Here is an 81,722-nt window from a genome sequence, read left to right on the forward strand (position 1 = left end):
GAATCGCTTGCATTTATAAAATCAAAAAGTATGGGCCGACTCACGCCCGTATCCAGAAGAAAAGAGCGTTTAATTCCGTTAATTTCTACGGGAATTATAATTACATTATTTATTAATTCAAAGGGTATTTTATCATGCCCCTTTTGGGTATCAATAATATAGTTCCCTTGCCCTAAAACTAGAAAGTTTGAGAGGATAAACAACGAAACTATAAATTGTTTCAATAATGACATATAACCCATTAAGATACATAAGTTATATTTAACAGTTATTAACTCTTTAATATAATTAAGATTAGATATATTTTTTGCAACTTTGCCTTTTTAAAAACGTACAGTTATGCCAAGTATATCTAAGAAAGGGCAGTTAATGCCACAATCGCCGATAAGAAAATTAGTTCCCTTTGCGGAGAAAGCTTATTCGGAAGGAAAAATCGTTTACCATTTAAATATTGGTCAACCAGATATAAAAACCCCTCAAGTCGCTCTAGACGCTGTAAAGGTTCACTCTTTAGAGATTTTAGCCTATACACGATCTGAAGGTTCTGAAGATTATAGAAAGAAAATTGCAACATATTACGCGAAAAATGATATTAATGTAACACACAGTGATATTATTGTAACTACTGGAGGTAGTGAAGCGTTATTATTTGCTTTTGGAAGTATTATGGATGTGGATGATGAGGTTATTATTCCAGAACCATTTTATGCCAATTACAACGGGTTTTCTACAGCCTCAGGTATTAATATTGTTCCTGTAATTTCTAAAATTGAGGATAACTTTGCATTACCTGCAATTGAAGAGTTCGAAAAGTTAATCACGCCAAATACAAAGGCCATTTTAATTTGCAATCCGGGTAACCCAACAGGATATTTATATTCGAAAGAAGAAATTAAACAATTAGCAGATCTTGTTAAAAAACACGACTTGTTTTTAATTTCAGACGAAGTATACCGCGAGTTTACCTACGACGGCGAAAAGCACAATTCTATTATGGAAGGGACTGGTCTAGAAGAGCATGCTATAATGATCGATTCTGTTTCTAAACGTTACAGTATGTGTGGCGCAAGAATTGGTTGTTTAGTCTCTAAAAACAAGGAGGTAATCCAAACCGTTTTAAAATTTGCGCAAGCACGATTAAGTCCGCCAACATTAGCACAAATTGCAAGTGAAGCGGCATTAGACACGCCACAAAGTTATTTTGATGATGTCCTTGAAGAATATCAAGAACGCAGAGATGTCTTAATTAGAGAATTAAAGACAATTGACGGCGTTAAAGTAGGCACACCCAAAGGAGCTTTCTATTGCATCGTAGAATTACCTATTAAAAACAGTGATACTTTTGCGCAATGGTTATTAGAAGATTTCGAGATTGACAAAGAAACAGTAATGGTTGCACCTGCTGGTGGATTCTATTCGACTCCTGGAGTTGGCACTAACCAAATAAGAATCGCTTATGTACTTAATCAAGAGAGTTTAGTAAGAGCAGTATACCTGTTAAAAGAAGCCCTTAAAGTGTATAAAGATTAGTGCAAATTCAAGATAACATATCTTTAAAAAGCTTCAATACTTTTGGTATTGATGTAATCGCAAAACACTTTGTGTCGGTACGTTCGCTCGACGAATTAAGGGCTGTTTTAAAATTAGATCAATACCAAAATAAGTTTATTCTTGGCGGCGGTAGTAATTTACTACTTACAAAACCTGTTGATGCTTTAGTAATCCACATTAATATTAAAGGAAAAACAATCCTTTCAAAAAAAAATGACACCGTTTTAATTGAAGCGCAAGCGGGAGAAAACTGGCACGAATTCGTGTTATGGACGCTGACGCACGATTTTGGCGGATTAGAGAATATGTCGCTCATTCCTGGCAATGTAGGGACAGCTCCTATACAAAACATCGGTGCTTACGGTGTAGAATTAAAAGATTATTTTAGTTCTTGCCAAGCTTTAAATTTAAACACCTTAAAAGTAGAAACCTTTACCAAAGATTCGTGTAATTTCGGCTATAGAAATTCCGTTTTTAAAAGGGAAGCCAAAGGTAGATACATTATTATAAGTGTCGTTTTTAAATTAACGACAGCGCAGCACCTTTTACAAAAAAATTACGGTGCAATAACCTCACAGCTCGATACTATGGGGGTAACATCACCTACTATTCAAACCATCTCTCAGGCCGTTATTGCCATTAGAGAAAGCAAATTACCAAATCCAAAAGAGATTGGAAATAGCGGAAGCTTCTTTAAAAACCCTGTAATTTTACTGTCAGAATTTAAAACTCTTCAGCATAACTTTCCAAATATACCGAGTTACCCAGTATCGGAAACAGAAGTAAAAATACCTGCCGGTTGGCTCATAGAGACCGCCGGTTTTAAAGGCAAAACCTTCAACAATTATGGTGTGCATAAAAATCAAGCTTTAGTGCTTGTAAACTATGGTGGCGCCAACGGCAAAGATATTTTAGCCTTATCCCAATTAATACAGAAAACAATTTATCGTATCTTTAATATATCAATAGAAGCTGAAGTAAATATTCTATAAACACACAGATTTTCGGCTTTTAAAACGCTAAAACTAACGCATACACACAATAATTTTGAGTACAACACTAGAGATCGAAATAGTAGAATTGCTTAAAAATGGCGACAAAAAAGCCATGACCTTACTCTATAACAATTATTCTAGTGCCCTTTTAGGAGTCATTAAAAAAGTGGTTTCCGATAATGATTTAGCACAAGATGTCTTACAGGAAAGTTTTATTAAGGTGTGGAAAAACGCTAAAAGCTACAATCCTGAGAAAGCGAAATTATTTACTTGGCTCTATCGCATTGCTTATAATTCTGCAATTGATAAAGTAAGATCTACAAACAATAAATCGCAAAAAGAAATCCAAATTGAAGATTCTAACGTATATAAATTAACCACCAACTGTTTAAATCAAGACACCTTAGACATTAAAAAACATTTAAGTTCTCTCGATTTAAAATACCAAATAGTTATAAATGCGCTGTTTTTTGAAGGAATGACACAACAAGAAGCTAGCGACGAGTTAGAAATCCCTTTAGGGACTATAAAATCAAGGTTAAAAATAGGATTACGTGAACTTAAGAAGATTTACAACCCTTAATTGTAGTAATGATGAACGTTGAAATAAATACATTTTTAGAATCCGGTTTATTAGATCGTTATCTTTTAGACCAAACCTCTCCACAAGACACACTTTTGGTTGAAAGTTACATTAAGGAACACCCTGATGTTGCAACCGCTTACAAAACACTTCAAAATAACTTAGAGTTAGTTGCTATGGTTAATGCTAAAGAAGCGCCACACCATATTTTAGATTCTATATTAAAAGAAATAGATACAAAGCCAGTAATAACTTTAAATAAAACAAGCAAGAAATCGTGGTTCAACTATGCGGTTGCCGCTAGTATTATTGCGTTTCTATTTGCCGGTAGCTCTGTGTTTTTACTAAATAAAAACGCGGAACTAAATAATGAGAACCAAGTAATCGTAGACGAACTTTTTGATATAAGAAGTGATTTACAAAGGAACAATGACAGATTAGAAGCTTTGGCTTTAGAGTTTAAACAGCTTAATAATCCTGAAACAGAAAAGTACATTCTAAAAGGCAATAGAAGAGCTAAAAACTTAAAAACGGTGGCTTATATCAATCCTAAAGACAAAACATCTGTGATAGATGTGGTGACTTTACCAAGCTTACCTGCCGAAAAATGTTACCAAATCTGGGGAGACATACAAGGTAAGATGGTAAGCCTAGGGATTTTAAGTGAAACCGATAGACGTTTACAAAAGTTAAGTTACTCTGAGGGCACAATGGGTTTAAGCATAACCATAGAGCCTAAAGGCGGAAGCTTAAAATCTACCAACGAAACGCCTGTTGCCGAAATAGAATTTAACACCCACGAAAACGACTAGACGTTTTTTTAATAATAAATTAACAAGCCACACCTTAAAAAGTGTGGCTTTCTTATTATATATAGGACAATAAAATTAGTATCTTTGTAACCTAATAAAAAATGAGAATACAGTGAAACTATTTTTAATTACATTAGCATTACTTAGCCTAGCAGTCGCTGGAATTGCCATAAAAATTTGGGCCAAAAAAGACGGTAAATTCGCAGGTACTTGCGCGAGCCAAAATCCAATGTTAAATAAAGAAGGTGAATCGTGTGGTTTCTGCGGGAAAAGTCCAGAACAATACGAAAACTGTAGCGAACCTCAACACTCGTAATACAAAATGATAGTACTTGATATTGTATTCTATAGCTTTGTCGTTATAGTTTGTATTCAAGTTGTGTTTTACGGTATCGTTTTCGGCAGCTTTGCTTTCTATAAACCGCGTCAAACAACACCGAGTACTCTACCCGTTTCGGTATTAATTTGTGCTAAAAACGAGGCCAAAAATTTAGCTTCATTTTTACCCTCCATATTAAACCAAAATTACCCTAATTTCCAGATTGTGTTAATTAATGATGCTTCTAGCGATAACACATTAGAACTAATGGAGTCGTTTGCCGAGCACCACTCCAATATTAAAATTGTTAACGTTAAAAACACTGAAGCCTTTTGGGGTAAAAAAAAATACGCATTAACCTTAGGTATAAAATCTGCAACCCACGAGCATTTGCTGCTCACCGATGCAGATTGCCAACCTGTTTCGAAGAATTGGATAAGCGAGATGACCGCCCATTTTTCTGAAAAAAACACGATTATTTTAGGTTACGGCGCTTACGATAAAGTTAAAAATTCGGTATTAAACAAAGTAATTCGCTACGAAACGTTACTTACTGCCATTCAATATTTCTCGTTTGCTAAAATTGGTATTCCTTTTATGGGTGTTGGCCGTAATTTGGCTTATAAACGGTCAGAATTTTTTAAAACAAATGGCTTTATAAATCATATTGATATTCGCTCGGGAGACGACGATTTATTCATTAATGAAGCGGCCACTTCAGAGAATACTACTTTGTGCTTTACACAAGATAGTTTCACCTCTTCTATTCCTAAAACATCATTAAATAACTGGTATAGGCAAAAGCGACGACATGTATCTACAGCAAAAAAATACAAGCCTCTTCACAAATACCTGCTAGGACTTTTTTACAGCTCTCAATTGCTATTTTGGTTATTTTCGATAGTATTATTGGCCATTGGTTTTTACTGGCAGTTTGTAGTAGCACTTATATTACTCCGATTTGTCATTCAGTTTTTTGCTATAGGTTTTTCTGCTAAGAAATTAAATGAGTTCGATTTACTTATTATATTACCCTTTTTAGAACTCTCTTTAATTGTTTTTCAATTCACTATATTTATAGCCAATCTCATTTCAAAACCAAACTATTGGAAATAGAAAAAGCCATAAAAAAGGCGAAACAGAACAACCAAAAGGCGTTTAATTTTTTATTAAATGAATATTGGGATTACGTGTACGGCTACCAATTAAAACGCATTGAGAACGAAAATGACGCCGAAGATATTACTATCCAAACGTTTTCTAAAGCCTTCGACAAAATTGATACGTACAACGACACGTATACTTTTAAAACCTGGTTAATTACAATTTCCAAAAATATTCATATCGATTTAGTCCGTAAAGAAAAAGCCTCCATCAATTCTAAAATTATCAATAGTCAATACAATACGGTCTACTTGGTGGCGGACGAATCACCGTCTGCTGAAGACAAATTAATCACCGAACAAAACTTAGCTAAGCTTTTAAAAGATATTAAAAAGTTAAAGCCCCATTATCAACAAATTATCAATCTTCGGTATTTTCAAGAACTGAGTTATAAAGAGATTAGCGTCGCACTTAACGAACCTATGAATAATGTTAAAGTAAAGTTATTACGTGCCAAAAAACTACTTGCCGACATTATAAGAAAAAGCGACTCTTTGTCTTAAAAACACTGTATATTCTGTTTTTACACACGTTAATTCTTTAGAGAATTTAAGCGTAGTACACCAAAAAAACGCACACCAATTCTAGCCAGTTTTAGAGATTCTTTATAACTAGTTTATAGAATACTTTGTATCTTTGTCGACAGAAAATTTTATATATGAAAAGCGAAACAGTTTCCAATATATTACCAGAACAAAAAAGAAAACCAAAATGGTTACGTGTAAAATTACCAACAGGTAAAAAATACAAGGAATTACGTGGTTTAGTAGATAAGTATGGCTTAAATACGATTTGCGCTTCTGGAAGTTGCCCAAATATGGGCGAATGCTGGGGTGAAGGTACCGCAACATTTATGATTCTTGGTAATGTTTGTACGCGTTCGTGTGGTTTTTGTGGTGTAAAAACCGGAAGACCAGAAACTGTAGATTGGGACGAACCTGAAAAAGTAGCGCGCTCTATTAAAATTATGGGCATTAAACACGCTGTTTTAACCAGTGTGGATAGAGATGACCTAAAAGACATGGGAAGCATAATGTGGGCCGAAACGGTAAAATCTGTGCGCCGTATGAATCCTGAAACTACTATGGAAACTTTAATTCCGGATTTTCAAGGTGTAGAAAAACACATCGATCGTATTATTAATGTCGCACCAGAAGTGGTTTCTCATAACATTGAAACCGTAAAACGTTTAACTCGTGAGGTCCGAATACAAGCAAAATACGAAAGAAGTCTAGGGGTTTTAAAATACTTAAAACAACAAGGTCAACGTCGTACCAAATCTGGAATTATGTTAGGTTTAGGTGAAACGCGTGAAGAAGTTATTGAAACGCTTTATGATTTAAGAGCTAACGATGTAGACGTTGTAACAATTGGTCAATATTTACAGCCTAGTAAAAAACACTTACCTGTTAAGCAATTTATAATGCCTGATCAATTTGAGGAATATAAAACAATAGGCCTTGAACTTGGCTTTAGACATGTAGAAAGTAGTGCTTTAGTCCGTTCGTCTTACAAAGCTCAAAAACATATTAATTAATATGATTACTGTTGCCATTAATGGTTTTGGTAGAATTGGACGTCGCGTTTTTAGATTGCTGCAGGAATACCCGAATGTAAATATAGTAGCTATTAACGACCTTTCGGATGTTAAAACACTCAGTCATTTACTAAAATACGATAGTATACACGGTATTTTTAAAGGCGAAGTATCGCACGACGATTCGCATATTATTGCTAATGGCAGAAAGACAGTACTACTTAACCATAATCACCCAAAAGATATAAACTGGAATCCGTATAACGTCGATTTTGTTATTGAAGCGTCAGGAAAGTTTAAAACTAAAGCGGTATTAGAACACCATATTAAAAACGGAGCACGACGTGTTATTTTAACCGTTCCGCCAGAAACTGACGACATTAAAACGATTGTTTTAGGCGTTAACGAATCTATCCTTGACGGTTCTGAAAAAATAATCTCTAACGCGTCGTGTACCACCAATAATGCAGCACCAATGATTGCTGTAATAAAAGAACTTTGCGGTATTAATGAAGCTTACATTACTACGATTCATTCTTATACAACGGATCAAAGTTTACACGACCAACCCCATAAAGATTTACGTCGTGCGCGTGCCGCAGGCCAGTCGATAGTACCAACAACTACTGGTGCCGCAAAAGCGTTAACCAAAATTTTTCCTGATCTTCCCAATGCTATTGGTGGCTGCGGTATTCGTGTTCCTGTAGCAAACGGCTCGTTAACAGATATTACCTTTAACGTGCAGAAAACAGTTACTATTGAAGACGTAAATGAGGCTTTTAAAACCGCGTCACAAAATCAGTATAAAGGGATTTTAGAATATACCGAAGACCCTATTGTTTCCATAGATATTGTAGGCAATACACATTCTTGCATTTTCGACGCCCAAATGACATCGGTTATAGGAAATATGGTAAAAATAATTGGTTGGTACGATAACGAGACAGGGTACTCAAGTCGTGTAATTGACTTGATTATCAATTTATCGAGAAAATAAATACTTTTATAGTATAAATAATTATATTTGTGTACTAATCCTACATACTACCTATGTATATTTCCAATAAGTTATCAGTATTCATAATTCTTTTTTTTTGCCTCATTTCTAGTGTTTCCAATGGGCAAGAAAGAATTGCTGAAACTATTATTGTGAAGACCGATCAACTTATTTTAAGAGCACAAAATGATATAGACACCTATCATTTTTTTGATGCACAACAAAACTTAGATTCTGCTTTAATTCTCGCTAAAAAAAGCAATAACAGTCAGAGTCTAGGAATTATTTACTCTAAATTAGGTAAATTACAATTCATTTTTGAAGAGAACGATGAAGCGATTAAAACGCTTATTAAAGCCATCGAAATTCAAAGGGACATTAATGACTACGCCAATTTAGCAACCACCTACAACACTATAGGCAGGGTTTATTTATCGATAAAAGATTACAATAATGCTTTAGATTACTTTATATCGGCAGCTACTTTCTACGAACAAGAGAATCTATTAAAATTAGAAACTCAAGCTCAATTAAACACAGGAAAAGCATATTTAGCTCTCGAAAATTACGAGAAAGCCACGAATCGGTTTCAAAATGTTATTCTTGTTTCAAAACAATTTCAATATAATAAATTATTGTGTAGCGCTACTTTGCACATGGCACAAGTTCTCACCCATACCAACCAATTGGATGCGGCTTTAGAAAAGGCACAAATCGCCTACGACATTGCCAATAACAATAACTATAAATCACTTTTAGACCGCAGTTATTTTGTATTAAGCCAAGTCTACGAGAAAAGAGGAGATTTACAAAAGAGTAACGACAATTTAAAAAAGTATATCCATTTATCAGATTCTTTATTATCTGTAAAGCGCGGTTATTTTTACCCACAGAACAGGCGTACTTCGTTAAAAAACAACTTTACAGATTACATCAGTGAGACCGAAGCTGAAATTCAAAAACGATCTAATAAAAATACATTCGACCAGCTTACCACTATCTTAAGTATTGCACTTATTACCATTTTATCGCTGCTAACCTTGTCACTTTATAAAAACAATAACATCAGGCTTAAGTCTAATAATGTGTTACATAAAAAAAATGCAGAGTTAATTATTGCCAAAGAAAATGCAGAGTTAGCCTCTAAAACAAAAGCCAACTTTCTCTCGACAGTAACGCACGAATTAAGAACACCACTGTATGCCGTAACAGGCTTAACAAATATGCTGCTAGATGAATCGCCAAAACCAGAGCAGATTCCGCATTTAAAATCCTTGAAATTTTCAGGTGAGTACCTATTAACGTTTATTAATGATATCCTTCAGATTAACAAAATTGAAGCGAATAAAGTCGATGTCGATCCAGAGATTTTCAATTTAAAAAAGAAGATGTCCAACGTTATTTCAGCCTTAAACAATTCGGCATTAGATAATAATATCATACTTCATTTAGACTACGACAAAGAACTGCCTTTAAACTATAATGCCGACCAGTTAAAGATTTCTCAGATATTAATTAATCTTATTGGTAACGCCATAAAATTTACTAAAGATGGAGATATACGGGTACGCGCAAAGAAAGTAAATGAAGAAAATGGCACCTATAACATTCGTTTTGAGGTGGAAGACAACGGTATAGGTATTAGTAAAGAGAAACAAGACCATATGTTCGAAAGCTTTTCTCAAGGCTCAATACAAATTAATCGGAAATATGGAGGTACTGGTTTAGGTTTATCTATTGTGAAAGGATTAATCGATATTTTAAAAGGTAATATTTACTTAAAAAGTGCCTTAGGAAAAGGAACTACTTTCTATTTCGATATTCCGATGGAGCACACCGACGAAATTATCAAAGAAAAGAAAACAAATTACTTTAAAGATATTAGCGAAATTGATCTTACAAAAATTAAAATCTTAGTGGTTGAAGACAATAAAATTAACCAAATGATTACCAAAAAGATTTTGAATAAAATGAAGCTTAATTGCGACGTGGTCGATAATGGTGAAGAAGCTGTAGACATAGTAAAAACAACAAAATATGATGTTGTTTTAATGGATATTCATATGCCAGGAATTAGTGGTATTGAAGCCACTAAAATTATACGCACATTCGATAAAGAACTTACTATTTTCGCATTAACGGCCGTTACTATAGAAGATAAAATGCAAGAGTTTGATGACGCTGGTTTTACCGATATTATTTCTAAACCCTTTAAGCAAGAAGATTTCGAAAAGAAATTATACAATGCTTTAATTACACCTGAAGCTTAATATTTGGCTACGAAAGCTGTAATTAAATTATTAAAATTTTCAGAATTATCAATTTGCGCTTCAATGGGTAAGTAAAACAATTTATGCTTTAAGCGCTCATTATTTTTTAAACGCATAAAATCTTTTTCTGTAGTAAGTAATAACTCTTCAGCTTCAAAGCTTTTTATATCGGTTGCTGTAAAGCTATAATGATCTTTAAATTCTAAATGTTTAAAAGCTAATCCTTCAGCATTTAAAAAAGCGACTAAAGGCGATGCATTGGCAATACCAGTGACCAAAGTAAATTTTGGAAGCTGTTTTAAACCTCTTGATTCCGCATCCGAAAACACCATTTCACTATAAACAATGGTACTAAAAAACACAGTTTGGTGCACTTCTGGGCTAATCTCCTTTACAATTTTAGCTTTCTCGCCATCTGTAATATCTTTAGGGCATTTGGTAACCACAATAATATTTGCGCGCTTTGCGCCTACTCTAGGTTCTCTCAAATTGCCCGTTGGCAATACGCAGTCCTTATAATACAAATTAGAATACGTGGTGAGTAAAATATTTAATCCTGCTGTTACTTTTCTATGTTGAAAAGCGTCGTCTAAAATAATAACTTCAGGTTTCGATAGCACACCTCTTAGTTCGGCAATTCCATTTTGTCGGTTAGCGTCTACCGCTACTTGAATGTCCTTAGAGAATTTACTATAAAACTGAAACGGCTCGTCTCCTAACGTTTTGGCAGTATCTTTTGGTGTCCCTAGAACAAAGACTTCCGTTTCCCGCCCGTATCCACGACTTAAAGTCGCGATTTTGAAATCGTCTTTTAATACACGTATCAGGTATTCTACCATTGGCGTTTTTCCAGTCCCACCGGCACTTAAATTACCAACACAAAGCAAAGGGAAATCGTAACTTTTAGATTTTTTAAAACCATAATCGTACAATACATTTCGTAGCCAAGTGACAACGAAATAAAAGGGCATTACAGGGAAGAGAAGAAAGCGAAGTAATTTCATAAACAAGAAACCAATTTAAATAGTATTGCTTGGTAACAACGAAAGTAAATATTTTATATTTGTTACTAAATCAATTCACTAATAAATATGATTATTCAAGACGTTGTAAACCTTTTAGAAAACTATGCGCCTTTGGCCTATGCCGAAGATTTCGATAATGTAGGTTTGCTTGTGGGTGATAAAAACGAAAAGTTAACAGGCGTTTTGGTTACTTTAGACACGTTAGAAAGTATTGTTGATGAAGCTATTGATAACAACTGCAATCTTATTGTAAGCTTTCATCCTATTATTTTTAAAGGACTAAAAAGCCTTACCGGAAAATCGTATGTAGAGCGAACGGTATTGAAAGCCATAAAAAACAACATTGCAATTTATGCTATTCACACCGCATTAGACAATCATATAAACGGTGTCAATGACATAATAAGCGATACATTAGAATTAAAAAATAAACAGATTTTAATTCCCCAAAGGCACACTATAAAAAAATTAATTGCATTTGTGCCCCATAAAAACGCGGCCACTTTGCGAACGGCACTTTTTGCTGTTGGCGCAGGAAACATAGGCAATTATAATGAGTGCAGCTTTAATATTGAGGGTGTTGGCACCTTTAATGGGAACGAGAATTCCTACCCCGTTATTGGAGAGCGAGGCATCACTCAGTTTGAAAATGAAACCCAAATTTCGGTAACATTCGCTAAGCATTTAGAATCGAAAATACTATCGTCGTTATTTAAAAACCATCCGTATGAAGAAGTTGCTTACGAAATAACCACCATAGAAAACACGAACCAGCATATTGGTATTGGAATGATTGGCGACTTAGAAGAAGAGTTTTCTGAATTAGACTTCCTAGACTACCTTAAGACTAAAATGAAGACAAATACCATTCGCCACTCCTCTTTATTAGGGAAACCAATTAAAAAAGTGGCGGTTCTTGGAGGTTCGGGAGCCTTTGCTATTTCGGCTGCAAAAGCTCAGGGTGCCGATATTTATGTGACGGCCGATTTAAAGTATCACGATTTCTTTAGTGCCGAAAACAAGCTCGTTTTAGCCGATATTGGTCATTATGAAAGCGAACAGTTCACAAAAAACGGTTTAGTTGCGCATCTTACAAAAAAAATCAGTAATTTTGCAATCGTTTTATCGAACAAAAATACCAATCCTGTTAAGTACTTTTAAAATATGGCAAAGAGTAAAGAAGTAACTGTAGAAGAGCGTTTAAGATCTCTATACGATTTACAATTAATCGATTCTAGAATCGACGAGATAAGAAATGTTCGAGGAGAACTACCTTTAGAAGTTAGCGATTTAGAAGATGAAGTAGCTGGATTAAAAACCAGATTAGAAAAACTTCAATCAAGCCTAGATACTGTAGATTCTGATATTACAGGTAAGAAAAACCTTATTGAAGAAGCTAAAACATTAATAAAAAAGTATAGTGAACAACAAAAAAATGTTAGAAATAACAGAGAATTTGATTCATTAACTAAAGAAGTAGAATTCCAAGAACTTGAAATAGAATTAGCTGAAAAGCACATCAGAGAATTTAGAGCTCAAATAGAACAGAAAAAAGAAGTTCTGGCTAAAACTAAGGGGCATGTTGACCAACGTGCAGACCATTTAAAGCATAAAAAAAGTGAATTAGACGCTATTTTATCTGAAACTGAAAAGGAAGAAGAGGCACTAATAAAAAAATCTGAGGAATACAAAAAGAAAATTGAGGAGCGTTTAGTAGCTGCTTACACACGTATTCGTAAAAACGTGAAAAACGGTTTAGCTGTAGTACCTATTGAAAGAGGTGCTTCTGGAGGATCTTACTTTACTATTCCACCACAAGTGCAGATGGAAATAGGATCGCGTAAAAAAATTATTACCGATGAGCATTCTGGACGTATTTTAGTCGATGAAATTTTAGCTCAAGAAGAAAAAGAAAAAATGGAGAAAATGTTTAAAAAACTATAATTCATTACAATACAACGCTTAAAGCCTCTATTTTTATAGAGGCTTTTTTTATTTAACAAACTTTTATAGTTTATATTTTAAGGGTTAGCCATTTACAGCGACTAAAAAGCTAAATCCATTACCAACTATGAAAAAAATACTGCCCCTATTATTTATTACATTCTTATTAAGCTGCCAAAATAAAGCACAAAACAAGACACTAACAGATAAGCAGAATAAACTAAAAATGGCCACCCCCGTTACTGTGCCCTCAGACAATGGTATGGAACGCGCCTATTTTGCTAGCGGATGTTTTTGGTGTGTAGAAGCTATTTACGAAAGCGTAACTGGTGTTAGCGAAGTAATAAGCGGTTACGCTGGCGGTCACACAGCAAACCCAACCTACGAATCCAGCAACACCGGCAGAACGGGCCACGCGGAAGCGGTAGAAGTTATTTACAATCCTACAATCGTTAGTTTTGAAACGCTGCTAGAGGTTTATTTTGCCTCTCAAAACCCGACACAAGTTAACGGGCAAGGGCCCGATAACGGATCGCAATACCGTTCAATTATTTTTTATCAGAATAGTATTCAGAAAGAACTCATACAACGTAAAAAAGAAGCCTTATCTAAACAATTAGGAAAATCTGTAGCTGCGGAAGTCTACCCGTTTCAAAAATTTTGGAAAGCTGAAGCCTATCACCAAAACTACGAAAAACTAAACCCTAATAACGGTTACATTAAAAATGTTTCGGTACCACGGTTAAAGAAATTTCAAGCAAAAATGACCGCTATTTTAAAGAAAAATCATTAAGGTTTTGTTGCTTTAATTTCGAAAGTTAACGGATACAGTTTGTCTTTAGTACTATAATTACCCGATTTTGTTTTCAGCAAATCGGGTAAAACGTTATATGGCGTTTCATTGTATTCATTTAAATATTCTATATGTAAACCTGCATCAGATAAAGCGTTTACAACCGCACTTAAACCGTGGTTCCAGCAATATTCTTTACTAACCATTTTATGATCGGGTTCGGCGTAAGTCCCTTCATATTCTTCGTAAATAACCTCAACTTGCCTATAGCCGTATTTCAGTACTGGTTGTCCTTTTAAATAATCGAACATCCACGCTATAGGATGAAATTCTACCATATAAAATGTACCTCCCGTATTTAGGCGTTCCGCTATCATTTGTCCCCACGGTTTTAAATCTGGCAACCAGCCAATAACACCATAACTTGTAAATACAATATCAAATGTTTCCCTTACATATTGAGAGGTTTCTAAGACATTACAACAAACAAATTGCGCATCAAGTTTAAGCGCTTCATTTAATTGTTGTGCTAATTTTACGCCTTCATCGCTTAAATCAACGCCAACACACTTTGCCCCTAAGCGACTCCAACTTAATGTATCTTGACCAAAATGACATTGTAAATGCAATAAACTCTTATTAGACACATCTCCCAAAGCATTTAACTCGTAAGACTTCAACGACGATTTCCCTTTTTTAAAAGCGCCTAAATTATACATCTTAGAGGTAGCGTGGGCCTTAACTTTTGCATTCCAAGTGGCCTTATTGGTTTCAAAATATTTTGTTAAATCATCCATTATTATCGCTTTGAAACATCCAAGTTACCTCTTTTACTCGTATATCTATTAAACAACTATTCCGCTTCGTGCGCCTATATATATTTGAAGTGCTTTTACCACTGGTAAGAGCACTTTCTGTTTTACACAAAATCGTAACAATATGTTTATAACTTAGCAATATTTATTAATTTTACAAAAAACACTTCACATTATGTCTAAATATATTTTTATCTTCTGCCTCGCTCTTATCATTTCATCTTGCAAAAACGAAAAACAAAGTGACGTTACAACAGAAACAACTGTTGTAAAAGAAGTATCTATTGCAGAAAAAATCGCGAATGCACACGGCTATGACCATTGGGATGTTGTTACCGAAATTCAATTTACATTTAATGTGGATAAAGATTCTACGCATTTTGAACGCCAATGGAAATGGTTCCCAAAAGAAAATAAAGTAGAACTTATAAAAAACACTGAAAACACTATAAGTTATAACCGAAATGCTGTAGACAGTTTAGCGATGACAATAGACAAGGGTTTTATAAACGATAAATATTGGTTGCTAGCGCCTTTTAATTTAGTTTGGGACGAAGGCACGTCGGTCTCTGAGCCTACAAAAGAAGTCGCTCCAATTAGTAATAACACTTTAAATAAAATCACTTTAACCTATTCTAATAATGGTGGTTACACCCCTGGCGATGCCTACGATATTTTCTACGGTGACGACTACCTAATTAAAGAATGGATCTATAGAAGAGGCAATAGTGCAGAACCAACAATGGCGACGACTTGGGAAGATTACGAGACTTTTGGCGGCTTAAAAATCGCGAAATCTCATAAGAAATCGGGTGAGAACTGGAACCTAAACTTCACCAATATTAAGGTGATTTCTAAATCGCTTTAGAAATTTAAAATTGCTTCTCTACTAAATTATTAATCCTTATTTTTGTTGGAAACCAAAAAATAACACATTTTGTCCAACTACAAATTAGGTCTTGATTACGCTAAGCAATTAGATAAAGAAGACGAACTAGCCCACTATAGAAACCAATTCCATATACCAAAAGATAAAACTGGAAACGAACTTATTTATCTCTGCGGAAATTCTCTAGGTTTACAACCAAAAGCAACCAAAGACTACATTCATCAGGAGCTCGAAGATTGGGCAAATCTTGGTGTTGAAGGGCATACCGATGCTAAAAACCCTTGGCTTGCCTACCACGAATTTTTAACCGAAAGTATGGCAAAAGTGGTTGGCGCTAAACCTATAGAGGTGGTAATTATGAACACCCTTACGGCAAATCTTCATTTTATGATGGTTAGCTTTTATAAACCTACCCCAAAACGTTCCAAAATTTTAATCGAGTCGGATGCGTTTCCTAGCGATAAATATGCCGTAGAATCTCAATTACGCCATCACGGTTACGACGATAAAGAAGATTTAGTCCTTTGGGCGCCTCGTAAAGGGGAAGAATTAGCACGTTACGAAGATTTAGAAGCTATTTTAGAAGCGCAAGGTGACGCTATTGCTTTAGTAATGATTGGTGGTGTAAATTATTACACGGGGCAATACTTCGATTTAAAACGCATCGCGGCTTTAGCACACAAACACGGCTGTAAGGTTGGTTTTGATTGTGCACACGGCGCCGGAAACGTCGCCCTTAATCTTCATGATTCGGGAGCTGATTTTGCTGTGTGGTGTACCTATAAATATATGAATTCTGGCCCAGGAAGTCTAGGCGGATGCTTCGTACATGAAAGACATGCCCACAACAAAGACTTAAACCGTTTTACAGGGTGGTGGAGCCACAACAAAGAAACACGTTTTAATATGCGTGGCGAATTTGAGGCACTTGCTGGTGCCGAAGGTTGGCAGTTAAGCAACCCTCCTATTCTATCAATGGCCGCTATAAAAGCTTCTGCCGATATGTTTAACGGGGTAGGAATGGAAAAACTAATTAAGAAATCGAAACTTATTACAGGTTATTTCGAGTTTTTAATTCAGCAATTAAACAATTCAGATATTAAAATAATAACACCAAGTAATCCAGACGCGCGTGGCTGCCAATTATCTATTCAGGTAAAAAATGCAGACCGTTCACTACACGATAAATTAACGGCTGCGGGAGTGATTAGCGATTGGAGAGAACCAGACGTTATTCGTTGTGCTCCAATACCGTTTTACAACACGTATCAAGATGTGTATTTAATGGTTGAAAAACTGAAAACTATTTTAAATGATTAAGGAAAAAAACATACAGATAATAGGCGCAGGACTTTGTGGTTCTTTATTAGCTTTACGATTAGGTCAACGTGGTTACAACGTTACCGTTTTCGAAAAACGCCCCGACTTACGAAAAGTAGATATTTCTGCTGGACGTTCTATAAACCTAGCGCTTTCAGATCGCGGTTTTGCAGCAATAGATTTGGTAGGCATTCAAGATAAAGTACAACCATTTTGTATTCCTATGAATGGACGTATGCTTCATGATACAGAAGGTAACACCGTTTTGGCACCATACAGTGGACGCGAACACGAGTACATTAACTCTATTTCTCGTGGTGATTTAAATAGTTTATTATTGGATGAAGCGGAAGCGTTACCGAACGTTACCTTACATTTTAATTACGACTGTCGTTCTGTGGATTTCGAAAATGCAACGTCACATTTTTATAATTACGAAACTAAAAAAGAATCGTCCCAATCCGCAGATGTTATTTTTGGTACCGATGGCGCAGGATCTGCCCTTAGAAAAAATTACTATCTAGAAAATAAGTTTTTATTTAGTTTTTCGCAAGATTATTTAACGCACGGTTATAAAGAATTAAGCATTTTACCAGCCGAAAATAACGGCTATAAAGCCTATAAAAATGCATTGCATATTTGGGGGCGTGGCGATTTTATGCTTATCGCATTACCAAATTTAGATGGTAGTTTTACTGTTACTCTATTTTTAAGCTACGCGGAAGGGGACTACAACTTTAATAACTTAACCACTAAAGAGCGTGTTTTAGAATTCTTTGAAAAATATTTTAAAGATGCTCTAGAATTAATGCCGAACCTCATCGATGACTTTTTCGAAAACCCGACAGCTCCACTAGGCACTGTTAAATGTTCACCTTGGCATTATAAAGGAAAAACAATTTTATTAGGCGATGCCGCGCATGCTATTGTTCCGTTTTACGGACAAGGTATGAACGCGTCTTTTGAAGATGTTGTAGAATTTGATAAATTTTTAGATCTAGATTTCACCACTTGGGAACGTGTTTTTGAAGCTTTCGAGAAATCGAGAAAACAAGATACCGATGCTATTGCCGATTTAGCTATAGACAACTTTCACGAAATGAAAGGTCACGTCAATCACACAGATTTTAGAGAAAAAAGAAGTTTGGAAATGGCTTTCGAAAAACAATTCCCTAACGACTATTCTTCAAAATATTCTTTAGTGACTTTCAATGAAAAAATAGGATATCGTGAAGCGATGTTAAGAGGTCGCGCACAAGACAAAGCAATTTTAAATATGCTTGCGGATAAGGTCATAAAAACACCCTTAGATTTATCGCCTGATACTCTTAAACAAACTTTACAAAACGTACAAAAAGAAACCAATAACATTCTAGAAGACGATAGAGTTGCTGGTTTAAAATAATATATAATGAAAGATCAACACACAGAAGCTTCAGCTTCAAACGAGACAAAAATAGTAACACCAAGAGGTGCTTATCCGCACACAAAACGCGTAGGCGATTTCATATTTGTTTCTGGTACCAGTTCTCGCCGAGCAGATAATACAATCGCTGGTGTAGATATTATTGACGAAATGGGCACTAAACACTTAAATGCCGAAGTACAAACGCGTGAGGTTATAAAAAACATAGAGAAGAACTTAGCGAAAGAAGGAGCAACATTAAAAGATGTTGTCGATGTCACCTCCTTTCTTGTTAATATGAATGACTTTGCAGGTTATAATAAAGCGTACGGAGCGTTTTTTAACAAAGAAGACGGCCCAACAAGAACCACAGTTGCTGTACATCAATTACCACATCCAGATTTGGTGGTAGAAATTAAAGTGATGGCTTATAAGAAAAAAGAATCTTAAGAATTAAATTTTTTAATGAGGGCTTTTTCGGTTCTATAAATAACATAAAAGGATCCCATTATAAAAAATGGAATAGCTAAGGACGGCCCTGTTACTTCACCGAGGTTTATAAACAAACCTATACACCCTAAAATAAATAGTAATAGGTCATATTTAATAAATAATTTTCCAGAATACAAATGAGCAAAGTCCCAATGCAGTTGACTTTTCATTGGGTTCTATGTGATAAAGCCGTAAAACCAATTCACTGATTGTGGTGTGTATTTTTTAAACCAATATCCGGTAAGAAACGTGAAAAATGAAAAACCAAATAGGATTATAGAAAAAAGATTTTCTGGTGTAATCATAAAGGCTGTTTAAAAGAAAGCTAAAGGATTAAAATAATATATTTCAATAAATATTTAGATATAAATCATAATTTTAATGACTATACAAAACTACATCAACGGGCAATTTCAAGATCCTTTAGAAAATAATTGGATCGATAACTATTCTCCTGCAAATGGTGAAATATACGGTAAAATACCGAGTTCCACAACAACCGATGTTGACGCAGCTTATACGGCCGCAAAACAAGCATTCCCTAGTTGGTCTAAAACCACTTTAGAAACCCGCAGTCGTATTCTTATTAAAATTTCAGAATTATTAGAAGCCCATATTCAACGGTTCGCAGCAGCCGAAAGCAAAGACAATGGCAAACCCATTAGTCTTGCTAAGGCTGTAGATATTCCTAGAGCAGCGAGCAATTTTCGTTTCTTCGGAAACGCTATCACCCAGTTCGCTAGCGAAAGTCACGAAAGTGTTGGCCAAGGCGCCGTAAACTATACGCTACGCCAACCTATTGGAGTTGTGGGCTGTATTTCACCATGGAATTTACCCTTGTATTTATTTACGTGGAAGATCGCTCCAGCCATTGCTGCAGGAAATTGTGTTGTAGCCAAACCTAGTGAGGTTACACCAATGACCGCTTATTTACTGGGAGAGATCTGTAACGAAGCTGGGCTACCAAAAGGTGTTTTAAATATTGTGCATGGCTTAGGTACTTCCACAGGTCAAGCTATTGTAGAACATAAAGATATTAAAGCGATCTCATTTACAGGCGGCACAGAAACTGGTGCTCACATTGCGAGAGTAGCTGCCCCGATGTTTAAAAAACTATCTTTAGAATTAGGCGGGAAAAACCCAAATATCATTTTTGCAGATTGCGATTATAACGATATGCTGAATACAACAGTACGCTCTTCCTTTGCCAATCAAGGACAAATTTGCCTGTGTGGAAGCCGCATCTTTGTGGAAGCTTCTATTTATGAACAATTTAAAAAAGATTTTGTAGCAAAAGTATCCGCTTTAAAAGTAGGTCACCCGTCTGAGGAGTCAACAAATATCGGTGCTTTAGTCTCTAAATCGCATTTGGAGAAAGTAATGGGTTATATTGCTATCGCTAAAGAAGAAAATGGTACAATACTTTGTGGTGGTAATAAAGTCACGGTAAAAGGCTACGAAAACGGCTATTATTTAGAACCTACTGTTATCGAGGTTACTACGGACGACTGCCGTGTCAATCAAGAAGAGATTTTCGGGCCTGTAGTTACCATTATGCCTTTTACTACTGAAGAGGAGGTTCTTGAAATGGCCAATAAAGTAAAATACGGTTTATCGGCAACACTATGGACCAACAATTTGAAACGCACAATGCAATTAAGTAACCAATTACAAGCCGGTATTGTTTGGGTAAACACGTGGATGATGCGCGATTTACGCACGCCTTTTGGTGGTGTAAAAGCAAGTGGTGTTGGCCGCGAAGGTGGTTTTGAAGCCCTGCGGTTTTTCACCGAAGCGAAGAATGTGTGTATTAAATATTAGAAAAATAAATATAAGAAATCAACCCGGTCTCGACTGCGTTGGAACGGTCAACGAAACGAAATTATAATGCATTCAAATTTCACCCTCGAATGCAGTCGAGAGGCTACTTTTGAAAAAATAAATTACAAAAAAAATGAACTTAAACTTAAATAATAAAAACGCATTGGTTTGCGGAAGCACAGCAGGAATAGGAAAAGCAACGGCTATGGCTTTAGCTGAAGAAGGTGTAAACGTGACTTTAATTGCGAGAAATGAAGACAAATTGAAAGCTGTTTTAGCCGAATTACCTCAGCATAGAAACCATAGTTATATTGTTGCCGACTTTTCTAATCCTGAGACCTTAAAAACAAAGGTTTCTGAGTATGTTAAAGCGAATCACGGATTTCATATTTTAGTAAATAATACTGGAGGCCCAAAAGGAGGTCCCGTATTTTCGGCGGAGTTAGCTGAGTTTGAAAGTGCCTTTACGCAACATTTAAAATGTAACCACGTTTTAGCGCAAGCAGTAGTACCGTTTATGAAAAAAGAAAGTTACGGTCGTATCGTAAATATTATTTCCACGTCGGTAAAACAACCTTTAGACGGTTTAGGCGTTAGTAACACCATTCGTGGTGCAGTTGCTAGTTGGAGTAAAACGTTAGCCAATGAGCTTGGTGGTTTTGGCATCACGGTGAATAATGTATTACCGGGCGCTACAGGAACGGAGCGTTTAGAAGAAATTATAAAAAATAAAGCAGCCAAAACAGGTGTTAGTATTGACGCTGCAAGCAATGCGATGAAAAGTGCTGTGCCTGCAAAACGTTTTGCTAAACCTGAAGAAATTGCCAATGCGGTTACGTTTTTAACTAGTGAAGCCGCAAGTTATATAAACGGTATTAATCTTCCTGTTGACGGTGGAAGAACAAAATCGTTATAAAAGCAACGACATTCTTTTTTTGATGTGTAGAATAATGCTTAATTTTAATATCGAAATCTGCGTTAAGGATTGATGCGGCATCCTTTTTATAGACCTTATGCAACTGCAGAATGTCTATAAAAAGATATAGCGGAAAGCCTGCCCCGATAGGGAAACGCCCAAAAATATAAAACCATGAGTAATTTAGTATCGCCTTTAAATTTTAAGGCTTGGATTGAAGAAAACAGACACCTTTTAAAACCGCCAGTAGGTAATAAAGTAGTGTGGAAGGATGGTGATTTTATTGTAATGGTTGTTGGCGGACCAAACAGTAGAAAGGATTACCATTATAACGAAACACCCGAGTTTTTCTATCAAGTTGAGGGTGATATGGTGCTTAAAATTATTGATAATGGTACACCAAAAGATGTGCATATTAAAGAAGGTGATATTTATTTGTTACCTCCAAAAGTACCGCATTCCCCGCAACGAGAAGCCAATACAGTAGGACTCGTTATAGAATACAAGCGCCCAGAAGGTATGCGCGATGCCTTACTTTGGTTTTGCGAAAATTGTACTACAAAATTATATGAAGAAGATTTTACGGTAGAAAATATTGAAACGGATATGCCTAAAATTTTCGATAAATATTATAGTGATAAAGACAAGCGTTTGTGTCCAAATTGTGGCGAAACGATGCAACCACCAAAACAAGTAAAAATAGAATAAATACGGTGTTACTTTTTTAAAAACACTACGAAACCAAATACAAATTTACTTTCTGTTTTACAGAAAAAACCATTAAAGATTCCTGACCTCTCAGGACCAGAACTATGAAACGTAAACTTAGAATCAACGGCCACTCTCACCTCCTACCTTATCCGGAAGAGATTCCTCAATTTATGAAGGATAAAGAGATTTTTTGGGTAGATAATGATCGGAAATTTATGCTTCAAAAAGACTGGAGCCGACCGGTAACAGATTCTAGTTTTTTCTTGGATGAAAAGTTAGCATGGATGGAGCGTTTTAAAATTGACCATGCGGTTATTTTAAACTTATCACAATTGTATGGTAATGGTTTGCGTGTTGAAGAAATGAAGCAAGCCTTGCGTTTTCAGAACGATTTTAATGCTAAAGTACAACGCGAAAACCCGAGTAAATTTACTTGCGGTTTTGTAGTACATCCTGGTTTTGTTCGCGGTGCATGTTGGGAAATTGAGCGTTGTGTGGAAGAATTAGATATGCGTTTACTATGTTTACCAACCCACTATATGGATACGATTGGAACATGGCGTTGTATTTTTGACGAGGAAAATGAGCCTATTTTTGAACTGGCTAACAAGTATAATTTGGCAGTTGAGATCCACCCGTACGATGGTGAGAAATTTATAAAATTAGAAAACACCTCTTGGCGTTTTCACTTGATATGGATGTTGGCACAATGTGCTGATGCCTATCACTTTTTAACCTTAAATGGTTATCAGGATAAATTTCCAAATATGAGAACGTGTTTCGCTCACGGTGGACAGTTGGCACAAATTAATTTAGGCCGCCGTATTCAAGGTTTTGATGGGAGACCCGATTTATTTGAAGGGAAACACCACCCGCGTAAAGCTGTTGGCCATAGAAACATATTCTTCGACACTTTAGTCCACGATACGGGTTCTTTAGAGCTGCTATTAGGTAATCAAGGATCGAAACAAGTTATTATGGGGTTAGACGATCCGTATCCTTTAGGGGAAATGGAAAGTGCTCAGCAATCGTCTTACCCAGGGAAAATATTAGATTTAGCGATAGAACGCGATATTATTGACCAAACGGATTATGATGCGATTTGGGAAGACAATGTGGTACGCTGGCTATGCGGTGATGACGAGGCTGAAAAGAAAAAATTAATGGACAGAATTTTAGGTAATTAATGCATTTTATACCCGAAAGACTAGATGATTATGTCGTAGCACATTCTGAAAATGAGCCCCTATTATTACAACAATTAACACGGGAAACTTTTCAAAAAATATTACAGCCCCGAATGTCTAGCGGACCGTATCAAGGGCGTGTGCTCAGTATGATTTCGAAATTAATTAAGCCGAAACACATTCTTGAAATAGGAACGTTTACGGGGTATTCGACATTATGTTTAGCCGAAGGACTACACGGTGACGGCACGTTAGACACTATTGATATTAACGAAGAGCTTTTAGATTTTCAAAAAAAGTATTTTGAGGCGTCTGATTTTGGTTCTCAAATTTTTCAGCATCTAGGCAATGCATTAGATATTATACCCACTTTAGAGAAGACTTTTGATTTGGTTTTTATAGATGCTGATAAGGACAATTATAGTAACTACTTTCATTTAATCGTTGATAAGTTAAACCCTGGAGGTATTATTTTATCGGATAACGTGTTATGGAGCGGTAAAGTGATTGAACCTTTGGATCCTAAAGACAATATGACGAAAGCCGTTTTAGAGTATAATACTTTACTTAAAGAAGACGATCGCGTGGAAACGGTACTGCTACCTATTCGCGACGGATTAACGATTAGTAGAAGAAGGTAGCCATTATTCGCCGTTAAATAACGCAAGGCCGCTACACTTTTAGAATCAAGAATCCTAACGTGATATGAATTATCTAGAAAACAGATTGATTTTAAAAGGAAAGATAACGCGCTAGCTTCTTAAGATAAGAACTTGAAAGCAAAGCGCCTTTAAAAATTAAGTGGCGTCAATTCTTTTGGAAGGCGTGTTGAGATTGTATTCTTTTTAATCGCACACTTCTAATTATACACTATAAAAAAAACCTCTTCATTACGGAAGAGGTTTTTTTTTATGATTGATTCATTTTTTTTTAAATAGTGTCTCTCACTGAACAGCCTGTAGTGCATCGATATTACCATAACCAAAATTTGAATTTCGATTTGGATAAAATTCTGACGCTTGTTTTAACTTATTTAAAACCTGTGTACGTGTCCAATTAGGGTGTTTAGACCACACTAAAGCAGCTATTCCCGCAGTTGTTGCGGTGGCTACAGACGAACCGCCTGTATAACGACGTTCGTTGTTATAAAACCCTAAAACTGGAGGTGCTTTACTGGTGTTATTTTGTCCTTCCATAACAATCGTAAAATCGATTTTAGCGCCACTATGGCAAACATCGCATCGTTGGTAGCTAGTTCCATCTGTTACTCCAGTTACAGCCACAGTTTCACTCATAGTCGCCGGAAAAATAACTCCATAACCATTTGTAAAACTTGTCGATGTGCCTCCTGCAGCAAAAATTAGTTTACCTTTACTATGTGCATATTTTACAGCGTCTTTAATATTACCAATAGACCACACATAACCAATAGACATAGATATGATTTTTACGTCACTCCTATTTCCCAATTCTGTTAAAGCAGCACTTACACCTTTACGCTCGTGATAATCGTTTAAAAGCACGTCCTCTGTCGCTCTATACGCTACTAAATTTGAATTATAAGCAACACCAACCGGCAAACCGTTGTCATTTCTTGGTGCCGCAAGAGCAGATGCCATAGCTGTACCATGACCACATTTGTCGTGCGGTCCATCGTAGTTATTTGACCACCACCAATTAGAATCGATGAAGGTGCCATATTTTTGAACGGAACGCCCGTTAGAATATCCGTCGTTAAAACCAGCCGTATTTAATAAAGATTGTGACTGAGACACTCCGGTATCGATTAAACCAACCGTTATACCCGCTCCCGTACTATAGTTCCAGGCTTGAGGAATATTATGTTTGTAAAAATGCCAAGACACCTGTGCATTATTAGGAGCAATTGTAGTGTAATGTGCAGTATTTATAGATTCTCCATTTTTACTACATCCTGAGCTAGACTTATACGCTGTGTGCATCGCGTACTGGTTATAACCATTAGGCTCTAGATAGCGAATACCTTTTGTTTTACGTAACTCTTTAATGGTTGCGAAGCTTTCCACTTTCACATCCATAACATTTATAATCTCGTGTTCGACGACGGTTTCTTTTCCGCGTTTGTACGACTCCGAAGCTTCAACACGTTTTAAAATTTTGTCTTTTATGGTTTCTAAGGCCGATGAACGCTGTTCGCTAAAACTTTGTCCCTCGTTACCATAACCCACAGTTAAAATATTATTACCGTGGTATACAGCACTCCAAAGCAGATGATCGCTTGTAGATTCCCAATCGAAGGTTTGTTTACGGCTCAATTGGTCTTCAATGTATGCATTAATTTCGTCCACCGATAAAGGTTTGGATTGCGCATTGACTTGTTGTCGTTCTTCTTCTTGAAGGGTTATTACTTCATCTTTAGAACAGGATAAAATAATTACTAACAGTAGCATTAGTAATTTAAAATGTTTTCTTCTCATTTTATATCTCTTTGATAAATTGATTATCAAGATATTAAATAATTAACATTTTTTTAATAAATTTTATAAAAAATAGATAAAACACCCTTTTAGACATAGAAATTACATTTTTCGTCTTACCGATCCTGTAAATTCTTCCAATTCGTCCTTCACTTTTGTAATTTCAGAATTAATGTCTTTGGTAATACTTGTATCGATACCATGGTTCTCTGCACTCTTAGAGATTTCACTTTTAATACCATTCGTTGCGTCTTTTAGAGTACGCATAGTTTTGCCAAGACCACGGGCTATTTCGGGTATTTTATCGGCACCAAAAACCATAACGATTATTAAAGCAATAATCGCAATCTCTGCCCCGCTAATAAATAAAAAAGTTCCTAGTTGTATCACAGCACAAATATAGTAAAGTTGTAATGGCAAAATTAAATTATTAAGTTAATTTTAGAGGCTTACTTAATAATTATTTAAAAGAAAAAACCCTTCAATTTTAATGTTGAAGGGTTTTTATGTCTTTATATTTTAAAGTCTCCGTTCGTTTTGTGTTCACTGTTTTCGTAACGATCTACACATTTGTCAAGGATAGCGTAAGCTTCTTTTGCGTCTCCCCATCCACCAACGTCTACTATTTTCTTTTCTAAATCTTTATATACTTGAAAAAAGTGAGTGATTTCTTTTATTCTATGCGGGTTTAAATCTTCTAAATCGTTGTAGCTATTCCAGATTGGGTCACTTACTGGTACACACACTATTTTTTCGTCTGGTCCTTTTTCGTCTGCCATATGGAATACTCCTATTGGCTTTACCTCCATTACACACATTGGAAATGTTGGCTCAGCACCCATTACTAAAACATCTAAAGGATCTCCATCTAAGGCTAAAGTTTCTGGAATAAACCCATAATCTCCAGGATACATCATTGAAGAGTACAACATACGGTCGAAACGAATTTTTCCTAATTCGAAATCGTATTCGTATTTATTTCTACTTCCTTTTGGTATTTCTATTAAAACGTCGAACGTTAATTTTCCTTTTGGGCTCATATTTTATTGTTTATTACTTTTAATTTTTTCTACCCCACTTTTAAGCTAAAGTGGCGTTTTCAGCCTGCAAAAATACTCAAACATTTAAGTTTTAACAAGAAATAGTTACTTTGTTTACGCTATGAGCTCTTGATTTTTAAAAATTTATAGACTTATTTCTACATTTTCACTGCAAAACAAGAAAACCGCTTACAAAACCAATTTGAGAGCCGCTTATAGATTAATCAACGATTTATTATTCGTTATTATATGCTCCTAAAACAGGGTAATCATTTCTTTTTGACAATGACAACTGTTAGTTTCTAAAATTTGAATTTTCTGATTTAAGCTGACCCCCTTAGCGACTTCCACTTAGAAATAAAAGCCAAAACTTCCGGTAACACCAAACGGTCTCGCCTCTGGATTTAGATCTTCGTTTAAATAATTACCTCTAAAATTAAAATCTAACCTAAAGATTTTAAAAATATTTCCAATACCAACGCTATATTCATAATACGCCTCCTTATTTGGTGCTACATACGTTAATCCTGACGCATTAAGCGCTCTATTGCCCTCTGAAATATCACCAATAACACCTCTAAAGCCAACAATAGCTCTTAAATTATATTTTTTTAGCAACGGTATTCTCGAAAATAGGCGTCCGTTAAAGTTATGCTCAACGTGAAGCGTCGCATATTCATCGGTAACAAACTCGTAATAATCAAGCTGTGAAAATGAATTGTAAATGGAGAAATACGTCTGGTTACCCGGCACAACACTCATTAAACCTAAAGGAACATCGCCATAAGTTTTACCCACTTCTATAGTGGTCGTTAAGCGGCCAAAAGCACCAAGCGCCCATGGTTGTAAATAGGAGAATTGTAATTTTGTATAATCGAAATCACTATTGATAACGCCTTTATCGCCACGAGTTACCTGCGCAAATAATCGTGGAAAATCTGAATTTTTAACACGACGTTCTACGCCAAAACCCGTCATTTCCCGTTTTGGAAAATACGATACCGAGAATGCCGTTTCGTATTGTTTAATTTCCGATTTCGTCATTGTTTGTGCCGTATCAGTATAATAATCTAAACTAAAGGTAGGCGATGCCGACTCTAAAGTTCTATATGTACCGCTTACGCGCATAACGAGATTTCTTAACGGTTCTGCTTCAAAAGCCATAGTGGTTAAGTTTACGTTTGTTAGTTTATCATTGGCTCCTGTTCCTATTACAGATGATGAGGCCAAACTGCGACCCAGCACATCGGTAGACGTGGTAAGGCTGGCTCCTATTTGCTCGACATCACGTCGATTACCTCCAGATATTATAAACCTGTTCTTTTTATCGATAAGCCATTTTCCAGAAATACCGTACTTAAACTTATTATCTTTAAAGCCATACGCGGTAAACCCCTCGACACGCCATAAATCGTTTTGTCCGAAATACGTGCGTCCGCCAGCTCGTAATCTTACACCTTCAACCTCATTATAACCAAAAGTTGAAAACACCGAACCGTAATCCAAATTTAATTCATCGAACTCAATATAACCGGACGCCAAAATGCTTCCGATATTGTATAAACGCTTAAATTTTTTGGTTTTCTTTAAAGAATCCAGCATCGTGTACACGCCTTTTTCATCTTTACTTAGCGATTCCATTCGGTTTTCGTCCCAAAAGGCTTCATCTTGATTGTATAAATCTTCATTAAAGCTATACACTTTCTCTTTATAAAACTTTGGATCTTTTTTCTTATCGAACTCGTAATTATTATAAAGCGTTGTTCGCTTACCGTAGATGCCTTGCGATTTCTCCTTTTTATTAAAGGCAAAATCCGACATAAAGTAATCGCGTTTTATAAGAAACACAGAGTCGTTTAAAACCTCATACTCTTGTTCAATGTAAATCTCTTTTACCCAGTTTATATTGGCACTCTTTGAGGCTTGTAAGTTAATATCTTTTATAGCAAATGTGGTATCTGCTACCCAGAAATCCCCTTTAAAAGTCAGTTCGTTCTTACGCCTTGGGTAATAAATAATGTTATAACACCATTTATTGTCTATGTAAGCACTATCGGCCAACGCATAGTTATACGTATTAATTCCTGTTCGCGATAACGGACTTGTAAAACTCTTATCGAAAAATTTTAGATAGTTATCGTAGATATCAAATTCGGAGTACAAATCGTCTATAAAATCGATAATGATTTGATTATTACTAAACCCTGAATTCTTGTTTCCTTTTAAAACATTTCGTTTCTCATTACTAACATTATCACCATACACCTCGCTATACGACTCGTTAATGAACATTGGCAAATACGTTTTACCCGTTACTTTGGAAGTGTCCACTTGATCGAAAACAAACTCCATACCTTTAAATAGTTTACTATTAATAGTGGCACTATCGATTGTATTTAAGTCGAATTCTACTTTTTCGTATTTATCGTATTTATACTGCTTGTATTGCTTAAGGCCGTTTTGCCGTTTGTTAGCCCATATTTTTCTTAAAATATCAATAGCTGGATTATTTTTTTTGGGTTGCTTACCAGAAATGATAACCACTTCTTGCAGCGCTGCTACATCTTCTTTTAAAACAATATCGAAATTATAGTTTACCTTTTGGGTTAAAGGAATAGTCTGCGTTTCGTAACTCACAAAAGATATGATTACGGTATCGTGGTCATTGTAATCTTCTAAATAAAAGGTACCGTTTTCATCGGAAATGGTTCCAATACTTGTGCCTTGAAAAAAGACATTGGCATAAGCAATGGGCTCATTGGCTTCGTCATAAATGTGACCACTAATTTTTATTTGCGAATAAACAGAAAGACTGCTTAAAAGAAAAAAAAAGACTATTAATTTATAATTCATATAGAGGTTTTAACACAAAAACTTCATCAACGAAAGGGCTAATGAAGTTTCATAACGTTATTATTTCACTATTATTTATACATCACCTTCTTCACTGCTTTAATGACTTCCTCGTGGTTTGGTAACCATTCGGCTAATAAAACTGATGAATATGGAGCAGGTGTATCTGCTGTATTAATTTTCACAATTGGAGCATCTAAATAATCGAATGCTTCAGATTGTACACTATAAGCTAAATCTGTCGAGACGTTTCCAAAAGGCCACGCTTCTTCTAAAATCACTAAACGATTCGTTTTTTTAACCGATTCTAAAACTGTTTTCTTATCTAAAGGTCGTACTGTTCTTAAATCGATAATTTCACAAGAAATCCCTTCTTTTTGTAATTCTTCAGCAGCAATGTAAGCTTCTTTAATAATTTTTCCAAAAGAAACAATGGTAACATCGGTCCCTTCTCTTTTAATTTCAGCAACACCCAATGGAATTGTATATTCTCCTTCTGGCACGTCGCTTTTATCACCATACATTTGCTCACTTTCCATAAAAATTACAGGATCGTCATCGCGAATAGCCGATTTTAAAAGTCCTTTGGCATCGTAAGCATTTGATGGTACAACCACTTTTAATCCTGGCGTATTTGCAAACCAACTTTCGAATGCTTGCGAGTGTGTCGCTCCTAATTGACCAGCCGAAGCTGTAGGCCCACGAAAAACAATAGGACAATTAAATTGCCCACCAGACATTTGTCTAATTTTTGCTGCGTTATTTATAATTTGGTCAATACCTACCAGAGAGAAGTTAAAGGTCATGTATTCTACTATCGGTCTATTTCCTGTCATAGTCGACCCAATAGCGATACCAGCAAAACCTAATTCTGAAATGGGAGTATCGATAACACGCTTTGCTCCAAATTCGTCTAGCATTCCCTTAGATGCTTTATAGGCACCATTATATTCTGCTACTTCCTCGCCCATTAAGTAAACGCTCTCATCTCTGCGCATTTCTTCACTCATCGCTTCGCAAATAGCTTCTCTAAATTGAATTGTTTTCATTTATAACATTTTATTGAAAAGCAAAAATAGCAATAAAACGAAACTATTACGGAAAGAATTATTTAAAATTTATATTATATAAAATAAAAGCTAATAAATTTGGGTAATTAGTTTTTTTGTTTTTTTTAGCAAGCACTAATATAAACCCAAATTATTTTAAATGTTATTGCTATTGTTAGTATATCTTTTATGAATTTCGCGAACACTAATGATTTAAAAGTTACTTAAATATCGCGTTAGACAATGGAGAGCGCAAAATTATATTGGTGTGTAGCCTATTATAGCGAAACTACTACGAACCCTATGGATGGTTCTACAACAGTAACTACTTATTATGCTTGCACAGAAATCTCTTTGTAAACTTAAAACCAATCACATAACTCAAGAGCCATTTACTCTTAAGTTATTAAAAAATATAAAATGAAAAAAATACTTCTAATAACACTTTTTATATCGTCTTTTAGTTACTCTCAAACTTTAAAAGGAATTGTTTCATTTAATGCAAAAAAAAGTGTGAGCGACGAAACAGAATTGAGTAAAAAAGCAAAAAAACCGTTTATATATAGTTATATTTACTCTAATCAAGTCTCTCTACAAGAGTTAATATCTGAAGAAAAAACGTCTATAGACACTACTATTGTTGAACACTCTGAAGTAAAAGGGCTAACCCAAGAAACGGTTCAAGTGGTAAACCGTCCTTCTAAAACATCGTATTACAAGAACACAGAAACAGATGTCTATAGATTAGAATTTTCAATGAACGCTAAAAATGTTAGCATAAAAGACGCTATTCCAGTTTATGACTGGAACTTACAGAACGAAACTGAAACCATAATTGGATACTCTTGTAAAAAAGCAACAACAGAAAGAATTTTATTTGGCAGAAAACAATACATTACTGCTTGGTATACAGAAGATATACCTATAAATAGTGGCCCAATGGATTTTACTGGTTTACCAGGACTAATCTTACAAATTGAAATTGGAGATATGAGTGTTACAAGGTTTGAAAAACTAAAATTCATAAAAGATTCAACCTCAACTATTGAAGAGCCTAAAAATGAAAGCAAGATATTAAGCATTAATGAGTATCAACTTAATGCAATGCGAGGAAATTAATGATAAGATCTTTAATTAATATTACTAATTTAAAAAAGCAGCTTTACTGCTTTTTTTTATTTGTACCTGCTTTACTTATTAGTCAAACTAACATTGACGGTAGTATAAAAGATACTAACAACACCCCCATTGATGGTGCAAATATTATTCTTAAAAAGACAGATACTGATGAAATTGCAACCTTCACAACCTCTAACGCCAAAGGGTATTTTAACCTACAAACACAAACAGGTAATTATACTTTAAAAATTAGTGCTTTGGTTTTTTAAACCATTATAAAAAACATAGAACTAAAAGACACAACCTTACCACTTAACAATATTACATTAATAGAAAATAGCACGGCTTTAGAAGAGGTAATAATAAACGCAGAAAACAATGGTGTTGTTCAAAAAGGGGATGTTACACAATACAAAATTGAAAAGTTTTTAAACGGTACAGAAGAAAGTTTAAAAGATGTAATAACGAGATTACCTGGATTAGACATTAACGAAAATGGAAAAATCACTGATAATGGAAAAGAAATTGACAGACTGCTAGTTGATGGTGAAAATTTATACAAAAAACAACACCAACTTGCTACAGAAAATATAAATTCTGAAATGGTGAAAATGCAGAACTAATAAGAAATTATAAAGATTTTGAGTCTATTAGCACAAACGATAAAACCGAAATTACTGCATTAAACATTAATATTAAAGAAGAATTTAAAAATAAATTTACAGGTAATTTTGAAACACATTTAGGCTTTAAAGATAAATATAAAGTGAATGCTTCGCTTTTTAATTTCAACAAAAGAGTGAAATTCTCATTAATACCTAGTTCTAATAACTTAGGAGAATCTACTATGAGCATACAAGATTATTATGCGCTTACAGATACAGATGTTAGAAGCAACTTAAATAATGAGAGTAAAGTTACGTTTTCTAAATTAGAAGATTTACCCCGTTTTTTAAATTCTAAAAATAATGTTGCTGCAAAAAGTAATAATTTTGTAACAATAAGTAGTATAGCAAACCTTTCTGATAAAATAAAACTAGACTTTTATGGAATTTTCAACACTGCAGAACAAGAAGAAAACTATAGCAGAGAACTACTTTTTAAATCGCCACAAAATTTAGACGAGATTAATGAAAACAACAAAATTATAGAGAAAAATTATTTTGGCGTTTTACAATTGAAATCTATTTACAAACCTTATAAAAACAGCGTATTAACTCTAAATAATTATATAAATATTGATAACACTACCCAAGACAAAGACATAGAAAACCTAACTAACGAAAAATATATCAATACAAAAGAAACAAATAAACCCAAAAAAAATTAATTTTAACTCGGAGATAAATTATAGTAAAAACATAAACTCAAATACATTTACTTCTAGCTTATCTTTTAACTATCTTGACAGTAAAAGCATAAAAAACATTTATTCTAACAACGCCTTTATAAATATTAATTTTAACGACGAATTTGTCGCTAATCAATCAATAGATAAGTCTTTACAAGAGACAAACTTTCATTTATCCTACACTTTAAACTATAATAAGGTTTCTATAGATTTATACAATAATACATCTTTTACAAGGGATAAGTTAACATCAAACACTAATAATCTTTCTAGCTTTTACAACAGGATATCATTAGACCAATTATTAGCTAAAAATGGTATTGATGCAACCTTTAAAATCTCAAAAACAATAAATTATATCATAGGGGCAAATTACAATTATACAGCAAAGACGTATAATACTATAAATAACAACATTAATTACTTAGAATTTAACTCGTCTATTAAATCTGTATTTAACACCAATAATATAGCACAACTATCTTATAAATTTTCAAGCCAAACACCCAATATAGACCATTTAAATGATGGATTTATTATTAAAGATTATCGAAACTTACTTGTAAATAACGATTTTACAATTACAACTCTCTTGCCGTATCATCAAATTAGTGCGAGTCATTTCATTTTTAAACCCAAATTAGAGTTTTCATATATTTTTAATGCTTCCTACACTAGTAAAAATAAGTCTATTGGTAATAATATAATAAACACAGAAAACATATTATCTCTACAAATAAAATAATTCGTCAAGATAATATGTTTAATACGTTTATTTTTTTAGAAAAAAACTTAAAAAACTACCATTATCTTTTTCTGGTACTTTATCTTATAACACTAACAAAAAAGAACATTTTCAAGATAATAATCTGTACCATTTCAAGAATGAAAACATATCTAGTATTTTAAAAGTGAAAAGCCAATTTAAGAAAGCTGTTTTCCATTTTGATTTAGGCCTTAAATATTCAAAAGACAACTACACCGATCAAAATAGCAGAACTTACCTTCGTATTACACAGCCTTATTTAAATACAAATGGTAAAATTTCAAAGAGTCTATTTTGGTATTTAAACTCTAGTTTAACCTTTTACAACGGCACTAACTCAACTAGAAAGCTATATGTTATAAGTCCGAAATTAAGGTTTACTAAAGAAAAATAGAAATGGGAAATATATGCAACTGGAAATAACATATTGAATCTAAACCATAAAACTATTCTTGAAAACAACAGCTCAACTAGTTTCTACGAGGAAAAAACAAGCGCTACTCTTTCCGGACATATTCTTTTGGGTGGTAAATAAAAATTTTAACTCTATTATTTTCCTGTAATTATTTAAAATTTGTTATGCACGCATAATAAAAATGTAAAATAAAATAATTAACTTCGTAAAATAAAAGAATATTAAATACAAGAAAGCTAATTAAGAGAATTTAAGTATCTTTTGATTTGTCATTGTATCAATTTATAAATAAAACAAGAGAATGAAAATTTTAGTGTGTATTAGCCATGTTCCAGACACCACCTCAAAAATTAATTTCACAGATGGTGATTCTAAATTCGACACCAGCGGTGTACAATTTGTAATTAACCCAAATGATGAGTTTGGATTGACACGTGCTATGTGGTTTAAGGAAAAACAAGGGGCCAGTGTAGATGTCGTTAATGTGGGTGGCCCAGAAACAGAACCAACATTACGTAAAGCATTAGCTATAGGTGCCGATTCTGCAATTCGTGTAAACACACCTGCAGTAGACGGTTACCAAGTCGCGAAAGAATTAGCTAAAGTAGTAAAAGATGGCGGTTACGATTTAGTTATTGCGGGCCGTGAGTCTATCGATTATAACGGTGCAATGGTGCCAGGAATGTTAGCTGAGTTAACCGATGCTAACTTTGTTACCAATTGTATTAACTTAGAAGTTGATGGTACCAGCGCAACAGCGATTAGAGAAATCGATGGTGGAAAAGAAACGGTTTCAACCGCTTTACCCTTAGTCATTGGTGGACAAAAAGGATTAGTTGAAGAAAGTGATTTACGTATTCCTAATATGAGAGGTATTATGATGGCGCGTAAAAAACCGTTAAATGTGGTTGAAGCAACATCGGCAGAAACAGAAACGTCTTCTGTTAAATTTGAAAAGCCTGTATCAAAAGGAGCGGTAACTTTAGTAGATGCCAATAATTTAGACGAATTAGTAAACTTACTTCATAACGAAGCTAAAGTTATTTAATCCTGTTTTTTCGTTTACAACGAGAGAACACGGTGAGCAATTCATTATAAACACCTCGCAATAGTACTTAGTAGTATTGCGACAAGAAAAATTAAAATATGTCAATTTTAGTATATACAGAATCAGAAAACGGAAAATTTAAGAAAACAGCTTTCGAGGTTGCTTCTTATGCGAAAGCTGTAGCCGACCAATTAGGGACTACAGTAACAGCGGTTGCAGTAAATGCAGACGATGTTTCAGAATTAGGAAAATATGGTGTAGACAAAGTATTAAAAGTGTCTAATACCGATTTAAAAAAATTCAATGCAAAATCTTACGCGTCAGTTTTAAAGCAAGCAGCAGAGAATGAAAGTTCTAAGGTTGTTGTGGTAAGCTCTAGCGCAGACAGTAAATATTTAGCACCACTATTGGCTGTAAATTTAGATGCTGGTTACGCATCTAACGTTGTCGAAGTACCTTCTAGCACATCTCCATTTACTGTAAAACGTACCGCTTTTACAAACAAAGCATTCAATATTACAACCATAGATACTGCTGTAAAAGTAGTAGGGGTTTCTAACAATTCTTATGGTTTAGTAGAAAACACCGGAAGCGCAACTACCGAAGACTTTTCTCCTTCAATTCCTGCTTCTGGAGTAACAGTAGAGTCAGTGGATAAAGTAACAGATAAAGTAACTATTGCCGATGCTGAGATTGTAGTCTCTGCAGGTCGTGGTTTAAAAGGTCCTGAAAACTGGGGAATGATTGAAGAATTAGCAGACGTTTTAGGAGCAGCAACAGCATGTTCTAAGCCTGTAAGTGATTTGGGATGGAGACCACACGGTGAACACGTAGGGCAAACAGGAAAACCTGTAGCGGCAAACTTATACATTGCCATAGGTATTTCTGGAGCCATCCAGCATTTAGCTGGTATAAATGCCTCTAAAGTAAAAGTAGTTATAAACACAGACCCAGAAGCTCCTTTCTTTAAGGCCGCAGATTATGGTGTTGTTGGTGATGCTTTTGAAGTCGTACCCGCACTAATAGAAAAATTAAAAGCTTTTAAAGCCGCAAACGCTTAAATTATTGAAATTTAAGTTCTTAAATAAGAACTGTTTAAATTAGAGTTTTCAAATTATAGATTTCTGTAATATGAAAAATCAACACTAAAATTTACAATTATAAGTTTTGGAGTTGGTATTCTCCCAATTTAAACAGTTCTTTGTTTTTTATAAAATTATGAGTTTAGTTCGACTAAATATAAAAGGAATATCTTATAGCCAAACCCAAAATGGCGCTTACGCCCTTATACTAAACGAAGTCGATGGAGACAGAAAACTTCCCATAGTTATTGGCGCTTTCGAAGCACAATCTATCGCTATCGCTTTAGAAAAAGAAATAACCCCCCCAAGACCACTTACTCACGATCTCTTTAAAAACTTTGCAGACCGTTTTGATATTGTTATAAAACAAGTCATAATTCATAAACTCGTGGATGGCGTTTTTTACTCTAGTTTAGTATGCGAACGCGATAAAATAGAGGAAATTATAGACACCCGAACGAGCGATGCTATCGCCTTGGCCTTACGTTTTAAAGCGCCTATTTTTACTTATAAAAATATTCTAGATAAAGCTGGAATCTTCTTAAAAGTCGACTTAGACGAAGAAGAGCATGACGAGGACAGTATTCTTATTGACGGTGTTTTAAACGAAGATATAGATATCTCTGCAACGACAGAGGACGATTACAAATCATATTCCCTAGGAGATTTGCAAAACCTGTTAACCGAAGCAGTTAATAATGAAGATTATGAAAAAGCCGCTAAACTAAGAGACGAGATTTCTAAACGATAAGACTTTATTATGAAATACTTTTTTTTAGCTTTAATAGCTATGTTTTTTGGGCTCAATACTTTAGTAGCGCAAGACATCAATAAAACGTGGGAAATACAATCCCTACAAAACCAAGCCGGCGAAGATGTTATTTCAGTTTCAGATACCGATAAACTTACTCTTAATAATGGCGAATTTGAATTCTCTATTATAGACAGCAACGTAAACGCTACCGGTGATTATATCTATCAACATAATTTACTTGTTTTTTACTTTAACAAACCCTCAGATTCTATACAGAAGTATAAAATCTCAAAACTTACAGACTCTACTTTAGTCTTTAAAGAAAAAGACATTACCTATAGCTTTAAAACGCCAATTACTTTAAAAAAAGCAATGACTGCTTTAGCAGAAACGGGAGATAAAGAAGGCATTGTTAGCAGCCAAGGTATCACTATTACTAGCTTGTGGCGTGGTCTGTTAGGAATGGTATCATTAATTTTTATTGCTTTCTTATTTAGTAATAACCGTAAAGCAATCGATTGGAAAATTGTGGGTATAGGACTCCTTTTTCAGCTTATTATTGCGGTAGGTGTCTTAAAAGTACCATTTGTAAAAAGTATTTTCGAATTTATTGGCAGCCTGTTTATTAGTGTGCTAGATTTTACACGTGCAGGGAGTAAGTTTCTATTCGATGGTTTAGTAATGGATATGGATACTTTCGGCTTTATATTCGCCTTCCAAGTACTACCAACTATAATATTCTTTTCGGCATTAACCTCACTTCTTTACTATTTAGGAATTATTCAAAAAGTAGTAAAAGGAATGGCGTGGGCGCTATCCAAAGTACTTAAAATTTCTGGCGCTGAAAGTTTAAGTGTTGCCGGAAATATTTTCTTAGGACAGACTGAAGCTCCACTCCTTATTAAAGCCTATCTAGAAAAAATGAATAAGTCTGAAATCCTTTTAGTAATGATTGGAGGTATGGCTACCGTTGCCGGAGCTGTATTAGCGGCTTATATTGGTTTTTTAGGAGGTGAAGATGAAGCTCTGCGTTTGTTTTATGCAAAACACCTTTTGGCAGCCTCCGTAATGGCGGCACCTGGCGCTATTGTCATTTCAAAAATTCTTTACCCGCAAACTGAAGTTATTGATAAAGACGTTAATGTATCGCAAGATAAAATAGGCTCTAATATCTTAGATGCCATTGCCAATGGTACAACTGAAGGTTTAAAACTAGCCGTAAACGTCGGTGCAATGTTGTTAGTTTTCGTGGCCTTTATAGCGATGTTAAACGGTATTTTAGGTTGGGCTGGAGAAGTTACAACGTTGAATAATTGGGTGGAAAATAACACGCCGTACCCTAAAGTTTCTTTAGAATTAATTTTAGGATATGTTTTCGCTCCTTTAATGTGGTTAATGGGGGTTGCTCGAGAAGATATGGCACTTATGGGACAGCTTTTAGGTATTAAATTGGCGGCCAGCGAGTTTATTGGTTATATTCAATTAGCCGAATTAAAAAACGTCGCTAATGTTACGCACTTAAAATTCGAAAAATCTATTATTATGGCCACGTATATGCTTTGTGGTTTTGCCAACTTTGCTTCTATTGGTATTCAGATCGGAGGCATAGGATCTTTAGCTCCTGGACAACGCAAAACATTGTCAAAGTTTGGTATGAAAGCCTTACTTGGAGGGACCATCGCTTCATTAATTTCAGCAACTATTGCAGGCATGATTATTGGGTAATAAACGGCATTAAAAGAAATAAATCTTATTATAAAGAAAGCGTCAATCAAAATCTAATTAGAAACTTTTTTTTACTTTTGATACCAATCAAAGGACAATTAGAAACGCAATTATCGCTTTCGAACACTATTAATATGAAACAATATCACGACTTAGTAAACCACGTATTAGAAAACGGAAACGACAAAGGAGACCGCACAGGAACAGGCACCAAAAGTGTCTTTGGTTACCAAATGCGTTTTGATTTGAGCGAAGGCTTCCCGATGGTTACCACCAAGAAACTCCACCTAAAATCTATTATCTACGAGCTTCTATGGTTTTTAAAAGGCGATACAAATATTAAGTATTTAAATGATAACGGCGTTCGTATTTGGAATGAATGGGCAGACGAAAATGGCGATTTAGGTCCGGTTTACGGACACCAATGGAGAAACTGGAATAACGACGAGATCGATCAAATCGCAGATGTTATTCTGGAGCTTAAAAGCAACCCAAATAGTAGACGAATGTTAGTCTCTGCTTGGAATCCTTCAGTGTTACCAGACGCCTCTAAATCGTTTAGCGAGAATGTAGCCAACGGAAAAGCAGCATTACCACCGTGCCACACGTTCTTTCAGTTTTATGTTGCCGACGGTAAATTGTCTTGCCAATTGTACCAACGTAGTGCCGATATTTTTTTAGGCGTGCCTTTTAATATTGGCTCTTATGCCCTATTTACTATGATGATGGCTCAGGTTTGTGGTTACGAACCGGGTGATTTTATACATACATTCGGAGACGCGCATATTTACAATAATCATAAAGAGCAATTAGAGTTGCAATTATCTCGCGCACCTAAAGATCTACCGAAAATGAAAATAAATCCAGAGGTTAAAGATATATTTGCTTTTACGTTTGAAGATTTTACCTTAGAAAATTACGACCCCCATCCACATATTAAAGGAAAAGTAGCCATTTAATTTTAATTATTCAGGTAATAGATTTCTCTTTTTAAAATAGTAACTTTACTCTATTAATTAGCACTATACTTATGTTTGGAAAGAAAACACAAAAATCTCAAATTGATAGAGATCAATTAGAACTTATAGAAAATGCGCAACGTCGCGTAAAGCAAAAAAAAAGATTATACATTCACTTTGTTGTTTTTTTAATTGGTGCTGTATTTTTAGTTTTAGCAAATACGGTTTTAGGTATTGGTGACGCCGTAAAGTTTTTTAATATCGATTGGTTTGTATTTGCCATATTTATTTGGTTATTCTTTTTTCTGTATCACGTATTCAATGTTTTTGTGACGCATAAATTTATGGGTGACGCGTGGGAAAAAGCGCAATTAGATAAATTAGTAGGAGAGCAGAAATTGCGTATCGAAAAACTAAAACATCAGGTTGCAAAGAAGGCACCACAACAAGTTAAGATAGCGCCATCGAATACAGCCCTCTCTCCAAATAATAAGACTAACAATCTTACCATTATTGTGGCTGCTTCAGAAAACAATGCCATTGGAAAAGACAACGGTTTAATTTGGCATTTAAGCGATGACTTAAAACGTTTCAAATCGCTTACTTCGGGTCATCATATTATTATGGGGCGCAAAACCTTCGAAAGTTTCCCGAAGCCACTTCCTAATAGAACCCATGTTATTGTAACAAGACAAGACAATTACCCAGTACCCGTAGGCGTTATTGTTGTAAATTCTATCGAAAAAGCAATCGAAATAAGTAAAAACGATAACCAACCTTTTATAATTGGCGGTGGCGAAATTTACAAGCAAGCCCTGCCGTATGTAAATACTATCGAGATTACGCGTGTACACGACACCTTTGATGCCGATACCTTTTTTCCTGAAATTGATACGACCGCTTGGAAAGAAACACATCATATTTTTCACGGAAAAGATAGCAATAACAATCACGATTTCACTTTCTTAACGTATATTAAACGGTAACTACAATCGGTAATAAAATTGCGATTTTAGAAAATAAGTCAGCCAATTTTAATTAATTTCGCAGTATGATGCAAGAGATCCAACTTCGTATTTCTCTAAAGGACGAAGAAAAAAACGATATATTACTGCTTAAAGCGGCGCAATATTTAAACATTCCCAAGCAAGATATAACGGGCGTAAAAGTATTACGAAAGTCTATTGATGCAAGAAAACCTAAAATAATATTCAATTATAAAATCGCTGTTTACATTAAAGAACCGCTACCTAAAACTTCGGAATACGACTTTCATTACCAAGACGTTTCTAAAGCAAAAGCGATTCATATTATTGGCTTCGGCCCCGCAGGAATGTACGCTGCGCTGCGTTGTATAGAATTAGGTTATAAACCTATTGTTTTAGAACGCGGCAAAAATGTAAAAGATAGACGTCGCGATTTAAAAGCGATTAATCAGGATCATTTTGTAAACGAAGATTCCAATTACTGTTTTGGCGAAGGTGGTGCAGGAACCTACAGCGACGGTAAATTATATACTAGAAGTTTAAAACGTGGCGATGTGCGCCGTATTTTTGAAAACTTGGTGTATCACGGTGCTAACGAACAGATTTTAGCAGATGCACATCCGCATATAGGAACCAATAAACTCCCTAAAATTATTCAAAATATACGTGAAAACATCATCAAATATGGTGGTGAAGTTCATTTTGAAACGCGAGTAGTAGATTTTAGTATCAAAAACAATAAAATTGAAGCCCTTCAACTTAAAAACGGTGATGAAGTAATAACCGATCGTGTTATTTTAGCGACGGGTCATTCGGCCCGCGATATTTTCTATCTTTTAAATAAAAAGCATATTGCTATCGATTCAAAATCGTTTGCAATGGGCGTTCGTGTAGAGCATCCACAACATATTATAGACAGTATTCAATACCACTGTTCTGGAGAGCGTCACGAATTATTACCGCCGGCTGCTTACAGTTTAGTGCAACAAGTTAACGATCGCGGTGTGTACTCGTTTTGTATGTGCCCTGGCGGATTTATTGTACCTGCAGCAACGGCTAATGGCGAGGTGGTTGTAAACGGAATGTCGCCATCTAAGCGAAATAATAAATTCGCGAATTCCGGTATTGTTGTTGAAATTAATGCTGATAATGATTTACGTAAATATGAGAAATTTGGAGCTTTAAAAGGCTTAGAATTTCAAAAAGAGTTAGAACGTTTAGCGTTTACCGCAGGCGGAAGATCTCAAGCAGCACCGGCGCAACGCTTAACAGATTTCGTAGAAGGTAATTTATCGGCAACCTTAAATGAAACCTCGTATCAACCTGGGTTACAGTCCGCACCTTTACACTCTTTATTACCCAAACTAATAGGAAGTAGATTGCGTAAAGGATTTGAATCTTTCGGACAAAAAATGAAAGGCTACTATACCGAAGAAGCCAATGTTATTGGTGTCGAATCTAGAACCTCATCACCAGTAAGCATCCCTAGAACCGATACTTTAGAACATACTCAAATTAAAAACTTATATCCTTGCGGTGAAGGAGGCGGTTACGCCGGTGGCATTGTAAGTGCCGCAATGGATGGCGAACGCTGTGCTGAAGCCGCTATTGTTGGTTTATAAATACTAAGAACAGACTGCAACATACAAACTTAATACTATTAAATATTATTCTTATTTTTGCAGCATAAAAAACGAAACGAAATGAACGCATATATATTTCCTGGTCAAGGAGCGCAATTCTCAGGAATGGGTTTAGACTTATACGAAAACTCTCCGCTAGCACAAGAGTTATTTAACAAAGCAAATAGCCTTTTAGGTTTTGCAATTACCGACATTATGTTTAAAGGTTCCGCAGATGCTTTAAAAGAAACAAAAGTAACACAACCTGCTATTTTCTTACATTCGGTAATTCTTGCAAAAACTTTAGGTGATGCTTTTAAACCAGATATGGTTGCAGGGCATTCTCTAGGAGAATTTTCTGCTCTTGTTGCAAATGGCGTATTAAGCTTTGAGGCCGGACTAAAACTAGTCTCTCAACGAGCTTTAGCGATGCAAAAAGCGTGCGAATTGCAACCAAGTACGATGGCTGCTGTTTTAGGTTTAGAAGATGCTTTAGTGGAAGACATTTGTGGTAAAACGGAAGGTATCGTGGTAGCCGCAAATTATAACTGCCCAGGACAATTAGTGATTTCTGGAGAAATTGAGGCCATCAACACCGCTTGCGAAGCGTTAAAAGCAGCTGGCGCACGTCGTGCATTAGTTTTACCTGTTGGTGGCGCGTTTCATTCACCTTTAATGGAGCCTGCTCGTGAAGAACTTGCTGCGGCCATAGAAAACACAACGTTCAACAAACCGAAGTGCCCCATTTACCAAAACGTAACGGCAAGTGCTGTAATAAATGAAGCAGAAATTAAAGCCAATTTAATGAAGCAATTAACAGCTCCTGTGCGTTGGACGCAATCTGTACAACAAATGATTACGGACGGCGCTTCACTATTTACAGAAGTAGGCCCAGGGAAAGTATTACAAGGTTTAGTTAAAAAGATAAATAAAGAAGCACAAACGGCTTCGGCAATATGTAGTAGCGAAGCTTAATATGAAAAACATTACACGTACATTTTTAATTTTAGGATTGATTATTTTGAACATTGCTGTAGACCAAATTTCTAAATTTTGGATTAGAGACAGCGTTGTGCCAGGAAGTGAATCTGAAATTTTAGGCGATTATTTAACATTACATAATGTTGAAAACACGGGTGCCTTTTTAGGAATGGGAAGTGATTTTAGTCCGACACTTAAGATTTTATTACTTAATGTTTTACCCGTCGCAGTTTTAGCATTAGTACTGTTTCATATTTTTAGAGATAAAACCTTAGATCGAAAATCGTTGGTGGGGTTCTCGTTTATAATTGGCGGCGGAATGGCAAATATTTACGACAGAATTCTCTATGGATCGGTAACCGATTTTTTACATATAGATTTAGGTGGCGTTTTTAGAACCGGAATTTTCAACTTTGCAGATGTCTCTGTAATGGTTGGAATGGGACTGCTTCTACTCTCGAATCTTAAGAAGAAAAAAGCATAAAAAAAAGCTTCAGTTTAATTAAACTGAAGCTTTTTTTATAATTGTTTGATATTTATTTCGCTAAGTTACATTCTTGGCAATCTTTCACTTTACCGTAATACGTTTCTCTGTATTTGTGTAACGTTTTTAACGGAATAATCCCTAGAAATATAGTTTTTATGTACGTTACTTTGGCTTGGACGCGGCCCATTTTTGGGGCGAATCGGTTTTCTAATTTTGTTGTTCTCTTGATCTGTATCAGTCTCATAATTCTATCGCATTAAGCCACAAAGTAACAAAAATTTATGACAAACACAAAGAATAAAGGTGTAATTCGTTGCAAATCACCAAATTAATAGGAATATCGTAAAATTAGAGCACTATAACTATTAATATGATGTACCGAATACGTTGTAATTTACGAATTACAAGACGTCTTATTTAAGTTGCTGTTGCCATTTCCAAGCGGAGCGCATAGCGTCGTCTAACGACGATTGTGCCGTCCATTTTAACACGTCTTTCGCCTTTGTGGTATTCGCATAAGCGGCCACCACATCGCCTTCGCGTTTATCGACAATCTTATAATTTAGGGACTGATTGGATACCCTCTCGAAAGATTTAATCACCTCTAAAACCGAACTTCCTTGACCTGTTCCCAAATTGAAGACTTCGTAATTAGTTGTGTTTTCACCATCGATTAACCGTTTTAAAGCAATAACGTGTGCTTTTGCTAAATCGACGACATGAATGTAATCGCGAATGCAAGTACCGTCTTGGGTAGCGTAAGTATCACCGAACACAGACAATTGCTCGCGTATACCCGCACCTGTTTGCATAATAAATGGGACTAAATTTTGCGGCACACCTAGTGGTAATTCACCAATTTTTGCTGATTCGTGGGATCCGATAGGGTTAAAATAGCGAAGCGCAATAGCATTGAAATTAGTATTTGCTTTACACACATCGCTAATAATCTCCTCCCCTATTTGTTTTGTGTTTCCATAGGGTGATAAAGCGGGTTGTATTGGAGACGTTTCAGATATAGGTAAAGCTTTTGCTTCTCCGTAAACCGTGCACGATGAGCTAAAAATAAATGGAGCGTGGGCTAATTGAGTTGTATTTTGTAACATATACACCAAAGTATTGATGTTATTTTCGTAATATAAAAGAGGTTCGTTTACACTTTCGCCAACGGCTTTACTTGCCGCGAAGTGAATAACTCCAGCGATATCATTGTGACCTTTAAAAAAAGCCTCTACATCTGCCTTTTGTTTTAAATCTGTATTGTAAAAAGTTGGAATTTGACCTGTAATTGAAACAATCCCGTCTAAAACAGAGATAGTGGAATTAGATAAATTATCGATTATTATAACTTCGAATCCTGAGTTTTGAAGTTCTACTACGGTGTGGGATCCTATAAAACCTAGGCCCCCGGTGACTACTATCTTTTTCATTTGGAATGGTGCTTTTTAAGCTGTACTGTGACTTTTGCGAGAGGGATTGAGGTTTTGTCGGAGCTCTTTTTTCTGGTTTACTTTATTGGAAACCAGAAAAAAAGCGACTACCGAAAACCTGACTTTAATTGTAATTGATAAATTACGACTAAAGGCTTGCCCTAATTAATTTTAACGAAATCGATTAGTGTTTTCGTGATAAAGTCAATTTGATCTGGCTCTAACTCGGTGTGCATTGGTAACGAAATCACTTCTTTTATTAATTGATTGGTTACGGTAAAATCGGCTTCGTTATAACGCGTGTCTGCATACGCCTTTTGCCTGTGCAGTGGAATTGGATAATACACACCACACGGGATATTGTTCGCTTGCAAGTGTGCCACCAATGCATCTCTATCTACTCCTTTTATTTTTAAAGTATATTGATGGAAAACATGGCAATCGCAAGTTTCACAGATACCTTCGCAATTATTTATAGTTACTGGTGTAATGATATTATCGATAGGCTCAAACGCTTGACTATAGCGTCTCGCCGAATGTTGTCTTGACTTATTATATCTATCTAAATACGGTAATTTGGCATCTAAAACGGCCGCCTGAATAGAATCTAATCTCGAATTTACCCCAACAACGTCGTGGTGATAACGCTCGTACATACCGTGGTTTACAATACCGCGAATGGTATGTGCTAGATTATCGTCGTTAGTGAAAATTGCACCACCATCGCCGTAAGCACCAAGGTTTTTTGAAGGAAAAAATGAAGTAGACGCCACGTGACCTATAGTTCCTGCTTTAGCTTTTGTTCCGTCTTTAAAAGTATACGTTGCTCCAATAGCTTGTGCATTATCTTCTATAACATACAAATTGTGTGCTTTTGCAATTTCCATTAAAGCCTCCATATTGGCACACTGACCAAATAGATGTACTGGCACAATGGCTTTTGTGTTGGGAGTAATCGCTTTTTTTACAGCTTCGATATCTATATTAAAGGTCTCTGGATCGACATCGACTAAAACAGGAGTTAAGTTTAATAAAGCAATAACCTCTACGGTGGCAGCGAAAGTAAAATCGGCAGTAATAACCTCATCACCCGGTTTTAGACCTAAGCCCATCATTGCAATTTGTAGCGCATCGGTACCGTTTGCACAAGGAATAACGTGTTTTACACCTAAATAGTCCTCTAAGTTTTTTTGAAATTGGTGCACTTTGGGCCCATTTATAAAAGTTGTAGTTTCTATAACTTCGTTTATAGAAGAATTTACAACTTCTTTTATCTCGTTATACTGACCTTTAAGGTCAACCATTTGTATTTTTTTCATAAGTAACGAAATTACAAAATTCTTGAATGTTAAACAATGAATTATGTATTTTAGCATAAACGTTTTTCACCTTGAATTTACTGTATTCCATTTCTATATATTTACTATCTTTTGTTTTAAAGTGTATTGCCCCTTTCAATAAAAAAATTGAGCAAGGCGTTGTAGGCAGGCGACAAACGTTTCGCTTATTAGAATCGGCTTTATCTTCTCGCGACAAAACGTTGTGGTTTCACTGTGCTTCTCTAGGCGAATACGAACAGGGTTTACCGGTGTTTAAAGCGCTGCGTAACGATTTTCCCGACCATAAAATAGTACTTTCGTTTTTTTCACCTTCGGGTTATGAAATTAGAAAAAACAGCCCTATTGCCGATGTTGTTGTGTACTTACCGTTAGACACAAAGAGTAATGCGAAACGCTTTTTAGATGTGGTACATCCTGAGATAACCATTTTCGTGAAATACGAGATTTGGCCGAATATTTTAAATACATTGAAAACTCGGGGAGGAAAGGCCCTACTGATTTCGGCTATTTTTAGAGAAAACCAGTCGTTTTTTAAATGGTATGGCACGCAAACCAAAGCAGCGTTGTTTACCTTCGACCATATTTTTACTCAAAACAAAACTTCAAAACAACTTTTAAAACGCATTAATTATACTTCAGTTACCGTTTCCGGCGACACACGTTTTGACCGTGTAACAGACCAACTCTCTCAAAATAATCAGTTAGATTTTATCGAAGAGTTTAAACAGAACGAACTTTGCGTGGTTATTGGAAGTTCTTGGCCAGAAGATGAAGCTTTACTAATTAATTATATTAATACCGAAGCTCCAAAGGATATTAAGTTTATTATTGCGCCCCATACTATTAAAGAGAGCCAAATAGTTACTATAAAACGACAAATAAATAAACCGACTATTTTATTTTCTGAAAAAGAAAACCAAGTCCTGTCTACATTTAGTGTTCTTGTTTTAGACACCATAGGTTTACTGACTAAAGTATATAGTTACGCTGATATTGCTTACGTTGGAGGTGCTTTAGGCACAACCGGATTACACAATATTTTAGAACCGGCAGTTTTTGGAACCCCCATAATTATAGGTAATCGTTTTGATTCTTTCCCCGAAGCCCACCAAATGCTATCTCATAAAGGCCTTATTTCTATTTCTAACCAGCAAGAATTAAATAAAGCGCTCCATTTATTTATTAATGATAGGGCAGTGAGAGCGAGCTACGGGCAAAATAATTTAAACTTCATTAAAAATAATCGCGGTGCCGTAGTCCAAATACTAGCTTATATACGTAAATACAACATACCATCTACGCATTAATATTTTTGTGTTAATTTTTGTTAAAAAATACATAATTATTAATTGTTAAAATTGTAGATTTACATTAAATTAAAAAACTAAATCAATGAAAAAATTATTATTAAGCGCTGCTTTATTATTAGCTTTAGGCGCTTCATTTACATCTTGTAGAGAAGAAGAGAAAACCGATGCTGAAAACACTATCGAAAATGCAGGTGACGCTATTGAAGACGCTGCTGAAGACACTGAAGAAGCTGTAGAAGATGGCTTTGAAGCTACTGGAGAAGCAATAGACAATGCTATTAATGAAACTAAAGAAGCTGGTGAAGCAATGGGAGACGCTGTTGATGAAGCAACTGATGATAACAAATAGTTAGAAATCTTCTAATAGATAAAAGCTCAATCTTTTAAGATTGGGCTTTTTTTTTGACTTTATTTCACCCCTACTCCTAAAAATACCTGGATTAGCGCAGAGCTTTTAATCGTTAATTTTAAACCACTATTCTGTTAAGATCTGCCAAGATTTTATACTTAATTTAATAAAACAGATTGTATTATATACATTTCTCATGATATCTTAGATCTTTACAAAAAATGATATATTATGAAAAACCTTAAAATAGTACCCTTTGCAGTAGCCATCGCTTTAGTCGGCTTCACATCTTGCTAAGATGAAAAAAAAGAAAACAACGTCTTTGAAGAAAACAACCTACAAACTAAAACTGAAGTTACGCAGGACGAAGCTAAAACAGTACATGAGGTAAACCAAATGGAAGCTAAAAGAATGGCTAATATGGTAAACGAAAACGTTTTTACCGAATACAAAAGCAGCGGAACCATTACTAGTTGGAAAGCATTTGCCGACTTACACACAGGAATGACCTCTTTGGCAGGAAAAGAATATGCCACTTCAAAAAAAATGGCAGGTAACTTAGTGGAGACTATCAATGATTTGACGTTATCTAGACCAGATTGGTTAAAAACAGAAGAGATTTCTGAAGATATAGCCGATTTAGAAAAAGACTACAAGAAATTGATGTCTGAAGACAATACAAATGAAGACAAGTTTAGACGCGATTTAGAAGAAGTAAACGAACAATACGATGATTTAATAGAAGAGGTTAATGAAACGCTAGAAAGATATATGAAAATTAGCCGTGACGCGACTGAAGATTATAATGATGAGATGAAAGACGGAAATGCCAAAGAAGCACAAGAAGAACTAGATAAAGGAATGAAAAAAATGGAAAAAGTTGCAAACGATAAATAATAGCAACCACTGTATTGTATAATAAGAAAGACCCTGCTTAATTTTATGGTCTTTTTATTTTTATCCAGTTTTGTTTTAATTTAAATTTTAGGTATAAAAAAAGCCTTTATCTTTTTGATAAAGGCTTTAGTACTCGGGACGGGACTTGAACCCGTACGTCCTAATGGACATTGGATTTTAAGTCCAACGTGTCTACCAATTCCACCACCCGAGCGTGGAATATTTTCAATAAAATATCAGAGCGAAAGACGGGATTTGAACCCGCGACCCCCACCTTGGCAAGGTGATGCTCTACCCCTGAGCTACTTTCGCAGTCTTTTAATGAACAAGCAATATCGCTATTGCGAGTGCAAATTTAGTACTTTTTTACGATTACCAAAGCTTTTTCAAAAGAAATTTTAAAAAACTTTTATTTTTTACTTTTTGCTAATCAGCATTCGCTTAATCTCGTTTAATTTCATCAAAGCTTCCACCGGCGTAAGTGTATCAATATCAGTTAATAATATTTGTTGTTTGATCTCTTCTAGTAGCGGATCGTCTAGATTGAAAAAACTGAGTTGCATTTCATCTTTTATTATTTTTACTTTATTTGTGAGTTCCTCACTAGAATGCGACTTCTCTAATTTCTTTAAAATGGTATTGGCTCTATGTAAAACTTGCTGTGGCATTCCTGCTAATTTTGCCACGTGAATACCAAAACTATGCTCACTACCACCTTCTACTAATTTTCTTAAAAAAAGCACATTGTCTTTTAATTCTTTTACCGAGACATTAAAATTCTTAATTCTCGCAAACGTTTCAGTCATTTCATTAAGCTCATGATAATGTGTTGCAAATAACGTCTTGGGGCGTGCAGGATGTTCGTGTAAGTACTCGCTAATGGCCCAAGCAATAGAAATACCATCGTAAGTACTCGTGCCACGACCAATTTCGTCTAGCAGCACCAAACTACGTTCACTTATATTATTTAATATGGACGCGGTCTCATTCATTTCTACCATAAAGGTTGATTCACCCATAGAAATATTATCGCTCGCCCCTACTCTAGTAAATATTTTATCGACTAAACCTATCTTAGCTTCTTCTGCAGGCACAAAGCTTCCTATTTGCGCTAGTAATACAATAAGAGCCGTTTGTCTTAATATGGCCGACTTACCCGACATATTAGGTCCGGTAATCATAATAATTTGTTGTGTTTCGCGATCTAAAAACACATCGTTAGAAATATAGGCTTCCCCTATAGGTAATTGCTTCTCTATTACAGGATGCCTTCCTTTTGTAATTTGCAAATCTTGAGTGTCGTTTATAATAGGATACGAATAGTTATTGTCTTTTGCCAATTGTGCAAAGCCGCACAAACAATCTAACTGACCAATTAAATAGGCATTTTGCTGTACGGGCTTGATATATTGACTCATCCACGCGACTAAATCAGCAAATATTTTTTGCTCGATCGCTAAAATGCGTTCCTCGGCACCTAAAATTTTAGATTCGTATTCTTTGAGTTCTTCGGTAATATAACGCTCGGCATTAACTAAAGTTTGCTTACGTATCCATTCTGGCGGCACTTTATCTTTATGTGTATTTCGTACTTCTATATAATACCCGTAAACATTATTGGCTGCAATTTTAAGGGATGTGATTCCGGTACGTTCACTTTCGCGCATCAACATACCGTTTAAATACTCTTTTCCTGATGTTGATAAAGCACGCAGCTCATCCAATTCTGCCGAAAACCCTTCAGCAATCGAGTTTCCTTTTAAAACATTTACTGGCGCTTCTTCATTTAAAGTCTCTTTAATTTTATGACGCAACACATCGCAACCTTGCAAATTGTCTCCTATAATTTTCAAGGACTCATTCTCGCAAGCCGCTGCTAGTATTTTTATGGGTACAATCGCTTCTAAAGAGTTTTTAAGCTGAATAACCTCTCGCGGATTTACTTTTTCAGTGGCCACTTTAGAAATTAAGCGCTCAATATCTCCTATTTGTTTAATATGGTTTTGAATCTTTTGATGCTCGGTCTTATTTTTCTTTAAAAATGAAACGACTTCGTGTCGCTGTTTAATTTTAGTCACGTTTTTTAATGGCAAGGCCAACCAACGCTTTAACAAACGACCGCCCATTGGCGAAATGGTTTTATCAATAACATTTAAAAGCGTAACTGCATTATTATTGTTAGAATTATACAATTCAAGATTACGAATTGTAAAGCGGTCCATCCACACGTATTCATCTTCGGCAATACGAGAAATCGCAGCAATATGGTCTAATTTGCTATGTCGCGTTTCGCCTAAATAATGTAGAATAGACCCCGAAGCAATAATCCCAGCATTTAAATCTTCAACTCCAAATCCTTTTAATGATTTCGTATTGAAGTGCTTTAGTAAGGTTTCATTAGCGTAATCGAATTGATAAATCCAATCCTCTAAATTAAAGGTATGAAAATCTTTTCCGAAGACCTCGTTAAACTCAAGACGCTTTTGTTTGGACACTAAAATCTCACTGGGTCCAAAATTCTGAAGCAACTTATCGATATATTCTTGATTACCTTGTGCTGTTAAAAACTCTCCTGTTGAAATATCTAAAAAAGCGACACCAATAGTATGCTTACCAAAATACACCGAACATAAAAAATTATTAGTTTTAGACTGTAAAACCTCATCATTTAAGGCCACACCCGGAGTTACCAATTCGGTAACACCGCGTTTTACAATGTTTTTTGTTTGCTTTGGGTCTTCCAATTGGTCACAAATAGCGACGCGTTTGCCTGCTTTTACCAGTTTTGGTAAATACGTGTTTAAAGAATGGTGCGGAAATCCTGCTAATTCAATTTCATTGTCACTTCCAGCGCCGCGTTTGGTAAGAATAATTCCTAAAATTTCGGCCGTTTTAATGGCGTCTGCACCAAAGGTTTCGTAAAAATCACCTACACGAAATAGTAATAAGGCATCAGGGTATTTTGCTTTTATTGCATTATACTGCTGCATTAAAGGGGATACTTTTTTAGTCTTTTTTGCCAATGGATTAGTGTTTTTGAGTATGTTTGCTAATGTAACTAAATATTGATTTTTTTTGAAGTCAATTGCTAGTAAGTTATTTATAATTATTCACAAACCGAAAGACGTAAATTACTGCGAAATATAGCGCCATAATTTAGAATTAAAAATGTATGCGAAAATTAAAAAACAGTGAGTTAGACCGCCTCACGGTTACCGATTTTAAAACGGCTACTAAAACACCACTTATTATTGTTTTAGATAATATACGAAGCCTAAATAATATTGGGTCTGTATTTAGAACAAGCGATGCTTTTTTAATTGAAAAAGTCTATCTCTGCGGCATCACTGCAACGCCACCACATAAAGATATTCATAAAACAGCTTTAGGAAGCACAGACACTGTTGCTTGGGAACACGTAGAAGACACTTTAGAATTGATTGCTAAATTAAAAGCAGACAACGTTACAATTTGCAGTATTGAGCAGGCGGAGAATGCTATAATGCTAGACACATTTTCTCCAGAAGCTAATAAAAAATACGCCTTAATTTTTGGTAACGAAGTAAAAGGTGTGGCGCAAAACGTAGTTAATTCTAGCGATTATGTTATCGAAATCCCGCAATTTGGCACCAAACACTCCTTAAACATCTCTGTTAGTTGTGGCGTTGTGGTTTGGGATGTGTTTAGTAAACTAAAAGCGCTTTAGTTAATTACCATTACAAATAGCATCCAATATAAAAAGATAATCCTCTCGATTCTTTATAAAATCGCGGTGTGAAATATCGATGATTTTTACATTAAATTCGGTTTGGGTTTTTAAGAATTCTAAATAGCCAGAATTAATCTTTTCTAAATAGTCACTCTCAATATTCTGTTCGTATTTGCGTCCGCGTTTTTTAATGTTCTCTTTTAACCGTTCTGTATTTTGATATAAATACACGTACAGTTCCGGTTTCGCGATATCTTTATACATTAAATAAAATAGTTTCCGATACAACCTAAACTCTTCTTCCGGTAAGGTTATTTTCGAAAAAATAAGCGATTTATAAATATCGTAATCACTAACAATAAAGTCTTTAAACAAATCGAGTTGCGAAAGGTCGTCGGTAATTTGCTGATAGCGATCGGCCAAAAAAGACATTTCTAAAGTAAAAGCATAACGCTGAGCGTCTTTATAAAACTTAGGTAAAAACGGATTATCGGCAAAACGCTCCAAAATAAGTTTTGCATTATAATCGTTTGCTATCATTGTAGACAAGCTCGTTTTTCCGGCGCCGATATTACCTTCAATTGCGATATAATTGTAATTGGAAAACGGATGTCTTTTACTCGGGTTTTTCAACCATTTATTTATCGGTTGCAATTTACTATCGTCAGGACACTCCTCTAATAAAACCGACACTTCTTTTTGAAGCCTAGGGTGCATCAACTTCGAAGCTATTGTAGCTAAAGGCTCTAACACAAAACGTCTGTTTTGTAATTCAGGATGAGGCACTTGTAGTAATTTTGTATCGATTATAGCATCTTCAATAAATAAGATATCTAAATCGATAACGCGCGATTCGTATCCTTCTTTTTTAGTTCTAGTGCGACCTTGCTTCGCTTCTATAAGTAATAATTCTTGAAGTACTATGTTTGGTTTTAAAGCCGTTTCCACTAGTAAACACGCATTAAAAAACTCGTCGCCATCAAAACCTAAAGCTGGCGTTTCGAACACCTTAGATATCAATTTCACGACACCAATTCTCTTATATATAGCATCGATAGCGTTTTGCAAATGTTTTAATTTGTCGCCTTTATTACTGCCTATAGATAGGTAAACTTTTTTTTGTGGTTGAAGCATAAGTATTGGCAAAAATAGTTAAAAGTAAAACGTTTCGTTTTAATATTTCGACTCTATTTATTCACAACTTTAATTTTGAAAAATAGTGGTATGCTTTTTTTTTCGAAGACCTTCCCGTTTCAACCTATAAATGCCTTTAAATACTAAGACAAAGTTATAAGTAATGCGCTCCCATATTGCTGTGGCAGTAAATGACACCACTGCCACATTCTGTATGTAAATATTTTCTTTTTACGATAGGTGTTGTTTCAACTTTAATTATTTATACCTTTTTTTTGTTGACACGTTATCGGCACACTCTTAATTGCGCTTCCTTCACTTTTATAATTACGTCGTCTTATAGATTTATTATACAGCAGACTCTTCTCTACAGTCTTTGTTTCCTAATTACACTCCCTTTAAAAACCGCTATATTTACGTGTCTAAAGAGCGCTTCTATTTAAAAGGTAATGAAGCGTTACTCTTATTATAAATTTATCTTAAAATAACGACATCTCAGGTCTTTATAGTTCATTTTTGCGTATATTTTCAATATAACAACCATAAACTATCAATGAAAAAAATATTAAAAATAACAGGAATTACCTTACTTATTATTGTCTTACTATTAGTGGCGGCACCGTTTGTTTTTCAATCACAAATAAAAGACATGGCCCGTAATTTTATAAACAATAGCGTGAATGCAAAAGTAGAATTTGCCGATGTAAGCTTAAGTTTCCTTAGCAGTTTTCCGCAAGCTAATGTTACGGTAGACGATTTAGTCATTACAAATTTCGCGCCTTTTGAAGGTGAAACGCTTGCCTCTATTAAAAGTTTATCTTTTGATATGTCGGTAAAAGAACTCTTTAAAAAAGCAGATGATGCCCCCATTAAGATTAATGCGATTCAATTAAACGAGACGTTGTTAACCTTGAAAACAAACACGTACGGCGATGTTAACTGGGACATTGCAAAAGTAACAGATGCTACTGTTACCAAACCAGAAGATTCTAAAAACAACTTTACTTTAGATATTGAATCTTACGGTATTAAAAATAGTGCGTTAACGTATTTAGATGAGCAGGCTAACATTAAAATGTACATTACCGAGCTTAACCACTCTGGTAAAGGTCGGTTTTCTGAAACCCTTTCTGAATTAGTTACCCATACCGAAGCGAACGTAACCTTTAGTATGGATAGCACGGAATATTTAAGCAACAATAGAGTGAAACTAGAAGCTTTAATTGATTTGGATTTAGAGCACAGCAAGTATACTTTTAAAGAGAACAAGGCCTTAATTAACAACTTACCAATTGAATTCCAAGGGCATATACAACTTTTAGAAAACGGTCAAGATATTGATATAACGTTCCAAAATCCTGGCTCTACTTTTAAAGATTTCTTAGCGGTAATACCAGAAACGTACTCCAAGAATATTAGTAATGTTCAAACCACTGGAAACTTTAAAATTAACGGAAAGATAAAAGGGCAAGTTACCGAAACCACAATACCAACACTAGATATTAAAATCCTCTCTAACAACGCGTCGTTTAAATATCCAGATCTTCCAAAACGTGTAGATAATATTAGTATCGATGCTTCTATTTTAAACACCACCGGAACTATAGACGATACGTATGTCGATATTAAAACACTTAATTTTAGAATTGATAAAGATGTTTTTAAAGCTTCGGCGAGTTTAAAGAACTTAACAAAGAATATGTTAGTAAACGCCCAACTAGATGGAATTTTGAATTTAGCAAACATTTCGCAAGCGTATCCTATAGCTTTAAAGAACGAACTCAAAGGAATTATTAAAGCAAATGTAAACACGAGTTTCGATATGAATGCCATTGAAACGAATGCTTACGAACGTATTAAAAATACCGGTCGCGTTGAATTAAGTGATTTTGTCTTCGCATCTGCAGATATTGTAAACCCGATCGAAATTTACAGAGCAGAAATAAATTTTAAACCAGGCACTATTACTTTAGATAATTTCAAAGCTAAAACAGGCCAGTCGGATTTGGATGCGACCGGTACCATTAATAATTTATTAGGTTTTGTGTTAAGTGATAAAAAATTAAAAGGAAACTTCAATGTAACTTCTAATCGTTTTGTGGTGAGCGATTTTATGATTGAAGGCGGTACCAATCAACCAGTCAATCAAAGCACAGAACCAGCAACTTCACTTAAAATACCTGCATTTTTAGATTGTAATATAACTGTAAATGCAAAAACCGTGATTTATGATAACATCAAATTAACCAATGTAAAGGGTGCGTTAGCACTTCAGGACGAACAGGCACTTTTGAACGAGGTGTCTTCGGATGTCTTTAAAGGGAACTTAACAATGAGTGGTTCTATCGATACAAGAAACAAAACCCCTAAATTTAATATGGATTTAGGAATGAAAAATTTCGACATCGCGGAATCATTTAACGGATTAGATATGTTGAAAAATATCGCCCCTGTTGCAAACGCTTTACAAGGTAAGCTGAATAGTGCTATTACGCTATCTGGCGATTTAGGAAATGACTTCACCCCTATTATGAGTACCATTTCTGGTGGCGCATTAGCCGAATTATTAACCACAAAAGTAGAACCTAAAAACGCCAAATTATTATCTGCTTTAAACGGTGCTCTTAGTTTTATAGATTTTGATAATTTGGATTTAAAAGATTTACAAACAAGCTTAAAGTTTGAAAACGGACAAGTACATATTTCACCTTTTAATTTAAGTTATAAAGATATTGGTATAACGGTTGACGGCTCTCACGGTTTTGATAAAACAATGAATTACAACGCGGTATTTAATGTTCCAGCTAAATATTTAGGGAGTGATGTTAATAGACTTATCGGGAAAATTAATGATAATGAAGTAAATAAGATCTCAATTCCAATTACTGCAAGTATTAATGGTACCTTTACAAATCCTAAAATAAATACCGATTTAACAAGCGGTGTTAAAAATTTAACTCAGCAGCTTATTGAAATTGAAAAACAAAAGCTTATTAGTTCTGGAAAAGATAAAATTAAAGACATTATAGGTAATGCTATAGGTGGGAACTCGGCTTCGACAAAAGACTCGACAACCACTAAAAATAATGCACCGATTAAAGAGGCTATTAAAGATATTTTAAGTGGGAATAGTGGCTCTGGACAAAACAACACAAAGGATTCTACGGAATCGACTAAAAATCCTGTAAAGGATATTCTTAACCTTTTTGGTAAGAATAGAAAGAAAAAACAAGAGAGCGAGCAAATAACGGTGAAAGACACTGTTTATTAAATATGTAATACATTAAAATAATACCTCACTAAATTATGTGAAGTAAAATGTAAAGCATATATTTGCAACCTAAATTTAAGAACACACATAATTTACGCAGATGTTAAGAATTGAAATAAAAGACGGAGAAAACATAGAACGTGCATTAAAACGTTACAAGAGAAAACACAGAAACATTAAAGTAATGCAAAACTTAAGAGAGAACCAGTTCTTTACTAAGCCTTCTGTAAAAAACAGACGTAAGATCCAGAAAGCATCTTATATCCAAGGATTAAGAGACGCAGAAAACGTATAATCGTTTTTAGTATTTATCATATATAAAAAACTTCGTATTTTTTAATACGAAGTTTTTTTCGTTTATATCACTGAAATAGTTACAACTAAGCCTTCATTGCTTCGAATGTTAAAAACGGTATCGTCTTCAAAAATAAGATACTGCCCTTTTATACCCATTAGAACGCCTTGATACCGCTGCTGTTTTTCTATGTTTAAACTTTTAGGTTTCACAGGATAACGCAATACTGGAAATTGTATTTCTGTCTCGGTATTGGTTTCAATATAAAAATTTAAGACTTCTACGGGTATAAACGGCTTCAGTTTTTCGCGCCAGCTTATTAGGTTTTCATCTTCAATATCATTCTTCAACATCTTTCGCCAATTGGTTTTATCGGCAACGTGTTCTTTTAGAGCGACCTCTGTAATTCCGGCTAAATACCTGTTGGGAACCTCAACAATTTCTATGGCTTCGTGTGCTCCTTGATCTATCCATCGCGTTGGTACTTGCCCTTTTCGCGTAACCCCTACTTTTACATTACTAGAATTTGCTAGGTATACAATATGTGGTTTTAGTTGTACTTTTTTTTCATACTCCAAATCACGATCTTCTTGCCCTAAATGTGCCGTACTTAATTCAGGTCTCATAATCCAATCTGCCGCTTGAGGAATATCGAAAAAACAACTTTTACAAAACCCCTGTCTGTAAATAGGTTTATCTAAACTACAATTTAAACATTGATGCTTAACAAACTCAATTTGAATGGTTTTGTTAAGTAATTGATTAAAATTGATAAAATCATTTTCGAAAATTAAATAATACTGAACTGGCTTTGCATATTCAGTTTTCATTTTTGTGAGAACACCTTGGTAGGTCATAAAAAAAAGTCTTATTTTTAGAACTTAAAGATACTTAAAAATATGCCAATACCTTTAGTAAATTCAATTGCTTCCTGGTTTTTAAAGAAACGATTTCATCAAATAGATCTCTTTTTAAAATACCCAAACGAAGTACAAAACGAGTTACTTTTTAGTTTACTTTATACTGCAAAAGACACACAAATTGGTAGGAAATATGGTTTTGAATCCATAAAAAGTTACAGAGAGTTTTGCGAGCGCGTTCCTATTTCAACCTACGAAGAATACCACGCCAATATTGAGCGCTCTAGACAAGGTGAACATAATATCTTTTGGCCAAGCCCAATAAAATGGTTTGCAAAATCTAGCGGTACAACTAATGCAAAAAGCAAGTTTATTCCTGTAAGTTCGGAGTCTTTAGAAGAGTGCCATTATGCAGCAAGTAAAGATTTGCTGTGTCTGTATTTAAATAATAATGAAGACTCACAATTATTTAATGGCAAGAGTTTACGACTTGGAGGGAGTAAAGAATTGTACAAAGAAAACGGCACTGTATTTGGTGATTTAAGCGCTATTTTAATTGATAATATGCCGTTTTGGGCAGAATACAGCAGTACACCAAGTAGTAAAGTGTCTTTATTAAGTGAATGGGAAACCAAAATGGCTGCCATTGTTAACGAAACAACTAACGAAAATGTAACGAGTTTAGCGGGTGTTCCTTCATGGATGTTAGTTCTACTTAACAACGTTTTAGATCATAGCAATAAGGACTCTGTTTTTGATATTTGGCCCAACTTAGAAGTTTACTTTCATGGGGGCGTAAGCTTTAATCCGTATGTAGAACAATACAAAAGTATTTTACCCCGAAGTGACTTTAGATATTATGAAATTTATAATGCTTCGGAAGGCTTTTTTGCCATTCAAGACCGTAACAACTCTAGCGAATTATTATTAATGTTGGATTACGGTATCTTCTACGAGTTTATTTCGATGGATGTTTATGGCACTCTAAACGAAAAAACAATTCCGTTAAGCTTAGTGGAACAAGGAAAGAACTACGCGGTAATTATTACTACAAATGCCGGCTTATGGCGCTATAATATAGGAGACACCGTAAGATTTACTTCGGTAGATCCCTACAGAATAAAAGTCACCGGAAGGACTAAACACCACATAAATGTTTTTGGAGAAGAATTAATTATAGAAAATGCCGAAGAAGCACTAAAACGCGTGTGTAAAAAAACATTTGCTGAAATAATAGATTATACGGCGGCTCCTATTTTTATGGAGGGCAAAGAAAAAGGAGCTCACGAATGGCTTATCGAGTTTAAAACGCCTCCAAAAGATATTGATTATTTTAATGAATTGTTCGATAATGCCTTAAAAGCTTTAAACTCGGATTACGAAGCGAAGCGTTATAATAATATGACCTTAAAAAAGCCTAAAATTAATATTGCAAGGTCGCATTTATTTTATGATTGGCTTAAGAAAAATGATAGACTTGGCGGCCAACATAAAATACCACGATTATCGAATTCGAGAAATTTTATGGAAGATTTATTAGCACTGAACCATTAAGTTACCTGTCCACAAAAAAACTTAACTTATAATATTTTGATTATCAAGTATTTATTTATATTTTTAAGAAATAATAAATAATTTTAAACTTTCATTTGAATTCTGAGTTAGTTTTTATTCTAAGAAATGAAACCAGTAAAACCACTTATACTTTATTATAGGTGGTTTTTTTCTGTTTATTTTAGACAGATATTTAGTTGTTCTCCATTATAAATTTAAGTCTCTATCTATTATTTAAAGGGGGCACCATATTTATGTTTTTTAAATGTAAAATTATGAACCAACGCGATGTAAGCTTTAGTATATCTGGAGTAGAACGAGCGAACAAGGATTAGACTTTGTATTAACAAATAGCCTTTAAGGTAGATAAGTCTAAAATTTAATTACGTACACAATAAAAGAGCTAATCTATTTTTTTAAGAACCGATTGAGACCTCGACGGCGCTAGTGACGACAATTTTTACGTTTAATTTTTAGTTTTTATATAGAAATCACCCTCTTTAGGTCAACTAATTTAGTGGGCTGAACACAATACTTAGGAATAAACTTTTTTGTAGTGCGCTACACTTCTTAAAATCAGAATTTTTACAAAGACGGTATAAAAAAACCCTTTCAATATAATAATGAAAGGGTTTTAGTAGTATATACTTTTACGTTTTAAGACACGGCTTTCAACTTTTTAAGCGTTGTTTTCGATAATTTATCTTCTGCGTAAATTTTTGTTACTTTTAATTCCTTTACGTCTGTTCCTGGTAATTCGAACATCGCATCGGTTAATACTTCTTCGCAGAGAGAACGTAATCCACGAGCTCCTAATTTATATTCGATAGCTTTATCTACAATATAACCTAAGGCACCTTCGGTGATACTTAAATCTATTTCGTCCATTTCAAACAACTTCTTATATTGTTTAATAATGGCATTTTTAGGTTCTGTTAAAATAGCCCTCAATGTCTCCGCATCTAGCGGATTCATATGTGTTAGCACTGGAAGACGACCAATAATTTCTGGTATTAAACCAAAGTCTTTTAAATCCCTAGGAATAATATATTGCAATAAATTATCGTGATCAATGTTATTATCGCTTAGAGAAGCACTATAACCAACCGCTTGCATATTTAGTCGCTTTGAAATCACTTTATTAATACCATCAAAGGCACCACCTGCAATAAATAAGATGTTTTCTGTATTTACTTCGATAAACTTCTGGTCTGGATGCTTACGCCCACCTTTAGGTGGTACATTAACTACAGTACCTTCAAGAAGTTTTAACAACCCTTGTTGCACTCCTTCTCCAGAGACATCGCGCGTAATAGACGGATTATCACCTTTACGTGCAATCTTATCTATTTCGTCTATAAAAACAATTCCCTTTTCTGCTTTTTCTAAGTTATAATCGGCTGCTTGAAGTAAACGTGTTAATAAACTTTCTACATCTTCACCGACATAACCCGCTTCGGTTAAAACAGTCGCATCTACTATAGCTAAAGGCACGTTTAACATTTTTGCAATAGTTTTTGCTATTAATGTTTTACCTGTACCTGTTTGCCCAACCATAATAATATTCGATTTTTGGATCTCGATATCGTCTTTACTTACGGGTTGTAATAAACGCTTATAGTGATTATAAACGGCCACAGACATCACTCTTTTGGTGTAATCCTGCCCGATAATATAATCGTCTAAAAAGGCTTTGATTTTTTGTGGCTTCTTTAGCATTAATTCCGCCGACAAGTCGCTATTGTCCGTTTGTTTCGACTCATCTAGCACAATGCCGTGAGCTTGCTCGATACAACGATCGCAAATATGCGCATCTAACCCGGCTATTAATAAGCTAGTTTCTGGCTTTTTCCTACCACAAAATGAACATTCTAATTCTTCCTTTGCCATACTTTGTATTTTACAACTGCTCCCCTAATACAAGAAAAGCAGTTTGTATTCTTTTATTTATTAACTACGAACTAAAATCTCGTCGATCATTCCGTATTCTTTCGCTTTATCAGATTTCATCCAGTAATCACGATCACTATCTTTGTATATTTTATCGAAATCTTGACCTGAATGCTTACTAATAATATTGTATAACTCTTCTTTTAAGATTAAGATCTCTCTTGCCGTAATTTCGATATCACTAGCTTGACCTTGAGCACCACCTAATGGTTGATGAATCATTACACGAGAGTGCGTTAATCCACTACGTTTTCCTGCTGCACCAGCACATAATAACACAGCTCCCATAGAGGCTGCCATACCAGTACAAATTGTCGCTACGTCTGGTTTTATAAATTGCATTGTATCGTAAATACCTAAACCTGCGTGCACACCCCCTCCTGGAGAGTTAATATATATTTGGATGTCTTTATTAGCATCTGTACTCTCTAAAAACAAAAGTTGTGCTTGAATAATATTTGCAACTTGGTCGTTAATTCCTGTTCCTAAAAAGATAATACGATCCATCATTAATCTAGAAAACACATCGAATATAGCAACATTCATTTGGCGTTCTTCAATAATATTTGGAGTCAGGTCTTGTGGGTACATACTACTAATAATTTTATTGTAGTACATACTGTTAATCCCTTGGTCTTTTATTGCGAATTTTTCGAATTCTTTTCCGTAATCCATAGTGTAACTATTGCTTTATAATTGAGTTATATATCCTGTAATATTTACAAGATTATTTTTTTAATTTACCATTAAATCAGTGGTTGTAAAACTTTTTAAGTTGAATTTAACTGAAAAATTTTAGGCGTTAAAACGATAACATTTCAACGCCTAAAGATAATGATAATTCTTTAAAAAAGGACTGCTTATTTATCGCCGTAAACTTCTTTAACAAACTTTTCGTAAGTTAATTCTTTAGTTTTTACGTTTGCTTTCTCTTTGTATAGGTTAAGTAGTTTTTGACTTACAACTTGTTCTGAAATACGTTTCACCTCTTCTTGATTAGATAAGACACGCGCAGCGATATCTTCTAATTCTTTATCTGAAGGATTTAACTGACCAAATTGCGCCATTTGCATTTTAATCATTGTCTTAGCGTTTTCTTTAACTTCTTCAAAATCGATTTTTATACCGTTTGCTTCCATTAATTTCGCTTCGATTAATTGGTAACGCAAGCTCTTTTCAGACTTCTCGTACTCCTCTTTACCTTGCGCTTCAGATAGCTCTGTTTCACCAGCTTGTTGCATCCATTTTTGAAGGAATGTTGACGGTAAGTCGAACTTTGTATTTTCTACTAAATATTCTGTAATGTCATTTAATAATTTTTGATCTGATTGTTGTACGAATTGCTTTTCAGCATCTTCTTTAATCTTAGCTTTTAATTCTGAAACTGATTTTACAACACCGTCACCAAACATTTTATCGAATAACTCTTGGTCTACATCTGCTAATTCTCTTTCGTTGATTTCTGTAATCTCAAAAGTCACTTCAATGTCTAAACCGTGTGCTTTATCGTGCTCTACTTTAAGAGCGTCCATTAATTCATGATCGTCTTCGTAAAGCCCTTTAGTTTTTAAGGTTATAACATCGCCTACTTTAGCACCTACAAATTTCTTTCCTGTTGCTTTTTCGTTAAATTTCTCTAAAGTTATAGTTACAGCGTTTACAATGCCTTCTTCCTCATTTTTAAAAACACCAGAAATTTCACTATCTGTTTCAACGGTATCTTGAGAAACTAGTTTTCCGTATTGCTTTTGGACACGTTCTACTTGCTCGTCGATCATTTTATCGTCGGCTATAATTTTATAATGTGTGATTGCCTTCTCTCCTTTTAAATCAACATCAAATTTTGGCGCTAACCCTAATTCAAATTCGAAAGAAAAATCGTCGGCCTCCCAATTAATTTCGTTTTGTGTTTTTGGAAGTGGTTGTCCTAAAACATCTAACTTCTCTGTCGATAAATAATTATTTAAAGACTCTTTAAGTAATTTATTTACCTCTTCTATTAATACCGCTTTACCGTATTGCTTTTTAACCATTCCCATTGGCACTTGGCCTTTTCTAAATCCTGGAATGTCAGCAGTTTTCTTATAATCTGTTAAGATTTTTTCAACTTTATTACTGTAATCGTCCTTTGCGATATCTACTGTTACTACTGCATTTAATGCATCTATGTTTTCTCTTGTAATATTCATTTTGAATAATATATAGGCGTTAGTAATTCACTTTTTTACTAAATAAAAATAGAGTGCAAAAGTACTACTTTTTTACACTCTATCAAAGTTTTTAACACCTTGTGTTTCAGTCTCATTTTATTTTTAAGACTCTGTTTTTTCGCTAGTTATTAGTCGTCTTTCAATAATGAATGTAAAAACGACTGCAGTACAGATAGTAAAATACTAAACAGCACAGCCCACCAAATACCGTCTACCGAAAACCCTGAGATTAAACTATCGGCTAGTAAAATAACCGCCGCATTAACAATTAACAAAAACAACCCTAAAGTAATAATGGTTATTGGCAAGGTTAAAATAACTAAAATAGGTTTTACTAATAAGTTTAAAATAGAGAGTACAAGTGCCACAATAATTGCTGTACCATAACCATCAACTGAAACACCTCCAAGTACATTTGCTAACACCACAACAGCTATAGCGCTTAATAAAAGTCTAAAAATTAATTTCATAAGTTTTGCGTATTTGATTGTTTGATTTGGATTGTTATTTAATAAATTGAATTACCGCGTCGTAAAACGCATTGGGGTTTTCGGCGTGTAACCAATGTCCTGCATTTGGTATCGTTACAATAGATGCATTTACAAAATGCGAGGTAATAATAGATTCGTCTTGAGGCCCAATATAGTCACTTTTGTCGCCCCGTAAGAATAACGTGTTTTTTTCGAATTTAGAGTGCACCGGTAACGCCTCGCCAACGTTATCAATTTGATTGGTTAGTACGTCTAAATTCATTCGTAATGCTAATTTACCTTTTTCTTTCCAATAGAGGTTTTTAAGTAAAAATTGTCGTGTTCCAAAATCGGGCACATAATGTTCCATCTGCTCGTCGGCTGCTCCGCGACTAGTTAACACCTCAAAGTCTAATGATTTCAATCCCTTTAAAATAGCGTCGTGATGTGTGGGATAAAATCGTGGTGAAATATCGGCAACCAGTAACTTCGAAACATATTCTGGATACGTAGTTGCGAAAAGCATTGCCGTTTTTCCACCCATAGAATGCCCTAAAAGAATAATATCTTTTAAACCGTGTTCTATACAATAGTGTTTTAAATCGTCAACGAGTACTTCATAATTAAAATCGTCGCTATGCGGACTTCTACCGTGATTTCTTTGATCTACTAAATGTACTTCGTAATTAGCTTCAGAAAACTTTTTCCCCAACGTTTTCCAATTGTCACTCATTCCTAAAAAACCGTGTAAAATAACAAACGGCTTACCTTCACCTAAAATATTTGAATGTAATTGCATTATCTTAATTTTTCTAAATAACTATTTATAACGTGTTCTACACCTAAATATAAGCTTTCCGAAATTAACGCGTGTCCTATAGACACTTCTAATAATCCCGGAATATTTGCTTTAAAAAAGGCGATGTTTTCTAGAGACAAATCGTGACCCGCATTAATACCTAGACCTAAAGTATTGGCCACCTCTGCACATTTAGCATAGGGTAAAATAGCTTTTGTATCGCCTAAACTATACTGGTGTGCAAAAGCTTCCGTATATAATTCTACTCTATCAGTGCCCGTTTTTGCTGCGCCTTCAATTTGGCGTATTTCAGGATCGACAAAAATAGACGTTCTAATCCCGTTGTGTTTAAATGTCTGAATGACTTCGGCTAAAAAATCTTTATGTTTAATTGTATCCCAGCCCGCATTACTGGTTAAAGTAGTAATACTGTCTGGCACTAAAGTAACTTGTGTTGGCTTTATTTCTAAAACCATATCCATAAATTTTTGGATTGGATTTCCTTCAATATTATACTCGGTGTGCACCACAGATTTTAAATCGTAAGCATCTTGGTAGCGAATATGTCGTTCGTCTGGTCTAGGATGAATGGTTACACCTTCTGCACCAAAAACTTGAACATCTTTCGCAAACTGCACAACATTAGGCATATCGCCCCCTCTAGAATTTCTTAAAGTGGCTATCTTATTTATATTAACACTAAGTTTTGTCATATTTTGAAGTATTTAAAACACAAAAATACAAAGTAGAACTACGTAAGTGTATTAAATTTTAATTAATTTGCACAAAGTTAACGCGACCTATGATGAATCTTTCACAATACGTAATAAACGACATACAACCCCTTAAAAACACCGATTTAATTAGCGATTTACAATTGCTATTTACTCAGTTAACCTATTCCCATATACCTATAAAAAATGCCGATGATGTGTATTTGGGATGCCTATCGGAAACCGATGTGCACTGTTTCGAAAGTCGGAAGCAAATTAAAGATTGTGCTTATGCTGCGGAAGGCTTTTTTGTTCGCGACACTACCGATTGGTTAGATATTTTAGAAGCTTTTGCACAAAACAAATGCAATATTATGCCCATTCTAAGTTTGAAAAATAAGTACTTGGGCTATTACGAACTCAATGATATTATTAGCTTATTTAATGAAACCCCATTTTTTGCTGAAGCTGGAGCGGTTTTAATTATAGAAAAAGGACTAGCCGATTATTCGTTTAGTGAAATTAGTCAGATTGTAGAATCTAACGATGGAAAATTGCTAGGTGCATTTATTTCTAAAATTGAAAATGATATTGCTCAAATTACATTAAAAATCACCAGTACTGGACTTAGCGAAATTATGCAAACTTTTAGACGCTACAGTTACCATATTATTTCTGGCCACGAGGAAGATAGTTATATTGAAGGATTAAAAGAACGCTCAGATTATTTAAATAAATATCTTAACATATAGTTTATGAAAGTTGCTATTTATAGTCAATTTCCCCAAAAGCATTCAATTCATTCTACAAAGGTTTTAATTGATGCTTTATTAAAACACAAAGCATCGATAGCTATTGAAACAGAGTTTTTCAATGCTATTAAAGACGAGTTTCATTTTCCTTTACAGACTAAAACCTTTTCAGAATTAGATACGACTTACGATTTACTGGTTAGTATTGGCGGTGATGGTACTATTTTAAGAGCTATTACTTACGTTAAAGATTTAAACATCCCCATTGTTGGTATTAATACTGGACGCTTAGGTTTTTTAGCAACCATACAGCACGACGAGATTGAAGATGCTATTAAGCACATATTTAATAAAAACTACAAAATATCGAAACGCTCCTTACTTTCTATAGAAACCTCAGAGGAAAACAGCGATCTTAAAGACTTAAATTTTGCATTAAATGAAATCGCAGTAAGCAGAAAGAACACAACCTCAATGATTACTGTAGACACAAAACTTAACGACGAATATTTAACGTCGTATTGGAGTGATGGTTTAATTGTTTCTACACCTACGGGTTCTACTGGTTACTCCTTAAGTTGTGGCGGGCCTGTTATAACACCAGACACCTCTAGCTTTGTATTAACGCCTATTGCCCCGCACAACTTAAGCGCAAGACCTTTGGTAATTAAAGATGCTACTAAAATTGAATTAAAAGTAAACGGGAGAGAAGATTATTATTTGGTGTCGTTAGATTCTAGAATAATAACCTTAAGTAACAACACAAGTATCATCATAAAAAAAGCCGATTTCACGATTAATATGATCGAGTTACATTATGAAAGCTTTTTAACCACTTTACGTAAAAAATTACTTTGGGGCGAAGACAAGAGAAATTAAACAATAATTAACTAAGAAATCTGTTTTAAAACCTATAACTATTTAATTCAAATTGGCATAGGCTAATCTTAGTTTATTATATTTGCAAACTTTTGAACATCTATGAAATATATTTCTATTTTATTAATAACATTTTTTAGCATACAATTAAGTTCTGCACAAATACATGAATTAGGTGTGTTTGTTGGGGGAAGTAATTTTATTGGCGATGTTGGTTCCACCAGTTACATTTCACCAAGTCAGTTGGCTATTGGTGGCATCTACAAATGGAATAGAAGTCCGAGACACTCTTGGCGCGTATCGTTGCTGTTTTCAGAATTAGAAGGTTTAGACAGCAAGTCTGATGATTTAGGAAGAAAAGATCGCGGATATGAATTTACCAATCAGATCGTAGAATTATCGGCAGGAATGGAATTTACATTTTTAGATTTCGATTTACATAGCAGCAGACCTGTTGCTACTCCCTATCTATATTCAGGAATAAGTATTGCAAAACACGATAATTTTTATTTTAATAATGGTACAGTGGTGAGTGAAGACACCTCTAGTTTTGCTTATGGAATACCGTTAATTTTAGGATTTAAAGCCTCTATTTCTTCTCAGTTTATTCTGGCGCTAGAAGTAGGCGCGCGCTACACGTTCTCAGACGAGCTCGACGGCAGCGTTCCAGATAGCGAAAACCTAATGGAGTCTAAAAGCTTCGGAAATATAAATAATAACGACTGGTACACTTTTACGGGTGTTACCTTAACCTATACCTTTGGTAGAAACCCTTGTTTTTGCCCCAACTAATTTTGAGTTTAGAAAAAATAAATACAAGCAAATTGCCCAAACATCTCGCTATTATAATGGATGGCAACGGGCGTTGGGCTAAACAAAAAGGAATGCTTCGCGCTTTTGGACACGAAGGAGGAACAAAGTCTGTGCGAGAAACCGTAGAAGCTTCGGCACAATTAGGCATAGAGAACTTAACACTTTACGCGTTTTCCACCGAAAATTGGAACCGCCCTAAAGTTGAAGTCGACACACTAATGCGCCTTTTAGTCTCTTCATTAAAAAAAGAAATAAAAACATTAACTGATAATAACATTAAGCTTAAGGCTATAGGAAACATTAAATTACTTCCAAAAAAAGTCTATAAAGAACTGAATGAGGTTATTGATTTTACAAAAAACAATACTAGAATGACACTTACTTTAGCCCTTAGTTACGGGTCGAGAGAAGAGTTAATTAACGCTATTAAAGAAATTAGTGTTAAAGTTAAAAATAATATAATTTCTGTCGAAAAAATTGATGAATCAATTATTAATGAGCATCTTTACACGCAAAATTTACCAGATGTAGATCTATTAATACGCACCAGCGGAGAGCAACGTATTAGTAATTTTTTACTATGGCAAATAGCCTACGCAGAATTATATTTTACGCCGGTTTTATGGCCAGATTTTAAAAAGCAACATTTGTATGATGCTATTATTGAATATCAAAATAGAGAACGACGATTTGGGAAAACAAGTGAACAAATTAGCTAAAAAATTATCTTTGAAAACATTACTAAAATTCGCATTACTTGTATTATTTACAATATCAAGCCAAATTGCAACAGCACAAAACCTTTCGTATGCTAACGGTGAAAAATACACTTTAGCAGATATTACCGTAAAAGGTAATACCAGTTTTAACGCACAGACTATTATCACCTATTCTGGACTTAGAAAGGGCAAAGAAGTCCTAATTCCAGGGGAAGAAATAAGTGCAGCAATAAAAAAGCTATGGAACTCTAACTTGTTTAATGATATTGAAATCTACTTAATAAAAGTGGAAGGCAATTCGGCGTATTTAGAAATTAGACTATCGGATTTACCAGAACTTAACGACATTAAAATTGCGGGTATTAAGAAAGGTAAAAAAGAATCGTTAATTAAAGATAACAAACTTGAAAAAGGCGTTAAGGTTACCGAAAACTTAATTACCACCTCCAAAAACTACCTTGAGAATAAGTATAAAAAAGAGGGGTATTTAAATACCAAAGTAAACATAACCACATTTACTGTAGAAGATTCTATACAGAAAGCAAGAGTAAATATGGTGCTTTCTGTAGACAAAGGTGAGAAAGTAAAAATTAGCGATATTACCTTTACAGGTAACTCTGTTCTAAGTAATAAAAAACTTAGAAAAGCGATGAAGAACACAAAGCGAAAGTTCTTTTTACGATTTTTAAAACGCTCTAAATTCATTGAAGAAAAGTATAAAGAGGATTTAGAAAGCGTTGTTAATTTATACAAAGAAAACGGATATAGAGATGCACGTATCACCGCAGACACCTTAATAAAAGAAGACAAAAAGACTATTAGTTTAGCAATTACCTTGGAAGAAGGCGATGAATATAAATTTGGCGATATTTCTTTTATTGGTAACACCGTATATTCTGATGATTTCTTAAGACGTAAACTTCGCATAGAAAAAGGAGACACTTACAATGGTGTTTTATTAGAAAAAAGAATTGCTGACAATACAAAACCAGATGGTGACGACATTACAAACTTATACCAAGATAACGGTTACTTATTCTCTAGCATTAACCCTGTAGAAACCAATGCAGAAGGGAATGTAATCGATATGGAGATTCGTATTGTAGAGGGTAAACCCGTCTACTTTAATAAAGTTACCGTCGTAGGCAATGAAAAAACAAACGACCACGTTATTTATAGAGAGTTAAGAACGCGTCCGGGAGAATTATACCGTAAATCTAATGTGGTACGTACGGTTAGAGAATTAAGTCAATTAGGTTTCTTTGATGCAGAGCAGTTATCTCCAAACTTTAAAAACGCCAACCCAGACGAAGGCTCTATAGATATGGAATACGCTGTCGTTGAGTCGGGATCTAGCCAAATCGAGCTACAAGGTGGTTACGGTGGTGGTGGTTTTATTGGTACTTTAGGGTTATCATTTAATAACTTTTCCTTAAAAAATATTTTTAATAAAGACGCATATAAGCCAATTCCTTCGGGAGACGGACAAAAATTAGCATTGCGTTTACAAGCGAGTCGTTTTTACCAAACGTATAGCTTTTCATTCTCTGAGCCGTGGTTAGGAGGAAAAAAACCCGTACAGTTTTCAACGTCTGTTTCGCATACTAAACAATTTTTATACAATCCACAGACTAGAGATGCAGATAAAGACAAGCGTTTTAATATTACAGGAATTACATTTGGTTTAGCCAAGCGCTTATCCGTTCCAGACGATTATTTTACATTGTCTCAAGCGGTAAGTTTTCAACATTACGATTTACAAAACTATAATACCGGTTTATTTACCTTTGGAGACGGCTACTCTAACAACTTAGCCTACACCGTAGGGTTAAGTAGAAACAACACGTTCAACGATCCTGTGTTTCCTATGGGAGGGTCTAACTTTAGTGTAACCGCAAAAATGTCTATCCCTTACTCTTTACTTAATAACACAGACTATTCTGCATTAAAAGAAGAAAGAGATACGAACCGAGAAATAGAAGACAACCCAGAAAATTCTACTGTTGTTAGAAGCGACGCTAGAACTAGAGTGTCGGAAATTGACCAAGAACGTTTTAAATGGTTAGAATTCTACAAAGTTAAATTTAAAGGAGAATGGTATACAAAAGCAGTCGATAAGTTTGTCTTTAAATCAAGCGTAGAATTTGGTTTCTTAGGCGCTTATAACCAAGATCGAGGAGTTATTCCTTTCGAGCGTTTCTTTGTTGGAGGAGATGGTCTAGGAAGCTACAGTTTAGATGGTAGAGAGTCTATTGCGTTAAGAGGGTATCCTAACCAAGCGTTATCTACGCAGGATGGAGGTGCTATTTATAATAAATTTTCTTTAGAGTTACGTTATCCTATTACTTTAAAACAAAGTGCTAAAATTTATGCTCTTTCGTTTATAGAAGCTGGTGGATCTTATGATAGCTTTAGAAATTATAGCCCGTTCGATGTTAAACGTTCAGCAGGTTTTGGTGTCAGAATATTTATGCCTGCCTTTGGACTATTGGGAATTGACTTTGGTCATGGTTTCGATAATATTCCTGGGCAAACACAAAAACACGGTTGGGAAACGCATTTTATTATCGGACAACAATTCTAAGAAAACAGTCTAATTTTATAGTATCGGCTTCTATATTTCTTATTTTCCTTATTTTTGGCACGATATTTTCAATATAGATTTTAAGGATTTGCTGAAAGATTTTAAATATTTTGAATTAAAATGCGTTATTTTGAAAACAGCTTGTTAAAACAAAAAGTAATATCAAGAATTATTATTGAGTGATGACTCCATTTTTCAAAAAAATAAGACAATGAAACAAATGAAACTTAAAGTCCTTTTTTTAGTATTAGCCTTAACATTTATTAGCCTGTCTGTGCACGCACAACGCGGTGTTAGAATTGGGTATATCGATACTGAATATATTTTGCAAAACGTACCCGATTACACAGAGTCGACATTGCAATTAGAAACTAAAGTACAACAATGGAAAGGTGAAATTGAAGAACAATTAAATGCCTTAGAATTAAAGCGTACCGAATTAAATAACGAAAAAGCGCTTTTAACAAAAGAATTAATTGAAGAACGTGAAGAAGATTTAGATTTTGAAGAAAAAGAAATTTTAGATTACCAACAAAAACGATTTGGTCCCAACGGCGATTTAATGCTTCAAAAGAAGCAACTGATGCAACCGGTACAAGATCAAATTTTTCAAGCCGTTCAAGATATCGCAAAAGCTAAAAAATATGATTTTGTATTCGATAAATCTGCCGATCTTGTTATGTTATATTCAGAAGAACGTTTCGATGTTAGTGAGCAAGTATTAAGAACAATAACAAGAGCCTCGAGACGTCAGCAATTAAAATCTAACGCAGATAAAAAAGAAGCAAAAGAGGAAGATGTTTTCGTAGAAGTTAACGAAGGCAAAGACGAAAGAGAGCTTGCTTTAGAAGCTAAAAAAGAAGCCCGACGCAAGATAGTTGAAGACCGTAGAAAAGAAGCTCAAGAAAAAAGAGCTAAAATTATTGCAGAACGCGAACAAGAAAGACAAGATAAAATAGACGCTAGAAATAGCAATAATGATAGAAATGATGAGGAAGACGACAACGCTCAAGAGGATAACGAAGAAGTAAATGAAGACGTTAATGAGAAGAGTGCCACTGCCGAAAACCAGGAAGAGCCAAAAACAAGAGAACAGATTCTAGAGGAACGTCGCGCCAAAAAATTGGCTGATAGAGAAGCTAGAAAAAAAGAACTTGATAAAAAAAAGCGACAAGCCGCTGAAGACCGCGAAAAAAGACAAGAAGAAAACGATAACTAAACATTAATTAATTAACAATTTAACACGCAAATTCTATTTTAAAATGAAACAATTTAAAACCCTTTTAATTGCAGCAGCATTATTTATTGGAGCAACTAGCTTTACAAATGCTCAATCTAAAGTAGCACATATTAATACTTCAGAATTAATTAAAGCAATGCCCGAAATGAAATCGGCACAAACTGAAATGGAAAAGTTAGGTAAGACTTACGATTCTGATATTAAAGCAATGCAAAACGAGTACAAAGCCAAAATGGAAAAGTACAACGCAGAAGCAGCTACAAAGACTCAAGAAGAAAACGAGAAAAGAGTTGTTGAAGTGCAACAGATGGAGAATGATATCCAAAAATATGCGAGTACTGCACAAAAAGATTTACAACAAAAAGAAATTGATTTCTTAAAGCCAATTACCGAAAAAGCGAAAACAGCAATCTTAAAAGTAGCTAAAGCTCAAGGTTTCGATTACGTATTAGATTCTACTCAAGGTGGAGGTGTAATTATGGCTGAAGGTAAAAACTTACTTACAGATGTAAAAAAAGAGTTAGGTTTCTAAACCCAACTTAAATATATTAAATAACAAAAGCTGTCTTTTCAAGGCGGCTTTTGTATTTTTATAGCTTAATATTCTTGCAATGAACACAAAACCTATTGGCTTATTCGATTCTGGCGTTGGAGGCACTTCCATTTGGAAAGAAATCCGCGCGCTTCTACCTTTTGAAAACACCCTATATCTAGCCGATAGTAAAAATGCTCCTTATGGCACACAATCTCAAGAAAAGATTATTGAACTTAGTATTAAGAACACGCAATACTTAGTTAATAAAGGTTGTAAAATTATTGTTATCGCTTGCAATACCGCCACTACAAATGCCATAGATATTTTAAGAGCACAATTTAATGTACCGATTATTGGTATTGAACCCGCAATTAAACCTGCAGCGTTAAAAACACAGACCAAAGCTATTGGCATCTTAGCTACAAAAGGAACCCTTTCTAGCGCATTATTTCATAAAACGACCAATCTATATGCGAGTGACATTAGTATAGTAGAGCGTGTCGGTGAAGGTCTAGTATCGCTAATTGAAGAGGGCAAAATGAATTCTCTTGAGATGACAGAGCTCTTAAAATTATACACCAAACCAATGGTCGATTCTAACATCGATTATTTAGTCTTAGGCTGCACACATTACCCCTATTTAATTCCGCAACTCTTAAAATTATTACCAAAAAAAGTTAGTATTATAGATTCTGGCCTCGCGGTGGCTAGGCATACTAAAGCAACCTTAGAGAGTAATAATCTTATAAACAATGAAAATACAATTGGAAAGAACCTCTTTTATATTAACACTAACAATACACAGACTATGTCGTCGCTTTTAGGAAAAAATCGTAAAGTTGAGTATCTAGATTTTTAACACCTATTTGAACCAGCTTGCATATTTAATATAGTTCTCGGCGATTCTATTAATTTCACCGTTAATAAGCTCTTCACTAATATCCTTTACTTTTTTAGCAGGCACACCCGCGTAAATACTACCTGATTCTACCACGGTATTTTGCGTTATTACAGCACCTGCAGCAACAATACTATTGCTTTCAATAACACAGTTATCCATTACAATACTTCCCATCCCAATTAATACATTATCGTGGATGGTACAACCGTGCACAATCGCATTATGCCCCACAGAAACATTATTCCCTATAATCGTTGGGTACTTTAGATAGGTACAATGTATAATGGCACCGTCTTGAATATTTACTTTATCGCCTAATGTTATAAAATTTACGTCGCCTCGCAATACGGCATTAAACCAAATGCTACAGTGTTTCCCTATAGTAACATCACCAACAATTGTGGCATTTTCTGCAATGTAGCAATCGTCTTGAATTTGAGGTGATTTTCCGTTTACTGGTTTTATAATTGGCATATTTTTATCTGTTTTTTTGATTAAATTTATTTAAAATAAGACAGCAATGCTGCTTTCTTTGAAGCCGATACCATTACTTCAGATCCATTGCTTAGTATAACGCTTCCGCCCTTTCCTTTTACGTATTTTACAACGTGATTAACGTTTACTAAATAGCTTTTGTGCACGCGAGCAAACCCTAAGTCGGTTAACGCTTCTTCAAAATACTTTAGGGTTTTACTAACCACTTTCCTCTTATTATTTTTTAAATAGATTTCGGTATAATTATCATCGGCTTTACAATATAAAATATCGGCGTTGCTTAACACTTCAAAGCCATCTTGTTGCGGAATCGTAATTTTACCCTCTATATTTTTAATGATTTCAGGAATTAACACTTGGTGTTGTAGTGCTTCTTCTTTCTGCTTAATATCCCAAACGTAATCTACCGCTTTTATTAAATCATCAATAGCTATTGGTTTCATTAAATAATACGACGCGTGAGCGTTTAAAGCCTCAATAGCATATTCGCTGTAAGCGGTTATAAATACCGTTTCAAAACTTCTATCGCCTACTTTCTCTAGTAGATCGAATGCATTTCCGTAAGGCATTTCTACATCTAAAAACACCAAATCTAAAGTAGTAAGTCTTATAATTTCTAAAGCCTCATTTACATTTGAAGCTTCGCCAACCACTGCTACATTGGGGCAGTATTTGTTGAGATAATTTTTCAGAATCTCTCTACTCGTTGCTTCGTCTTCAACAATGATCGCTTGTAATTTCATAGTTTTGTCTGATCGTGTATTATTAAACATTCTATTCTCCCTACATTTTAATGTTTCTTTAAGGTCACGAGTACTTGGGTTCCCGTGCCGTCTTCCATATTAAGATCGGATATAGACACATCCAATGTATCTTTGTACATCGCATTTAATATAGACACCCGTTTTTTAATATTTCCCATTCCTTTGGAGTTTTGTTTCTTTTGGTTATCCGTTTTTAAAGCTTTCGACTTATCGCGACCAATTCCATTGTCGGTAATACTAATTGTAATGGCATTTGCCGTTTTTTTATAAATAGCAATTCGTAATTCTCCTTTCTCTTTTTTATACCGCAATCCGTGCCAGACCGCATTTTCTATATAGGGCTGAAGTAACATTGGCGGGATATTATAGTCTAGAATTTCAATATTTTTATCGATCTCTATGACATACTCAAACTTATCTTTAAACCTGAAATGTTCTAGTTTTGTGTAAAGTTCAATCAGCTCGATTTCTTTTGTTAACGGAATAAAATTTTCTTCACTATTCTCTAAAACAGCCCGCATTAATTTCGAGAAATCGCTAAGATATTTATTCGCCGCACGCTCGTCGTTTGTGGCAATAAAACTATTCACCGAATTTAATGCATTAAAAATAAAATGCGGATTCATCTGACTTCTAAGTGATTTTAAAGCTAGTAAATTATTTGCTAATTTTTGCTGTTTTATAAACTTATACATAACATACGCCGCCAGTAACAATAATAAAACACCACCAATTAAAGAATAAATAATAAGTGTTTGTAGCTTATTTTGTTCTTGGTTTAAGTGGTACTTACTTTCTGATAGTTCGCGGTCACTTTCAAGCGATTCAATACGATTTTGTTGCGCTGCAATATTCCTGCTAAAACGAGAGGCTTGTGTAATTTGCTGTTCCTTTTTAAGGTATAATTTTTCTACAGATTGCGTATACTCTTCATACGCTTTTAACGCTTTTTCAAAATCCCCTGCGTCTCTGTACACCTCAGACAATTTTCGTTTGGCATCTTTTTCTACGACTAAATCTTCGCGCTTATCGGCTTCTACGATACTTCTTTGTAGATATGGAATCGCAGCCTCGTATTTCTGCTGCAAATAGTAGGCATTTCCTATTTTATAGTTTTGCTTTTGCAGGGTGTAATCGCTTGCGTTATCGATTATGGTATCGGCTTCAATATCTTGAATGTCCTGCAACGATTCTTTTCTGAGTTTTATCTCGACTTTATAAGCGCGATTAGCGCTATTAAAATCGGCGACCTTAATTTTCTCTTTTATGGCTCTTTGCTTGTTTTCTTTAGTCGCTAAATTAAGTGCGTTTTTATAGTAATTTCCCGCTTCGTTTATGGCACCACTTGCATTATAAGCTTCAGCAATTTTACTGTTTAAATCGGTTACTTTTGTTGTAATTAATTGTTTTTTCGCGATTGTTAATCCCAACTGATAAGCAGTAATCGCCTTTTGGTGTTGTTTTGTTTTACTAAACACGTCGCCCAAACCTTCATAAACTTCGGCACGATCGCTAGTAGTCCCTTTCTCTTTTATTAAGTGTTGATAAAGCGCAATACTTTCTTGGTAGTTTTTATTAAAATAGTACCCTTTAGCCAATTTTAATTCAACGGAAGACTTTTTGTTACTATTTAGACTGATGCGGTAATTAGAAACCGCTAAATCATATTGTTTCCAATGCGTATAGACATCGGCCAAAACTTCGAAAGCTCTCGCATTTTGTGCTGTCGAATTACTTTTACTTATACTCTGAGTAATGAATTGAATGCTTTTTTCTGCGGATGTGTTTTTATATACCAAAGCAGAATCGAGTAAACTTGAAAATGAGGGCGATTGTTTATTCGCGTTTAAAGCAGAAGGTTGATTGCCTTCAGCAGGTCTAACATCGATTGTTAAATCGTCATCGGAAGTAACGGTATAATAAATAGTTTCAAAATCTTTATGACTTATAATTAATTCGTCACCAATCCGAACCTCTATTTTAAATTCTCCCGCGAGATTTGAAGCCGCATAACTTCCCAAATTTCCATGTATATTTACATTCTTAAGGGGGATATAGGTTTCGCTCTCGCGCACAAAGCCTTTAATTATAAAACTGTTTTTGGTTTCTGCAGTCACTTGTGGTTGCGTTTGCCCCATCAAAAACATTGGGCATACGACCAGAAAGACAATCAGTGAAATGTGTTTAAAATGTATCATTATTTACCAATTTACATTGGCGCTATTAATTTAGTGAAGATAAACTTACATACTTTTAGTATTAAAATAAAATGTAGACTCTCAAAAAAGTAATATAAAACCTAACAATTATATGGTTTTACTCAATGTGCAATGTCCTATACTCATTTCTAATCTGTCATTACTCATTCTCGTTTTTTTATAAACTGAAACATATTCTACATTAACGTCTTTATTTTATTACTTGTAATGGAATCTGCCGTACCTATAATTTTAAATTCAGACTAAATAGACAACCACTATAGCGCTTTAAAACGAATATAAGCAATGAACAGAATACAAACAACACAGCTTACAAATACTGAATACGTTACGTAAAAATACGTTAAAAGACGTAAAACTTAAAAAGGTCAAAGACCTAAAAAAGTGCAGAAAATTAAAATGGCTAGTAACTAAGGCGCATAAAAAAACCCCGACATAAAAATATATCGAGGTGTTTTTTATAATTTAAAACGACTTAGTTTATTGCAGGACAATTACAGCTGTAACGTTCTTTCTTACAACCAAAGTTATATCCTAAAGTTATTTGGTGAAAACCACCATTATTAAACACTACTGAATTCGCTTGATAACTGTAAGTATAAGCAAATACAAAGTTGTCCATGTCCACCCCTAAAATGGGAGTTATATATTGTAATTTCTGACTATTTACACCAGATCCATCTACAAATTCGGCGCCATCTAAGCTTCTACGGTAAGATAATCCTCCCCATAATTTTCCAAACTCCATAGTTTTATATGCTTTTACGTTAATATCTATAGACGCTTCTTCAGTTGCATCTCTATACATAAACATTGCAGACGGCTCGAAACTCCATTCGCTATTATATTTCGAAAACGTATTTCCTACAGAAAACAAATAGGTTCTTAAGTTATCGTAACTAATACCTTGTTCGTTAAAGTTTACACCTTCATTTTTTAAAATGTTCTTTACTGTTGCGTGCGCGTAAAACTCGTATAAGTGGTATGAAAATCCAAAATCTACATTAAAGTTCGTTGCCGATTGTTCCACACCTCCAATAATTGGATCTGGACCATCGAATAAGAAAGACGTTTCATCTAGCTTGTATTGTACAGCTCCTGCACTTAAACCAAAAGATAACATATTTAAATCGACTTCACTTCTTGAGAATAAAATATGGTGTGCATAAGTAAAGTACGCTCCTGTTTGTGAGTGAAATCCGTTTTTATCAGAATAAACAATGGCACCTATTCCCGATTGCGAATCTCCTATTCTACCATTAACACTAGCGGTTAAAAGCTTAGGCGCATCGTCGTCGCCAAACCACTGTTGTCGCCCTGTTATTCTAATTTTAGAACAATTTGCCACACCAGCCATTGAAGGATGTATTAAATAATAGTTATCTGTTAAGTAATCAGAATAAATGGGAAGCCCTTCTTGAGCTGAAGCAAATTGCGCGCAAAAAAACACTGAAACTGCTAATATTAGTAACCTTTGTAATCTCATAATCTTTTTTTAAGGTAGATAGTGATCTAACTATTTATTATAATCGTAACGTTATAATAAACTCTTAATTGTTAAATAAATTATAAACGTAGCCAAATATATGAATTTACTTCTTATTTCTTGATTCCGTTTGTTAAAGCTTTCAATTTTAAAAGGATTTAGTTAAAATGCTTAAATATCCGACCAATTGAAAGTAGTATAAAAACCAAATATATGGATATCTGTGCTTTTCTTTTAGTATTTTTGCAAAAAAATATAATCATATGAATTCTTTTAAAGTATCTATTCAAGAAACCTCAAATAATTCAATAGTTAAATTTGAATTAAATCAATTTATAACTCAGCATCAAAGCTTTGAATTTAATAACATAGACGAGGCAAAAGCGTCACCTTTAGCGCAGCAATTATTTTACCTGCCCTTTGTAAAGAAAGTATATATCACTAGTAATTTTGTAGCCATAGAACGTTTTAGCATAGTGGAATGGGCAGATGTACAAAATGAAGTGGCTTCACAAATTGAAGACTACTTAAATAATGGAGGGATTGCTGTTGAAGAAGACGCAACCTCTAAAAAAGTACCGATCACCGTTTACGCTGAAAGCACGCCAAACCCATCGGTAATTAAGTTTGTTGCCAATAAAAAATTAGTCACTGCTACCTACGAGTTTACTTCTATTGATGCTGCGAAGCATTCGCCCTTGGCTACGGAGTTATTTCATCTGCCTTTTGTAAAAGGTGTCTTTATCGACGAGAATTTCGTATCGATTACTAAATACGATGTTGCTGAATGGAACGATATTACCAACGAACTTAGAGAGTTTATAAGAAGCTATATCGAGAATGGTAAAGAAATTATTTCGCCAGATGCTCCTGAAGTTTTAGAAAATGCGTCAGAAAAAGTCGATGCACATTTTGAAACTTTAGACGATACTTCGAAAGAAATTATTAATATTTTGGAAGAGTACATAAAACCAGCAGTTGCTAGTGATGGTGGAAACATTCAATTCGAGTCTTACGATCCAGACACAAAAACAGTAAAGGTTATTTTACAAGGCGCTTGCAGTGGGTGTCCGTCGTCGACACTTACCCTTAAAAGTGGTATTGAAAATATGCTGAAAGAAATGCTAAAAGGAAAAGTAAACACCGTTGAAGCAATTAATGGTTAACTTTTATCTGCGTTATCGTTAAAGCACCCATGCGTTTTGATACAGCACGTTAGTTCGTTTTAATTTTTGTACTTTTAGGTATCTATTAATTTAAAAACGAACACATTATGGCAGTATTAAAAGTAATTGAGATTTTAGCTAACTCTGAAAAAAGTTGGGAAGACGCCACTAAAAAAGCAGTAATACACGCAGGCAAAAGCGTAAAGAATATTCGTTCTGTGTATGTAAAAGAACAAAGCGCTAGTATTAAAAATAATGAAGTCGCCGATTTTAGAGTGAATGTAAAAATCACTTTTGAAGTCGATTAAATCGAAATCAATTACAACCTATTAAAACCTGAAGTTAGCGCTTCAGGTTTTTTTATATCTAAAACTTTCTGCCTTACTTTTAAAACCCAGAAATGACTTGTAATCATAGTAAGGCTCTTTTATAACGCATAATATATCAAGAAGCCCATTATCGATATTTATAGATATTATCGCGCTTACAGTCTTATTTACACTAAACACTATCCCTACAGCTCTAACAAAACAACAAAACGCATAAGTTTAACTATAGGCATAAAAAAAACCTGAACAGTACTGTTCAGGTTTTTTTGGTGTATTCTATGTGATTATTATATCGCTTTTAGCGCTTTAG

At 34.8% G+C, this 81,722-nt stretch carries 76 protein-coding genes and 2 tRNA genes (1 of these 78 cut by a window edge); 51 read left to right on the forward strand and 27 right to left on the reverse strand.

The genetic code is table 11. The features are described from left to right. Positions 1-233, reverse strand: partial view of a pepsin/retropepsin-like aspartic protease family protein gene (locus ES676_RS09225; RefSeq protein WP_170234444.1) — the 5' end (the start) only. Its footprint begins 1,111 nt before the window's first position; the window shows 233 of its 1,344 coding nt (coding positions 1-233); its start codon is at positions 231-233; its stop codon lies off the left edge, out of view. Between the two features lie 106 nt (positions 234-339). Between ES676_RS09225 and ES676_RS09230 the strand changes: the two genes are divergently transcribed. The 10 genes from ES676_RS09230 (at position 340) to ES676_RS09275 (ending at position 10,228) form a co-directional block, all read left to right on the forward strand. Further along, a complete protein-coding gene (locus ES676_RS09230) occupies positions 340-1,530 on the forward strand; it encodes a pyridoxal phosphate-dependent aminotransferase (protein WP_148370036.1) in 1,191 nt (396 codons plus the stop codon). Then, positions 1,530-2,543, forward strand: coding sequence for a UDP-N-acetylmuramate dehydrogenase (gene murB / locus ES676_RS09235; protein ID WP_148370037.1), 1,014 nt, complete (start codon positions 1,530-1,532; stop codon positions 2,541-2,543). Before ES676_RS09230 ends, murB begins: the two co-directional genes overlap by 1 nt. A 55-nt stretch (positions 2,544-2,598) precedes the next feature. Further along, positions 2,599-3,129, forward strand: coding sequence for an RNA polymerase sigma factor (locus tag ES676_RS09240; RefSeq protein WP_148370038.1), 531 nt, complete (start codon positions 2,599-2,601; stop codon positions 3,127-3,129). An 8-nt stretch (positions 3,130-3,137) separates the two neighbouring features. Beyond that, a complete protein-coding gene (locus tag ES676_RS09245; RefSeq protein ID WP_246130339.1) occupies positions 3,138-3,941 on the forward strand; it encodes an anti-sigma factor domain-containing protein in 804 nt (267 codons plus the stop codon). A gap of 112 nt (positions 3,942-4,053) precedes the next feature. Next, entirely contained in the window at positions 4,054-4,257 is a 204-nt protein-coding gene (locus tag ES676_RS09250; RefSeq protein WP_148370039.1) for a membrane or secreted protein, read from the forward strand. Positions 4,258-4,263: 6 nt separating this feature from the next. Beyond that, positions 4,264-5,376, forward strand: a complete 1,113-nt coding sequence (locus ES676_RS09255) for a glycosyltransferase (RefSeq protein ID WP_148370040.1) — start codon at positions 4,264-4,266, stop codon at positions 5,374-5,376. After that, a complete protein-coding gene (locus tag ES676_RS09260) occupies positions 5,367-5,927 on the forward strand; it encodes an RNA polymerase sigma factor (protein ID WP_148370041.1) in 561 nt (186 codons plus the stop codon). Before ES676_RS09255 ends, ES676_RS09260 begins: the two co-directional genes overlap by 10 nt. A 155-nt stretch (positions 5,928-6,082) precedes the next feature. Then, positions 6,083-6,961, forward strand: coding sequence for a lipoyl synthase (gene lipA / locus ES676_RS09265; protein ID WP_148370042.1), 879 nt, complete (start codon positions 6,083-6,085; stop codon positions 6,959-6,961). A gap of 1 nt (position 6,962) precedes the next feature. Continuing rightward, positions 6,963-7,958, forward strand: coding sequence for a type I glyceraldehyde-3-phosphate dehydrogenase (gene gap, locus ES676_RS09270; protein ID WP_148370043.1), 996 nt, complete (start codon positions 6,963-6,965; stop codon positions 7,956-7,958). 152 nt (positions 7,959-8,110) lie between these two features. Further along, on the forward strand, positions 8,111-10,228 hold the full coding sequence (locus tag ES676_RS09275; protein WP_246130340.1) for an ATP-binding protein: 2,118 nt from the start codon (positions 8,111-8,113) through the stop codon (positions 10,226-10,228). Here the strand turns inward: ES676_RS09275 and lpxK are convergent. Next, positions 10,225-11,232, reverse strand: coding sequence for a tetraacyldisaccharide 4'-kinase (gene lpxK / locus ES676_RS09280; RefSeq protein WP_148370045.1), 1,008 nt, complete (start codon positions 11,230-11,232; stop codon positions 10,225-10,227). The genes ES676_RS09275 and lpxK overlap by 4 nt on opposite strands. An 87-nt stretch (positions 11,233-11,319) precedes the next feature. On the opposite strand from lpxK, the gene ES676_RS09285 reads away from it, so the two are divergent. From ES676_RS09285 to msrA, 3 genes are all read left to right on the forward strand, one after another. Continuing rightward, a complete protein-coding gene (locus ES676_RS09285) occupies positions 11,320-12,414 on the forward strand; it encodes a Nif3-like dinuclear metal center hexameric protein (RefSeq protein WP_148370046.1) in 1,095 nt (364 codons plus the stop codon). 3 nt (positions 12,415-12,417) lie between these two features. Next, positions 12,418-13,197 (forward strand): zinc ribbon domain-containing protein, encoded by a 780-nt coding sequence (locus tag ES676_RS09290; RefSeq protein ID WP_148370047.1) that lies wholly within the window; start codon positions 12,418-12,420, stop codon positions 13,195-13,197. A gap of 127 nt (positions 13,198-13,324) precedes the next feature. Continuing rightward, the gene (gene msrA, locus ES676_RS09295; RefSeq protein ID WP_148370048.1) at positions 13,325-13,990 is read left to right on the forward strand and encodes a peptide-methionine (S)-S-oxide reductase MsrA; all 666 of its coding nucleotides are present in this window, start codon (positions 13,325-13,327) and stop codon (positions 13,988-13,990) included. Here the strand turns inward: msrA and ES676_RS09300 are convergent. Continuing rightward, a complete protein-coding gene (locus ES676_RS09300; RefSeq protein WP_148370049.1) occupies positions 13,987-14,787 on the reverse strand; it encodes a class I SAM-dependent methyltransferase in 801 nt (266 codons plus the stop codon). The genes msrA and ES676_RS09300 overlap by 4 nt on opposite strands. 193 nt (positions 14,788-14,980) lie before the next feature. Between ES676_RS09300 and ES676_RS09305 the strand changes: the two genes are divergently transcribed. From ES676_RS09305 to ES676_RS09320, 4 genes are all read left to right on the forward strand, one after another. Next, positions 14,981-15,673 (forward strand): hypothetical protein, encoded by a 693-nt coding sequence (locus ES676_RS09305; protein WP_148370050.1) that lies wholly within the window; start codon positions 14,981-14,983, stop codon positions 15,671-15,673. 69 nt (positions 15,674-15,742) lie between these two features. Continuing rightward, positions 15,743-17,014: a kynureninase gene (gene kynU / locus ES676_RS09310; protein ID WP_148370051.1), complete on the forward strand. Its 1,272-nt coding sequence runs from the start codon at positions 15,743-15,745 to the stop codon at positions 17,012-17,014. After that, complete coding sequence (locus tag ES676_RS09315) at positions 17,007-18,419, forward strand: FAD-dependent oxidoreductase (RefSeq protein ID WP_148370052.1); 1,413 nt, start codon at positions 17,007-17,009, stop codon at positions 18,417-18,419. The genes kynU and ES676_RS09315 overlap by 8 nt, the downstream gene beginning before the upstream one ends. Before the next feature lie 6 nt (positions 18,420-18,425). Next, complete coding sequence (locus ES676_RS09320; RefSeq protein ID WP_148370053.1) at positions 18,426-18,869, forward strand: RidA family protein; 444 nt, start codon at positions 18,426-18,428, stop codon at positions 18,867-18,869. On the opposite strand, the gene ES676_RS09325 is transcribed toward ES676_RS09320, so the two are convergent. Continuing rightward, positions 18,866-19,081, reverse strand: a complete 216-nt coding sequence (locus tag ES676_RS09325) for an SdpI family protein (protein ID WP_148370054.1) — start codon at positions 19,079-19,081, stop codon at positions 18,866-18,868. The genes ES676_RS09320 and ES676_RS09325 overlap by 4 nt on opposite strands. Positions 19,082-19,292: 211 nt before the next feature. Here ES676_RS09325 and ES676_RS09330 point away from each other — a divergent pair, with 211 nt between their 5' ends. The 5 genes from ES676_RS09330 to ES676_RS09350 all read left to right on the forward strand — a co-directional run bounded on the left by ES676_RS09330 (position 19,293) and on the right by ES676_RS09350 (position 24,187). Continuing rightward, positions 19,293-20,732: an aldehyde dehydrogenase gene (locus ES676_RS09330; RefSeq protein ID WP_148370055.1), complete on the forward strand. Its 1,440-nt coding sequence runs from the start codon at positions 19,293-19,295 to the stop codon at positions 20,730-20,732. A 133-nt stretch (positions 20,733-20,865) separates the two neighbouring features. After that, on the forward strand, positions 20,866-21,648 hold the full coding sequence (locus ES676_RS09335; RefSeq protein ID WP_148370056.1) for an SDR family oxidoreductase: 783 nt from the start codon (positions 20,866-20,868) through the stop codon (positions 21,646-21,648). 174 nt (positions 21,649-21,822) lie between these two features. Continuing rightward, complete coding sequence (locus ES676_RS09340) at positions 21,823-22,356, forward strand: 3-hydroxyanthranilate 3,4-dioxygenase (protein WP_148370057.1); 534 nt, start codon at positions 21,823-21,825, stop codon at positions 22,354-22,356. Positions 22,357-22,460: 104 nt separating this feature from the next. After that, positions 22,461-23,546 carry an amidohydrolase family protein gene (locus tag ES676_RS09345; protein WP_148370058.1) on the forward strand — a complete coding sequence of 362 codons (1,086 nt, stop codon included), beginning with the start codon at positions 22,461-22,463 and terminating at the stop codon, positions 23,544-23,546. Continuing rightward, positions 23,546-24,187: an O-methyltransferase gene (locus tag ES676_RS09350; protein ID WP_148370059.1), complete on the forward strand. Its 642-nt coding sequence runs from the start codon at positions 23,546-23,548 to the stop codon at positions 24,185-24,187. The genes ES676_RS09345 and ES676_RS09350 overlap by 1 nt, the downstream gene beginning before the upstream one ends. A gap of 303 nt (positions 24,188-24,490) precedes the next feature. Here the strand turns inward: ES676_RS09350 and ES676_RS09355 are convergent, their stop codons facing one another. The 5 genes from ES676_RS09355 to ES676_RS09375 form a co-directional block, all read right to left on the reverse strand. Further along, positions 24,491-26,002 carry a S8 family peptidase gene (locus ES676_RS09355; protein ID WP_148370060.1) on the reverse strand — a complete coding sequence of 504 codons (1,512 nt, stop codon included), beginning with the start codon at positions 26,000-26,002 and terminating at the stop codon, positions 24,491-24,493. Between the two features lie 102 nt (positions 26,003-26,104). Beyond that, positions 26,105-26,392 (reverse strand): twin-arginine translocase TatA/TatE family subunit, encoded by a 288-nt coding sequence (tatA, locus tag ES676_RS09360; protein ID WP_148370061.1) that lies wholly within the window; start codon positions 26,390-26,392, stop codon positions 26,105-26,107. A gap of 122 nt (positions 26,393-26,514) precedes the next feature. Continuing rightward, on the reverse strand, positions 26,515-27,042 hold the full coding sequence (locus ES676_RS09365) for an inorganic diphosphatase (RefSeq protein WP_148370062.1): 528 nt from the start codon (positions 27,040-27,042) through the stop codon (positions 26,515-26,517). 351 nt (positions 27,043-27,393) lie between these two features. Further along, entirely contained in the window at positions 27,394-29,895 is a 2,502-nt protein-coding gene (locus ES676_RS09370; RefSeq protein WP_148370063.1) for a DUF5686 and carboxypeptidase-like regulatory domain-containing protein, read from the reverse strand. A gap of 71 nt (positions 29,896-29,966) precedes the next feature. Then, the gene (locus ES676_RS09375; RefSeq protein WP_148370064.1) at positions 29,967-30,944 is read right to left on the reverse strand and encodes a pyruvate dehydrogenase complex E1 component subunit beta; all 978 of its coding nucleotides are present in this window, start codon (positions 30,942-30,944) and stop codon (positions 29,967-29,969) included. A gap of 420 nt (positions 30,945-31,364) precedes the next feature. Here ES676_RS09375 and ES676_RS09380 point away from each other — a divergent pair, with 420 nt between their 5' ends. From ES676_RS09380 to lspA, 12 genes are all read left to right on the forward strand, one after another. Continuing rightward, positions 31,365-32,063 carry a GLPGLI family protein gene (locus ES676_RS09380; RefSeq protein WP_148370065.1) on the forward strand — a complete coding sequence of 233 codons (699 nt, stop codon included), beginning with the start codon at positions 31,365-31,367 and terminating at the stop codon, positions 32,061-32,063. Next, positions 32,063-32,332 carry a carboxypeptidase-like regulatory domain-containing protein gene (locus ES676_RS09385; RefSeq protein WP_148370066.1) on the forward strand — a complete coding sequence of 90 codons (270 nt, stop codon included), beginning with the start codon at positions 32,063-32,065 and terminating at the stop codon, positions 32,330-32,332. The genes ES676_RS09380 and ES676_RS09385 overlap by 1 nt, the downstream gene beginning before the upstream one ends. Positions 32,333-32,862: 530 nt before the next feature. Next, a complete protein-coding gene (locus tag ES676_RS09390) occupies positions 32,863-33,393 on the forward strand; it encodes a hypothetical protein (protein WP_148370067.1) in 531 nt (176 codons plus the stop codon). Positions 33,394-34,896: 1,503 nt separating this feature from the next. Beyond that, entirely contained in the window at positions 34,897-35,643 is a 747-nt protein-coding gene (locus ES676_RS09395) for an electron transfer flavoprotein subunit beta/FixA family protein (protein ID WP_148370068.1), read from the forward strand. A gap of 98 nt (positions 35,644-35,741) precedes the next feature. Continuing rightward, the gene (locus ES676_RS09400) at positions 35,742-36,704 is read left to right on the forward strand and encodes an electron transfer flavoprotein subunit alpha/FixB family protein (protein ID WP_148370069.1); all 963 of its coding nucleotides are present in this window, start codon (positions 35,742-35,744) and stop codon (positions 36,702-36,704) included. A 157-nt stretch (positions 36,705-36,861) separates the two neighbouring features. Beyond that, a complete protein-coding gene (locus ES676_RS09405; protein ID WP_148370070.1) occupies positions 36,862-37,476 on the forward strand; it encodes a bifunctional nuclease family protein in 615 nt (204 codons plus the stop codon). A gap of 9 nt (positions 37,477-37,485) precedes the next feature. Then, positions 37,486-39,204 carry a NupC/NupG family nucleoside CNT transporter gene (locus ES676_RS09410; protein ID WP_148370071.1) on the forward strand — a complete coding sequence of 573 codons (1,719 nt, stop codon included), beginning with the start codon at positions 37,486-37,488 and terminating at the stop codon, positions 39,202-39,204. Between the two features lie 134 nt (positions 39,205-39,338). After that, complete coding sequence (locus ES676_RS09415) at positions 39,339-40,163, forward strand: thymidylate synthase (RefSeq protein ID WP_148370110.1); 825 nt, start codon at positions 39,339-39,341, stop codon at positions 40,161-40,163. A 71-nt stretch (positions 40,164-40,234) separates the two neighbouring features. Beyond that, a complete protein-coding gene (locus ES676_RS09420; RefSeq protein WP_148370072.1) occupies positions 40,235-41,149 on the forward strand; it encodes a dihydrofolate reductase in 915 nt (304 codons plus the stop codon). A 65-nt stretch (positions 41,150-41,214) separates the two neighbouring features. After that, complete coding sequence (locus tag ES676_RS09425) at positions 41,215-42,771, forward strand: NAD(P)/FAD-dependent oxidoreductase (RefSeq protein ID WP_148370073.1); 1,557 nt, start codon at positions 41,215-41,217, stop codon at positions 42,769-42,771. Positions 42,772-42,852: 81 nt separating this feature from the next. Then, complete coding sequence (gene fabD, locus ES676_RS09430; RefSeq protein WP_148370074.1) at positions 42,853-43,746, forward strand: ACP S-malonyltransferase; 894 nt, start codon at positions 42,853-42,855, stop codon at positions 43,744-43,746. 1 nt (position 43,747) lies between these two features. Beyond that, complete coding sequence (gene lspA, locus ES676_RS09435) at positions 43,748-44,236, forward strand: signal peptidase II (protein ID WP_148370075.1); 489 nt, start codon at positions 43,748-43,750, stop codon at positions 44,234-44,236. A 52-nt stretch (positions 44,237-44,288) separates the two neighbouring features. Here the strand turns inward: lspA and ES676_RS09440 are convergent, their stop codons facing one another. From ES676_RS09440 to ES676_RS09450, 3 genes are all read right to left on the reverse strand, one after another. Continuing rightward, positions 44,289-44,483: a hypothetical protein gene (locus tag ES676_RS09440; RefSeq protein ID WP_148370076.1), complete on the reverse strand. Its 195-nt coding sequence runs from the start codon at positions 44,481-44,483 to the stop codon at positions 44,289-44,291. Positions 44,484-44,652: 169 nt separating this feature from the next. Further along, entirely contained in the window at positions 44,653-45,669 is a 1,017-nt protein-coding gene (gene galE, locus ES676_RS09445; RefSeq protein ID WP_148370077.1) for a UDP-glucose 4-epimerase GalE, read from the reverse strand. A 161-nt stretch (positions 45,670-45,830) separates the two neighbouring features. Further along, the gene (locus tag ES676_RS09450) at positions 45,831-46,988 is read right to left on the reverse strand and encodes a DegT/DnrJ/EryC1/StrS family aminotransferase (protein ID WP_148370078.1); all 1,158 of its coding nucleotides are present in this window, start codon (positions 46,986-46,988) and stop codon (positions 45,831-45,833) included. Between the two features lie 71 nt (positions 46,989-47,059). On the opposite strand from ES676_RS09450, the gene ES676_RS09455 reads away from it, so the two are divergent. From ES676_RS09455 to ES676_RS09465, 3 genes are all read left to right on the forward strand, one after another. After that, positions 47,060-48,316, forward strand: coding sequence for a 3-deoxy-D-manno-octulosonic acid transferase (locus ES676_RS09455; protein WP_148370079.1), 1,257 nt, complete (start codon positions 47,060-47,062; stop codon positions 48,314-48,316). Positions 48,317-48,401: 85 nt separating this feature from the next. After that, positions 48,402-48,668 (forward strand): hypothetical protein, encoded by a 267-nt coding sequence (locus tag ES676_RS09460; RefSeq protein ID WP_148370080.1) that lies wholly within the window; start codon positions 48,402-48,404, stop codon positions 48,666-48,668. A 396-nt stretch (positions 48,669-49,064) separates the two neighbouring features. After that, positions 49,065-49,565 (forward strand): TM1812 family CRISPR-associated protein, encoded by a 501-nt coding sequence (locus ES676_RS09465; RefSeq protein WP_148370081.1) that lies wholly within the window; start codon positions 49,065-49,067, stop codon positions 49,563-49,565. A 130-nt stretch (positions 49,566-49,695) separates the two neighbouring features. Here ES676_RS09465 and ES676_RS09470 read toward each other — a convergent pair. The 3 genes from ES676_RS09470 to mutS all read right to left on the reverse strand — a co-directional run bounded on the left by ES676_RS09470 (position 49,696) and on the right by mutS (position 52,588). Continuing rightward, positions 49,696-49,779: transfer RNA gene (locus ES676_RS09470), tRNA-Leu, on the reverse strand. A gap of 26 nt (positions 49,780-49,805) precedes the next feature. Further along, a tRNA-Gly gene (locus ES676_RS09475) sits at positions 49,806-49,877 on the reverse strand. A gap of 104 nt (positions 49,878-49,981) precedes the next feature. Next, entirely contained in the window at positions 49,982-52,588 is a 2,607-nt protein-coding gene (gene mutS, locus ES676_RS09480; RefSeq protein ID WP_148370082.1) for a DNA mismatch repair protein MutS, read from the reverse strand. Positions 52,589-52,737: 149 nt separating this feature from the next. On the opposite strand from mutS, the gene ES676_RS09485 reads away from it, so the two are divergent. After that, a complete protein-coding gene (locus ES676_RS09485) occupies positions 52,738-53,271 on the forward strand; it encodes an RNA methyltransferase (protein ID WP_148370083.1) in 534 nt (177 codons plus the stop codon). Here the strand turns inward: ES676_RS09485 and folK are convergent, their stop codons facing one another. Continuing rightward, entirely contained in the window at positions 53,272-54,408 is a 1,137-nt protein-coding gene (gene folK, locus ES676_RS09490) for a 2-amino-4-hydroxy-6-hydroxymethyldihydropteridine diphosphokinase (protein WP_148370084.1), read from the reverse strand. Positions 54,409-54,961: 553 nt separating this feature from the next. On the opposite strand from folK, the gene ES676_RS09495 reads away from it, so the two are divergent. Then, positions 54,962-57,679, forward strand: a complete 2,718-nt coding sequence (locus ES676_RS09495; RefSeq protein ID WP_148370085.1) for an AsmA family protein — start codon at positions 54,962-54,964, stop codon at positions 57,677-57,679. Positions 57,680-57,779: 100 nt separating this feature from the next. Next, positions 57,780-57,974: a 30S ribosomal protein S21 gene (gene rpsU, locus ES676_RS09500; protein WP_148370086.1), complete on the forward strand. Its 195-nt coding sequence runs from the start codon at positions 57,780-57,782 to the stop codon at positions 57,972-57,974. A gap of 62 nt (positions 57,975-58,036) precedes the next feature. Here rpsU and ES676_RS09505 read toward each other — a convergent pair whose 3' ends face one another. After that, on the reverse strand, positions 58,037-58,831 hold the full coding sequence (locus ES676_RS09505; RefSeq protein WP_148370087.1) for a DUF2797 domain-containing protein: 795 nt from the start codon (positions 58,829-58,831) through the stop codon (positions 58,037-58,039). 42 nt (positions 58,832-58,873) lie between these two features. On the opposite strand from ES676_RS09505, the gene ES676_RS09510 reads away from it, so the two are divergent. Next, the gene (locus tag ES676_RS09510) at positions 58,874-60,388 is read left to right on the forward strand and encodes a GH3 auxin-responsive promoter family protein (RefSeq protein ID WP_148370088.1); all 1,515 of its coding nucleotides are present in this window, start codon (positions 58,874-58,876) and stop codon (positions 60,386-60,388) included. 657 nt (positions 60,389-61,045) lie between these two features. Here the strand turns inward: ES676_RS09510 and clpX are convergent. The 6 genes from clpX to ES676_RS09540 form a co-directional block, all read right to left on the reverse strand. Continuing rightward, positions 61,046-62,278 carry an ATP-dependent Clp protease ATP-binding subunit ClpX gene (gene clpX / locus ES676_RS09515; RefSeq protein ID WP_148370089.1) on the reverse strand — a complete coding sequence of 411 codons (1,233 nt, stop codon included), beginning with the start codon at positions 62,276-62,278 and terminating at the stop codon, positions 61,046-61,048. Positions 62,279-62,338: 60 nt separating this feature from the next. Next, a complete protein-coding gene (clpP, locus tag ES676_RS09520; protein ID WP_148370090.1) occupies positions 62,339-63,013 on the reverse strand; it encodes an ATP-dependent Clp endopeptidase proteolytic subunit ClpP in 675 nt (224 codons plus the stop codon). A 185-nt stretch (positions 63,014-63,198) separates the two neighbouring features. After that, complete coding sequence (gene tig / locus ES676_RS09525; protein WP_148370091.1) at positions 63,199-64,527, reverse strand: trigger factor; 1,329 nt, start codon at positions 64,525-64,527, stop codon at positions 63,199-63,201. 149 nt (positions 64,528-64,676) lie between these two features. Continuing rightward, on the reverse strand, positions 64,677-65,018 hold the full coding sequence (locus ES676_RS09530; protein WP_148370092.1) for a phage holin family protein: 342 nt from the start codon (positions 65,016-65,018) through the stop codon (positions 64,677-64,679). 34 nt (positions 65,019-65,052) lie between these two features. Continuing rightward, the gene (locus tag ES676_RS09535; RefSeq protein ID WP_148370093.1) at positions 65,053-65,817 is read right to left on the reverse strand and encodes an alpha/beta fold hydrolase; all 765 of its coding nucleotides are present in this window, start codon (positions 65,815-65,817) and stop codon (positions 65,053-65,055) included. After that, positions 65,817-66,530: a pyridoxine 5'-phosphate synthase gene (locus tag ES676_RS09540; RefSeq protein WP_148370094.1), complete on the reverse strand. Its 714-nt coding sequence runs from the start codon at positions 66,528-66,530 to the stop codon at positions 65,817-65,819. Before ES676_RS09540 ends, ES676_RS09535 begins: the two co-directional genes overlap by 1 nt. Before the next feature lie 92 nt (positions 66,531-66,622). Between ES676_RS09540 and ES676_RS09545 the strand changes: the two genes are divergently transcribed. The 8 genes from ES676_RS09545 to murI all read left to right on the forward strand — a co-directional run bounded on the left by ES676_RS09545 (position 66,623) and on the right by murI (position 74,911). Beyond that, positions 66,623-67,282 carry a CBS domain-containing protein gene (locus ES676_RS09545; RefSeq protein ID WP_148370111.1) on the forward strand — a complete coding sequence of 220 codons (660 nt, stop codon included), beginning with the start codon at positions 66,623-66,625 and terminating at the stop codon, positions 67,280-67,282. 3 nt (positions 67,283-67,285) lie between these two features. Continuing rightward, a complete protein-coding gene (locus tag ES676_RS09550) occupies positions 67,286-68,161 on the forward strand; it encodes an NAD kinase (protein WP_148370095.1) in 876 nt (291 codons plus the stop codon). A gap of 102 nt (positions 68,162-68,263) precedes the next feature. Then, complete coding sequence (gene porG, locus ES676_RS09555; protein WP_148370096.1) at positions 68,264-68,953, forward strand: type IX secretion system protein PorG; 690 nt, start codon at positions 68,264-68,266, stop codon at positions 68,951-68,953. A gap of 56 nt (positions 68,954-69,009) precedes the next feature. Beyond that, positions 69,010-69,693, forward strand: coding sequence for an isoprenyl transferase (locus tag ES676_RS09560; RefSeq protein ID WP_394348789.1), 684 nt, complete (start codon positions 69,010-69,012; stop codon positions 69,691-69,693). Beyond that, positions 69,626-72,277, forward strand: a complete 2,652-nt coding sequence (locus ES676_RS09565) for a BamA/OMP85 family outer membrane protein (protein ID WP_148370098.1) — start codon at positions 69,626-69,628, stop codon at positions 72,275-72,277. Before ES676_RS09560 ends, ES676_RS09565 begins: the two co-directional genes overlap by 68 nt. Before the next feature lie 211 nt (positions 72,278-72,488). Beyond that, a complete protein-coding gene (locus ES676_RS09570) occupies positions 72,489-73,496 on the forward strand; it encodes an OmpH family outer membrane protein (protein ID WP_246130341.1) in 1,008 nt (335 codons plus the stop codon). Positions 73,497-73,539: 43 nt separating this feature from the next. Beyond that, the gene (locus tag ES676_RS09575) at positions 73,540-74,049 is read left to right on the forward strand and encodes an OmpH family outer membrane protein (RefSeq protein WP_148370099.1); all 510 of its coding nucleotides are present in this window, start codon (positions 73,540-73,542) and stop codon (positions 74,047-74,049) included. Positions 74,050-74,128: 79 nt separating this feature from the next. Then, on the forward strand, positions 74,129-74,911 hold the full coding sequence (murI, locus tag ES676_RS09580) for a glutamate racemase (protein WP_148370100.1): 783 nt from the start codon (positions 74,129-74,131) through the stop codon (positions 74,909-74,911). Between the two features lie 3 nt (positions 74,912-74,914). Here murI and ES676_RS09585 read toward each other — a convergent pair whose 3' ends face one another. The 4 genes from ES676_RS09585 to ES676_RS09600 all read right to left on the reverse strand — a co-directional run bounded on the left by ES676_RS09585 (position 74,915) and on the right by ES676_RS09600 (position 79,917). After that, positions 74,915-75,427, reverse strand: coding sequence for a gamma carbonic anhydrase family protein (locus ES676_RS09585; protein ID WP_148370101.1), 513 nt, complete (start codon positions 75,425-75,427; stop codon positions 74,915-74,917). A gap of 26 nt (positions 75,428-75,453) precedes the next feature. Continuing rightward, positions 75,454-76,191, reverse strand: a complete 738-nt coding sequence (locus ES676_RS09590; protein WP_148370102.1) for a LytR/AlgR family response regulator transcription factor — start codon at positions 76,189-76,191, stop codon at positions 75,454-75,456. Positions 76,192-76,238: 47 nt separating this feature from the next. Beyond that, a complete protein-coding gene (locus ES676_RS09595; RefSeq protein WP_148370103.1) occupies positions 76,239-78,410 on the reverse strand; it encodes a histidine kinase in 2,172 nt (723 codons plus the stop codon). A 496-nt stretch (positions 78,411-78,906) separates the two neighbouring features. Then, on the reverse strand, positions 78,907-79,917 hold the full coding sequence (locus ES676_RS09600; protein ID WP_148370104.1) for a PorP/SprF family type IX secretion system membrane protein: 1,011 nt from the start codon (positions 79,915-79,917) through the stop codon (positions 78,907-78,909). A 263-nt stretch (positions 79,918-80,180) separates the two neighbouring features. Between ES676_RS09600 and ES676_RS09605 the strand changes: the two genes are divergently transcribed. Both ES676_RS09605 and ES676_RS09610 read left to right on the forward strand, forming a co-directional pair. Continuing rightward, positions 80,181-81,083, forward strand: coding sequence for a NifU family protein (locus ES676_RS09605; RefSeq protein WP_148370105.1), 903 nt, complete (start codon positions 80,181-80,183; stop codon positions 81,081-81,083). Positions 81,084-81,190: 107 nt separating this feature from the next. Beyond that, positions 81,191-81,391 (forward strand): dodecin family protein, encoded by a 201-nt coding sequence (locus tag ES676_RS09610; protein WP_148370106.1) that lies wholly within the window; start codon positions 81,191-81,193, stop codon positions 81,389-81,391. Positions 81,392-81,722: the final 331 nt, after the last annotated feature.

The organism is Bizionia saleffrena, from assembly GCF_008086175.1.
GTDB lineage: Bacteria > Bacteroidota > Bacteroidia > Flavobacteriales > Flavobacteriaceae > Bizionia > Bizionia saleffrena.

Coding starts and splice junctions, on each gene's coding strand:
- ES676_RS09385 (WP_148370066.1), top strand. CDS start 32,063: ATGATAAGATCTTTAATTAATATTACTAATTTAAAAAAGCAGCTTTAC.
- ES676_RS09505 (WP_148370087.1), bottom strand. CDS start 58,831: ATGACCTACCAAGGTGTTCTCACAAAAATGAAAACTGAATATGCAAAG.
- ES676_RS09375 (WP_148370064.1), bottom strand. CDS start 30,944: ATGAAAACAATTCAATTTAGAGAAGCTATTTGCGAAGCGATGAGTGAA.
- ES676_RS09440 (WP_148370076.1), bottom strand. CDS start 44,483: ATGAGACTGATACAGATCAAGAGAACAACAAAATTAGAAAACCGATTC.
- ES676_RS09535 (WP_148370093.1), bottom strand. CDS start 65,817: ATGCAATTACATTCAAATATTTTAGGTGAAGGTAAGCCGTTTGTTATT.
- ES676_RS09330 (WP_148370055.1), top strand. CDS start 19,293: ATGACTATACAAAACTACATCAACGGGCAATTTCAAGATCCTTTAGAA.
- ES676_RS09460 (WP_148370080.1), top strand. CDS start 48,402: ATGAAAAAATTATTATTAAGCGCTGCTTTATTATTAGCTTTAGGCGCT.
- ES676_RS09570 (WP_246130341.1), top strand. CDS start 72,489: ATGAAACAAATGAAACTTAAAGTCCTTTTTTTAGTATTAGCCTTAACA.
- ES676_RS09405 (WP_148370070.1), top strand. CDS start 36,862: ATGAGTTTAGTTCGACTAAATATAAAAGGAATATCTTATAGCCAAACC.
- ES676_RS09255 (WP_148370040.1), top strand. CDS start 4,264: ATGATAGTACTTGATATTGTATTCTATAGCTTTGTCGTTATAGTTTGT.
- lipA (WP_148370042.1), top strand. CDS start 6,083: ATGAAAAGCGAAACAGTTTCCAATATATTACCAGAACAAAAAAGAAAA.
- ES676_RS09365 (WP_148370062.1), bottom strand. CDS start 27,042: ATGAGCCCAAAAGGAAAATTAACGTTCGACGTTTTAATAGAAATACCA.
- ES676_RS09590 (WP_148370102.1), bottom strand. CDS start 76,191: ATGAAATTACAAGCGATCATTGTTGAAGACGAAGCAACGAGTAGAGAG.
- ES676_RS09510 (WP_148370088.1), top strand. CDS start 58,874: ATGCCAATACCTTTAGTAAATTCAATTGCTTCCTGGTTTTTAAAGAAA.
- ES676_RS09420 (WP_148370072.1), top strand. CDS start 40,235: ATGTTTGGAAAGAAAACACAAAAATCTCAAATTGATAGAGATCAATTA.
- ES676_RS09380 (WP_148370065.1), top strand. CDS start 31,365: ATGAAAAAAATACTTCTAATAACACTTTTTATATCGTCTTTTAGTTAC.
- ES676_RS09335 (WP_148370056.1), top strand. CDS start 20,866: ATGAACTTAAACTTAAATAATAAAAACGCATTGGTTTGCGGAAGCACA.
- ES676_RS09325 (WP_148370054.1), bottom strand. CDS start 19,081: ATGAAAAGTCAACTGCATTGGGACTTTGCTCATTTGTATTCTGGAAAA.
- ES676_RS09595 (WP_148370103.1), bottom strand. CDS start 78,410: ATGATACATTTTAAACACATTTCACTGATTGTCTTTCTGGTCGTATGC.
- ES676_RS09560 (WP_394348789.1), top strand. CDS start 69,010: ATGGATGGCAACGGGCGTTGGGCTAAACAAAAAGGAATGCTTCGCGCT.
- ES676_RS09545 (WP_148370111.1), top strand. CDS start 66,623: ATGAATCTTTCACAATACGTAATAAACGACATACAACCCCTTAAAAAC.
- galE (WP_148370077.1), bottom strand. CDS start 45,669: ATGAAAAAGATAGTAGTCACCGGGGGCCTAGGTTTTATAGGATCCCAC.
- fabD (WP_148370074.1), top strand. CDS start 42,853: ATGAACGCATATATATTTCCTGGTCAAGGAGCGCAATTCTCAGGAATG.
- ES676_RS09600 (WP_148370104.1), bottom strand. CDS start 79,917: ATGAGATTACAAAGGTTACTAATATTAGCAGTTTCAGTGTTTTTTTGC.
- folK (WP_148370084.1), bottom strand. CDS start 54,408: ATGCTTCAACCACAAAAAAAAGTTTACCTATCTATAGGCAGTAATAAA.
- ES676_RS09230 (WP_148370036.1), top strand. CDS start 340: ATGCCAAGTATATCTAAGAAAGGGCAGTTAATGCCACAATCGCCGATA.
- ES676_RS09370 (WP_148370063.1), bottom strand. CDS start 29,895: ATGAATTATAAATTAATAGTCTTTTTTTTTCTTTTAAGCAGTCTTTCT.
- ES676_RS09540 (WP_148370094.1), bottom strand. CDS start 66,530: ATGACAAAACTTAGTGTTAATATAAATAAGATAGCCACTTTAAGAAAT.
- ES676_RS09350 (WP_148370059.1), top strand. CDS start 23,546: ATGCATTTTATACCCGAAAGACTAGATGATTATGTCGTAGCACATTCT.
- murI (WP_148370100.1), top strand. CDS start 74,129: ATGAACACAAAACCTATTGGCTTATTCGATTCTGGCGTTGGAGGCACT.
- lspA (WP_148370075.1), top strand. CDS start 43,748: ATGAAAAACATTACACGTACATTTTTAATTTTAGGATTGATTATTTTG.
- ES676_RS09485 (WP_148370083.1), top strand. CDS start 52,738: ATGCGAAAATTAAAAAACAGTGAGTTAGACCGCCTCACGGTTACCGAT.
- ES676_RS09530 (WP_148370092.1), bottom strand. CDS start 65,018: ATGAAATTAATTTTTAGACTTTTATTAAGCGCTATAGCTGTTGTGGTG.
- ES676_RS09565 (WP_148370098.1), top strand. CDS start 69,626: ATGATGCTATTATTGAATATCAAAATAGAGAACGACGATTTGGGAAAA.
- clpP (WP_148370090.1), bottom strand. CDS start 63,013: ATGGATTACGGAAAAGAATTCGAAAAATTCGCAATAAAAGACCAAGGG.
- ES676_RS09355 (WP_148370060.1), bottom strand. CDS start 26,002: ATGAGAAGAAAACATTTTAAATTACTAATGCTACTGTTAGTAATTATT.
- ES676_RS09585 (WP_148370101.1), bottom strand. CDS start 75,427: ATGCCAATTATAAAACCAGTAAACGGAAAATCACCTCAAATTCAAGAC.
- ES676_RS09245 (WP_246130339.1), top strand. CDS start 3,138: ATGATGAACGTTGAAATAAATACATTTTTAGAATCCGGTTTATTAGAT.
- ES676_RS09345 (WP_148370058.1), top strand. CDS start 22,461: ATGAAACGTAAACTTAGAATCAACGGCCACTCTCACCTCCTACCTTAT.
- ES676_RS09575 (WP_148370099.1), top strand. CDS start 73,540: ATGAAACAATTTAAAACCCTTTTAATTGCAGCAGCATTATTTATTGGA.
- ES676_RS09450 (WP_148370078.1), bottom strand. CDS start 46,988: ATGAAAAAAATACAAATGGTTGACCTTAAAGGTCAGTATAACGAGATA.
- ES676_RS09610 (WP_148370106.1), top strand. CDS start 81,191: ATGGCAGTATTAAAAGTAATTGAGATTTTAGCTAACTCTGAAAAAAGT.
- ES676_RS09400 (WP_148370069.1), top strand. CDS start 35,742: ATGTCAATTTTAGTATATACAGAATCAGAAAACGGAAAATTTAAGAAA.
- tig (WP_148370091.1), bottom strand. CDS start 64,527: ATGAATATTACAAGAGAAAACATAGATGCATTAAATGCAGTAGTAACA.
- ES676_RS09300 (WP_148370049.1), bottom strand. CDS start 14,787: ATGGATGATTTAACAAAATATTTTGAAACCAATAAGGCCACTTGGAAT.
- ES676_RS09305 (WP_148370050.1), top strand. CDS start 14,981: ATGTCTAAATATATTTTTATCTTCTGCCTCGCTCTTATCATTTCATCT.
- ES676_RS09550 (WP_148370095.1), top strand. CDS start 67,286: ATGAAAGTTGCTATTTATAGTCAATTTCCCCAAAAGCATTCAATTCAT.
- ES676_RS09425 (WP_148370073.1), top strand. CDS start 41,215: ATGATGCAAGAGATCCAACTTCGTATTTCTCTAAAGGACGAAGAAAAA.
- gap (WP_148370043.1), top strand. CDS start 6,963: ATGATTACTGTTGCCATTAATGGTTTTGGTAGAATTGGACGTCGCGTT.
- msrA (WP_148370048.1), top strand. CDS start 13,325: ATGAAAAAAATACTGCCCCTATTATTTATTACATTCTTATTAAGCTGC.
- ES676_RS09285 (WP_148370046.1), top strand. CDS start 11,320: ATGATTATTCAAGACGTTGTAAACCTTTTAGAAAACTATGCGCCTTTG.
- ES676_RS09465 (WP_148370081.1), top strand. CDS start 49,065: ATGGAAGCTAAAAGAATGGCTAATATGGTAAACGAAAACGTTTTTACC.
- ES676_RS09605 (WP_148370105.1), top strand. CDS start 80,181: ATGAATTCTTTTAAAGTATCTATTCAAGAAACCTCAAATAATTCAATA.
- ES676_RS09410 (WP_148370071.1), top strand. CDS start 37,486: ATGAAATACTTTTTTTTAGCTTTAATAGCTATGTTTTTTGGGCTCAAT.
- ES676_RS09395 (WP_148370068.1), top strand. CDS start 34,897: ATGAAAATTTTAGTGTGTATTAGCCATGTTCCAGACACCACCTCAAAA.
- clpX (WP_148370089.1), bottom strand. CDS start 62,278: ATGGCAAAGGAAGAATTAGAATGTTCATTTTGTGGTAGGAAAAAGCCA.
- lpxK (WP_148370045.1), bottom strand. CDS start 11,232: ATGAAATTACTTCGCTTTCTTCTCTTCCCTGTAATGCCCTTTTATTTC.
- ES676_RS09315 (WP_148370052.1), top strand. CDS start 17,007: ATGATTAAGGAAAAAAACATACAGATAATAGGCGCAGGACTTTGTGGT.
- porG (WP_148370096.1), top strand. CDS start 68,264: ATGAAATATATTTCTATTTTATTAATAACATTTTTTAGCATACAATTA.
- ES676_RS09415 (WP_148370110.1), top strand. CDS start 39,339: ATGAAACAATATCACGACTTAGTAAACCACGTATTAGAAAACGGAAAC.
- ES676_RS09320 (WP_148370053.1), top strand. CDS start 18,426: ATGAAAGATCAACACACAGAAGCTTCAGCTTCAAACGAGACAAAAATA.
- ES676_RS09290 (WP_148370047.1), top strand. CDS start 12,418: ATGGCAAAGAGTAAAGAAGTAACTGTAGAAGAGCGTTTAAGATCTCTA.
- ES676_RS09340 (WP_148370057.1), top strand. CDS start 21,823: ATGAGTAATTTAGTATCGCCTTTAAATTTTAAGGCTTGGATTGAAGAA.
- ES676_RS09495 (WP_148370085.1), top strand. CDS start 54,962: ATGAAAAAAATATTAAAAATAACAGGAATTACCTTACTTATTATTGTC.
- rpsU (WP_148370086.1), top strand. CDS start 57,780: ATGTTAAGAATTGAAATAAAAGACGGAGAAAACATAGAACGTGCATTA.